Below are 115,343 nucleotides of genomic sequence, written 5' to 3'. Positions count from 1 at the left end.
CAGGAGCCGCAGCGGCTAAAAATTTATTTGAAAAACTACAGGTGGCCACCCGGCTCGGAAATACATACAAATCAAAAACAATGTTGACCTTCAATACCCTGAACGGCCCGAAAAAGGTAGAAACGACGGTTTGGTCTGCTACCGAAGCGTTCGTCCAGCTCAAACACGGCATCCATATCCCGGTAGCCGGCATTATCGAAGTCGACTATTAAAAAGCCTGAAGAAAAGAACATGCTGAGCTTTCTTAGATAGTTATACATAACTCGGCAATAGCGGCAGCTGGGTTTACGCGCTTGCGCGCGGGTCAGCTTATTGTTTCTTCATTTGCAGCTTTCCACGGAAAATAGACTGCAGGGTGGTTCCGCTGTCTATGCGGCCAATGATTTCCAGGATGGCATCCGCAGCTTTGGAATAAAAAACCTGGTTGATGTGCTGAAATTCATCGGTTTCTTTATGGTAGTCCTTATGATCTTCCACACCGAAATAGATGAAGGGAATATTCTTTGCGTTGAAGGCGCCTTGGTCGCTTTGGTTGGTCCAGTCGTCCTGTCCCATTTTCGGGTCGTCGTGACCGGGCAGCACCTTGATGTCAGGAACGGTTGTAACCAGGTAGGGTTTCAGTTCCGGGTATTTAAAAGTGCCGCAGGCGTACAGTTCTGACTTGTCGTTGTGCGCAATCATGTCCATGTTGATGTTCAGAACAATTTTATCAAGTGGCACGGGCGGGCTGGCCACAAATGCCTTTGCACCCTGCAGGCCCATTTCTTCTGCATCGAAAGCCGCAAATACCAGGGTGTGGTTGGGCTGGTTCCGTCCTTTAGCGTAATGAGCCGCAAACTTGAGCAGGGCCGCTACACCCGATGCATTGTCATCTGCCCCATTAAATATCTTGTTTTCGCGTACACCAAGGTGATCATAGTGCGCAGAGATCACGATGACCGATTCACTTTTGCCCGGTATATACGCCACGACGTTTTTACCCGTCGTTTTTTTACCCTGGCGGTCATTGAAAGAAAATTCATGTATAAACGGAACCTGTTCGTTATAAGACTTCAGGCCCAGCTTGCTTAAACGGGTGCTGATAAAATGCCTGGCCATTTCGGCCCCCTTGGTGCCGGTTTTGCGGCCTTCATAGGCATCTGAAGACAATACCTCCAGGTCTTTCAGCAATTGTTCGTTTTCTTTTGACTGGTGACCTTGTTTTACTGATGAGCAACTCAGCAGCAGGGCGAACGAAAACAGGAGATAAGACTTCATTGGGTAACGCATATGTCTTGCTAAGGTACAAATTAAATCTGCAAACGTTGTTTGCCTGACGCCGCTCAGGGCAATTCTGTAACAATGTCGACCAAAACCGGGCTGCTCTTTCTATACGTATTCAGCTTTAAAGGCTTTTTCGTATTTTTCCTGCCTGCAAGCCGATAAAAGGCAGGCAGGCAAAACATATGAGGAGAAAAACACTGATTGTGCTACCCCTGTTGGTTAGCCCGATCTTTTTTGCGGCCACTTTATGGCACAAGGACCCGGTAACTCCAGGCAGCATGGCTGCGCCGGCCAGTCCGGAACAAAATTACCGCAACTATTGCGCCGGCTGCCATGGTGAAAAAATGGATGCATTCGCAGACCGGTCGTGGAAACACGGCAGCAGCCGGGAAGACCTTTTCCGGTCGATAAAAAAGGGATGGGCAGATGAAGGGATGCCTGCCTTTGATTCTACATTTACAGATAAGGAAACGTATGCGCTCGCCGATTATATTTTAAAGGGCATTAAAAATGTAGACCGCTATAAAGGCGGTGACAAACCTAAGAGCGCGGTGTTCAGCACGGAAGCCATGACCATCAAACTTGACACCGTTGTCAAGGGACTGGATGTGCCCTGGGGTATGGCTTTCCTTCCGCAGGGCGGCATGCTGGTCACAGACCGGAATGGTAAACTATACCGTGTAGACGCAAGCGGCCGCCGCAGTGAGGTATCAGGTGTACCTGATGTGCTGGCCAGGGGGCAGGGTGGACTTCTCGATGTCGCCATCGACCCGGCATTCGCCAGCAATGGATTTATTTATCTGAGTTATTCGAAGTTTAAAAAGGAGGGAGCGACCACCCTGGCTACTACAGCTGTTGCCAAGGCAAAATTATCCGGCAATGCGCTTAGCGGGCAGCACGACATTTTCGTGGCCAAACCATATTCCCGTACCCAGCACCACTACGGCTCGCGGTTGCAGTTTGGCAAGGACGGGCTGCTGTATGTTTCTGCAGGCGAGCGGGGCAACGAAAAAGAAAACCCCCAGCAATTGAAGGAAAACGATCACGGCAAGATACACCGCATCAACACTGACGGTTCGGCACCGAAAGACAACCCATTTGTGAAAATGCCGGGGGCGTCGCCAACCATATGGACCTATGGCCACCGCAACCCGCAGGGCATGGCCATTGACCCCGTAACAGGACAGCTCTGGTCAAATGAGCATGGGCCCCGCGGAGGCGATGAGATCAATGTCATCAAGAAGGGGAAAAACTACGGCTGGCCTGTGGTTACCTACGGTATCAATTACAATGGCAAGACAATCAGTGAACTGAGTAAAAAGGAGGGCATTGAAGATGCGATGCACTTCTGGCTGCCGTCTATCGGTGTCAGCGGTATGACCTTCGTAAGCGGCAGCCGGTATCCGGCCTGGAAGGGAAACATCCTCAGCGGCTCTTTGCGGTTCCAGTACCTGAACCGTTCTGTCGTGAAAAATAATAAGGTCACACACGAAGAAATTCTGTTCCGGAACATTGGCCGGGTCCGGGATGTGCGGATGGGACCCGATGGATTTATCTATATTGCAGTCGAATCGCCGGGCACAGTATACCGCCTGGTACCGGTAAAGAAATAAACAGAGATCATGAAGATGCGAATTTTAGTAACTGCAGCGTGCTGCGCCATTCTGGCTTCAGGCGCTTATGCACAGAAAAAGGGAAGCGGCAAACAAAGCGGTAATCCCGTTTTCCAGGGTTGGTATGCAGACCCTGAAGGGATTGTATTTGGCAAACGGTACTGGGTGTACCCGACCTACTCGGCTCGCTACAAAGAGCAGGTGTTTATGGATGCCTTTTCCTCGCCAGACCTTGTAACCTGGACCAAACACCCGCGTATCATTGATACGGCCGCGATCAAATGGGCAAACAAGGCCATGTGGGCACCTTCGATCATTGAAAAAGACAAGAAATATTACCTGTTCTTTGGCGCAAATGATATCCAGAGCGACCGGGAATCAGGAGGTATTGGGGTGGCCGTGGCCGATCAGCCGCAGGGGCCATATAAAGACCATTTGGGAAAACCACTGATTGACAAATTTCACAATGGCGCACAGCCCATTGATCAGTTCGTGTACCATGACCCGAAAAGCAAGGCGTATTACCTGATTTATGGTGGCTGGTCACATTGCAACATAGCCAAGCTGAATGATGATTTTACAGGTTTTATCCCTTTTGAGGACGGTAAAACGTTTAAGGAAATTACTCCGCAGGGTTATGTTGAGGGACCGTTTATGTTTCTTCGTAATGGTAAGTATTATTTCATGTGGTCTGAAGGCGGCTGGACCGGGCCTGACTATTCGGTAGCCTATGCCATTGCCGATTCTCCGATGGGACCGTTTAAACGCATTGGTAAGATCCTGCAGCAGGACCCGGCCGTGGCCACGGGTGCCGGTCACCATTCGGTGATCAAACACCCTAAGAAAGACCAGTACTATATTGTGTACCACCGGCGTCCGCTTGGCGAGACAAATGGCAACCACCGGGTAACCTGTATTGAAGAAATGAAATTTGCAAAAGATGGCACGATCCTGCCTGTAAAGATCACTTTTGAGGGTGTTAAAGCAGCGCCTTTGAAGTAAAGGTAAACCGTTCAGACATGAAAAAGGCGCCTTGTCGGGCGCCTTTTTTTATTGTTTTTTGTACACATCTTTTACTGAAATCGCCATGAACTGGTCCGCGTTTTCGAGTGAGCGGAATCCGAATTGCTCATACAGTCCATGCGCATCGCGGGTGGCCAGCATGTAGCGTCGCAAGCCTTGCAGATCCGGGTGAAAGATCATGAAAGACATGAGTTTTTTCGACAGCCCGGCACCGCGGTGTGCTTGATCAACGAAGACGTCGCAGAGGTAGGCAAATGTAGCCTTATCCGTTATCCAGCGGGCAAAACCCACCTGTTTGTTGTCGCGGTAAATGCCGAAACACAGCGAATTGTTTATCGACTTTTTTACAACAGACAGGGGAATGTCCGCTGACCAGTAAGCTTCTTTACTCAGGTACTGGTGTACATAAAGCAGATCGATCAGCTGCTGATCGTCTGAAAAAATGTAGTCGTTTTCCCTGATCTCCATTAGTTGCGCATGTTGATGAACTGAAGGGGCTGGCCAAAATCTTCGTTCCTGCAGAGCGAAATAACGGCCTGCAGGTCGTCGATTTTTTTTGCGGTTACACGCACCTGGTCGTCCATAATAGCGGGCTGGACTTTCAGGCCGCTGGATTTGATTTTCGCTACGATCTTTTTGGCAGCCTCTTTATCGATGCCTTCCTTGATGGTCAGTTCTTTCCTGATCATGTTGCCTGATGCGGCGATTTCTTTTCCGAAATCAATGCTTTTGGGGTCGAGCTGCTGCTTCATCATTCTTGAAATGATGGAATCCTGTATGGCTTTCAAACGCATGTCGTCTTCAGTTACGACCGTGATGACATTTGTTTTTTTATCGAGTTCGATGGTGCTTTTCGAGCCGTTGAAATCGTAGCGGTTCAGAATTTCTTTTTTTGCGTTGTTCACGGCATTGTCAAGCGTCTGCGCGTCTACTTTGCTTACGATATCAAAAGAAGGCATGATTTTAGTGTTTTGGGTAAAAAAAAACTATTTTTATCGAGGCTCTCGTCTCAAATTCTCACAAAAAAACGAAAAATATCATGAAAACCACCAAAGAGAAGTCTCAAAAAAAGTTGGCCAGAAAGGCAGCAAAAAAAGAACTTGAGCAATCACTGACCGAGCGATTCCTGGAAGCGGTACGCGGACTGGGCCATAACGCAGAGGCCATTGGCGAGGAGGTGGCAAGGGCAAGCAAGTCTGTTGCCAGAAAGCTTTCGAAACGGTTGGGCGAGGTCAAAGAGGTGGTGGAACAAAAGATAGAAGAGGTCAGGACAACCGGCCAAAAAGCCGGAAAGGCAAAAGCCCCGGCTAAATCGCCCGTTAAAAGAGGCGTCAAGAAAGCAGCAGCAAAAGCCGGCCCGGTCGTACAAAGCGTTAAGATGGCAGCCATCGAAACGGCCGAAAAGGCCCGTAACCTGATCGAAAAGCCGGCGGCGAAACCCCGGGGCCGGAGGTCTAAGGCAGATCTGGCCGCAATGGCGGCCGTAGCGGTTCCGGAACCAGTGCCTGTGCCCGCAATACCTTCTGCAGGAGCAGCTCCGGCAGCGCCGAAACGCGGCAGGGCGGCGCGCACCGAAACTACAGCCGAAAGTCCTAAAGCCCCCCGTGGCCGCAAGCCGGCAATTAAAGCAGAAACCGCAACACCCAAAACAAGGGCAAAAAAATAACTTAACAATTATTTAACCCGAATAGGCCAGGTGGTTAATGATTTCTTTACACATCTTCGGCATATTTGGATTCCCTGTTCTGCAGGGATTTTTTGTTAATGATGACTAAATCCAGGAAAAAGGCACCTTTTTTAAACCGAGAGATCAGTTGGCTGTATTTTAATGAACGCGTTCTGCAGGAGGCAGCAGACGAAAGTGTTCCGCTGATCGAGCGCATCAAGTTCCTGTCCATTTTTTCATCCAACCTGGAAGAGTTTTACCGTGTACGGGTGGCTACGATGAGCCGGCTGGTTAACCTGAATGAAAAGGCCAAGGAGCTGCTGGGTTTCAACCCCAAAAAAGTGCTCAATGAAATCAAGAACCTGGTTGTAAAACAGGAAAAACGATTTGAGCAGCTGTTCCAGGCCATCCTGATCAATGAGTTGGCCAGAAATCGGATCTTCATTCTGAACGATATTCAGCTGAACGTAGCCAGGGGAACTTTTGTCAAGAATCATTTTCGCGATAAGATCCTGTCTAACCTGGTACCGGTCATGGTCGATCCCGATAAACCCTTTCCTGAACTCAAAGACCGGTACCTGTATTTCTTCGTTCGCCTGAGCAGAAACCAGGGACCTGGCAGGGAAAAATATGCGCTGATCGAGCTGCCGCCCTTCGTTTCCCGGTTCCTGGTGCTTCCGGAAACAAACGATCTGAAATTCATTATCCTGGTCGAAGACATTGTCAGGTATTGCCTTGACGACCTGTTTTTTACTTTTTCATATGACGATATCGACGCCTATACGGTCCAGCTTACGCGCGATGCCGAACTTGATATCGATAAAAATGTGAGCGATAAGTTCATAGACGAGCTCAGAACCAGCCTGGAAAAGCGCAAAAAGGGCAAACCGATGCGGCTGCTGTATGACTCGGATATGCCGCTTGAGATGTTAAATACCCTGGTCAACAAACTCAGGCTTTCGCCCGAAAGTCTCATCCCCGGCAACCGGTACCACCGCTTCGGCGATTTTATTGATTTTCCGAATGTCGGCAGCAAAGATCTGAACTATCCGCCGCTTGTTCCGCTGAAGGTGAAAGACCTGCACCGGACCGAAAGTATTTTCAGCAAGATGGCCAGGCGGGACTACCTGGTTAACCTGCCTTACCAATCGTACGATTACATCATCCTTTTTCTTCGGGAGGCTGCCATAGATCCCAAAGTTACCGAGATCAACATCACCCTTTACCGCCTGGCCGAAAATTCGAAAGTGATCAACGCACTGATCAATGCAGCAAAAAACGGCAAAAAGGTAAACTGCGTCGTCGAATTGAAAGCCCGCTTCGATGAGCAGGCCAATATTTTCTGGACCAGCAAATTACTTGAAGAGGGGGTGAATGTTAATTACGGTCTTACCGATTACAAGGTGCATTCAAAAATCTGCCTGGTCAAAAGGATGGAAAAAGACAAGCCGGTATATTATGCAAACCTGGCGACAGGCAATTTTAACGAAAAAACTGCGGGCATTTATTGCGATCACAGCGTGTTTACCGTAAAGAAGGAGATTACCGGCGACCTGGTGAGGTTGTTCGAAGCACTGAACAAACGGACCGTTACAAAGGGTTTTAAACACCTGATCGTTTCACCGCTCGAATCGCGTTCCAGGTTATATAAACTCATGGACCGCGAGATCAGGCATGCCCGTCAGGGTAAACCGGCCTATATGATCCTGAAAGTAAACAGCCTGGCCGACGAGGGTATAGTCAATAAACTGTACCAGGCCAGTAATGCCGGCGTTAAGGTTGAACTGATTGTGCGTGGCATCTGCTGCCTGGTGCCCGGTATTGCGGGTTACAGCGAAAACATCCGGGTAATCAGCATTATAGACAAGTTCCTGGAGCATGCACGGGTCTTTATATTCGGCAACAACGGTAAAGACGATATGTATCTCTCTTCGGGCGATTTTATGACCCGGAACTTTGAACACCGCGTAGAGGTAGGGTTTCCAATCCTGGACAGGGATGTTAAAGCCGAGATCCGCGACATGATCGAACTGCAGCTGCAGGACAATACCAAGGCGCGTGAGATTAACCGGCTTAACAACAACAAGTATCACCGCACCCGCACCGTGAAAAAAGTGCGTGCGCAGGTCGACATTTATAACTACCTCAAAGCAAAACATTCCGATTAAGCATGATCAGATACGCTGCCATCGATATCGGCTCGAATGCCGTGCGCCTGCTTATTGCAGACGTGATCCATAAAGATGATCGCTATACCTATAAAAAAAACACGTTGGTGCGGGTACCGCTTCGCCTGGGCGATGATGCCTTTCTCGACAACGTGATCTCGGAAAAAAAATCTGCAGCCTTGTACAAGACCATGCGTGCCTTCAGGGACCTGATGGATGTTTACCAGGTAACGGATTACCTGGCCTGTGCCACTTCGGCCATGCGCGAGGCCTCTAACGGTCCTGCGCTGGCAGCCGCTATCCGCGAACAAACGGGTTTGAACCTGGAAATCGTAGCGGGCGCCCGCGAAGCGCGCATCATCTATGCGAACCATATTGAGGCGCAGCTCGATATCGATAAGAACTTTCTGTACATCGATGTAGGCGGTGGCAGTACCGAAATTTCGCTGTTTGTCGACAAAAAGCTTGTGGCCTCCAGGTCATTTAACATTGGTACCATCCGCATCCTGGACAACCAGGACAAGGAAGAACATTGGGATGAGATGCACGATTGGGTCAGGCTGCAGACAAAGCAGCAAAAACAGCTGGTTGCCATCGGGACGGGCGGCAACATCAACAAATTGTTTCGCATGTCTGAGGAAAAAGAGAACATGCCTATAAGTTTTGCTAAACTGAACAGCCTCTATAATAAGATCAATGGCCTTTCGCTGAAAGAACGGATCAGCCTGCTGGGCCTGAACCAGGACAGGGCCGATGTGATCGTCCCGGCTGCCGAGATCTACCTGACCTTGTTAAAATGGACGGGTATCAGACAGATTTACGTGCCAAGGGTAGGGCTGGCCGACGGCATGATCAACCTGATGATCGAAGAAAACCTGCAGGCATAAAAAAATCCCGCCGTGGCGGGATTCAGATTTTTATTCCAGGAGCGAAGCAGCTGCTTCATCTACATACCAGGTCAGGCTGCCGTTTATAGGCCTGATCAGTTTTGCCGGATACGTCTCTGTATCTTCAATTTCCTTATCAAACACCTTACTCAGGGCAGTTGCCTTGCTTTCGCCGAATACCAGGAAAACCACGTGGGCCGCTTTGTTGATGAGCGGCGCGGTCATGCTGATGCGGTAGGTGTCCAGTTTTTCGACAAAGACTGATGCTACGCCAGGGTTTTGTTCAGCCAGGATCGGTGTTTCAGGAAACAGAGACGCGGTATGCGCATCGTCGCCCATGCCAAGCAGGACCAGGTCGAAAGCAAGGTCGCTGCCATTAAAATGCTCGTTAATGGCCCTATCATACGCAGCTGCCGCCTGCTCGGGAGGCAGGGCGGTGTTTACGTAGAAGATCTGCCTGTCGGGAATACCCAGCGGCTCAAGCAGGCTTGTTTTCGCCATCAGGCCGTTGTAGTTTTCATGATTGGGCGGAACATTCCGTTCGTCGCCGAAAAAGAAATAGACCTTAGACCAGTCAAATTTGTCTTTATATTCTTCTACCAGTTTCTGGTGAAGTTTTTTGGGCGAGTTCCCGCCTGTAAGCACCAGGTTAAAACAGTCTTTTTCAGCTATGGCCTTTTCGCCGGTGGCAATGATAAAGGCAGCAAGGTCGCCGAACAGCTCCTGCTCGGTCTTGTAGATAAGTAAATTCATGCTAATCCTTATTTTTCATAGGCAGGTGAAACCAGTGGAAGCCATCGCGGGCAATCAGCGCCTCGGCTTCTTCAGGGCCCCAGCTGTCGGCCGGGTAATTCGGAAAATTGAGCGACTTTTTGCTTTCCCAGGTATTGATGATTGGCATAACCAGTTCCCAGGCCGCCTCAACCTGGTCGCCGCGCATGAACAGGGTCTGATCGCCGGTCATTGCGTCAAGCAGCAGGGTCTCGTAAGCTTCCGGACTGTCGGTATCATAGGTGCCCTTGTAATCGAATACCATATCGACCGGGTTTAGCACCATGTTTACACCCGGGCGCTTGGCCTGTACCTGGAGGCGTATGCTCATTTCGGGCTGAATGCTGATAATGAGCCTGTTTTGTTGCCAGTTTTCGGTAACCTCCGGACTGAAAATGTGGTGGGGAACGTCTTTGAACTGGATGGTAATGAGTGAAGAGGTTTGGTTGAGCCGTTTCCCCGTGCGCACGTAAAACGGAACGCCCTGCCAGCGCCAGTTGTCAATGTGGAATTTAACGGCCGCAAAGGTTTCTGTATTTGAGTGCGGATCAACGCCGGCTTCTGAACGGTAGCCGGGAACTTCTTTGCCTTCTACCCAGCCCTTGCTGTACTGCCCGCGTACGGTGCCGAAACGAATGTCTTCAGGAGAGAACGAACGCATGGCTTTCAGTACCTCAACCTTGCGGTCGCGAATCTCATCTGCATCGAAGCTGATGGGCGTTTCCATCCCGATCAGGCAAAGCAGCTGCAACAAATGGTTCTGGATCATGTCGCGCAGGGCGCCTGCACCCTCATAATAACCGCCGCGATCGCCCACACCGAGTTGCTCAGTAACCGAGATCTGCACGTGGTCAATAAAAGAACGGTTCCAGAGCGGTTCGAACAGTGAATTGGCAAAACGGAAGGCCATCATGTTCTGAACGGTTTCTTTACCCAGGTAATGATCTATGCGGTAGATCTGCTTTTCGCTGAAAATTTTGCTCAGCAGGGTATTCAGCTCTTTTGCGGTTTCAAGGTTGTGCCCAAAAGGCTTCTCGATCACAATGCGGCTGTTGTCTTCATCCTGTGCAAGCTTATATTTCTGAAGGCATTCGGCAATGATGGGGAAAAAGTTGGGGGCTACGGCCAGATAAAAAATGATCTGTGCGTTGCCGCCGAACTCTGCCTGTTTTTCCTCGATCTGGGCTTTCAGGTTTTCGAAGGTCTTCGGCGTGTTGAAATCGGTAGGGCAGTAGTACAGGTTAGCTGCGAATTCGCCCCATTTCTTTTGCTCTGCCTTACCGGTACGCGAAAACTGGCTTACCGCTTCTTCGAGCGTAGTACGGAATTTAGAGTCGGCGATTTCCTTGCGGCCCGTGCCAATAATGGCAAATTGCCGGGGCATGAAGCCTTCCAGGAATAAGTTGTAAAGCGCCGGACAAAGTTTCCGCTGGTTGAGGTCGCCGGTGCCTCCGAAGATGACAAATATCGTGGGCTGTGTGGAGTGTTTTTGTGTCATGTTTCGCTATAAGTTGTTCCAGTTGGCGTGGAAGGTGCCTTCACTGTCTATGCGTTCAAATGTATGTGCGCCGAAGAAATCGCGCTGGGCCTGGATCAGGTTTGAGGGCATTCTTGCGGTGCGGATGGTATCGAAATAGGTAAGCGCCGAACTGTATGCCGGCAATGCCATGCCTGACATGGCGGCATCTGCGATGAGCTGGCGCAGCGCGGGTGATGCGGCCGAGATCTTGCCGGCAATCTGCGGATCGAGGAACAAATGTTCCAGGCCGCCGTCGCGCTGGTAGGCCTGGTAAATATCTTCAAGAAATGCAGCCCGGATGATGCAGCCACCACGCCAGATTTTTGCAATTTCTGCCAGATCCAATTCATATTCATATTGCCTGGAGGCCTGCCAAAGCAAGTGCATGCCCTGCGCGTAAGCGGTGGCAACCGCAAAATAAAATGCCTGCTCCAGCTGTTCCGGGCTGATGGAAGACTTGCTGCTGCTGTGCTCCGGGTAACGTTCGGCCAGCGTGCTGCGCAAGGACTTGTATTTGGAAAGGTCCCGGTTCGAAACCGCCTCATTGATGATCGGTACAGGCAGCTGAAGGTCCATGGCTATTTCAGAGGTCCATTTGCCAGTTCCTTTCGAACGGGCTTCATCCTTGATCATATCGACCAGGTCATTGCCGGTCTTGTCGTCTTTAAACAGGAAAATTTCAGCCGTGATCTCGACCAGGAAAGATTGCAGCGGTCCTTTGTTCCAGTTGGCAAAAGTTTCGTTGATCTGTTTGTTGTCGTAACCAAATCCGTGTTTCAGAACCTGGTAGGTTTCGGCAAGGAGCTGCATGATGGCATACTCGATGCCATTGTGGGTCATCTTGACAAAATGCCCGGATGCGCCAGGCCCGATGTAGGTCACGCAGGCATCGTTGCCCACCTTGGCCGCAACGGCTTCAAGAATTTCGCGAACTTCGGCGTACGCTTTTTTATCGCCGCCTGGCATCATGCTGGGACCGAAACGTGCACCTTCTTCTCCGCCCGATATGCCCATTCCGAAGAAATGAAGACCGTCTTTAGCCAGTTCCTCGACGCGCCGGGTGGTGTCAGTGAAATAAGAGTTTCCGCTGTCTATGATGATGTCACCTTCAGAAAGCAAGGGTTTCAGTTCCTGGATCACATTGTCTACGATCTGCCCGGCCGGCACCAGCAGCACGAGCGTGCGTGGCGTTCTCAGCGAGCCGACAAACGATTCCAGATCGGCAAAGCCTTTCAATTGATGCTCTTTCCCCTCTTCTTCGAGTTTTGCCAGCATTTTTGGGTCCTTGTCGTAACCGGTTACTGCAAAACCTTTGTCGGCCATGTTCAGCAACAGGTTGCGTCCCATGGTTCCCAGCCCGATCATGCCGAGCCGGTATTGTGAATTGGTGGTACTCATTATTACGCGGTATTAGTTTCGCGCCAAAAATAGACTTTACCGATCAATAATGCTAGGAAATACAGGCAGAGAATGGACAATATTTCTCGCCGCTGACTTTATTTTTCTGCCGGATAATTTGTGAACACATCATATTTTTCGCTTGCAGACCACAGGCGGGCGCCTCCTTTAATGCCGTCGCGGTTTGAAACAATGCGGATATTTTGATCCAGTTCAAAGTCCAGGTGTTTTGCGTTCCCGCCGCCTATGTACAGGGTGTCATAGTTAAACACTGTCTGGTAAACACCAATGACCCGTTTTACGCGCTTGTTCCAGCGTTCCTTGCCGATCTCCTGCATGGTCTTTTTGCCAAGGTAATCATCGTAATCTTCGGTCTTGCTAACCGGCATGTGTGACAATTCCAGGTGAGGCAGCAACTCCCCGTCGTATACCAGCGCGGTGCCAAAGCCGGTTCCAAGGGTAAACACGATCTCGAAGCCCTGGCCACTTACCAATCCCAGGCCCTGCTGGTCTGCATCGTTGATGAGCCTGACCGGTTTGCCGAAAAGATCTGCAACTTCCTGTGCCAGCGGATAGTCTTTCCAGCTGTCTTTGCCCAGGTTAGGAGCGGTCTGTACCCGGCCTTTTTTTACATAACCCGGAAAACCCATCGAAATGCGGCCAAACCCCGATCCAAGTTCTTTCGTCAGCTCCCTGATGCCCTTGATCACATCTTTTGGCGTAGCCTCTTTGGGAGTAGGCGTTTTTACGTATTCAGAGACCGGTTCTCCGGCCAGGTTCAGGATGGTCGCTTTCAGGCTGGTTCCACCAATATCGATGGTCAGGATGTTTTGCGCTTCTGGGTGCTGGGTGTTCATGGGCTGTTGATATGTTCCGCTAATTTATCACAATTAAAATCGTAACAGGAAAGCCTTTTTCCACATTAGCGCCCCTGTTGTTTTTTACTGGGCAGTAACTGCACTGGAACAGCGCAAATTGCCGGCAAGCTTTCGGCATTGGCAAATTTTTGATATACTTGTGTTGAACCTTGAGCAGATCGTGCGGCCCCTTCAGTGTTCCACCGAACCTCAAACCTGATAAAATAATAAAACCATTTAGCAACCTATTAATTAACCTGATGCACCTCAAACTCAATCAGACCCTTGGCATGCTTTTGCTTGCCACCAGCTTATGCGCACAGGAACGGCGCGCGCCGGCCTATCCGCTCATTACACACGATACCTATTTCAGCGTGTGGTCGAATACCGATAAGCTGAACGAATCGACCACGGTTCACTGGACCGGTTCGGCACAATCATTACTCGGCTTTGTCAAAGTAGACGGAAAAGTGTACCGTTTCCTGGGCGCAGAGCAGAAACAGTATGTTCCCGTGTTGCCCTCTTCTGAGGAAGGAGAGGCCGTGTTCAGTTACACCGAGTCGCAGCCTGCCGCAAACTGGCAAAGCAGCCCGGCTTCGGGCTGGAAAAGTGCCCGCGCTCCCTTCGGAGATGACCGCGCGTCTAAAACCGCCTGGCGCTCTGCAAACCTTTGGCTGAAGCGTGATTTCCAGCTTACTGCGGCACAAACCAGAAAATTATTTGTAAAGCTCGATCATGACGATAACGTAGAAGTGTACCTGAACGGCCGGGAAATTTTTCGGAAAGAAGGCTGGACCAACAACAAGTACATCTACATTCCGGTACCCGAAGGCACGGCCAGGCCCGGTAACAATACCCTGGCCATTCATGTAGCCAATACAGCGGGTGGGCGCAAGCTGGATGCAGGCCTGGTAACCGAGGCACCAGCTCCCGGAGCGCCGGTGGCGCTGGCTGAGCAGCGTGGGGTCAATGTATCGGCCACCAAAACCACTTATGCTTTTCGCTGTGGCGGAATTGATCTGGATCTTGATTTCCTGTCGCCGCTGTTGCTTGAAGACCTTAACCTGGTGTCCCGTCCCATTTCTTATGTCAATTACCAGGTGCGTGCCAACGACGGCAAGACACACCAGGTACAGGTGCTTCTCAGCACCTCGACAGATCTGGCCGTAAACCTTGCGTCGCAACCGGTCCAGGTAAGCAGGGGCAATGCAGCCGGCGTATCGTTCCTGAAAGCCGGGACCCGGGAGCAGCCCGTTCTGGCCAAAAAAGGCGATGACCTGCGCATAGACTGGGGTTACCTGTATGTCGCCTTGCCGCAGGGCGCCAAAGCACGGCAATCGGTTAGCCTTGCCGGTAATGCGCTTGCTGCTTTTAACAGCACTGCGGCCGACCTTACATCCGGAAAAAGCCTTGCCCTCAATACCACCTGGGACCTCGGGGCGGTAGGAGCCACAGCCAGGGGCAACATGCTCATGCTGGGTTATGACGACATCGAGGCTGTGGAATACTTCGGCAAACGCCTCCGGGCATACTGGAATACCCGCGGCGACAAACGTTTTGAAGAAGAACTCGGCGCAGCGGCTAAAGCCTACAGCGCGTTGAAGAGCCGTTGTGCCGCTTTTGACGACAACCTGTTCAAGCAGGCGAATGCTGCCGGTGGCCGCGAATATGCCGGCTTGTGTGTGCTGGCCTATCGACAGGCCATATCAGCACATAAACTGGTCAACAGTCCGGAAGGGGAATTGCTGTTCATGTCAAAAGAGAATTTTAGCAACGGTTCAATTTACACGGTAGACGTGACCTATCCCTCAGCGCCGATGTTCCTGCTTTATAACCCGGAGCTGGCCAAAGGCCTGCTGAACGGGATCTTCGCCTACAGCGAAAGCGGCCGGTGGAAAAAACCTTTTGCGGCGCATGACCTGGGGACTTATCCGCTGGCAAACGGCCAAACCTACGGTGAAGATATGCCGGTAGAAGAATCGGGGAACATGCTCATTTTGACAGCAGCAATTGCCCGTGCAGAAGGCAATGCAGACTATGCCCGCAAACACTGGAAGACACTCGGCATTTGGGCTGACTACCTGAGCAGGGAAGGCCTTGACCCCGCGAACCAGCTGTGTACCGACGACTTTGCCGGCCACCTGGCGCGCAACGCAAACCTTTCTGTAAAGGCCATTGTTGCCCTGGGCGCCTACGGCTGGATGGCCGGACAACTCGGCGAGAAGGAGACGGCTGACAAATATACCGCAATGGCCAAATCGTATGCGCAAAAATGGATGGCCATGGCCGACGACGGCGACCATTACGCGCTTACCTTCGATAAAAAAGGAACCTGGAGCCAAAAATACAATCTGGTATGGGATAAGCTGCTGAAACTAGACCTCTTTCCACGCGAGGTGTATCAAAAGGAGATCCGTTATTACCTTGGCAAACAGAACGAATTCGGCCTCCCGCTAGACAGCCGTAAAACCTATACCAAGTCTGACTGGATCATCTGGACTGCCGGACTGGCGGCAGACCGCAGTGATTTTCTGAAACTGGTCAAGCCGGTTTACAAGTTTGCGGTTGAAACACCAAGCCGTGTGCCGCTGAGCGACTGGCATGAAACCACCGACGGTAAACAGGTTGGTTTCCAGGCGCGCAGTGTTGTTGGTGGCTATTTCATTAAAATGCTGGAAGAAAAGTGGCAGAAATAAGCCTGTGAAATACTTTAAGATGTAAACTTAAATTGTCCGGAATAGTCCGGCAATCTGGCAAAGCGGGCTATGGATCTTCATAGCCCGCTTTTGTAATGGCTTTGCTCTATAATATGTTGGTCCGGCGCCTCATCATGTTGGGGCAACCAAAATGAGTCAGACCCGGCGCTGCCCCAACCCATAAAAAGCAGTGCCGCTTTACCGGGCGACTTTTTCTAAAGCCCGCGTCAGCGTTTCCATGGCTTTGGTGAAACGGGCTTTGACGGCTTCGCGTTGCTGCGCATCTGTCAGTTTCTCCAGGTGGAAACTCAGGGTAGAACGGTCCTCATATTTTCCCGGCATGACACGGATCTGGAGCAGCCCCTTATTTTCCCAGTTTTGTTCCTTGTAATCCATTCTTACGTGCGAGTAATCTTTCCACACCCGCACTTTCAGTTCCCGGCCCTGATCTGAGGAAAAATTTTCGGCAGAACGCAGGGCCCCGGTGTGTTTACCAAGCCAGCAATCAATACCTTCAGGCGAAAAAATAAAGTCCCACAGCGCAATAACCGTTAGGTCAAACGTCTTGCGGATGCCATAGTTAAAGCCAACCGATTTGGTTTGACCAACAGGGTTCGTTGTTTCCATACTTAAACATGAATGCGTAATTTACATTCTGAGACCGGAACAAAATGTTCCCATCTGCGGTTTGTCATAATTGAAATGAAGAAGAATATAGTCCCCTTTTTTGTGGCCTGTCTGGCATTGTCGTGCAGCACCACCGCTTTTTCCAGGCAGCAGCACAGCAATGACCCCGTCAGGCCCGGCGAAAGTCTGAAACTGGTTAGCCGGAAATTTGCTTTCACGGAAGGCCCCGCCATGAACCGGAAAGGCGAGATCTTTTTTACAGATCAGCCCAACAACACGATCTGGAAATACGGGCTCGACAGTACCTTATCCTTGTTCATGGACAAAGCCGGTCGTGCCAACGGCCTTTTTTTTGACCGCAAGGGGAACCTGATCGCCTGTGCCGATGAAAATAACGAACTTTGGTCCATTGCGCCCGATAAACGCGTCACCGTGCTGCTGAACAATGATGAAGGGCGCCGGTTCAATGGGCCCAATGATGTCTGGGTCGACCCGCAGGGTGGAATCTGGTTCACCGATCCTTATTACCAGCGCGACTACTGGACCCGTCAGGCTCCCGAACTGAAACACCAGGGCCTGTATTTCCTGGCGCGGGGTTCCAGGCAAGCCAGGCTTGTTGATACGGCTTTCACCAAGCTCAATGGCCTGATCGGTACACCTGATGGCAAAATGCTGTACGTAACAGATCTCGGGGGTGGCAAGACATACTGCTACGACATTGCCGCACCCGGCGCGCTGCGCAACCGCAGGCTGTTTGCAGCAAAAGGCTGCGATGGCATGACGCTCGACAACCGCGGAAACCTGTACCTGAGCGGGAAAGGCGTTACCATTTACGACAAATCGGGAACCCTGCTGCGGCACATCGACGTGCCCGAAGACTGGACGGCAAATCTCTGTTTCGGAGGCAAGGACAAGGACTTACTTTTCATTACCGCCAAACAAGCCGTTTATACGCTGAAGATGCGGGTGAAGGCAGCCGAGTAACTCATGGCCGGCCGGGCAGTTCGATCGCGGCACGGTCGAATGCCCTGCCAAGAATGCTGACAGCCTCACGCAGTTCCTGCTCGTTCATGGAGGCGAAACCCAGCCTGACAAAGGGTTGCTGGCTGTGGTCGGCAAAGTACCCCTCGCCACTGCCTACGTGCAGGCCCATTTCTAGCGCTTTTGCGGTAACCCTGGCCGGGCTCACGCCGTTCAGGTATTCGACCCATATGGCGAGGCCCCCGTCAGGCACCCGGAATCGAATTTTTCCTGCCATTTCGGTTTCCAGCAGCCTGCAAAGCAGGTCGCGGCGCTCGTGGTAAATTTTATTCATTTTTTTCAGGTGCCGCCCAATGTCGCCGTTTTTCAGCATGTTCGCAATCGCTTCTTCGAGCAGCTGTTCGCCCTGCCGGTCTATCATTTTGCGCAGAATAGCCATTTGGTTGATAAGGTCGGGCGGTGCGACGACAAAACCGATCCTGATGCCGGGAGCGATCGTTTTGCAAAATGAACCGATGTACACCACGCTGCCCGAAAAATCAGCGCTGGCAAGGGGGAGGATCGGACTGCTGCTGTAATGGAAATCATAATCGTAATCGTCTTCAAAGATTGCGAAGCGGTGTTTCCTGGCCAGTTCCAGCAAGCGCATGCGCCTTTCCGGACTCAGGCTAACCGTTGTAGGCATGTGGTGGTGTGGGATGACATAAATTGCCCTGACTGGTTGCTGCCGGCACAGTGCCTCTACCGCGTCGAGGTCCATGCCCTGCTCATCGACCGGTACGCACAGCACGCGCGCGCCGGCATGCCTGAACACCTCGTTCGCCCCATCAAAACCGGGATCGGCCACGATGATAACATCATTTGGCTTAAAAAGCACCTGCGAGAGCAGGTAAAGCGCCATCTGCGCGCCCTTGGTAATGATAATGTGCTGCGGCCGCACATTCAGACCACGTGTTTTTGCCAGGAAATGCGCCAGTTCAGTGCGGAGGTTTTCCGAGCCGCATACCGGTCCGTACATCAGGTATTTTGGGGTAAACTGATAACCTGCAAACCGGCGGTACTCCCTGATCAGCAGTTCGACCGGTGCGAGGCGCGTGTCGGGAAAGCCATCGTTAAAGTTCAGGTGCTGATCAGCCTTGGCCAGACTTGACATTCCGTTCGGAAAAAGCCCCTGATCAAGTTCAAAATGGCTGTGCGCCGGGTATGATGGCACAATGCTGCCGTTCGGCATGGGCTGCGGACTGATTTCGGGCAATTCATGCGCCACAAAAATGCCCTTACGGGCCACTACGTTCACCCAACCCTGCGCATACAGCTCATCGTATGCAGCAATGGCGGTCTTGCGGTGCACGCCAAGCCCGGCGGCCAGTTGGCGGCTGGCCGGCAAGGCTGCACCCGGCTTAAGACTCCCTGAACGGATGCGGCAGATGATCGTATTCGCGATCTGCAGATAAACAGGAACGCTCAGGTTTTTGTCGATTTGAACGGTTTGAAAAAGCAGGGACATCTGGACTATTGGGTTTATAAAGTCTGGACTATAAAGATAGCCCAAACCAGCCGTAATTTTGGGGACCGAATTAAAAAAACGATGACACCGAATCTTAAACCGAAAGCAGCCACCTTATACATAGTGATTGCGTTTGCTATTGTCTACGTAGTGTGGGGTTCCACTTACTTTTTTATACGGATGGCCGTAGAAGGGTTTCCGCCCATGCTGATGGGAGCGGTCAGGTACATTCTGGCAGGTTTGCTGCTGCTCGGCTGGTGTGCCCTCAGAAAACAGCCGATCTGGAATTTCCGGGATGTGATTAATTCCGGAGTTGGTGGCATCCTGATGCTGTTCATTGCAAATGGCATCGTGATCTGGGTAGAGCAGGTGCTGCCAAGCGCCATGGTTGCCATCATGGTGTCTGCCAACCCGGTTTGGCTGGTGGTGCTTGACAAGGCCAACTGGCGCGTCAACCTGCGCAATCCGGCCACGCTGCTCGGGCTCATTACCGGATTCGCGGGCGTGTTGCTTTTGTTCGGCCAGGAACTTGGGCAACAAACCGCTCACGTAACAGCTGGTTATTTTCAAGGCATCATCCTCCTTGCCCTGGCCCCGGTTGCCTGGGCTGCCGGATCGCTCTGGTCGAAAGGCAAAACAAGCAATTCGCCGGTAAGCGTCAATACGGCCTGGCAAATGATCATTGCGGGCCTGGCCTTTCTTCCCATGTCGGCCCTGAACAACGAATTTGCTGCTTTTGATGCACAGGCTGTGCCGCTCCGGTCCTGGCTGGCTATCCTTTACCTGATCCTGTTCGGCTCGATCGCTGCCTTCAGTTCTTACGTATGGTTGCTGAAAGTCAGGTCGGCCACACAGGTGGGTACCCATTCGTACGTAAATCCCGTTATCGCGGTGTTGCTTGGTGTCTTTTTCGCCGGGGAGCACATTGGATTCTGGCACATCGCCGGCCTGGTTGTTATCCTGTTCAGCGTGTTGCTGATCAACCTGGACAAGTACCTGAAACGTTCCTTACAGGGTTCGCCGGGACGCAGTCCCTTCAACTGGATGCGCAGGCGCAGCAGGACAACCACCTGCGTAGAATAATTCCAGACATGAGCATATGGCGTGTGCATCTGCTTACTTTCGGCCTGCGGCCGGCATGATCAGCCGGTCTGCAGAAAGGCTCCCAGCGCCCTTCAGCAACACGATCAGCGCAAGTCCGATAACCAGCAGGTGATACTCGAAACCTTCACCTTTCTGGTTGCCGAACCAGTTCATAAAAAAACCAAATTGCAGGTGCTCAAGCAGGATAATGCCCGTAAAGAGCGCAATGGTAGCCAGGGCCCAGCAGCGCGCGGCCAGTCCGGCCAGCAGGCAAAGCGATCCGGCAAACTCGGTAATGATGACCATGAGCCCCACAAGCCAGGGCAGGTGCAGCTGGGTTGTGAAAAAATGCATTTCTTTTTCAAATCCCGGCCCGTTAAACCAGCCGAATACCTTTTGCGCACCATGCGGAAAAATAATCAGCCCAAGGGTTAGCCTGGCAATGACAGCACCGGCGTCGCGGCCGGTAGCAAACAGCAGTTTGTTCATATTCTTTTTTTGAACAAAGAACGTGTTGCCCGAAAGACGCGCAGTTAATGTAGTTTAAGAAATCAACGCGCCAGCAATTTCCGTTTAAGTATGCTCAGAAAAACCGGCGTTATGCCCAGATATGCCGCAATATGCTTCTGGGAAAGTCTTTGCTCAAGCTGCGGGTAATGTGCCAGAAAGCGCTGGTAGCGCTGCGCTGCGGTATGGGCCAGGCCGTCAGCAATGCGCTGTTGCTGCGCTACATATGCGTTCTGCAGCAGCATTCTGAAGAACCGCTCAAATTTCGGCACCTGCTGGTAAAGCATTTCCAGCTGCGTTTTGCCGATTTGCAGAACCTCGGTGTCTTCCAACGCTTCGATATAACAGGTCGCCTGGCGCTGGGTCAGGAAACTGTGCAGGTCACTGACCCACCAACCCTCACTGGCAAACAGCAAGATGTGCTCGAACCCGTTTTCGTCAATGGTATAAGCACGCAGGCAGCCTTTGGTAACAAAACTTTCGGCACGGCTGATCTCGCCAGGGCGCAGCAGAAAACCTTTTCTCGGAATCCGATGCGGTACCAGCAACGCGCGGAAAATGATTGTCTCTGTGGGTGTTAGTCGCACATGCCGGGAAACGTGTTCAGCGAGCAGGTTGAAGGCGGGTTCTGGGATCATGATGCTAAGCTACGAAAGAAACAGCCTGCCGGCAATCGGGCAGCTTACGCCATGCAGGATACAGCCTCATTCATGTCGGTTTTTTACAAGTCTCTTGCGCAGAGAGCACGTAATTTGCGGCCCGCTCCTCAACCTGAAAACCATGAAAACAATATTGAGCTTATACAAACGTGCTTATACTGGCCTGTCAAGAGACAGCTGGCTGCTGAGTGCCGTGATGCTCATTAATCGCTGCGGAACCATGGTGGTGCCTTTTTTATCGATCTACTGCATTCGCGAGCTCGATTTTACTGTAACCCAGGCGGGCATCCTGTTGGGGATTTTCGGCGCAGGCGCGATTATCGGAAGTTTTCTTGGTGGCAAACTGACCGACTGGATCGGTTTTTACGATGTACAGGTGGGCTCTATGCTGCTTGGCGGGGCACTTTTTGTGGCAGTTAGTTTTTTGCGATCCTTTGAGGTCATGGCTGCAGGCATCCTGATTCTGAGTATTTGTAATGAAGCTGTGAGGCCGGCCAATACGGCTGCTGTAGCGGCCTATAGCGATGCCGGCTCGACCACGCGCGCCTTTTCCCTGAACCGCCTGGCCGTCAACCTTGGCTGGTCGGTAGGCGGGGGCATCGGCGGCCTGCTGGCCTCGATTGATTACAGCCTTATTTTCTGGGTAGACGGCTGTACCAACGTTTTCGCCGCCCTGCTGCTGCTAAAACTTATGCCCCGCCGTAAATCTGCCGCTCCGCAGACTGTATCAGGAAAGGCATCTGGTAAAAGCGCATACCGAGATGGCCTGTTTCTGATTTTTATCCTGGTCATGTTATGTTATGCCTCCAGTTTTGTCCAGTTCATGGTTATCCAGCCAGTTTTTTACAAGCTTGAATGGGGTTTTGATGAGCGGTTCATTGGCTTTTTACTTGCGCTGAACGGGCTGATCATTGTCTTTATCGAGATGGTACTGGTTCAGCGCCTTGAGAACTCACGGCATCCGCTCGTATTTACAACAGCAGGTATTTTGCTTTCTGCGCTGGGTTTCCTGTGCATCAATGTTTTCCCGGCGGGAAAATCGAGTGCCATCTTGGTTGTGTCCCTGATCACTTTTGGCGAAATACTGGCCCTGCCGTTTATGACAACCTTTTGGGTGGCGCGAACCACAGCACAGAACCGGGGCAGTTATGCAGGTATCTTCGCCATGGGTTGGGCAACTGCGCAGATCATCGGGCCTTCCGCTGGCGGCCTGGTCATAGGCCGCTATGGCTTCCCGGCCCTCTGGTGGATCCTCTGTGCCCTTTGCACGTTTGCTGCTGTAGCCTATTATGTGCTGTATCACCTGCGGTTTCGCCGGGATGACACTGGTGCTTCTGCAGCCTAATTCTGCTTGGTAACATTCGCCGTGGGCATTGAAACTTGCGGGTCAAAACGCCTGCGTTAAGGATGCTGTTCATGAGATAAATTTCGCGAAAATAGCCTGGGCGGCCAGGCATAATGAAAGCACGCTACACATGCTCGTGCCAGGCCGGCCAGCCCTCAGAGCGCGCAATCCATCTGGATATCGCAGCGTTCATATGGTGTGCTGCGGCCGCTGATCTTCCGGAAACCGAGTTTTTGATACAGCCCGATCGCAGGCTTCAGGCGGGTGTTGCTTTCCAGGTACAACTTATGGGCGCCAAGTTCCCGGGCCTTTGCTTTAATGGCCTGACCGAGCAGAAAGCCAATGTTTTTACCCCGGGCCTCTGGCGAAACAGCCATTTTAGCCAGCTCGAACTGGTAGTCAGGATCGTCCATGCGAATAAGGGCGCAAACCCCGATGGGATCGCCGTTGTAACAGGCCACCAGAATGTGACCGCCTTTTTTTAAAATATAGCCTTCGGGATCGCCCAACGCACGCCGGTCTGCTTCCTCGATTTTGAAATAGGCAGAGATCCAGGCTTCATTCAGCTCCCGGAAAACCTCCCGGTGCGCAGGTGTATAGTCAATGATCGTCACCTTGCCGCTCTCCCGCATTTTCCTTGCTTCTGTAACCCGCTGCAACAGGCTTTTTTGCTCCAGCAGGTATTCCCACTCGCCGAGGGCGGCCCACAGGTCGTTATTGGTCTGTGCGCTCAATTGCCCGATCGCCTGTTCCACATCCAGGTACTGATCACTGATCCGTTCGGCGATCTGCCGCCCTTGTTCCGTAAGCCGAATCCGCGTGCGGCGCCCGTCGCGCGGATCCGGCATTTCTTCAGCCAGGCCGGCGGCCTTCATTTCGCGGACTATTTTGCTTACAGAAGGGTGGGAGTGCCCGATAGCTCTTGCAGCTGCTGTGATGGTAAGCGAATCCTGCTGGCTCAAGACATAAAAAACCGGAAACCATTTTGGATGGAGGTCAATACCATATTGTGCGTATATCCTCGCCGAGTCGCGCGTAATGGTCTCGGTAAGCATACGCAGGCGGCTGCCGAGCGCAATCCTGCCCAATTGTTCGAATAATTTGTTCATAATTACGTAATTGGTTACATAAATATAATCAGGTTAGGTGAAAATTGAAACGCGCTGCCTGGAATAAATATTATTTTTACTAAGTCTAAATAAGAGTATATATTTGCGGCAACTCAAACAACCTTCATGTACAAACAACTCCTGTATTTAACCGCATTCGTCCTGTTTTTTTCAGCAACAGCTGCAGCGCAGACCTCAGGTCTGGTTACAGGCAAAGTAACCGATACGCTGGACCGTCCCTTGCCTGGGGCTAACGTGGTAATCCGTAAGCTTGATCTTCGCACCTCGGCCGATGCAACGGGAGCATTTCGCCTGGCCGGTGTACCGGCAGGCCGGTATACCGTGCGGATTTCAAGCACCGGCTACAGGCCTGTTGAGTTGTCCGTGCAGGTTCATGCTGCCGGCGAAGCCAGCCTGGCTGTCAGATTGCAGGACCTGGCCGCAGACCTGTCAGATGTCGTTGTTTCGGCCAGCCGTCGCGCAGAATCGCTTTCCCAGACGCCCTCATCGGTTACCGTTGTGAGCGAAAAAGACATCCGGACCCAGTCGGCGATCAGTCCGAACCTGGCAAACATCCTGGCCTTCAGTGTTCCGGGACTGGGTACATCGACCAATCAGACCGGTAATTCAGGGCAAACGCTTCGGGGCCGCAATGTCCTGGTCCTGATAGACGGGATCCCGCAATCAACACCGCTGCGTGCGGGTGGCCGGGATATCCGCAGCATTGATCCTGCAGTTATCGGGAGGATAGAAGTCATCAAAGGAGCTACCGCCATTTACGGCAACGGTGCTGAAGGCGGCCTGATCAACTACCTGACCAAACGAGGCGATACCAGCCGCAAACTGGGTGGTTATTCACAGCTTGGCCTGACCGGGAATACGCGTGGAGACAGCACGGTCGGCTACCGCGCCGTGCAGCAGCTCTTTGGTAAAGCAGGCCGGATCGACTACATGGTCAGTGGTGCCTTTGAAAAAACAGGCGTTTACCGCGATGCCGAAGGCCTTGTAATCTCGCCCGACTACGGGCTTGGAGAAACCAGGTCTTACAACGGTTTTACAAAAATCGGCTATACGCTGTCGGCTAAACAGCGACTGGAGCTGATGTACAATTATTTCAGTTCACGCCAGCAGTCTGACTATGTTCTGAAAAACGGCGTGTATGGGCAGCGCCCCGCCATAGGCATTCGGGGTACCCGTGGCGGCGCTGAAGAAGGAACGCGGTACAACCACAATGCAAACCTGCAATATACCAATCAGCGCATCTTTGGTAAAACTGACCTGGCGGCAAATGTATACTTCCAGGATTTTTACACGATCTACTCTCAGGTGGCCTCTTTTTACGGCGGCGGACAGTCGGCCATCAAGTCGGCTAAAAAAGGCGCCCGGGCCAGCCTGAACACGCCATTGGTTTTCTCAGACGCGGTTTCAGCACAACTTAATTACGGGATAGACCTGATGAATGACCGCACCTCGCAAAGCCTGGTCGACGGCCGGCTTTGGGTGCCTGACATGAATATGGTCAATTTTGCGCCTTACCTGCAGACCTCTACTAACCTGTTCAGCGACCTGACCATCAAGGCCGGGCTGCGGGCAGAGAACATCAATATAGCTGTAGACGACTTCAATACGCTTGCGACCGGGCCCAACGGGCAGGGAAGTATTGCCGTGAGGGGCGGAACACTGAACTACAATGCTTTTGTTTTTAATGCAGGTGCACGTTATTCCGCATCGAGGTATTTTAATCCGTTTGTGAGTTATGCCCAGTCTTTTTCAGTTTTCGAACTGGGCCGGGTACTGCGGGCTGCGAAAGCGAATACCCTTGAACAGCTGGAAACCAAACCCATTATCGTGAACAACTACGAAGGCGGGTTCAGCAGCCAGGTGGGACCGCTCAATTTCAGTGCGGCGTATTACTACAGTACATCCCGGCTTGGCGCCAACCTGCTCGAAGTAAACGGTGTTTACATTTCCCAGCGCATCCCTGAACATGTATGGGGTTACGAACTGCAGGCCGATATTGAAGTTCTTAAGGGCGTCAATATTGGCGGAAATTATGCGCAAGTAGAAGGCAAAGGTGATGTAGACAATGATGGCAATTTTGACGGGGAGAAAGACGTATACCTGAACACAACCCGCATTCCACCTTCGAAAGCAACGGCTTACCTGAGCGTTTCGGCCGTATCTGATCTTTCGCTGCAGTTAAACTGGACACGCATTGGCAACCGTGACCGCTTTGCACCGAACGCTGCCGGGAAGTACCTGATCGGCGAAGGGCCGGTTCGCGCCTACCACTTGTTCAACTTTTCTGCCGGTTACCGGGCCGGTAAAGCCATTAGCCTTAACCTGGGCGTTGAAAACCTCTTTAATCATGTTTATTATCCTGCCATTTCGCAGTTTTATGGCAGCGACGGCATTTATGCCCGCGGCAATGGCCGTCGTTTTAACCTTTCTGTTGGCTTTACGTACTGATCATGTTGCGCGGTTTGAAAAAATTAGCAGGCAAACTGCACCTCTGGCTGGGACTGGCCACCGGACTGATCGTCATTATTATCGGGCTGACAGGCTGCCTGTATGTTTTCGAAGCTGAACTGCGGCAATGGTCGCAGGCCGACTACCTCAGCGTACCGGCGCGTGCACAGCCCCGGCTGACGCTTGACCGGCTGCTGGATTCGGCACGGCTTGCCGCACAGGGCAGCAAGATCATGCAGGTGCGGGTTACCGAACAACAGCCCGGTGCCACGGTGGCCATGGTTACAAAAGACCAGCGGGTCCTTTTCCTCGATCCGTACACGGGCCTGGTGGTACACAGGGGTGGGCAGGACTGGCTGGCGGTTGTTCAGTCTATTCATATTTCGCTGCTCCTTGGTGAGACAGGCAAAGCGATCATCAAGTGGTCTGTAGTGATCTTCGTGCTCATGCTGGCCACCGGGCTTATTCTTTGGTTCCCGGGGCAGCTGCGGCTGCTCAGGCAATCGCTTACGATTAAACGAAAAGCTTCGTTCAAACGCCTCAATTACGATCTGCATAATGTGCTTGGCTTTTACGCCTCGTTCGTACTGCTGATTACAGCCTGTTCGGGGTTGTTCTTTGCTTTTAAAGAAGTCAAATCGGCGGTTGCCTTCTTCACGGGATCCCGGATTAGCGAGGGCATAGTTCCTGCGACACCCGTTCGCTTTTCTGGGAACGAGCCGGCAATGTACCGGCAAATGTATGAATGGGCGTCGTTACGCTACCCTGGTGCAGGCCAGGCCTCGTTTTCAGTTCGTAAGAACGGCGAACTGCGGCTCCGGCTGCTTTTCCCCTACAAGTGGTACCGGAAACAACACACTTTTTTCTTCAACGCAGAGAACGGTACACTAAAGCGCTATAAACTGTATCCTTCGTTTAGCCGTGCTGACAAGGCCGAAGCACTGAACTATGACCTGCACACGGGGCAGCTGTTCGGCCTGCCCGGAAAGATTCTGGCCTGTCTCGCAAGCCTGACCGCGGCCAGTTTGCCGGTAACCGGCTTTATCATCTGGTGGAAAAAAGGCCGGAAAAGGAAGCCGCGCACACGCAGGCATCGCAAATTGCGTCTTAGTTTGGGTAAAAGCGCCGCGCTTCCAGCAGAATTGAGCTGATCGTTCCAGCGTCCAGGTCCTGGTGTGGATCTACCAGCAGGATCCGCACCCGGGCGCGCCCTTCGGCAAGCAGCAGTGGGTGGCTGAGTCTGCGGCCTTCCATGATGCCGATATACGGCTGCCGGTACTGCCGGTGGTGCCTGAGGTAACAGAACATTTTTCCGTGCAGGTAATAAAACGGCATGCGGTATTTCCACGCTTCGGTCATCGCCGGATCCAGTTGCAGGATCAGCCTGCGCAGGAAATGAAGACAGGACCGTTCCGGTTCAGGCCGCGCGGCGAAATAGGCATCGAGGGGGCTCAGCTCATCTTCCATCTTTCCGAAGGTCGTCAAAAGCCTCCGAATTTCAAACTAAACCTGCTCGGCGCTAAGCTGGGTCAGAAGAGTCGCTGTGTCGGTAATCTCGGCAAACTCGCCGTTCAGGCTGGCCAGCGACACATCGTGGATGGTTTCTGCTGAAAACGCCTTCCCATCATGGCCGGTTTTGGCAAAGGCGACGGTAGCATCGTCCAGCACGGTGGTCTGAAAACCCAGGTTGGCAGCCATGCGCGCGGTCGTGGATACGCAATGATCTGTCGTGAATCCGGCTACAACAACCGCTTCGATGCCGGCCGCCTGCAGTTGCGTTAACAGGTCGGTCCCGATAAAAGCGCTGTTTGCACTTTTGCTGATGACCGTTTCGCCGGGAAGCGGCCGGGCAACCTCCATAAACGCATTACCTGGAAGGCCGTCCTGCAGGGGCGATCCGGGGCTTACAGAACAATGCCTGATATGGAAAAGGGGCAGTGAAGCCTGGCGCCATGCCTGCAGAAGCGCCGCTATCTGTGACTCTGCACCCGGGTTGTTGCGGCTGCCACCCCAATAGGCGATGTCTTTGAAAGCCTCCTGGATATCAATCATCAGCAAGGCTGTGTGTGGTGTGATTTTCATGTTGTTGGGATTGGATGATTCAAAAATAGCCGCAAGTGGATCTTCCCGAAAGAGCCATTATAGCGAATTTTGCAGTGCCAATTTTTGATGCGGAAGATTTAAAATGCTTTCATTTTATTTATTTAGTTTTACGGGCATACATGACGCGACATGAAAACGAAACCGGCTGCGCTTACACTCCTGCTGTTCCAGGCTTTATGGGTTCAGGCCCAGTATAAAATGGATATTCAGGGCCACCGGGGCTGCAGGGGGCTGATGCCCGAAAATTCCATTCCAGCCATGTACCATGCCATTGATCTGGGCACACCGACGCTCGAGTTTGACTGTGTCATTTCACAGGACCAAGCGGTGGTGGTTTCTCATGACCCTTTCATGGCTGCTGCTTTTATGCTGAAGCCTGACGGGTCAGCGATCAGTAAAGCAGAATCCAGGAAACTCTTGTTGTACCAGATGCGCTATGACAGCATCAGGAAGTACGACGGCGGAATGAAGCCCCATGCCGACTTTCCGGATCAGAAAAAGACGCCGGTTTACCGGCCGCTGCTGGGCGATCTGCTGGACAGCGTGGAGCGGTATTGCCGCGTAAACCGGCGTAGACCGGTTCGCTACAGCATAGAGATTAAAACAACTCCAGGTGCAGATGGCATCAGCCAGCCAGAACCGGAAACATTTGTCAGGCTTGTTATGGCGCAGATTGTGCGGCGCGGTTTACAGAAGCGGGTCACCATCCAGTCTTACGATGCCCGGATCCTGCAGGTATTGCACCATACTTATCCCCGGCAGGAGGTCGCTTACCTGATTAGGAAGGGTGAAGAAGATTATGCCGCGAACCTGGCTTTCCTTGGTTTTAAACCCGCTTACGTCAGTATCTCAAGCGCGACCGTAAGCCCGGATTTCGTTGCAGCTGCGCACCGGGATGGCACGCGGGTCATTACCGGGGTGGTAAATGACGTACCTTTAATGGAGAAAATGCTGCTGATGGGAGTTGATGGCATTATAACCGATTACCCTGACCGGGCGCTCAAACACCAGGCCGACCGGAAAAAGGGTATACGCCGCAGCACCCCCTAGCAGGTCAGGCTGTTGCCCCGCGCAATGCAGCGAGGTATTTGTCGACATAACTCCCGAGGTCTTTTTGTTTGTATTGCATGATAAACCGCGGGTGTTCCAGCGCGGTGATGTGCGGAAAAAACTGATGTTGCTCGTTCAGTTTGCGCAGAAATTTCTCGTTTTGGCCGGTGCCGAGGCAAAAACAGCGGTCTCTGGTTATGTTCAGGTTTTTCAGTGTCCTGATGTTATCAACGATATAGCCGCCGGTGGCCGCCAATAAAGCCGCGCTGTCGTAATAATTGTAGTTTTTTTCTTTCCCAGCGTTGTCTACGGCGACAAACCCCAGGGGCGACAAAGAGTTGATCAAAAAATCGCCGTAAAATTTTTCAGGTCCGCCGTAAGCGGCAATAACCTCATAGATGAAGACCGACGAAGGTTCATGGGCCGGCTTTCCAGGGAAAGGAAGTCCGCAGACACTTTCCATGCGTTTCGGATCCGTGAAGGGTACTCCGGTGAGACCGGCGCCGAACCGGCCTGGGTTAATGCCCAATATCAGCTGCCGCGGCCGGTCGTCGCTGTAATACTTCCGGTAAAACGCTTCAGAAAGTTCAAGTGCCAGGGCATTCTCTCTAAAAGGATTCATGACCCGGATGCCCGGCGGTAGCGGCAGACCGGTGTATTCCAGGTTGCGGTTGTAACGGATCACTTGTTCGGCAAAGGTCATACACAAAAGTAAACATTTAGGAAAGCCGCCTCGGGGGCAACTGTTATTTCTTCGTTTCTGTCGCTGCCCAGCCGTTTTATCGCCCTTCGTACCGAATTGATTACAGTCTGGTTATTTTCTTTCTTTTTAAGTAGTATTGATTACACACACACATGTAACCGATATGAAAAATTTATTCATCATCGCCCTGGCCTGCTATGGCCTTGGCGCACGGGCGCAGCAGCAGCCCTCAGGGAATTACCTTTACCTGTATTCAGACTCGCTGGTACAGGCAGAACGCATCAGGCTGCGGGCCGATGCCTTGAATTCATTTTATTTCCGTGCCGACTCGCGGCGGGTACCCGCTTCGCAGGTTAAGTTCTTCAGCAGTGATGAAGGTTTTTTCGCCAACACACGCCGGTTGAACCTTGCAAACGTTTCTTCCTTTTCTGAACGCATTTTGGAAGGCCGGCTCAACCTTTACCAGCAGCAACCTTACCTGGGCGATGTGGGCAGCGGGTATTATGGCCGCCGCCGGCCTGTGCCCGAAATGGTCGATACGCGAATGTATTACAACAAGGGATTTGAAGACCTGAAACGTGTTAGCTACGCCAACCTGTCCGGGGATCTGGCAGATAATCCGCAAAGCCTGGCTATACTGGAGCGCTACAGGCAAAAAAGGAGAACCTCAACCATTATGTACGGTGCGGCGGGCGCCGCAATCCTGGGGGGCCTTGCAGCTTTCCTTGTTACGGGAGCAAACACCAACCTTTCTGCCGGAAGGCGCCCGCAGTTTGGGGCGAGTCTGCTGCTGCTTGGCATCGGCAGCGGTCTTGCCGTTGGCGGGTATACTACCGGAGCATCGGCGGGAAGGCACCTGGAAGATGCGGTAGATCATTATAACAGGCACTGAGTAAAAATGTCCGGAGGGTTCCCTACCTTCCGGACATTTTGAATGGCATGGTGCACAGGCCGGCTAACTGGCGCAATGCAGCTGCCGCATGCCGTTCGGAGATGAACGGATGGGAGCGTCCAGGTTACCAACCGCAAAAAACCTTCCTGATGTCATTTTAGTGCCAGCGGGCACCGGCATGCAATCGCGTCATGCAGAATTTCTTAGCTTTGCGGTCGCTGCGGCAACCGCTGCGGGCAGCACACGAGCAAACCACTATGACAGGCAGATTTTCGAAATTACTTTCGTCAGGGGCCGGGCCGGGCGGGGGCACCTCGCTCCTGGAAGCTCAGCTCAGGCTCTTTTACCTGATGCTTGGCGCCAACATCATCAAGGGCGGAATTTATTTGTACGACGCGGTATACAACCATGCCGGAAAAGGGAGTGTACGTTCCATCCGCCTGATGGTGACCTCGGCATTACTGATTTTGCTCTTGCGCAGGTTTCCGAGGCTGGCCTACTGGGGCATTCACTATGCCGTTATTGGTACGATCCTGCATATTTATTACCGTGCCTTCAACGTCTATACCGGTAGCGACGTTGTAACGGTGCAATGTATATTCATGGTCGTTATCTCAGCCTTTTATGGCCTGGGCCGGGTCTGGGGCGCCGTCTATACGGTCATTGCCGCGGCCGGCGTTGTGCTCGTCCATTATATTGGTTTCCGCTGGACTGGCCTGCAACCCTTGCCGGGCATGCTGTCTGATCTGTATGTTGCTATAAATTTCCTGGTTATCCTGCTGTCGCACTGGTATTTTCACCGGGTGTTGTTTGACAACCTTGAGCAAAGCGCTTCGCTCAGCAAGCGGCTTGCCGAAGTAGCGGAGACAAAAAGCAATTTCCTCTCTACCATGTCGCACGAACTGCGTACGCCGCTGAACTCCGTGATCGGTATTGCAGGGTTGCTCATTGCTGACAATGCGAATGCCAAACAGAAAGAACAGCTCGATGTGCTGAAGTATTCTGCAGAAGGGCTGCTGACGCTGATCAACGACATCCTGGATATCAATAAACTTGAATCGGGAAAACTGGAACTGGAATCAACCCCGTTTAGCCTCTCCAGGCTCATCCACAACATCGGGCAAGGCATGAAGTTTAAAGCCGACGAAAAGGCGCTTGCTTTCAAGGTTTCAATTGATCCCCGCCTGAGCGGTAAATATTTTAGCGGCGACCCGGCACGTCTGAACCAGATCATGTACAACCTGGTGGGCAATGCCATTAAATTTACCGAGGCGGGGGAGGTCGAAATGAGTGCAGCCGTGCTGGATGCCACTGATGGCGGGTATACGATCAGGTTTGCTGTTCGCGATACAGGCATAGGAATTTCGGAGAGCCAGCAGAAACACATTTTTGAGCCTTTTCAGCAGGCTTCGGTCAGTACAACCAGAAAGTTTGGCGGAACAGGGCTGGGGCTGGCCATTGTGCGCCAGCTGGTCGAGATGTTTGGCAGCGAAATTCACCTGGAAAGCCGTCCCGGCAAAGGAACGCAGTTCCATTTTGACCTGCGCCTCGAAGAAACTGAACCGATCATTTCTGAAACGCAGGCAGCGGCAGCTGTAACTGAAGAACTGGACCTGAGCCGTCTGCGCATCCTGCTGGCAGAAGATAACATGATGAATATTTTCTTCATGCAGCAGCTTTTCAGGCGTTGGAACATCAGCGCAGATATTGCCGAAAACGGCGAAGAGGTGCTTGCGCTGATGGAAAAGAAAGATTTTGACCTGATCCTGATGGACATGCACATGCCGGTGCTCGATGGTATGGAGGCCACTAAACGGATCAGGCAGCTCGAAGACCCGAAAAAAGCCTCGACCTACATCATAGCCCTGACGGCTTCGGTTTCTGACCAGATCCAGCGCCGGGTGATCGAATGCGGAATGGACGACTACCTGCACAAACCCTTTCAACTGGAAGAACTGCGTACGCGTCTGGCCAGCAAGGTGGTCTGACAGGCTGCCATTCGCGGCAGGCAACGGCAGTCCGGTTAGAGGTGCGGCGGGTTCATCCTGGGAATCCGGTAACGATCGCCTTTGGCCAGCAGTTTGACGTTGAGGTCCTGGATGGAAATGGTCTTGCCCGTACCGTATTCAAGTATGTTTGAATCTGAAATCTGGAACCCATCAATGATGATGACCGTTCCGCTGCCAATTACTTCAAGTTCGTTTCCGTTTTTGATCGTTACGGCCGTATCTTCTTCAATCCCCAGGCCGATGCAGGTTGGGTTAGTGGCGATGACCTGCGCCATCCTGACAAACCGCCCGCGGTCTACAAAATGGGTATCGATGCAGACATCTTTCAGGAATTCCAGGCCTGTCGTTACTTTTACTTCGCCGGTTAGCTGCTGGCTTTCTTTATTTCCCGCAAAAATCATGGGCGTTGACATGGCCATAGCGCCGGCACTGGTGCCGGCAAGTACAAGTCCGTCACCGATGTAACGCTGTTTCAAAATATAAAGCAACTCCGTCCCCCCGTAGAGCGAGGTGAGCTTCAGTTGGTCGCCTCCGGTAAAAAACACGCCGTCTGCGTTTTTCAGGCGCGCTGACAGGTCCGGATCGCGAACGTCGGTGCGTTTGTCGTGGTGTATGTGGCCGGGCACCGGTAAGGCAAGTTCCCGGAATGCCGCTTCATAGTCAGCAAATGTTTCCTCGCCTGCTGAACTGGCCGTTGTAATGAGCTCGATGGCCGGCTGCTTTTTTCCGGTAAGTTCAATAAACGTACGCAGCACCTCGAGCGGATGGTAGTTGGCTTTCTGAACTTTTGTTTCAGGTATGCCGGTTTTGTCTTCATGCCCGCCAACGATCAGCAGGGTACCATTGGGGGTCGGACAGCTGTTTTCTTTTTTCATGGTTAGATGATTTGAGTGGCAGGCAGGGTTGTATCCGCTCAGCCGCCGCATGAACAAAAACCGGTTCGCGGTTACCGGTGAGCCCCGGCCGTGTTACGCGCTATGCAGCGCCGGAATGACGGCTTGGCCAAAGGCCTCGATAAAGGCCCGTTGGTTGCGGTTTACGTTGTGTAGAATAATGCGTTCAAAACCCAGCGTCAGGTCTTGTTTCAGCCAGTCAATATGTTCTTCAGTATTGGACGATATCCGCACCATTTCATACATGTCCTCTTTGCGAACGAAAGCCCCGGCTGCGTCGAACTGTTCGGGGCTGGCCAGGTCGGCCAGCAGCGAAGGGGGCAGAATATTGGTTCGCCACTGGTCATGCGCACCGTCGAGTGCCTCAGCACTGGTCGGCGCATACGAGAGCTGAACTTTCAGGTGAATGGGTTTATCCTTGCCGCCGTTTTCCCGGAACGCAGCTACAACCGCCTGCATGGCCGGAAACGGCTGGTGTGCAGTCAGCAGACCATCGGCCCAGGTTGCGGCCCAGCGGGCGGTTTCTTCGCTCAGCGCCGCACAAAAAAGTCGGGGCTGCTGACTGGGGAGGGTATACAGGCGTGCATCCTGAACAGTTACCAGACCCGCATGGCTGACTGTTTCGCCGGCAAGCAGCCGGCGAATGACCGTTGCGCAGTCGAGCAGCCGCCGGTTGCGAACTGTTTTGTCCGGCCATTGCTGACCGGTAATGCTTTCGTTGATGGCTTCTCCGCTACCGAGTGCCACATCCAGGCGGCCGGGGAACATTTCGCATAGGGTGGCCAGCGCCTGCGCTACAATGGCAGGATGGTACCTTTGCCCCGGCGCACATACCATGCTGAAGGGCAGCGTGGTCAGCTGCATGGCCGCACCGAGCCAGGCGAAAGAAAGGCCGCTGTGACCCTGCCTTTCGCTCCAGGGATGAAAATGGTCTGAGGATGCAATGGCGTCGAAGCCGGCCTCTTCGGCCAGGATGGCCAGGTCTCTCAGTTCTGAAGGACTAAATTGTTCGTGTGATGCGTGGTAAGCCAGTTGTGTCATGTTACGCTGATAACACCGCCCAAAGAGATTTAGTTTAGCATGACTACCTCTGTTGCGCGGGCAGCCTGCTTCGCTGTGTCACAGGGCTATTTCTTAGCAGCAACCAGAACGGGATCGAAAATTGAACAGCCGCATAGATCGGGAATCAGGATCTTTACACCAGGCGGGCCAGGTAGCATAACAATTAAAAAGCCTGCGGTTTTACCGGCAGGCCTTTTGATACGGGTTGAAAGATAAAGCAGGGATGATTTAAGAATCAGGTTTGTTTAAGGTTGTTTTTTGTTAATTGTCCATTCGGCCATCTGGAAAAGTCGTGAGCCGCGGTTGGCCTTGAAGTAAATTCTGTAAAACTTGTAGGCCACGAAGTTGTCAAAGTGAAAAATTTTCGTGCTGCCGCGGTCGTTGTTTGGCGCCCACGGGCAACTGGTTACCGTGTGCAGGTCTGCATATTCAATACCATCGTGCGAGCCCTGTAAAATCCAGAATCTGGGGTCACGGTCGTTGGCGTCGTCGGCCGAGGTGAGGGTATAAGCCCCGACAACTTTCGGTTCCTTCAGCTCATAGGTGCAGCGCAGCGTACCGTCGAATTCAGACTGCAGGTACTTGGTCTTGGTATCGCCGTCAATAAGTTTGTTTGAACCTTCACGTGTATCGGGCCCCTGCGTACCCTCGCGGTTAACAGAGAAGGTGCCACCTACCGTGCGCATGTAGTTTTCACCGATCTTGGTCGGATCAAATGTGGGGTCTACAATATTCAGGTTCACTTCCATGGCTGCCGTATATCCCTGGCCGTTGCGGCTGGTTAAGCGCACCAGGTATTTGCCGGGAAAACGATACGTATGCTTCGGGTTGGCCTCGACCGAGGTGCTGTCATCACCGAATTGCCACAGCAGGCTTTTGAAATTCGTGGCGGTGCTCTTGAATTCGTATGTCAGGAACTTGCTCTGGTCTGGTACTGTATAGGTGAACCGGGCCGTAGGTTTTGGTTCATCAGGCTCGGGAGGTGTTTCGGCGGGTTCGTTTTTTTTGCACCGCGCTGTCAAAATCAGGAGAACTGCGCAGATGAAGAGGAGTCCTGTGTTCGATCTTAATGTAGCTTTCATGGTCTTTGTATTTATGGTGCAGGAAAGAGTTGCGATTTTGGAACCAGACGTTTACTGATGCCGGCAGCGGGCACTTCAAATTCAAGGTAGGCCTGTTGACCGCCTACGTTTTCGCGGTGGTGAGCTTCGATTTTGTACCGTTTGCCGCGTTCAAGCACAATTTTTCCGGTGCGGGTCGGCAGGTCCCAGCGCGTGGTAAAATCATCGACCAGGGCAACGCCATTGACATACAGCCTGGACCCGTCATCCCAGCGGGTCTGGTAAAAGATATATTCCCCCCGTACCGGAGCAAGGAATTCGCCCGTCCATTTAGAGGAAAAATTGTCAAGGCTCAGCCCTGCGCCCCTGGGCCAGTCATCTCCACTGAAACTGATCTCGGCATCTATGCGTACCGTTTTCGGAGTTTTCCCTTCGGCATTAAGCAGTTGGTTGTCTGTAAAATATTCGGCCTTTAAACCCGTGCCGTTCCCGGTAATGTACGAGTTGTTATCCAGGTTTACGTTCGGGTCTACGACAATTATGATCCGGCTGTTTACAGGATGCAGCACGTGATTAGTCGGGTTCTGGAGACTGACTGCAAAGGCAAATTTTTTATTGGCAACGATATTCGCATCGAAGACGGGCCAAGGAATCTGCAGCCGTGCAACCCCGGTGTTCAGACCGGTACCCACCCGTGCTATCGTGTCGAGTATGTATTCTTCAGGTTTGAGCAGGATCACATCTGCAGGCAGTTTGCCTTCAGCAATCAACCGAGCAACGGTATCCCGGTTTTCTTTGACAGCGACCGTGAAGGCCGTAGAGGCCTGGTTGCTGAGGCTGATGGTAAGTGGAATGGTAATGCCAGACAGGCCAACAGTATAATTGTTCTTATAGCTGATGTTATAGGTGCCGTTGCTCCCCGGCAGCGAGAGGTAATGCAGTTCTTCGGGCTTGAGCAGCTGGGTCGTGTTCATCACCACCAGGATGTTCGATTTTCCCGAGGCAATGCGGTTCCCTTTGCCGGGTTTGGCCAACCGGAGTGCGAATGCCAGCGTTTTTCCGAAATTTCGTTCGAGCACATACCGCCTGATTTTGGCAACTCCCCTGCCTGTATTGGTGCCATAACTGATGTTGATCACGTTTGGCAGTTCGAGTGCCTGGGCAGGCATAAGCATGGCATTGGGCAGCGCACCGCTGTTGATCAGCCCCGTCACCGTATCGTTGTTCAGTGTAATGCCGATCTCGAAAGCTTCTGCTGCTACCTTTTCCAGCGTAACGCTGAAGGGCACTGATACAATATCGTTGCCTTTCTCCACATCAGAAAGCACAATGCCTTCGCCGGTTACTGCGTTGGGTTGTTTGGGCGGCAATGACAGGTCTTCGAGCTGGGACTGTTTACAGGATTGGTAGGCCACTGCCGGCAGCAGCACCGCTGCTGCCAGTATCAATTTTTTTATGTACGTCATATTCATCTCTGTTGATTTTATTGGTCCAGCCAGACACGGCCATCAAGCTGCCAGCTCTGTTTGCTGGGGATTTTTAGCCAGTTAATAATCTGTGCGGGGATGTCGGCCGTTTGAGGAACCAGCAGCGCCAGCGTTTCGGTAGAAGGAGGGCACATCAGGTCATTGAAATTTTCCCATGCCGGGTTGCCAAGCAAATTGAAGTCACGTGCTTGCGGACTCAGATCGACCATTTTCGAGCCATTTCCGTCTGTAGCGGGCCAATAGCCTGCAATGAAAGACCAGTAGGGGTGACTCTGGTCAATCGAGGTTTCGCAGGAATACCTTGAAATCGTGGCTTCCGGCACCGATGTTCTGAAAAAGCGGATGTCGCTCACATACACGTCGGGTTCGCCATGACCGTTTCCGTTCAGGTAACCCAACTTGAGCGGGTTGTTGTTTGCCAGTGTGCCCGAATTGGTAATTTCCAGTTCGGTATTGAAACTGCCATTGGTGTAAGTTCTGATAAAATACTGTGTTCCGCGTTTTTCACATTTGACCGAGATGTGTTCCCAGCGGTTGGCCTTCAGATCGCCGCCGCGGCACTGCCGGTAATCGCCTGTATTTTTCGAGCCCCGCCATTCAAAATACCAGTATTTGTCTTCAAGGTAAATGACCCAGCCCGTTGTCGGATGGCCGCTCGACCACTCGCCCCGTTTCCCTAGAATGCTTGGCCAGTTGAAAATTTCCTGGTTTTTTTTAACCTTCAGTTCGATGGTAAAGGTCGAGGTATCGGTCAGGTTATAGGCTTCGGCCGAATCGATTTGTGCCCGTACGTCCTTTCCCTTCAGGCGTACCGTTTTGCCCAGGTAACGATTTCCGGTAAAGGGTTTGGCCACAATCCTCTGTTTATAGCCCGGTGAGTGGTAAATGACAAAGGTGTTTGCGGCCGTATTGCTGAATACGGTCTGGTCATCCTGGTTGGCGGGCAGCTGGTATTTGCCGCCACCGCTGGACGCAATGACAACGAGCCATTGCTCGTCAGCAAACGTAGACCTTTTTTTCAGCGCGGTCAGGATTTCGCCCACATAGCCATCGAACGTTTCTATGGCTGCTTTATAAGGAGCAAACGAATTGTCGAAACCTGACTGCTGTCCGGCGTTGTAGACTGAAGTAAAGTTACCGATAATGACAGCGGCCGTATCGGTACTTAATGAAGAGATGACCGCATTTTTTACAGCAGCATCTGTAGGCTGGACGTCTTTCTGATCTGCATCGGCGACCAGTTTGTTGAATACTGCAGAAGAGGAGTGCGAAACGATCCTGGTCTGCGCGCGCGTTTCCTTGATCCTTTTCAGAACAGCCGGGTAATTCTGCAGGTCTGCACCGGTCAGGTTTTCGTTCAGGATTTTGTGCTTTTCTTTCTTTACACCGGTAAGCATATTTGCCCAGTTGCTGACATTGCGCGTCGAGTCGGGATCGCTGAGCGACACCCAGCTGTAGATCGATTGCGGCAGCACCGCGTCAATGTTTGGCGTATTGGCTTCCAGTACGCTCTGGCCGCGGGCGCCGTCAACGATCAGGTACAAAACCTTCCGGTTGCCAAAACGGGCGGTAGCCGTGTCCAGGTTTTCGCGCTCTTCGATCATCCTGTCAAAACCTTTGTTGCAGGAAAAAATGGTTCCAAGTACGGTGAGGCCAAGGAAAACCAGAAGATGGTATGAATGGAATTTTTTCATGGATTTGTCCTTTTGTGCTATTGAATGGTTACCCGTGTCAGGTTGAAGGTGTTCTGATTGTCGAATCTTGAAAAACCGCCCATAATGAGCAGGGCTGGCTTGCCATCGGCCGAGGTGGTTTCTACAATGTCTTCGATGAATCCGTTAAAAGGCCCCGTGGCATTGTAGCCGGCGGCAAGGGTACCATCAGGGTTCAGGATCATGAAGCCGCTGCGGGTCACGTTGTCATATTTCTGAAAGCTGCCTGCCACAACGATCAGCCCGTTGCGCAGCTGCCTGGCAAAACCGGGATAACCGCCGAAAAATGCCTTCGGTACAAATCCCGGGTCAACCGAGCCATCTTCGTTGAGCATCACAAGTCCCGGCGACGGCCTGTCGTTGAATTGCGAAAACCCCCCGGTCAGGATATACTTGCGGGTAGTAGCGTTATAGGTAAGCGAACTTATGCCTTCGTTGGGTCCTTTTCCCGGATTAAAAGTGGGATCAGGTGTGCCGGCAGGGGTCAGGCGTATGATCCGGTTGGCAGGCTGCCCGTCAAAGGTGGTAAAGCTGCCGAAGACAACCAGGCGCTCATCGGTATGCATATAGGTGTCAATTGGGCCGTTTGCACTTACCCCGCCCTTGTTTGTCCCGGCATTGAAGCGGTAGGTTTTATCGAGTGAACCGTCTAGGTTAAAACGGATGATCTGCCTGATCTCGGTACTGTCTACGATTACCGTGTCCCTTGTGAAATCATAGTTAGGTTTGTCATAAATCCGCTTTACGTAATGTGTAAAATTCCCCGTAGCGAGAATTTTCCCCTGGTGGCTGTAAAGTCTGTTGATAAATCCGGTCGTACCCCCATTGAAGCGCGGAAACCACTTCTGGGTCACCGTATCGGTACTGGTTGGCCGCCTGGCGGTTTGAATTTTGACGGTATCTATTGAGCCATTTACGAAAAGACTGGTCAGGTTGCTGATGTTCTCGGTGCGCTGGTTGTACCCGCTGAAACCGCCGGCGATGATGTACCTGCCGCCAATTTCAATAATACGTGAAAGCTGCCCGTTGGCACCTTTCCCGGTTCTGAACGTGCGGTCATATTCACCGTCGCGCGATGTTCTGGCTATCCGATTGATGGGCAGAATGTTGGAGATGCCCTTGTTGTCGTAATTCGTAAAGCCGCCTACCACAATGTTCCGCCCGTCAGGCAATTCGTAAACCTGGCTCACAAAACCGTTTGTTCCTGCAGGCACACGGAAAGAAGGATCCAGGTTGATGAAACCCGTTACCCTGAACTCTGGCCCGATGACCAGCTGGTCGCCGATGGCGATAGAGGTCACGCCGCTGCTTGCTACAGCTGGTACTTTTACGCGGATTGATGTTTCTGTAATCTGGACAACTTCCGCCTTTTCTCCGTTAAATAAAAAACTGAGCTGGTCTTTGTATTTATCGAGGCCTGTTGCCTTAAATGTTACCTCGGTACCTGCCGATCCCTGGGCGGGGCTGGGAGGTTCTGTCTGGCTGAGCGCAACACCCAGCGGCGTTTTACCGTCTGCATAGGGGTCATCGAAAACCTCGGGCCCTTCCTTACAGCTTTGCAGGGCCAGCAGGCCGATGGCTAAGCCGAGCATAATTTGTCTACATGTTTTCATATCTGGTTTCAGCTTAGCCGGTTAATTTGCGGGAGACAGCCCGGTATTCAGGATGTCTGTAAAAAGTTCATAAATGTTGAAGCCGAGGTACCTGGCTTCGTACGCCAGCGTGTGCACCACGCCGTTGGTCGGTTTAATGTCTGAAGAGGCGACCAGGTTTTTGATCCAGTTATCTTTCGGTCGTGAAACGTCAGGTATGTAATGTATAACCAGCTGCCGGTAGCCACCGTATTTTATCTGGTTCGCATCATAAAAGATCACACCGATATTAAATACTTCATTGTTGTAATTGTAAAACAGCCCGCCGGGATGTATGCTAAGCACGTTTGGATCGATCTGTGTATAATCTTTGAGCCGGTTGTTCCCCCTGAACATGTAGCGTTGCAGGAACTTTTTCCAAATGGCGGGATTAACCTGGTTCAAGGTCTTGATCGTATCGCGGTTAGCCCAGAAGAGCAGGTTATTCAGGGAGCCGTCTATGTTTACGTTGCCGACTGTCCTTTTGATTACATCATCATCAGGAGCAAAGAAAGTGAAGTCTTCTTTGGCAAAGGTCGGTTCCAGGCCGGCCAGCTTAATCAGGTTGGCTATGGTATCAAATGGCACTTTTTTATCCTCGAAATATTTCATCATGCTTCCGGGATAGTCTGCTTTGGCCTTTCCGCCGTCGAGATAGTACTCGTCCCGTTTGCAGGCGCCGAGTACGGCCATAAATATGGCGCTTATTAAAATTACGTTTTTCAGTGTCATAATGCGCTGCGCTTTAGTTTCCGCCATTTGTCCAGTAATCATTTAGCCGCATAAACGGGTTGTTATTGAGTGCGTTGCCGTTTATAGGCCATGTCCAGCCGCCCCGGCCAAATTTGTCAGCAGTGAGCACATTTCGTGACCACTGGCTGCTAAGAATTCTTTTGGTACGAACCAGGTCAAAATACAGGTGTCCTTCGCCGATCAGCTCGCGCGAGCGCTCCAGGAAAATGAAATCTTTCAATTCTGAGGAGCTGCCGCCGCCGTAACGCGGTGCCTCGGCCCGGTCGCGGATCCGGTTAACCAGTGCAACTGCAGCCGTTTCGTTGTCAGAGCCGAGGTTGGCCATCGCTTCGGCGCAAAGCAAGATTTCTCCCGCGTACCGGAAGATCATGAAGGTGTTATCGGGGTTGGCGTCTTCTTCGCCCGTGGCAAAAGCGTTTGCCGCAAACTTCAGCATCATGAATTTCCCGTTATCGGCAAAAATGTCTTCGTCAAACCACTGGGTTATGCGCCTGTCGCCGCCCGATTGAAACAGTTTCTGCATGTATTCACCGCGGTAGTATGCAAAACTTACCCGGTGGGTATATTCGGGCCTTTTGTATGGATAATGCAGAAACATGTCGCCCACAGGCGATACGGCGTTGTTCTGGTCGCCGTAATTGATGCTGCGGTAAAACTCGAACAGACTCTCGTCAGAGCGGCCTTTGATCACAGTAGACCACTGTGAAATTGGCAGCAGGCGATACGCATTGCTGTTGATCAGCTCCATGCCCAGGTCTGCGGTTGCCTGCCAGTATTTGCGGGCATTTGCCTGGTCAAAACCGGCATTCCACATGTTCATCTCCATCATCAGCGCAACGATAGAGCCTCTCGAAGCCCGCACCCCCCTGGTAGCCGGATCTGCGTAAGACCAGGGAACCTGGTCTTTATACTGGGCCAGGTCGGCAAGGCATTTGTTGAGCACGGAAACGAAATTTTCGCGCGGCAGGGGCTCAGACTGGAAAGCAGTGGTGTAATAAGGAACGTCTCCGTAAAGACGTACCATGAAAAAATAACAAAGGTTCCTGATAAAGGCGGCTTCTGCCTTGAACTGGTTTTTATCAGCGTCTGTTACCCCGGGTATGCCTTCATCCAGCTTGGATATCAGAATGTTGGCGCCCTGGATAGCGCGGTAGTAACCGGTCCAGTCGGTAATGTTCTGGAAATTGTAAAAGCCCCAGGGCCTGCCGCCCGAAAGCAGGCCGATCAGGTCGTTGCGTCCCAGGTACTCGACAAATTCTCTCGCGGTTGCCAGGTCAGACTGGCTTTCGTGCAGTACCTGGCCCGACCGGTATTCGCCGGTAGCGCCGATAAAATGCGTTTCGTTGATCTTTCCGAATACGATCCTGGATAAGTCGTAGATATTTGCCACTACGTCCTCCCTGCTCTTGAAAAAATTGTTTCCCGTCAGTTTATCAAGAGGCTGGATGTCCAGGAACTTTTTGCAGGCTGGCAGGGTGAGTGCCATGAAGGCCAGATAGCTGTAAATAATGATCTTTTTCATGGTTCTAATCTTTGGCAGTTAATAATTCCAGGTTAAAGCCCAGGTTGTAAGTGCGCGGTACGGGATAACCTGTAGATACGTCGCGGCCAAGTGAGGTTACGTTCTCGGGATTGGGCCCGGTATAGCGTGAAAACGAGATCAGGTTATCTGTCGAGGCATAAAACCGCAGGTTGTGCAGCCCGACGCGATTGATCAGTTTCCGCGGAAACATGTATGAAAGCGCGATGTTGTTGATCTTAAAATATCCGCCTGGCTCCGCCCAGAGTGTCTGGTCAGGCCTGAGCGGCTGGATCTGGTCATAGGTTTTATAGTCGTAAGGATAGGGGTATTTGGCAATGTCGCCGGGTTTGGTCCAGATATTCAGGTCTGAAAGCGGCACCACCGCTGCGGTACCGAATGGGTTTTTCATAATGGCAATTCGGTCTGCCAGTGCGTTGTTCAGTACCGTCCGGTTTGCAGTGAAGGTAGAATAAACGTTCAGCGACCAATTTTTATACCTCAGGTTTACGCTCAGGCCACCGGTAAACAGCGGCTGCGAGTTCCCGCTGATCTCATAATCGCGGCTGTCAAGAATATAGTCTCCGTTTACATCTTTCAGCATCGGGTCGCCAGCGTCGAAATAGGCACCACCAGACTGGTAACGTTTCCCGGTCACCGGATCGATGGGAACATCCTGCCGGGTGCTGTAGGCCCCCTGGTTAATGATCAGGTAATTGGAAAGGGTGTTCCTGCCAACACGGTACACAATGTGCTGGCGGTATTTTTCGCCGTCAAAACGAATAAACTGCCCATTGTACTCGGCAGGCAGGCGGGTCAGCACATCGCGGTTAAAGGCGCCGTTAACCGATACGGTAAGGTCGAGGTCCTTGCTTACAATTGGCCGGCCGGTAATCATCAGCTCGCTGCCGTAGTTTGCAATGCCCAGGTCGTTGCTGGCCAGTTTATTGAAACCGGTTATGTTTGAAAGGGTACGGTCAAACAACAGGTTGTCGACTTTTTTCAGGTAGGTATCAAAAACAATGTTGATACGCTCGTTAAAAAAGCCCAGGTCGAAGCCGAAGTTGTACTGCGAAGTCGTGGTCGGTTTCAGGCTCGGATTGGGGATCAGGTCGTAATTAATGCCGATTGTCTGGTTGTTGTTATAATTGCCGTTCAGGTTGTATATGCCATAAATGCTTTGCAGGTTACCGCTGGGTACGATGTTCTGACCCCAGGTTAAACGCAAACTTCCGTACGACAGCCATTTCAGGTTTTCCAGCCAGCGCTCTTTGTTAAAATTCCACCGCAGGCCGACTGCCGGGTTTTTCGAGTAAGGGTTTTCAAGTCCGCTCGAAGAGGTGCCGTCAAGCCGGTACGAGAACTCTGCTACGTACTTTTTCAGGAAGTCGTAAGAAAGTGAACCCGCAAAAGAGGCGATCGTTGCATTTTTGAACGTTTCGAGCACCCCGCCGCCCCTCGAGTAATATGCGTCGTAACCGACAGGTCCCTGCAACTGGTCATTTGGCGTTCGTTCCTGTCTGATAATGCCCGCCTGATTGCCTTGTTTATAAATCTCGTTAAAGGTGTTTACAAAAATGGTGTGCTTTTCATTAAATGTTTTGGCGTAGATAATGCCATTCCGGTTGTACAACTGGAAGCTCCGGCCGGCAAAATCATACAGCCGCGTAAACTGGCCGTTCGCCGCCGCGGGGGTAAAGGTCGATTCAGTATCTGAGGTGTAGTCATAACTTAGCGCCGACTGCAGCGATAAGCCGGGAATGATCTCGTACCGTCCATCGACGTTTGCGCGGAGATTTTTGGAATTGTTGTCGTTTACAGTCTGAAGGGCTGACAGGACCGCGCCGGTCGACTGGTAAAAGGAGGGGGAGGGAAGCAGGGTAGAAGCCTGTCCGTTTTCGGCCACGCCCGTTTGTAAGATGCCGACCCCATTGCCCTTGTTTTGTTTGCCCAGGCCGGCGAAGACCGAACCAAAGAACCTGAATTTGTCATTCGGCCTGAACTCCATGTTCATGTTCAGGTTGTACCGGTCAAAACCTGTGTTTTTAATGATCCCCACCTCGTTAAAATAGCCCAGGTTGGCTTTGTAATTGAACTTCGTATCACCCCCGTCGAGTGCAAGGTTGTGCGACTGATTATAGGTTGTCCTGAAAAAGATTGATTGCCAGTTGGTCGAATTGTTCCAGTAGGCGTTCAGACTGTCGGCCAGGATGGGTGTTAGGCCGATTTGCCGGAGATCGTTCTCGTTCTGCGCATTCAGGATGATCTGCTGGATCTTCAATTGTCTTTCAGCGTTACCGCCCAGCGTTTCACGCAATTTGGGCGGGGTTTTGGCAAAGAAATTCGATGTATACCTCACCCTAGGTACTTTTGAATTGCCGCGTTTGGTGGTAATGATGATAACGCCATATGCACCCCGCGAGCCGTACATAGCGGTGGCCTGCGCATCTTTTTTAACTTCGATACTCTCAATGTCCTCGACAGGGATAAGCGACAACGGACTGACGCCCGGCCCCTGCGACTGGAAACCCAGTTCTGTGGCTTTATCGGCATCAAGCGGCACACCGTCAATGATGTAGAGCGGGGAGGTTGGCTGCAGGAAAGTTTCATTGCCCTGGCCCGAAACGCTGAGCGAGGAAAGACCGCGCACCTGCACCGAGCCGCGGAAACCCGGCGCACCTGTGTTGTTCTGTACGTTCAACCCGGGAACTTTTCCCTGCAGGAGTTGCTCTGGGTTTGATACGGGGATGTCCTGGATGTCTTTCGCAGTGATCAGCGTGGACGACCCCGTTACAGTCTGTTTGGTTCGCTTCTGATAGGCAACAACAACAACTTCGTCCAGTGCTTTTACGTCTTCCGCGAGCGAAATGACGATGTCGTTTTTGCCGGCTGCTACTCTATAGGTCTGGTCGGTGTAGGCCAGGTAGGAAAAGAGCAGTACATCACCTATGGTTACGCTGACCGAGAAATTGCCCTTGCCGTCGGTTTGGGTAAGTGCTCTTTTGTCTTTTTGCAATAAAATCGAAACACCTGGTATGGCCTGGTTCGTCCCTTTCTCAACCACCGTTCCGCGCAAACGAATAACCTGGCCTGGCTGCTGGGCAGATACCTGCCCGATCACTACCAACAGTAGCGATACCAGCAGAGCAATAAGCGGAAAGTTTTTTTTCATAATATCTGGTTGCTTAGTTGGGTTATTCATTGATCAGTTTCGGGTTCTCTCCCTTGAAGAAGAAGACAATCTCCCAATCTCCTTTTTTGTAAATCGCGAAATCCAGCCCGAACGACGCGGTGACCCGCAAACCGCCAAAGCCTACGCGAGAGTATTTAAGTTCAGCACGCGCCCGGGATCCTTCGGGTGCATAGGGTGTTTTGATCTCGACAAGCGGAATCGGATAGGCCACATCCCACTGAACATGCTCTGCTGTTTTCTGCATGTTAAACCCGTGAATCATTTTGTCCCACTGCGTTTCATTGAAAAGGCTCGGGTTCATGGCCACAGAATCCTTGTTCAGTACTTTAATACGCAGCGAATTGCCGGTGCCCCCGCTAAACGGACGAATGTAAACGATGACATCTTTTTTGTCGTTGTTGCTCACCAGGAACTGGTTGGTGGTTGCCCCGACAACGCTGTTCAGGAATGGCCTGATGTAGTCGCGCAATTTGGGATCGAGCGGGAATTTGGGGTCCGGAGCCGGCTTGCCGGTATAGGCATTAAAATCGTTCGAAGGTTCGTAGGGCCGCTCCCTGAATGGCCTGATCTGCAAATCGCGGATCAGGCGCTCGCCGCCGGTATTTCTGACTTTTACATCAAAAAAACGCGTGTTCTGCACCAGGTTGGTACTGTCTTCAGCCCTGGGCTGAATGAACTCGTTGGTAGCTGAAGGCCAAAGTACAAACTCGCCAGAACGCCTGATTTCGAAAAGCGGCCGCTGTTCGATCTTTCGTTTCGACTCGATTTCGGCCAGACTTTTCTCCAGTCCGGTGTATTCGCCGACCCAGACATAGGTCGGTACGGTCCTGAACAGGTCTGTAACAGGCCGGCCATCGCCCCAGCGGGCGTTCGTGATCTCGAATGTCATGGGAAAGGTGGAATTGTCTGCGTTGAACCCCCCCATCATGCTGGTCCGGCCAATGATCGGTTCAAATATTTTATTCGAAAAATTAACGTTGTTGCTGATGTAGTCCCGCTCTTCGGGCAGATCGTAAAGTTTTTTACAGCCCGCCAGGGTACTCATTGCCGCCAGCGCAAAAAGCCCGATGCATTTTGCCATGACCCGGAGGTGGTGTTTGTCTTTCATGTCTTTATGTATCATCGTCTTACTTTGCTTTATTGATGCTCCACTCGGCTAACTGGAACACGCCGCCGTTGCGCAACTCATTGATGTCGATGCGGTAGTGTTTGTATGCTTTGGTGTTATTAAACCTGAAAATTTTCATCTGGTAGCGCTCTTCGAAGAAGAAGTTTGAGCGGCGGTCCAGTTCGACCCAGTTCACCCCGTCATCAGAGCCCTCAAATACCCAGGCCTTGGGATCGCGGTCTGGCTCATCATTGGCAGAGGTGAGGGTGTATACTGAAGATACGGCCGGTGTCTTAAGCTCGAAGGCCATCCAGAGGCGACCATTCAGATCGGCCAGGAATTTGGTTTGCGCATCCCCGTCAATTACTTTCTTCGAACCTTCGCCGGCATCGGCACCGCCATTATTGTCGCGCAGTACGGTAAGCTTACCGCCAATAATTGTCATGAGGTTCGGTGGCGGCGGAACAAGCGTTAAACGGGTCACAAACTCGTCAAAGCCAAACAAATGGTCCTGGCTCAGGATGTGAACAATGCCGTTCCTTGTTCTGATGTTGTTTGAAGCAGTGGTTGCACCGGCCCAGTAACGGATAAACTGGCTTTTCTTGGTGTTGCTGAAGTCAATGACCTCTGGTCCGGCGCCTGTCTGGCCCGAGGCCGAACGCCGGGTCACTTTGGCATGCATCGGGTAGCCAAAGCGAACGCTGCGCAGATTTTTGCCGTCCTGCAGCAGCATGGAATCGGTCGGCAGGCTGCCCCTGACAATGTAGTAAGAAGCCATGGTGTCCAGTTGTACACCATCTATGTTTGAAAGAAATAAAGGGTCCTTGTCAGAAGCCCGGCGCAGGCGGTTCAGGTTTGTGAGGGAGAGTTGAAAGCTGGGGTTTGCAATGGCAAACAGGGTGACATTGCTGTCTGACAGCGTTGCCTGCAGGCCCATCCGGTCAATGACCTTAATCAGCGAGTCAAAAACGCCGGGTTTGCTTTTCAAATACTGATAGGTATTTCCCTCGAACTGGCCCTGAATCGGCTCAGGATCGTAATAGCCGCCGTCTTTCTGACAGCCTGAAAAGCTGAGCGAACAGAAAATCAGCAGGCAGAGACATAGGGCCTGTCTTGTAAAATTCTTGGCTGTTTTCATATTAGTTCCAGTATGCATTTTGTGTCAATAGCGTGTTCCTTGAAATCAGTTTGCGCGAAATGGGCCAGTAAATGCCGCCGCTGGCAATCAGGTTCATAAAGGCCTGATTGCTCTGTTTGATTTTGTTGTACCGGATCAGGTCGTACCATCGGTGGCCTTCGCCCAGCAGTTCCCGGTGCCGTTCTTCAAAGATCAGGTCGACCACATCGCGGTTGGTGTCAATGAAAACATCGGTTATGTTGGGTACAAGCCGGCGCGACTGGAGGTTGATCAGCTCAGATATGGCACCGGCGCGGTCGCCAAGTACAGCCAGCGCCTCGGCACGAAGCAGCAGCACATCTTCCAGCCGGGTAAAAACCAGGGCTGAGGTAAAATACCTGAAGTTCGGGTCTGTTGAGCCGCCCTGTATGGATTTTATCTTGCTGAAAATCGGATACTTGCCATTAAAATTCGTGAAGTAACGCTCGTTCCTGGGCTGGCCAAGGGTGTCAATACTGAAACGGTCATCATTTGGCCAGTTGAATATTTTCAGGACCGTATCTTTGGGAATGTAAATGTCCGGCACTACTTTATTTGTAACCGGTTCTGCCAGCGTAAGCTCTTCCAGGTGACCGGTTACCGAACCGTCAATGTGGCCCCAGTCTGAATTGAAGCCCAGCATCTGCCGGTTGTTTTTATTCCAGAAAAACCCATTCGGATTGGTGAGGTCTGCAGTTCCGGTATAGTTGATGCCGCTTTTGCCATAATTATCTAGCACAAAACGGGTATAGCCGGCAACTCTTGAATAGTCACCCACCCAGGCGGCAACGTGCGCGAGCACGCCATACGCTGAGTTTTTGGTCACCAATGCGCCGCCCCAGCGTCCCGGGTCTTCATTGTAGTAGTTTCCGGGCTGTTGCGGGTCGTTGTTGCTGTACACAAACGGCAGGTCGGTGGCAGCCTTCAGCATTTCCTGCTCTACCCAGGCCATAATGCGTGCCTGGCTTTCGCGGGGCTTGTTCTCGAATGAGCCTTCGCCCGAGCTTAGTATAAAAGGGACATCGCCCCAAATCCTGACCATGTAGAAATAAGCATATGCGCGTAGAAACCGCGCCTGGGCCATGTCTACGAGCATGTTGCTTTCCGTATACCGGCGGTCGTTGGCTTTTACTTTCGCTACATTTTCCAGGAAAACATTGGCCGAGTTCACCACGGCGTAAAAGCGTGTCCAGTTGCTCATGGCCTCGATAACTGGGTAGGAGGCGTTCAGGTTGTTGCCGATCACAGCTTTCAGGTCCTGTCTTTTCGGGCTCAGGAAATCGCCCCCGCGTACATCGCCGTAGATCCAATGGCAGTTGTTATCTGACAGGGCTGCGCGGGTCAGGGCATATACCCCCATAATCCCCGCCCGGGTGTCTTCGAGGGTCTTCCACATATTTGGCTCACTGACCGATCGTACCGAGTCGATGTCGAGTGTTTTGCTGCATGCCGATAGCATGAAGGCAGAAATAAACAGGTAAAGTATATTCTTCATCTTCTTCTTGCTTAACTTTTCCATCTATAATTCAAGTTTAACGCCCAGTGTATACGTCCTGGGAATGGGCATCCCGTAACCGGTATCGTAACCGTTGTAGCCGACAAGCTCTGGGTCCTGACCTGAATAACCGGTAATCGTAAAGAGGTTATTTGCAGACCCGTACACGAACAGCCGTTTCATCAGGTCTTTCCTGCTGAAGAGGCTTTTTAGTTCATAGCCTAGGGTGAGTGAACGGAGTTTCAGGAAGTCGCCGTTTTCCAGAAAAAGGTCCTGGTCAATGCGGTAGGGGATCACGGTGCTCCAGGGATTGTACAGCGGGTAACGGCTGTAATCGCCGCGCTTCTCCCAGAAAGTGATCTCTTTCACAGATGCCACATCTGAATTGCCTTCCCTGTTGATGAAGTCGAACCGAGCAGCGCTTTCTTCATTGATGATCTTCCGGCCAAGGTTGAAGTACAGCAGGGCGCTCAGGCTCCAGTTTCCATACCTGAAACTGTTCTCGAAACCACCCACCAGGGTAGGCATGGCATTGCCGAGCAGGACCTTGTCATCGTCATTGATCTGGTTGTCGCCGTTCTGGTCCCGCCACCTGGGGTCTCCCGCTTTCAGTGCAATGCCATTGTATTTTTGCGGTTGCCCGTTCACTAGAGGCACTTCGGCATCGGCGGTAAAAATGCCGTCGTTCTGCAGCAGCCAGTACTGGTCTGTCGCGGCGCCCACGCGCAGCAGCCTGTTGCCGATTACGAGCTGGTCGAGACCACCCGGCAGTGCCCTGAGGACGTTTTTGTTGTGATTCAGGTTCAGTGAAGAATTCCAGGTGAATTTTGCTGCAGAAAGCACTTTTGCACTCAGGGTCAAGTCGATACCGGTGTTTTTTACAGACATGCCGCTTTTGATCGCCTGCGTGTACCCGTATTCGGCATACGCCGGAACACCCAGGAGCAGGTTTTTCTCGATTTTAGTGTAAAAATCTGCCGCAAGGCTTAACCGGTTGTCAAGCAGGGTCAGGTCGGCACCAACATTCAACTGGTCGGAATAGGCCCATGGAATATCGTAACCAACCCAGCCAAAAGAATAAGAGCGGGTCAGCGCTCCAAAGGCGTTGTATCCCGGAACGGTCAGGTTGCCGGTATAACCCACAAAGGCTGTATACTGCGGACCCTGAGAATAATTATCGTACGAATTGGTCCTGCCTATCCTGCCGGCGCTTACCCGGAAAATAGCATCATTGATCAGGGTGTTGTCTTTCAGGAACTCATTTTTAATACTCCAGCCGACTGACAGGGTCGGCGCATAAAACCACCGGTGTGTAGGCTGTGCGTTCGACGATCCGTCTGCCCTGACCAGCACAGAAGCAAAGTACTTTTCTTTAAAGGTGTAATCGGCTTTTCCATAAAAAGACACCAGGTTGTCCTGTGTTTTGTCCAGGAAACGGTAAGTAAGTTGTTTTGGAAAGGCCAGCGGATTAAGATAATTCGGGTCGTTAACGTCTGTTTCAAGAAGATTGATCTTGATGTAGTCATTTACGCCTTTGTAAGCATAGGCATTGCTGTACTTGAACAGGTCCCACATGACCGATTGGCCTGCCGAAAAATTAAAATGGTGGCTGCCGGCCAGGTCAAGATCGTAGCTGGCCTTGTTATCGAGCATAAGCCGCTGGTTCAGGCCATAATAGTTCGAAGCATAACTGTTTCCCTGCAGCAATGTCCGGGCGTAAAAGATATCCCGATAACTCTCATTGTAATCCAGGTTGAAGGTAGAACTCAGGCTCAGCCTGCCCAGGCTGGCGACCAGCCGCGCATACCCCTGTACAGTGTTTGTCTTGTTGTCGTCAAATCCTTTTTTATAGGCATCGATGTATGAACCGTAAAAATCCTTGTTGGGCGAAAGGGGGGCGGTCATGTCAGGAAAATAATTGATCTGCGCAAAGCGATCGCGCAGGCTGCGGTTCCGGTCGCGGTTTAGGCGGTTTGCATTGACCATGGCCGAAAACAGCAGCCATTTGACTGGCCGCATGTTGATGCCAAACATGACACTGTAGCGGTCCAGGCCGGTGTCGTCTGCTACGCCGCTGCTTTTGGTATTGCCCAGCGACAGCCGGAAATTGGCCCGGTCTGTCCCGCCCATCAATCCAAGGTTCAGGCCGTAAACCAGCGCATTCCGGTAATACAGGTCTGTCCAGTCAGATTTTCCGCTGTAAACGGTGTTGAGCGAGTCGCTCAGGTACACGGGGTACACTTCGTCGTCAGAATACCGGCCATTGGTTGTATAGATGTCGTAAAACCGCTGCCTGAATTCGTTTTCGTATTTACCGTTAATGGTTGTAACGCCTGGGCGCTGCGCCATGCCAAAAAAAGTATTGAAAGTAATGGCGCGCCGGGGGCCCGGCGCTTTGGTTGTAAGCAGGATGGCCCCGTTAACAGCCCGCGGCCCGTAGATCGCCGTCGCAGCTGCATCTTTCAATACCTCGATCGATTCAATATTGTTGATGTCAATATTGGTGAGCAGGTTGGTGGCTGTACCGATTCTGTTGAAATCGTACTGCTGAACGTCGAAAGCAAAAGGATGCTCGCCCACCATGGGTATTCCGTCGAGTATGACCAGCGGCTGAGCCTCATAAACATTCCTTTTGTTGAGCAGGGGAAGGGGAGTGCCCCTCAGGAACATATTTTGAATGCTCCCCGGCTCGCCGCTGGGCTCCTGTACATACAGGCCCGCGTAATTCCCTTTCAATGTTTGCTGAAGGGAAATGGCAGGGAACTTCGACAGTTCATCAGGATCCTTGCGGAACGCCGCGGTCAGTTTGCCATACAGCGTAACTTTCTTTGGTTTCTGGCCGGTATCTGCCGGGAGCGAATCTTTCTGTTGCTTTTTGGTCGTATCCTGCCGCAGCATAAACACGTGGTTTTCGCTGATTTTTAAATCTGCGGCACGCGACGGCCCTGGCGCCGCGAACAGCGCAAAGCATACCCATAAGTATCTCATAAATGGGATCGTTAGTTGAAAAAGTTAAGAAATAGTTTGAAGCGGTTTATCTTTCAGGCGGGGGGGTGGTTAGTCCCGGAGCCAATAGGGTTTGTCTCATAATAGGTTTGTTTACTCAAATATAAATTATACTAAAACGTTTTATTGATATAATGTAATTTTTCATAAAATTTCAACAATATGACTTTTAAAATGTCAATATGTTAATTTACTAAGGTTCTTATTTGATATTTTTTAAATAATTATCATTTTCAAGCCAGTTAGACCACTTTGAAGTTATGCTTGCCGGGTTTTTTCAGCTGAATGAAATGCCAAAATTTCTGTTTGATCACAGCCCGGCAGTTGTATATATATGGTGCCCACCCGCTCGCAGAATGCACGAAACGCTTGAAACTGCAGGGTGTATGATAACTAATAGTTAATTCCTGAATAGAGCTGGAGCCGTGTACTGATGCCTCAGAAAAATTTGAAAGGAAGCAAGAGAGAAAACAAACATTTCTATCTTTGCCCCGATGCTGAACCGCCTCATAGCTTTTGTCCTGCTCATTACCCTGTTAACAGCAAACCTTTCCAGGTTTTTGCTCTACGCGGGTTTTCACCTGAAGCGCGACTACATTGCAGCCGTTCTCTGCGAAAACAAGGACCAGCCGCTTAAAAATTGCAAGGGCCGTTGCTACCTGATGAAAAAGCTGAAGGCTGTCGAAGAAAAGGAGCGGAAACAGTCGCGGGAAGCACAGAAAAATAGTTACCAGGAAGCGATGAAACAGGAACCCTTTGCCATCAGTTTCCGTATTCCTTTTCAAACCGGTCTGAAATATCCCGTCGTCGAGGTGGCTGATCCGGTCAGGCGCTCGGCCTCCATTTTTCAGCCGCCGCAGGTTATCTGATTTTATTTAAACTCTTTTCGTCCGCAGCCCGTTCCTCACACCGGGACCTGACTGGCGGATACCGATCGATTTTTTATTGATGCCATTGCGGCTCACAGGCACCCTGCCCGGCAGACCGCATGGTCTTAGTTTACTATAAATGAAGATATTCAATTTTATTTGGGGTATGCTGCTCCTTGCAGGAAGCAGTGTGCTCGCACAGCCCGCTACGGGCATTTTACAAGGGCGGATCTTGACCGCCGGCGGATCGCCCGCTGCCAATTCCACCGTACAGATCCAGCACACCGGTTACCGGACAAAGACCGATGAACAAGGGAAATTCCGGCTGGAGCCGGTGCCGGCAGGCCGTTATGTGCTGCTGGTTTCGCACCTGGGTTATACCGCCCTGAAAAAGAACGTAAGCGTTTCGCCCGGCAAAACCCCTTTCATGGAGCTGCAGCTTTCAGAAAGTAAACTCGAGCTCAGCGAAATCACGGTTAACGGTACCAAAAACGCCTACAACGTTACGCAGTCTGCAACCGCTACCCGTATGGATATCCCGTTACTCGAAACGCCGCAGTCTGTGCAGATCGTTCCGGCAGAGGTGATGCGCCAGCGGCAGGCTTTTACCCTGAACGAACTGGCCGGCACCTTTACCGGTTTAAAGGCAAATAACGGCAATGGATCTTTCAGCATGCGCGGCTTTACAGCCTACTCGCCAAACGATGCCAGTTTCCTGCTCTACAACGGTGTGCGCGGCAACCTGTTTCTCTGGAGTCAGCAGCCGTTGCTTTACAATGTAGAAGCAGTTGAACTGCTGCGCGGACCATCCGGCGCGCTTTTCAGCGAAGGCGCTCCCGGCGGTGTGATCAACTTTATTACCAAAAAGCCTGAGGCAGAGCGTCGATACGGAATTGAACTGAGCGCTGGCAGCTGGAAGTTTTACCGTGCATCGGCCGATTTTACCGGTCCCTTAACCAGGGATAAAAAACTGCTTTACCGCGTCATAGCCGGGTATGACCGGTCAAACAGTTTCAGGTTCGGGCAGGAGAAACAAAATTTCTTTTTTGCCCCTTCCCTTACCTACGTTTTTTCAGAACGCAGCCTGCTGAACCTGGAAGTCAATTATGCCCGCCAGCGGGCAGTGCATCAATATGACAACGGCAGTTTTATCCGGCCCAGGGCAGACGGCACGTTTGACTTCAATTATTATCCTGAAGACCTGACGGTTCAGAGCCCTACAGATTACGGCCGCACCGCCAACAGTTCTGCCACCCTGACGTTCAACCACGCCTTACGCGATAACCTGAAATTAACGGTTGTTCAGCGGGCGGTCAGGAATGTGCTCGATTACACCGACCATATTCCGGTCGGGAAAATCATGAACGATTCCATAAGCCGCGGCTACCAGGACTGGGAAACCGACCGCTTCAGCCTGCAGACCACTGCCTATGTGTCTTACCGGGCAAAGACCGGCATCCTGATGCACACCCTGGTGGCCGGAGCAGATTACAACCGGTATGGCTGGACCCGGAACGATTACCAGTACAAGGCTTCCGGTCGCATGTCAATTTTGCGTCCCGACTACAGCAATGATATTCCTGGAGCGGCTGTTCCTGCGGCAGAATCTGACGACAACAAACGCATCACGAACCTGGCCGGTGCCTACATACAGGACCAGGTCGACGTAGGCCGGCAGCTTAAACTTTTGTTGTCGCTCCGGTATGACCAGTATGATGCCACAGAAACACCGCTCTCCGCGCGCGACAACAAACAGGGCGATGAACTCCAAGCATCAGGTTTTATTCCGCGGGCAGGCCTGGTCTACCTTCCCTTTGCGCACGTATCGTTTTATGGAACCTACCTGCAGTCGTTTAACCCGCAAACCTCCAATCATACCCTGTCGGGTGGGCCTTTTCCAACGCGGCAGGCCACGCAATATGAACTCGGCGCAAAAGCCGACCTGCTTAAAAACCAACTGTCAGCAACGGTATCGGCTTACCAGATTGATTATTCGAACGTCCTGACCGCGGCACCTACCGACGAAAATTCGCACCGACAGGCAGCCATAGACGGTACACGCAGCACCGGGCTGGAGGTTTCGCTGACCGGAAAGGTCGGTAACCTGAACATCATAGCCGGCTACGCATACAACCGGCACGTGCTGCGCAGCACCAGTTCGTACGGAAAAGAAGGGGACCGTTTTCCAAACGCGCCCGGACAGATGGCGAACGCCTGGCTCAGGTATCAGTTGCCGCCGGGCATTTTGAACGGCCTGGCGCTTGCGGCAGGTATGCGTTATGTGGGCGACCAGGCAGGACTGCTCAGCAACCAGCAGTTCGTTTTTCCGGCCTATACGGTCTTTGATGCAGCAATAGATTATGGCATCGGGCGGTACAGCATCAGGTTTAACGCTTTTAACCTGGCCAACCGCCATTATTTTACGGGCAGCCGTTCGGGGGTAACAACCGGCGGACTGGGTGATCCGTTCAATCTCAGGCTGGGCCTTAATTACCAGATCAAATGAGCGGGCGTACCTTTAAACAGCTCGCATTCCGGCTGCACAGCTGGCTGGGGCTGGTGAGCGGTGTTTTCCTCCTGCTGCTCGGCTTAAGCGGGTCAGCAATTGTCTTTTTTAAAGAAATGGACAAAACCATTCATGCCCGCCTGCTGCGTGTTCAACCTGCCGCACCGGCACTGTCCCTGGATTCGGTCTATCAGGTTGTTCGCAGCCGGCAGCCCGATCTGGTGGGAATGGCCTGGCTAAATCCTGATGCCGCACCGGATGAGGCCCTTGATTTCAGGCTGTACCGGAACGATGGCAAACTGAGTACCTATGACCTCGGCCTGATCACTGTAGACCCGTACTCCGGAAAGGTGCTGCGGCAGGGAAGCCTGAGCCGGATGAAACCCAGCCTGTTGCACTGGATCCTGCAATTTCACTGGAGTTTTCAGCTGGGTATTCCTGGTTTGCTGCTTGCAACGGTCTTTGGCCTGACCATGGTCCTGTCTGTATTGACCGGTACGGTCATTTACCGGAAATACTTCTGGAAGGTGCTGACATTCCGCAGCGGTATTGCCTGGAAAAACTGGCGAACGGTTTCTTCCGGTTTGCACCGGTTGATTGGCGTCTGGTCGCTGGCCTTTAACCTGGTGATCTTTTTTACAGGTTTCTGGATGAACAGGTTTTCCTTCGATCCCGAGTATTGGAAGAGTCAGGTTACGGTGCGCCCACCCGCCTTAAAAGGCACTGCTCCGGCCGACCAGATGCTGGCGGCTGCAAAGAAGGCATTCCCCGAGCTGCTTGTTAGTAAGGTCTACCTGCCGGTAGCGACCGGTAAATCTTTTAAAATAAGCGGTACAGTGCCCGGGCAATCAGCGCTGTTCTACAATGGCAACTCGGTTACCGTCGATCCTGTCAGCGGCAGGGTGGCTGTAGTCGAGCGGCTTGCCGCACAGTCCTTTTTCAGGCAAACAGAGGCCACTTTTTTTCAGCTGCATGCCGGGCATTTCGGCGGCACGCCGGTTAAGGTTCTGTATGTCTTGCTGGGCCTGACACCCGGACTGCTGTCCGTTACGGGTGCGTTGCTCTGGTGGCGCCGGCTGCGCAGCCGGCGCCAGCGTGGACTCCTGGCGCAGCCCCTTAAGCCTTAGCGCGTATAACATGGCTGCCGGGAAGGTTAAATACCTGGCCGGCAGCCTTCTTTTAACCGGTTTTATACCTGTTCTGTTGCTTATGTACAACCCGGTTGACCGGGCGCCATATATTTGGTCAAAGGATCTGATGAGGGAGAGACCAGTATTTAAGTGGGACAGTTATTTAAAAGTGCAGAACAGCACATTAATCTTTTATTTTTCTGTTGAGCTGGGTCTGAAAAGTTCCCATTCTCTTTTCACCCTGCAATTGTGTAAACGTCCGGACCTGATGACAACACAAGGGCAGCTTGTGCTTGAAGTAGCCGGCTGGACAGGGAGCGGGCGGCACATCACCACCCTAAGTTATGGCGAAATTCTGCAGGCAGCGGTTTACGCCACGGTATCTCTGGTCGATGAAACGGGCAAAGAATTTTACCATCTCGATCTGACCCGGCAGCTGCAGCTGGGCGTGAGGTACCAGCGCAGACAGACCGGCGTGTATCATATTGTCGTTTATTCCGCAGAAAGCGGCCCGCATCGTGCCCTTCAGCCCTACGGGGAACAACCTGTCGTGCAGGACCAGTTGTTGTTGATGTACGGCGCAGATGAATCGCCAGGCAGGCAGGCAGGCCGGGCCGCAACCCGTTTCAGGTGGAAACAGCCCGAGAAGCAGCCTGCTCTTTGCGGGATTGTGCTCATTGACTGCAGCGGGCGTCTTCTTGCGGTCAAAATCCTGACCAAGCCTGTTGACCCACCGCGCTGGGGAGCTTATATCAAAAGCTGGCTGTCCCGCTAGGAGCCACGCGAAACCCTTGCTTGCCGGGCACTTTATTTACATGAAATAGTTAGATTTACCATGCCCCTGCGGGCTGCGATACAAAGCAGCGCCGGCAGCGCCTTATTTAAAGCAAAATGGCTACGATAGTTATAATTTGCGGAATATACTGCCTCGCTTTTGCGGTATTTCACCTCTGGTTCTGGAGACTCTTCAGCTGGAAAACCGAATTGCTTAAGCTGAGCTTTCCGAACCGTGCTATCATGCAGATCCTGAATACAAGGCTTATCTATGTCTTCCTGCTTTTCGCGCTGCTGTGTTTTTGTTTCCCGCAGGAGCTGTGCACAACGCCCATGGGCCATCTGCTCCTGGGGGGAATGTCTGTGTTCTGGATGGGCCGTACAATCGAGCAATTTGTTTTTTTGAGAAGAAACCATCCCTATATCCACCTGTTAACGCTGGTGTTTGCAGCGGGAGCGGTTTTATTCCTGATCCCGGTGCTTTGTTAACCCGCTGGGTTGACTACTCAGGAAAAAAGCCGTACAAAGTGGTTCTCAAGGTGGTTGCGCATGGCATTGCGAAACAATTCGGGCGAGCCATTTTCCAGGATATCGACCAGGCCCTTATGCGAAACGAACTTGTGTAGCTGGGTGTGTTTTTTCAGCAACCCGCTGTTGTGCACATAGTCAAAAACAGGCAACAGCATTTTCTGAAAGGTCCTGAGTGCCTCATTGCCGGTGATCTCGTAAAGTTTCCCATGAAAGATAATTTCATGATCAATGCGAAACAGGTGGTTCTGCGCCGTTTCGGGCTCATTCTTTACAATTTCCTTTAGCTCCTGCAGATCCTGGGGTGTAATGCGCTGGAACAGAAAGTCGGCCATGCCGATCTCCAGCGCCAGCCTGATTTCGAAGATGCCCTTTAACGTTTCCTGGTCAAGAATATGCGGGTTCATGGTCTTGCTCATCAGCCCGAAGATGTCCGGGCTGGTAATCACAGAGCCCTTTTTTTTCTTTGTTTCGATAAGCCCCATCAGGCGCAGGCGTAAAATGGCTTCCCGCGTTACGGTTCTGCTTACGCCCAATGATTTAGACAGGTCGATCTCGGTAGGAATGGGATCGCCAATTTTCAATTTACGCTCCTGAAGCAGCCTGACCAGGTTCGCTTCTACTTTATCGACCAGTGAACTGGTATCTACAGGCTGAAATGAATCAGAAATGTTTTCCATTATAATGTATGATGATAGAATGATCCGTGTGTATACTCAAGGCCGCAAATATAGACCTATATCTAAAAATACCTGAATATCGAAAATTCATTTGCAAAATTAAAACAGAAGTTGTTACTTTATTGGTATTATGTATAACATAATAACGTTAACCAAATAAAACCAATATGAAACATTTTTATTTTAAAACACTGGTGCTGGTATGCTGCCTCTTTTCGGTAGCCGTACAGGCGCAGAACAAACGGGTAACCGGCAGCGTGACTGGCAGTGATGACGGCCAGCCCATTCCGAACGCAACGGTACTCATTAAAGGCACGCCCGCCGGTACCCAAACCGATCTTGATGGCAAGTTCAGCCTGCAGGCAGGCGTCGAGGACGTACTGGTGATCAGTTACGTGGGGTACCAAACCCAGGAAATCCGGGTAGGCAATGCGGCCAGTTTCAAGATCGTGCTGAAGTCGGCTGCTGCGAAACTCGACGAAGTTGTTGTGGTCGGTTACGGTACACAGAACCGCCGTACGGTAACCAGTTCGATCGCCAAACTTGATAAGGAGGTCCTGGCCAGCGCTCCGCGCTCAAATGTGGGCAGCGCACTCCAGGGAACCATTCCTGGTTTGCAGGTGGTAACCCGTAGCGGGCAGCCCGGCGCAGGGCCGGCAGTAACCTTGCGTGGCGGAGCCAGTATCAACAGTCCCGGAGCCCCCTTGGTTATCGTAGACGGTGTCATCCGTGACTACAACGACATTTCTTCAGAAAACATCGAATCGATGGAAGTACTCAAGGATGCATCGGCCACGGCCATTTATGGTGCCCGGGCCAACAATGGGGTAATCCTGATCACGACCAAAACGGGCAAGGCCGGCACTTCGCAGATCGCCTACAAATTTACCGGCGGTTACAATGCACGGAGAGAAGCCTACCACTATCTTGGCGCGCGCGACTATATTTATACACCCGTTTGGGTTACCTGAATGCCGGCAGAACCCTGGCGCAGGTAAACAGCTCGCGCGGGCTTGGCCTGCTGACCGGTGCTGCAGACCTGGGCAGTTTCGACATCCGGGCTTACACGCCGGGTACAACGCAGTTGCCCGCCGGCTGGGAGGTTATGAACGATCCGTATGGCGGCCAAATCATGTTCAAAGACCATGCAGGCGAGATCGAAGACGTTGTTTTCAGAAACACCTATACAAAAGATCATTACGTAAATGCCAGTGGCGGCAATGAAAAAGGAAAATACTTTGCGTCGTTCAATGCTTTCGACGAGGACGGTGTAATTGTAGGCTCGAAATATAAACGTTATACAGGCGATATCAATGGGTCTTACAAGGTGAAACCCGCAGTCGAAGTGACCGGTGGCGTCACGCTGTCTACTTCATCGCAAATCGGGGTAATCGGTTCAGAGGTGAACTCCATGTACCGCAGCCTGGCCATCTGGCCCACTTTTAATCCGTGGCTGGACGAAGCGAAAACAAGACCGAACCCGGGTAACGGGATCAATGACGGCAACCCGCTGTACTGGCTTGGGCGCGTAGAAAGGTCGAACGAGATCAATAAGGTCGTGGTAAACGGGTCGGTTAAGTGGGACCTGCTGCCCGGACTCTACTTTAAGGCTTCGGGAAATGCCTACCTGTTCGACCGGCTGGACCAGTCCTTCCAGAAATCGACCCAGCTGTACACCAATATTTTTGCGACCCCGCAAACCATCAACAGCAGTACCCGCGATGCGATCAATACCCGCAGGCGTGATTTTCAAACCCAGTTTAACGGGATTCTGAATTACAATAAAACGCTTGCGAAACATGGTATCAGCGCCATGGTGGGCGCAGAGACGTTTATGACTAAATCGCTGAACGCGCAGGTTTATGGCCAGAATGCTCCAACTGATGAAATCGTAACCATTAACGCATCGACCGTTTTCCCGGCAACAACGCCCAATCTGAACCCGCTCGGTACCAACAAAGCCAACTACAGTGAGTTGTCGGCTTTCCGCATGAACTCGGTACTGAGCCGGTTTGCCTATGACTTTGATCAGAGATACCTGTTTACTGCTGTCTTGCGTGCAGACGGGGTGTCCAGTTTGCCGCAAGGACACCAATGGGGATATTTCCCTGGCATTTCGGCTGGCTGGAACCTGCACAAAGAAGCTTTCATGAGCGGTTCCGTGCTTGGTAAGTATGTTTCCACACTCAAACCGAGGGTTAGTTATGGTGTAAACGGCAACATAGCCGGTTTGGGCCGCTATGATGTGCAGGGCGTTTACAGCTCGCCAACCAATTATGATGGCGTAGGCGGTTTCCTGCACGAAAAACTCCCGAATGCGAACCTGCGCTGGGAAAAAAGCAAAACGATCGACCTGGGCCTCGACCTGGGGTTGTTCGGCGACAAGCTGACGTTCCTCTTTGATTATTATGACCGCAGAACGTCAGACCTGCTCACCGACCTGACGCTGCCCAGTTACATCGGTTACCCGCCGCTCAAAACGAACCTGGGTACGCTGCAGAACCGTGGTTATGAAATGGCAGTGAACGCCCGCGTGCTGAACACCAAGGGCGGTTTCAGCCTGAACCTGGGCGCAAATGCCAGTTATGTAAAAAATAAAGTGCTGAAACTGCCATTTAACGGCAATGCAAACAACCGGCAGGGCGGCTTGCAGGTCTTTGACCCTGCCTCAGGCCAGGTCATCTGGGTAGGAGGCATTCAGGAAGGTCAAAGCCTCGGCGATATCTATGGCTTCAGACAGTTGTCTATCTTCCGCGATGCCGAGGAAATTGCCAGGATTGCCGGCAACCGAACCGATGCCATCGCCAACATTACCGGTCCGAACCTGCCTGCAGGTACCGGCGGCCGCATTACACCCGGCGATGTGAACTGGGAAGACGTAAATGGCGACAATATCATTGATTCCCGCGACCAGGTTTATTTGGGAAGCACCATTCCGAAATGGACCGGCGGTTTCAATGCCAATGCTTCTTATAAAGGCATCTCCTTGTACACCCGATTCGAATTTGCACTTGGGCATACCATTTATAACGACCTCGTGGCCAGAACGATGGGCAACTACCAGGGCACTTTCAATTACATTGACCTGATGAAACAATCGTGGTCGCCCGAGAATCCAAACACTGATGTGCCCAAGGTTTATTTTGCAGACCAGGTGCTGGGATCAAAACAAAACTATACCCGGGCCAACAATGCCAACATTGTGCTGAACAGCAACAACTCCAGGTTCTACGAAAAAGGAGACTACCTGGCACTGAGAGAAATCACGCTTTCTTACACCCTGCCCAAAACGCTGACCTCGAAAACCAAACTGCTGACCAACACCAGGGTTTATGCAACCGGCAGCAACCTGTTTTACATCAGCAGGTTCAGCGGACCTTCGCCAGAAGCGCCGATAGACGGCAATAACAATGTGACGGGCATTTACGCCGGTGCTTACCCCTTACCAAGAACCTTCGTGTTTGGTCTAGATGTTTCATTTTAATTTTTTTACAGTCAGAAATCATGATAAAAAACTATAAACGGCTGCTGGGCATCTGCCTGCTGATCCTCACAGCCCTGTCATCGTGCAAAAACAGCCTGGAACTGACACCGGTCAGCAACCTGAGCGATGACAGCTACTGGAAGACACCCGATCAGTATGATGCCTTTGTCTCGGGCGTACACAGCCGGCTTCGCAGCCACAGCGGCAACTTTATGTTCCTGGGCGAATTGCGTGCAGATATTTACGGCAACGATCCCGGTACGACGGCATCGTTTACCGGCGAAGCATCGCAGGGCCTGGAGCGCATGTGGCAGCACTCGCTGACACTCGATATTCCGGGAGTGAGCAACTACGGTGGTTTTTACACCAATATCAACCAGTTGAACCTGCTGATCGGTAAGTTAACGACGACCGATATTGTTACTGAAGCCAATAAAAAGTATTACCTGGGCATAGCCTATGGCATGCGCGCGTTCTATTATTTTCAGTTGTACCGCAGCTGGGGCAAAACAGTATTGCAAACAGATTTCATCGATGCGGGGAACCTGGACCTGTTCAACCTGGCCAAAGGGGCCACGCCTGCGGCTGATGTGCTGAAGTTTGTGCGCGAAGATGTTGAACGTTCGCTGGCAAGTTTCGGAACAGATTACAGCATCAAGAGGAATAAGGCTTACTGGTCAAAGGCGGCGAGCCTGATGCTGAAAGCTGAAGTTTATCTGTGGACCGCAAACCGCACCGGCGGAACAGCCGACGCCACCGTTGCCAAATCGGCGTTAACGGAGATCAGGACAAACGTAGCGGGACTTGGGCTGGTCACAGCCTCTTCCAATCCGCAACTGAGCCCGTTTGCCGATGTGTTCAGCACGAAAGGCAACAGGGAAATGATCATGGTAGCGAGAAACCAGCTGAACGAAGCCGAAATGACATTTATTCCAGGATCGTTTACCCCGCAGGCAGGCCTGATCGCCAACTTTTATGACTCGCTTGCAAACCGGAAGTTCAATGTGGTTTCTGAAAATTATGGCGGACTGCTGCGTGCGCCGGTCAGGATCGCCACGTACCGGAAATTCAGCGCCCAGGATACCCGGCGCGATGCGTCGATTCAGGCAGCTTATTCCCTGCAGGGCAATGGCAGCTACAAGATCGAAGGCACTTTTTTAAAGAAATACCAGGGGCAGCAGGATGCAGGCCTGCGGAAGTATACGAACGATTACCCCATCTACCGGTATGCAGACCTGCTTTTGCTGCTGGCCGAAGCGAAAGTTATCCTGGGCGAAAGTCCGGCTGCAGAGATCAACGAGGTCCGGGCCAGGGCATTCGGCTCGGCTTACAATGCGCAGGTTCAGGGCTTCCCGAACCAGCCGGGCGACAGCGATGCCAGAAACGCCATTCTTCGTGAGCGCCTGTATGAATTTGTCGGCGAAGGGAAACGCTGGTATGACCTGAGGCGCATGGGCGACAGCTTTGTGTTTGCGAATACCAGTCTGCCTGCTACAGAGTCGTACAAATTGCTCTGGCCGGTCGACCGCGCAACCCTGACCAATAACCGCGCACTCACGCAAACCGAGGGGTACCCGCAATTTTAAATCCATGCAGACCGGCCGCAGGTATGGTTGCCAGCGGCCGGTCTTTACACCTCATTGTTTTACAGCTATTGAATATGACTATACCAAAACTTGCAGGCTTAATTGCCGCACCATTTACACCCATGGATCAGCGCGGAGCTCTTGACCTCTCCATGATACCCGGATACTACGAATTTCTAAAGGCAAACCGTGTTTCGGGAGCCTTTATCTGCGGGTCTACCGGCGAAGGGGTTTCCATGACGCCAGCAGAGAAAAAACAGGTTGCTTCTGCCTGGGCCGCCTGCGCTGGCGGCGACCCGGATTTTACAGTGATCATGCTGCTGGGCGGTACCTGCCTGGCCGATTGCAAGGACCTTGCGCTGCATGCCGCGTCAGAGAAACTTGACGCGGTTTCTTTCACATCCCCTTTCTACTTTAAACCGGCCAATGTGGCCGTTTTGGCCGCAGCCTGCGCCGAGATTGCCGCAGTGGTTCCGGAAATGCCTTTTTATTACTACCACATCCCCGTATTAACCGGCGGAAATTACGCCATGTTCGACCTGCTTAAAGCGGTAGATGGCAAGATCCCGAACTTTGCCGGCATCAAATTTACGCATGAGGACTTCATGGATTTTCAGACCTGCCTGAACTTTGGCGGCGGCAAATACGATATCCTCGCCGGACGGGATGAAAATCTCCTTTCTGCTCTGGTCCTGGGAACGAAGGCCGCGGTAGGCAGCACCTTTAATTATGCTGCGCCACTTTACCATGATATGATCGAGGCATTTAATCAGAATGACCTTGTCAGGGCACGATCGCTGCAGCAGAAGTCGATCGATATGATCAGGCTGCTGGGTAAATATGGTGGGATCTCGGTGGGTAAAACTTACATGAAACTGGTCGGGATCGACTGCGGCGAATTCAGGCTGCCGGTTGCCAATATGAATGCCGAGCAGTTCAAAGCATTCAAAGCAGATGTCGAGTTGCTCGGCTTCGATACGTTTAAATCAGTGCCTGCTGCCAGGCTTACTTAATATGCTTACATACGGTCGCTTAATTTTTTCTATGATCTTGTCAACAACGACGGCCCTTGCACAGCAGCCAGCTGCGCCGGCCGTCAGATGGCTGCCCCCTGTGCGGTTAGTAAACGAAGATGGCCGGGTGGCCGCAGGCGTAGCCGGCGCCGTATCCGGAATTCACCGGGAGGTGTTTCTCCTGGCGGGCGGCGCAAATTTCCCGGAAAAGATGCCCTGGGAAGGCGGGAAAAAGCACTATAGCGATGAGATACATGTGTTCGTTCCAGACGGGCCGGGGCTGAAGGCCGCAGCTGTGCGGTGCAGGCTGTCTCAGGCGGTTGCCTATGCCGGCAGTACATCTACACCCGAGGGGATTGTCTATGCCGGTGGTGAAAACGAGGCCGGGTTGTCCGGACAGGCATACCTCTTACGCTGGGAGCCCCGGCAACGGCAGGTTGCCATCAAGCGCCTGCCTGACCTGCCGCTCGCGCTGACGAATACGGCCCTGGTCAGCATTGGCCATACAGTTTATGCAGCAGGAGGTGATGGCGCACTTGTGTCTTCGGCTACATTTTTATCGCTCGACCTGCGTGCGGCCCGGCCGGAGTGGCAGCCCTTGCCCGATCTGCCGGTAGCCCTGGCCAACACGGTGCTGGTTGCCCAAAAAAGTGGCGACCGGTCGGGTATTTTCCTGATCGGCGGCCGCACGAAAACACTAACAGGTATTAGCAAGCTGCATGGCTCAGTATATTTTTTCGATACGCAAAACAATACCTGGGAGCAACGAGCGGCGGTTTCTGATGAGAAGACTCCAATGAACCTTTCGGCTGGTACGGGCCTTGCGGTCGGCCCAGACCTCATTCTGCTGGCCGGGGGCGACAGGGGAGAGGTGTTCCACAAGATCGAGACCTTCCTTGCCGCCATTGCAGCGGCAAAAACACCTGAAGAAAAGGAGCGGCTTACCCGCGAAAAAAATGAACTTGTCATCAACCATCAGGGTTTTTTTCGCGGCATGCTGCTTTACAATACCCGGAAAGACTGCTGGACCAGTGCAGGCGAACTTCCGTTTCCGGCGCAGGTCACAACGACTGCCCGGTTTTGGGGCGAAAAAATCATTCTGCCGAGCGGCGAGATCAGGCCGGGTGTAAGAACGCCGGATATCAACATCGGCACAATTGAGTAATTTACCGGAATGAACATGATGAATACAAAAAGATATCCATGGATTGCCGTCGGCCTGCTTTGGGTGGTGGCCTTGCTCAACTACATGGACCGGCAAATGCTCTCGACCATGAAGCCAGCGATGCAAGCGGACATCACAGAACTGCAGTCTGCAGCTAATTTTGGTTACCTGATGGCTGTTTTCCTGTGGATATATGGCTTTATGAGCCCTGTTTCGGGCATGATCGCAGATAAACTGAACCGCAAATGGATCATTGTAGGCAGTCTTTTTGTCTGGTCGGCCGTTACGTACCTTATGGGTTACGCAACTACGTTTAACCAGCTTTACTGGCTGCGTGCCCTGATGGGCGTGAGTGAGGCGCTGTATATTCCGGCAGGCCTTTCGCTGATCGCCGATCTGCACGGGCCGAAAACCAGGTCACTCGCAGTCGGCATCCACATGACTGGCCTTTATATGGGCCAGGCGCTTGGCGGTTTTGGCGCCACCATTGCCGACCGGTTCTCCTGGCAGGCCACCTTCCATTCTTTTGGCATTGCCGGTATTGTATATGCAGTGGTGCTGGTGTTTTTCCTCCGGGAGAAAAAAGCAGCGGCTGCGGTCCCGCTTGCAACCGATAGCCGGCATCAGCCGTCGGTGTTTAAAGGCATGGCGCTGCTGCTGAGCAACCTTTCATTCTGGATCATCCTGTTTTATTTTACGGTACCCAGTCTGCCCGGATGGGCTGCAAAAAACTGGCTGCCCACGTTATTTGCTGAAAACCTGAACGTGCCCATGTCGACCGCGGGGCCGCTCTCGACCATCACCATCGCGGCATCTTCTTTCCTGGGTGTCATTGCCGGCGGGCTGCTGTCAGACCGCTGGGTAACCAAAAATGTGAAGGGCCGGATCTATACCAGCGCCATTGGCCTGGCGCTGACCATCCCATCGTTGTTGCTGCTTGGTTTCGGTCATTCCCTGCTGCACGTGGTGGGCGCAGCCGTTTGCTTCGGTCTTGGATTCGGCATTTTTGACGCCAATAATATGCCTATTCTTTGCCAGTTTGTTCCGTCACGTTACCGCGCCACGGCCTACGGGCTCATGAACATGACAGGTGTATTTTCCGGCGCCTACATTACCAACTTACTCGGGCGTTCTTCAGATGCTGGCCATCTGGGGCAGGATTTTGCCATGCTTGCAGGCATTGTACTGGTTGCCCTCCTCATACAACTCTATTTTCTGCGCCCTAAAGTGAACGATTTTACGGAGGCGCAGCCTATAACCACACGCAACAATGAAAAAAACGAGAATTCTTAGCGGTTTCCTTGCGCTTATTGCAATGGTAGCCACGGTAGGGTGTGCAGCGCGTCTGCAGTCTGGCGCCGGTACGGGTGCCGCCATAACTGCCCGGCCAACAGTGAACCCGATCTTTAAACGGATGGACCGGAATCCTTACCTGAATCTGGAAATTGATGGCGCACAGGTGCAGGATATCAGGCAACTGGAGGGTCAAATCCTTGCGGGGGGCAGCGGCCTGGTGGCCAAAGTTGAACTTTACCAGGGCGATTTCCTGCAGCCCGAGGCCGGTAAACTAGTGGGCAGCACTGCGCCGGCAGGTGCAAAATTCCGCATTCCTGTCCAGGCTTCGGCAGGAAACGGAAAGTCTACCTTTTGGCTGAGCGTCGTGCTTCGCGATGATGCTGACATTGACCGTCGCCTTACCATTCGCGCAGACCGGGTAACCGATGCATCAGGAAAAACGCACGCCATAGCGCAGCAGCAGGTTTCGCCACGTTACCTCGGCTTTGCCCTGCGCAAACCCACCGAAGAGCAGGTGCACACTTACCGCATACCTGGCATGGTGACTACCGATAGGGGGACCCTGATTACCGTTTACGACATCCGGTATGACCATTCGGGCGATTTGCCGGCCAATATTGACGTGGGCATGAGCCGGAGTACGGATGGCGGAAAAACCTGGGAAGGGATGAAAAACATCATGGACATGGGCGGCCCGCGCGACAACAGTGGCTGCGGCGATCCATCCGTGCTGTTCGATCCGGCAACCAAAACCATCTGGGTAGCCGCCTTGTGGAGCAAGGGCAACCGGTCTATAGCCGGTTCCGGCCCGGGGCTAACCCCCGATGAAACGGGACAGTTTCTGATCACCAAAAGCACCGACGATGGCCTGACCTGGTCAAAACCTTATAGCATTACCAACCAGGTTAAGAATCCGGAATGGCGCCTGTTTTTTCCCGGTCCGGGCAACGGCATCGCCATGGCCGATGGGAAGCTCGTCTTTCCGGCCCAATACTGGGACGCAGCCAAAATGCCGCACTCGACCCTAATCTACAGCGCAGACCATGGCCAGACCTGGAAAGCCGGCGTAGGTGCCAAGTCCAATACCACCGAGGCCCAACTGGTTGAGAACCAGCCAGGCACGATCATGTTGAACATGCGCGACAACCGCGGAAAATTCAGAAGCGTGGCCACCACGACCGATCTGGGCCAGACCTGGACCGAGCACGCCACCTCCCGCTCGGCTTTGCCCGACCCCGTCTGCATGGCCAGCCTGATCAAGGCTCCGGTTCAACTGAAGGGCGGCACCCGCGAGGTCTTGTTTTTCAGCAACCTCAACACGTCAACAGGTCCGCGCGCCCACACCACCGTCAAGGCAAGCCTGGACCTGGGCGAGAGCTGGACGGCAGAAAATTCCCTCTACCTGGACGAGCGCCGGTCTTACGGGTACTCTTGCCTGAGCCAGATAGACGGACAAACCCTCGGACTCCTGTATGAAGGTGTGGGCAGCCTGCTGTTTGTCAGGATCCCGGTTAAAGATGTAGTCAAACAAAGTGCGGGCAAATGAAAAAATTGGTCGGAACGATAGTTGTCGCGCTAGCTCTGCAGTTGGCAGTCCGGGCACAGCCCGTAAAAGTTGCCTGTATTGGTAACTCGGTAACTTTCGGGTACGGATTAAAAAACCCGGCTACTGAATCCTATCCTGCTGTTTTGCAACAGCTGCTGGGCAGCAAATACCAGGTCGGCAATTTCGGACTGAGCGGTGCAACCCTGTTAAGAAAAGGCCACCGGCCTTATTATAAAACGCGCGAGTTCGGCCTGGCCATGAACTTCAGGCCTGATATTGCCATTGTACACCTCGGGCTGAATGATACAGATCCGCGCAACTGGCCCGACTACCGGGACGAGTTTGCGGCCGACTACAGCTGGCTGCTGGATACGCTGAAAAAACAAAATCCGGCGGTAAAAATTTATGTATGCAGGCTCACGCCGATTTTTAGCGGGCATCCCCGTTTTAAATCAGGTACCAGAGATTGGTACTGGCAGATCCAGGAATTGATCCCAGCCATTGCCAGGGCCAACCAGGCATCGGTTATAGACCTCAACAAACCGCTTCAGAACCGTCCGGATCTGTTCGCAGATAATTTACATCCCGACCAGGAAGGCGCAGCAATCATCGCACGTACGGTGTACAGCAGCCTGACAGGCGACTTTGGCGGGTTCAGCCTGTCGCCGGTCTTCACAGATCACATGGTTCTGCAGCGCAACCAACCCATCCCGGTATCGGGTACAGCAAACGCCGGCGCAGCGGTAACGGTTGAATTGAACGGGCAGCGAATGGCTACACAGGCTACGGCCGCGGGGCAGTGGAAAGTGGTTTTCCCCCCTATGAAACACGGCGGCCCTTACCAGATGAGGGTGTCGGGTGCAGGATCAGTACGCGAGGTCAAAGACATCCTGATCGGCGATGTGTGGTTGTGCAGTGGCCAGTCTAACATGGCGTTCCAGTTAAAGGCTGCGACAACCGGCAAAGCCGAACTGCAGGAAATGAAACCCAACCCCTTGCTGCGATTGCTCAAGTTTGAGCAGCTCGCTGAAACCAATGCTGAAGCCTGGTCTGATGGGGTGCTGGACCGAGTCAATAAACTCAACTATTTTAAGGGTGAATGGAAAACGGCCGATGCAGCGGCTGTGGGCGCCTTCTCGGCCGTTGGTTATTATTTCGGCAAGCGCATTACCGAACAAGAGCAGGTGCCGGTTGGTCTGATCGAGGTAGCCATCGGCGGATCGGGTATAGAATCCTGGATAGACCGCTATACTTCCGACCACGACGCTGAACTGGTTGACGCGCTGGCAAACTGGCGGCAGTCTGATTTTATCCAGCCATGGGTGCGCGAACGGGCAGGTGTTAACCTGAAGAACGCCGCAAAGACACGCCAGCGGCATCCTTATGAGCCCTGTTATGGTTTCGAGGCCGGTATTGCAAAGCTGGTCGGCTTTCCCATCAGCGGTGTGCTGTGGTACCAGGGCGAAAGCAGCGCGCACAATCCGGAAGCTTATGCCCACAGTTTCCCTATCCTGGTCAACAGCTGGCGGAGGCAATGGGGCTATGATTTTCCATTCTATTTTGTGCAACTGTCCAGCCTGAACCGTCCCTCGTGGCCCTATTTCAGAGATGTACAGCGCAAGCTTGCACAGTCGGTACCCGGTACGGCCATGGCCATAACCCTGGACCTGGGCGATTCGCTCGATGTCCACCCCCGCCAGAAGCAGCAGGTGGGCGAGCGGCTCGCGTTGCTGGCCTTAAAGCATACCTATGGGCGCAATGTCAGCGCCAGCGGTCCGGTAGCAGTTAAAGCTGAACAGCTGAATGGTCAAATTCTCATTTCATTTAAGGAAGCCACGCGGCTGCAAACCCGGAACGGTGCGGCACTGGCCGGCTTTGAACTGCTGACTGACCAGGGCCGTCACCTGGTGCCCGTTCAAACCATTTCGGGCAAGCGGCAGGTTACCCTGCAGGTGCCGCCGGGTCAGCAGGTCAGGGCCGTACAATATGCCTGGCAGCCATACAGCCGGGCCAATCTGAACAATGAGGCAGGTCTGCCGGCTTCAACTTTTTCAATCAACCTTCAATAACATTTTACATGCATTACACTCAGGAAGATTTGTCCGCACTGCGGAACTTTTATAGCAACCAGCTGCTGAACGATACCGTCCCTTTTTGGTTTCCAAGATCGATCGATACCGAATACGGTGGTTACCTGCTGATGCGCGACCAGGACGGCACCCTGATCGATGACGATAAAGCGGTCTGGATTCAGGGCCGTGCCGCCTGGCTGCTGTCTACCCTTTACAATACGGTCGAGCAGAAGGCCGAATGGCTGGAAGGGGCCAAAAGCGGTATCGATTTTTTGAACAAACATTGTTTTGATGCCGACGGCCAAATGTTTTTTCACGTGACGCGGCGCGGAGAACCGCTCCGCAAACGCCGGTACTTTTTTTCTGAGACTTTTGCAACCATAGCCAATGCCGCGTATGCGAAGGCCAGCGGCGATGAGCAGGCTGCAGCCCTGGCGCGCGACCTGTTTGGGCGCTGCATCAGGTATGCCACCACACCGGGTTTGCTGCCGCCGAAATTTACCGGCACTCGCCCCGCGAAAGGAATCGGCGTACCCATGATCATGATCAATACCGCACAGCAGTTGCGGGAAACGATTGGCGATCCGCGCTGTGATGAATGGATAGACAAGTGGATCGAAGAAATTCGCCGGGATTTTGTCAAAGATGATATCCGCTGTGTGATGGAGCAGGTTGCACCCGATGGCAGCATCATTGACCACATTGATGGCCGCACGCTCAACCCCGGTCATGCCATTGAAGGCGCCTGGTTTATCCTTCATGAGGCCCGGTACCGGAACAATGATCCGGAACTGATTGCCCTCGGCTGCAAAATGATCGACTACATGTGGGAACGCGGTTGGGACGAAGCACAGGGCGGTATCCTGTATTTCCGCGATGTGTACGACAAACCTGTGCAGGAATACTGGCAGGACATGAAGTTCTGGTGGCCGCACAATGAAGTCATCATTGCAACGCTGCTGGCCTACCTGATGACCGGCGACGAGAAATATGCAGATCGCCACCGGCTTGTGCATGATTATGCCTACCGGCATTTTCACGACAAAGTGCACGGTGAGTGGTTTGGGTACCTGCACCGGGACGGCAGTCTTGCACAAACGGCCAAGGGCAATCTGTTTAAAGGACCCTTTCACCTGCCACGGCAAGAGTGGTATTGCATGATGCAACTGAATGCCTATCTGCAGAAGTAGCCGCTTTTAATCAAAAACCGACCGATCAGCCATGAACATGAAATATGCATTCCTTGTTGCGACCCTAACTTTATCTGCACTGTTTACGTGGGCGCGGCAGGCACCCGATCCTTATGCACAACTGCTGCCCATGCCCCGAAGCGTGGTGCGAGCGCCGGGTGTTTTCGACCTGCAGTCGTGCCAGGCCGTTGTTGTAACCGATCGGCTTTTTGGCAAAGAAGCTCTGGTATTGCAGGGTTACCTGAAAACTGCGGGCCTGACGGTACCGGTTAAGTATGGCCGGGCTGGTGCTGCAAATGTCATTGAACTGGCCACAGCGCAGGCGAGCGGAACGAAGGCTGAGGCTTACCGGATGTCGGTAAGCAAAAACAGCATCGTGCTGAGGGCGGGGGACCGTGCCGGGATGTTTTATGCCCTGGCGACATTGCGGCAGCTGATTTCAGACCAGAAAAAAGTGCCGGCCGCTGAATTGACCGACTGGCCGGCCTTCAGCTGGCGGGGGTATATGATCGATGCCGGGCGAAATTTCATGCCCATGCATTTGCTTAAACAGCAGATTGACGTCATGTCCCGGTACAAGTACAACATTTTTCATTTTCATTTTACCGAAGACCTGGCCTGGCGTCTGCAGAGCAAACGTTATCCGCAGCTTACCGATCCAGAGACCATGCTGCGCGACAAAGGCAAATATTACACGGAACAAGACCTCAAAGAATTGATCGCCTATTGCAGGGAACGGCACATTACACTTGTCCCGGAAATAGATATGCCCGGTCACAGTGCCGCTTTTAAACGGGCCATGAAGGTGGATATGCAAAGCGACAGCGGCCTGGCCATCGTCAAAAATATCATCCGCGAATTTTGCAGCACGTACGATGTGCCTTATCTCCACATTGGTGCAGACGAGGTGAAGATTACCAACAAGAACTTTTTGCCCGAAGTTACACAGCTGATCGAAAGCCTGGGTAAAAAGGTGATCGGCTGGGAGCCCGGCGGTAATTTTTCTGAAACCACCATCAGGCAGCTGTGGATGGAAGGTGCCACGAAGGTAAGCGCGAATAAAAATATCCGTTATGTAGATTCCCGCCACCTGTACCTGAACCACATGGATCCGCTGGAAAGCGTGGTGACTATTTTTAACCGGCAGATCTGTAACCTGAACGAAGGGAGCCCAACCGCCCTTGGCGGGATCATTTGTGCATGGCCCGACCGCCGTGTACACCGGCCCGAAGATATTTTTATCCAAAACCCCATTTATCCGGCCATGCTGGCTTTTGCCGAGCGGAGCTGGCGGGGTGGGGGAACGCCGGGCTGGACCGCCGCCATCGGCGCACCGGGAAGCGACGGCGCCAAAACCTTTGCTGCGTTCGAAAACCGGCTGCTGCTGCATAAGAAAAGGCATTTCGCGGGGCTTCCGTTTCCCTACGCCAGGCAGTCAGACCAGGTCTGGAAATTTTTCGGGCCCTATCCAAACGCAGGAGATTTGAGTCTGGCTTTTGCGCCTGAAAAACCGGGTTTCGATCCTGCACATGAAAAACACGTGCTGGAACGAGTGGGTGGTACCCTCGTGTTGCGGCACTGGTGGGCACCGCAGGTAAAAGGAGTGCTGCCAGACCCACGCGAGCAAACCACCTGGTACGCCACCACACGGATCTGGAGCGACGAGGCCCGCACCGCCAGATTCTGGATCGGGTTTAACAACATATCGCGCTCGTATGAGTCAGATTCGCCGGCAGCCGGCATGTGGGACAACCGCGGCAGCCAGGTATTTGTAAATGGCCAGATTGTTCAGCCGCCGGCCTGGTCACAGGCGGGCATGAAGGGACAGCTGGAGCGGCCCCTGGTCGATGAAGGTTATGAGTATCGCGAACCTGCGCTGATCCGGCTCAAAAAGGGGTGGAATGACGTTTGTATAAAACTTCCCATTGCCTCATTTCGCGGTGCAGACTGGAAAAATCCGCAGAAATGGATGTTTACTTTTGTTGAAGCGGGGCAGTGAGGAAGGTGGCATGGCCAGATCGCGGTCTGCCATGCCACCAGCTTAAATGGCCGATTCCCTGCTATCGGGATCGGTTTCGGGCTTGTCGGAACTTTCCGTATCGCCATCCAGCGAATCAATCGCCTCTTCGGCAGGAATGCCCTCATCGGCCGGTACACTTACTCCTGAACCTTCTCCCGGAGCGCCGTAACCAACGCCCTTTTCAACTTCCTCTGAATCGCCGGGCACCCGGGCTGCGTTTCCATGTTTGTTTTCTTCAGGGGTAGCACTTTCCCCGTATTCAAATCCTCGATTGGTTTCCATAGGCTTGTTGTTTTGCGACCACATCGGTCTGATATCCTAACAAAGCAGGGCCTTTCGGGTTTTTCCGGTAATTAGGTAAAACCATGCAAAAACTACGCAGAAGCGGGGAAGACAGGCCAATTGACAGCCTTAGTCAAAATACCGCCATTGCAAATAGGAGCACAGCCCCTCTAATTCAGGAAAAATCGTGAAAGCATTTACGCCAACCGTATTCAGGTCGTTCCTGATGTCGGCGAAACTTGCTTCGGGGATTTTGATTTTAACAAGTTTCCGGTTATAGCTGTCGCTTTCGTTCATGAAACGTTTTTCTTCCAGATCGCTGGTTGAAAGAACGCTGAAAACGCCAGACTGGTTGTTGATGCGCTGTTTGATGATGCGGGGCCGGATCAGTTTCGTTTGCGCTACATCAAACGGATGGGTAGTTTCCAGATCAAGGTTAAAATCCTCCCTTTCAGCCATCAGGAGCCAGACAATTGCATGGTCGCCGGCAACAGGAATGTAGGTGTCGATATTGCTGGTTGCAAACCAGAGCGCTGTGAGGGCGTTGTTGGTCCAGTCAAGCAAGCGGGTGGGCAGTCCGAAATGTTGCCCCAGGGTCAGGTAATCCCAATCGTCCATTGGCCGCAGCTGTTCGATCAGCAGCGGATTGGTCCGTTTAAACTCGCTGAGTAATTTGCGCTCGGTTTCCAAAATGTCGCCTTTAGCACGCAGCCGGCAGATTTTCGGAAGCAACGGCGAGTCCATGACCTGGCCACGAAACAAAAAATCTTCACAGTTGCCGGCTGCCGTACTTTCCGCTTTGCGGGCTTTGATCAGTCTGAGAAAGTCTTCAATGTTGTCTACTTCGATGGTTTCCATATCGTCTTCCGGTGCGGGCGCTGCGTTGCTGGTATCACCAAGGCTAACACCGCCAAACCGAAGAGTGTTTAACCGGCGGCCACCCGATGAACAAAAAAAGCTGCCTGACTCAGGCAGCTTTAGGGACGCTATGCGCCAGGGATAAAAAAACAAATGCTGTTAGCCGGCCGCAAAACCGTATGCTGAAATTAAAGCAGTTCTATGTAGCCGTCGGTGCCGTTAAGCCGGATCCGTTGTCCGTCGCGGATTAATTTAGTGGCCTGCTGTACCCCAACTACTGCCGGAAGCCCATACTCCCGGGCCACGACCGCGCCGTGGGTCATCAATCCGCCAACCTCGGTAACCAGGCCCTTGACAGCTACAAACAGGGGTGTCCAGCTGGGGTCAGTATAAGGTGTTACCAGGATATCGCCGACTTCGATAGCCGCCTCTTCCATGCTGAAGATGACGCGCGCCCGTCCTTCAACCGTCCCGGCCGAAACCGCCAGTCCCGGCAAGGCGTTTTCAGGGAGGTCTTCGCGTTTGTAGGCACCAGTGATGATCTCCCCGTCGGAAGTCATGACGCGCGGCGGACTGAGTTTTTGGTGCAGCGTGTAACTCGCCTTGCGTGTCTCGATCAGTTGCTGGTCGACCGCCCCGGTTTGTACAGCAGTTTCAAATTCATCAAAACGGAGGAAAAACACATCATCTGCTGCGTTGACCAGCCCCATAGCGGCCAGGTTGTGTGCCTCTTTGAGCAGTGCCTGTTTATAAGCAAAAAAATGATTGACCCACCAGTATTTGGGGTATTCGCGGTACCCGCTGAAGTTGCGGACCAAACTGATCATCTGCCGCGTTTCGGCAGCCTTTTCAGCGCCCTCCGGCAGTTGCTCCAGCCTGCTCAATATTTCTTTTTCCTTGTTCAGTGCCAGCTGCCGGTTTTGCTCGAACTTTTGCTTTCCGGCACCGGCTTCGAAATTCCTGATGTTGCTGAGCAGCAGCGGCACCAGTGTGAGCGGATTTTCAGACCACCGGGTACGGGTGATGTCAATTTCGCCGCTGCAGCGCATGCCAAACTTTTCTAGAAAAGCGCGGATGGCGGCAACGGCCGCTGCTCCGCCGGGATATCCGCCCAGCTGATCTAAAAAGTGCGGGTCGTTGGTCTGCTGAAGATAAGCGACGACCTCCGGCCACGGCCTGATAACATCGGCAACCTCCATCAATTCCAGGCCCATCTCTGAGGTGATGTTGCCCGAAACAGACAACGAGAGGGTGTCTGCAACGTTTTTTTCGCCCAGCCATTCCTGGATATGTTTGTTGAGCCAGACCGCCGCATCAATGGCCGACATGATGATGCCCAGTTTGCCGGCATCGAAGAGGAACGTTTTTAAACGGGCCATATCCTGCCGAATCGATTCAAATACTGCTGCGCCGCTCTTTTCGGCGATCTCGCGGTTTAGGGTGGCAATTTCAGCTTCCCGTTCTTTGACAACCTGTTTGATCAGCGTGGTGTCCTCATCGTTGAACATTTTGCGCGTACCGGCCGAGGAAAGCACGCGGGGAATTTTGTCGGCCTCATCCGGTACCAGGGCAATGTAGTTGCGTGATACCAGATGCTGCAGCGCATCGCGCAGCAGGGGGTCGGACTGGCCAAGGGCATTGATGAGTACATCCCGCGCCGCAGGCGAGGCCAACTGGCGGCTTACATCTACAAACAGCCGGTTGCCGGCCTGGCGCATATGTCCGCCAGACATCAGCATAAAAAAGGAGAGACCCAGTGGTTTCATGGCGTCCGTCATCATCTGCTGGTGGCCAACCGAGACATAAACATGGTTTTCGGTGTCATCGGTTTCCGGAATGGGGAAAAGTGTAGTGATGGGGCGGCTTTGCACAATGTAGAAAGTACCTTTCGACAGACACCACTCGATGTCCTGCGGGCTGCCAAAATGCGCCTGAATGCGCTGCCCAAGGGCAGCCAGTTCCAGCACCTGCGGATCGGTCAGTGCCGCTGAAAGCGACTGTTGTACCCCAAGTTTCTGCAGCTGGATGCCGCCCGTGTCTTTGGCGAAAATGGCTAATTTCTTGTCCGAAATGTGGTGTTCAATGATCTCATCCCCGGTTACCCGGAAATTATCGGCACTGACCACACCAGATACCAGCGCTTCGCCCAGGCCAAACCCGGCATCGATCGAGGTAATTTTCCGGTTGCCGGTCATCGGGTCGGCGGTAAACATGATTCCTGCGGCCTCCGGGAGCACCATTTCCTGGATCACGACAGCCAGCATGACCTGCGCATGGTCAATCCCGTTTTGCGCCCGGTAACTGATGGCACGGTCTGTGAACAGCGATGCCCAGCATTTGCAGATGTATTGCTTAAGTTTTTCCAGGCCCGAAATATTCAGGTAAGATTCCTGTTGCCCGGCAAAGGAGGCGGAGGGGAGATCCTCTGCAGTCGCGCTCGAACGCACGGCGTAAGCCCGGGCCGGGTAGCGCTGTACAAAGGCCGCGAGCTCTTCTTCCACTTCTTGGGAGAGGGAAACTTCTTCTATGGCAGAACGCAAAGCTTTGGCAATGGCCGCAACTTCAGACCGGTTGTCTGGATCTGCCTGCCTGAGTTCACCAACCAGCGCCTGCACAGCAGCCGATCGGCCGACGCAGTCCTGATAGGCCTTCGTGGTGATGCAGAAGCCGGGCGGCACCTCCAGGTCTTTGATTTTGCAGAGCTCGCCGAGATTTGCCGCCTTTCCGCCTGCCAGTGCAGTCGAAAAGCGATTCAGTTGATGGAAGCCAACCAGGTTGGCGGGGATGTGGTTCATGGTACGGAATTATGAGTTGTTAAGTTTGTTCATCGCTTCAGTCATGATATCGACCGATGCGGAGAGAAATTTTTCTATTGTTTTTGCCTCCTCGGCTGAAAATGTGGACGCCAGTGTTTCCAGGTTTGCCCTGAAATCACGGTAGAGTGGTTCAAAGACTTCCATGATCTTTTCGGCATGTGCCACAATAATCACTTTCCGGCGGTCATTCTCGGCCGCCTGCCTGCTTACAAAACCTTGTTTTTCGAAGCGGTCAACCAAACCGGTAATCGCCCCGGTGCTCAATCCGGTCAGCCTGGCCAATTCGCCCGCGGTCATCTGGCCCTTTTCTAAAATAAATCCAAGGTACTTGTGGTCGGTTCCAGGCAATCCGGCGCGCCGAGCAGTTGCTTCATGCATTTGCAGGGAGCGATACGCATACAACTGACTCAGTTTTCTAATCTCTTTGACTTGCTGCGCATTCATATTTATCTTGTCTTCTAAATATCTTAGTCACAAAGATAAATGTTTTTATTGAATTGGCCAAGTCCTATGTGTTTACTATTTGTCAGGCCCGGTCAGCTATCGCAACTCGAAGCCCGGGTGCAGGCCATCCGCACCGGCCGGCCATGCTTCGGCAGAAAAAATAATTATCTTTAGCGGCCCTGCCAGGCTGCATGTAGCGGCTGGCGGCGAAAGAGACCGACCAAAATGAAACGCTTTTTCTTCATTGTTTTTCTGCTTCCGATCTTTGCGAATGCCCAGTCTGACAACCGGGGCGTCAGAACCGATGCGATTGTCCGCGAATTGCGCAACCCGCATGGAAAACAGGTCATCGTGGTTGCACACCGCGGCGACTGGAGAAATGCCCCTGAAAACTCCATTCAGGCCATTGAGAATGTCATTGCGATGGGTGTTGATGTCGTGGAAATTGATGTGCAGAAGACAAAAGACGGCCAATTGATCCTGCTGCATGACCAGACACTGGACCGCACAACAACCGGAAAGGGAGGGGCGGGCGACTATACGCTCGAAGAGATTAAAAAATTATTTCTGAGAAATGGTGCAGGAGTGGCCACCAGGCATCGCATTCCTACACTTGAAGAAGCTTTGCTGTGCACCAAAGACCGCATTCTCGTCAATATAGATAAGGGTTACAACCATTTTGCCCACTGTTACGAATTGATGCTCAAAACAGGAACGCTGAACCAGGTTGTGATTAAGGGCAACGTCCCTTATGCGCAGGTGCTGCGCGACAATGAAAAAGTATTGAATAGCGTCATCTACATGCCGATTGTGAACCTGGACAGGCGCGATGCGCGTGCGGTCATTGCGGGTTTTCAGCGGGCGAAGCGCGCCGTAGCTTTCGAGTTCGTTTTCAAAACAGACACTTCGGCCATTTTGCAGGACTTTGCCAGCATCAAATCAGCGGGAGCCCGGGTTTGGGTCAATTCACTTTGGGCCAGCCTGAATGCAGGTCATGACGACGATCTTTCTGTTGAAGAGAAGAAGCCGGAAGAGGGCTGGGGCTGGATCCTGGCCAAAGGGGCGAATGTGATCCAGACCGACCGGCCGCGCGAGCTGATTGCCTACCTGAAGAAAAGGGGCCTGCATCGGTAACGGGCTAAGCCGGCTGGCAGTGTATCGTGCCCGAATGATGGTGGCCGCGTCATGAACCGCTCAGCTTATTCTTTGCCGGTTATTTCCCTCCGGTGCCTGATGCCCCAATCGGTCAGGTCGTTGATAATGGTCTGGAGCGTTTTACCGTGTTTGGTCAGTTCGTATTGAACGGTAACCGGGTGGGTATCTAAGACCGTGCGCTTTATTAATTTATTGACTTCAAGTTCCTTTAATTCCTTGCTCAGCATCTTGTTGGAGATGCCGATCACATCATTCAGGATATCTGAAAACCTTCTTTTGTTGTAATGACAGATGGATGAGATGATGTATATCTTCCATTTTCCGTTCAACACGTCCATGGCATCGTGCACCGCCATCATTTCTTTTTTGCGGTCGGTCTGAAACTCGGGATTGCATGTCATATGTTACCTGGTTACCTCTTGGTTACTGTTACTTTTGTATACAAAGTTACTAAAATATATTTTGGCAGCTTACTTTTGTTCATCAAATTCAGACACGATGGACAAACTTAAAAATAAGGTAGCCATAGTAACCGGGGCATCAAAAGGCATCGGGGCATCGATAGCGCTGCATTTCGCCGCACAGGGCGCGGCCGTTGTTGTAAACTATGCTTCAGATGAAGCAGGTGCCAAAAAAGTGGTGCAGCAGATCGACGATCTCGGCGGAACGGCGCTGGCCGTGCAGGCCGATGTGGCTGTGGAGGCTGATGTAATCCGTTTATTCGAACAAACCACACAAGCTTTCGGGAAACTCGATATCCTGGTCAACAATGCAGGGATCTACACATATGAAGCCATCGAGCTGGTTAGCCCGCAGTCTATCCAAAAGCATTTTGATGTGAATGTGATGGGTGCTTTGCTGGCCATCAGGGAGGCAACAAAACGATTCGGACCAACAGGCGGAAACATTATCAACATCAGCTCGGGTGCAAGCAATACGCCGCTGCCCACCGGTTCCGTGTATTCAGCGAGCAAAGCCGCACTGGATGCCATTACCATCGCACTTTCCAAGGAATTCAGCGGTCGAAACATCAGAATCAACTCGATTTTGCCGGGCGTGGTAGAGACAGAAGGTTCGCACAGTGCCGGCTTTATCGGCAGCGCATTCGAAGCCAAACTGGTGGCCAGTACACCGTTAGGCCGTACCGGTCAGCCCGATGATATTGCCAAAGTTGCCGTTTTTCTGGCTTCGGACGATGCAGGCTGGATTACCGGCGAGAAACTGTCGGTATCTGGTGGTATTTATGGGCTTTAGTTTTAACCAACTGATTATTGTGTATGAAGAAATTGCAGGACAAAGTCGCCGTTGTGACCGGCGGCAACAGCGGCATAGGTTACGGCATCGCTGAGGCATTCCGCGACGCCGGCGCGGCAGGAAGCATCACGGGCCGGAACCAGTTAACTTTGGATAGCGCCAGGCAGGCGCTCGGGGAAAATTTTATCGGCATCAAAACTGACGTAACCCGCATCAGTGAGCTGGAAAGACTTTTCCGCCAGACAACAGAACGGTTTGGAAAAATAGACATCCTGGTGGTTAACGCCGGTGGCGTTGTAGACGGCGTGCCGATGGCTGCCATTGACGATATGACCGAAGCTGGATTTGACCAGTACATGGATCTGAACCTGAAGAGCGTATATTTTTCGGTTCAACAGGCGCTGCCTTACTTAAATGACGGCGCATCGGTCATTTTGATCGGCTCAAGTGCCGCTCACCGTGCCGTACCCGGAATGGCCATATACGGGGCAGCCAAGGCAGCAGTTGTTTTCCTGGCAAAGGCACTGTCGCTTGATCTCCTGGCCCGAAAAATCCGGGTAAACACACTTTCTCCGGGGTCTATCGATACGCCGGTCTTTGACAAGCTGGTTCCGGCCGAACATGTGGCGGATGTAAAGAAAGTCTGGATCAATATAACGCCGGCCGGTCGGCAGGGCCTTCCCTCAGATATTGGAAACGCTGCGGTATTTCTGGCCTCAGACGATTCGGCTTTTATTCTCGGTACCGAAATTCTCGCCGATGGCGGGATGACCAACATCAGCCTGATGCGGTAGTTGGCCTGACCTGCCTTTTACCATGTTTATTGGATATTCCCCTCATCCAGCCCAATGGGACGGCTGACGGCTCGTTGTCCAGGCCGGCTGACTGGTGGCTTCGCACCGGTTTTGCCACTCGCAGGTTGCATGGACAATAGTCGCGTCAACCAGCCTTTGCTGTCTGGAATGCCTGTTACTTAAAGAAACAACAAAGAGGTATGATATATTATCTTCACGACCAACTCCTCCATTTCAGGAAAAGGAGTCCTTATGCTTACCTACATTCCCCGTGGTCCGGTAGCGCCAGGCTCATTTGCATCAACCGGGCCGAGTGCCCGGGAACTGGAAAGAAGGGAAAAATAGCTGCGGGAAGAGGCCAGCTAAACTCTTCCAGACATTAGCAGTGGCTTGCGGGACACCTGGATCTTTCTAACGGTATGGCGGGTGTCCTGCAGACGCTGAAAAGGAAGACGCGGTGTACCGGTATTTTTGTCGCTTTTTTGCTTAAGGCTGAAATCATGATCGGGAACAGTAAACTTTGCCGGTACCTTTCGGGGAACCCGCCGGTAACATCTTAATTTTATATCCAATTTGTTTACAATCGCGCAAACGTTTGCGTGGATTTGACCTGCATTTTTTTTATAGATTTATTTTTCATACCGGTTGGGTAATGATTAATAGGGATATGAAAAAGACAGTGCTATGTAGTCTGTAAATAGCTATTTGCCTGTTTTTGTGAAGATTACGGCCAGGTCTTTCCGCAGAATATGCCAGAAGAAAAGTCATTTACAGATTCAGCGCTGATTGCCTTGTTGAAAGAGGGCGATCACGCGGCGTTTAAATTGATTTACGACCGTTACTGGGCCGTATTGTTTTTGCATGCACGGAATTTACTGCGGGATGCTGACGAAGCGGCAGATGTGGTGCAGGAACTGTTTGCCACCCTCTGGACCAAATCTGAAACCATCGACCTCCGGACCTCTCTGTCTGCCTACCTCTACCGGGCCGTGCGCAATAAGGTGCTTGACCACATGAAGCACCGGAAAATCTCTCAAACTTACCTGGATTCGATCGATGCCTTCATGTTGGAACAGCATGTTACGTCCTGCGATCTGCTTCGGGAAAAAGAGCTTGCGGCGGTAATTGAACGGGAGGTCAATGCACTGCCCGAAAAAATGCGTCAGGTTTTTTTGCTCAGCAGGCGTGAGAATCTCTCCTACAGCCATATCGCCAGTCAGCTCAGTATCAGTGAGCATACGGTTAAAAGTCAGATCAGCAACGCTTTACGCATTCTGAGGGCTCGCCTGGGCTCCAGTTATTTATTGTTGCTCTGTTTCCTTCCCTTATAAACTGCAATTTTTTTGATTTCAATCTCATACCGGCGGCCGGTCTGGTCGTCTTTACCTGACCAAGCAAGCAGCAAATGACCCCAAGCGAATTCGAGACCCTATTGACCAGCTATACCAGCGGGACCTGCAGCCAGGAAGAACGCGAACTGGTTGAAAGCTGGTATACACATGCTGCCGAGCACAGTGATATGCCGCCTCTTGACGCGGCAGAGCTTGCGTTCTACCGCCAGAAAATTTGGAACGGCCTTGAGCAGCCTCAACCGCTGCACGCTGAATCGCATCGGGCCGGCAGGAAACTTTGGCTGAAGTTTGCTGCAGCGGCATCGGTTCTGATCGCCGTGTTTGCCGGCTACCAGTTCCTGGGCCATAAATCGCCAAAACCAAAGCTGACGGCCGTTCGTACCGCCCCCGATATCTTACCAGCGGCCAACAAGGCATTCCTGGTGCTGCCCGATGGACGTGAGGTGAACATTTCCAACCTGACCGAAGGAACCGTTGCACAATTTGGGCACATGACGGTTCGGGTGAAGGGCAAAGGAGTCATCAGCTATAAGATACACCCGTCCGTTCGGGCGGCAGACCGCGACATCTGGTACACCATCAAAACCCCCGCGGGTGGCCAATGGCCGGTTGTTGAGTTGCCGGACGGAACAAAGGTCCACCTGGATGCGGCATCATCTGTTTCTTTTCCGTTATCATTTGCCGGCAGACGGACAGTTTCGATGACCGGACAAGTTTTTTTCCAGGTGGTGCATGATGAAAGCCGGCCGTTCCACGTGCGCGCCAACGGGATTGACATCGAAGACCTGGGCACGGATTTTAACGTGAAAGCCTACCCGGACGAGCAGGAAGTGGAAACCACCCTGGTTGAGGGCCTGGTTCGGGTATCGAAAGATACACGCAAGGTCATGCTGGTACCGGGACAGCAGGCTGTTTCCCGGTCGAAAGATGCCCGCCTGGAGCGCAGACAGGCCGACGTAATCGGCGTGCTGGCCTGGAAGAACGGTGTCTTTCACTTTGACCATACGAGCATTGAAGAAGTCATGCAGCAGCTTGCCCGCTGGTATAAGGTAGAGATTACCTACCGCAAAGATGTTTCGGAAGTGACCTTTACCGGGGACCTGCCGCGCAATCTGAAACTTTCGCGGCTGCTGGAAATGCTGTCTGTAACCGGTCTCCGGTTTAAAGTTGACGGCAGGAAAATAGAAGTAACTAACTAACCGCTCTTTATAAACCTAACCAAACCACTGTTGCCTATGAAGATATAGATACAAGAAAAAAGCCGGAAGCGGACCAACGCTCCCGGACTTATGTTCAAGTCAGTAGTCCCTCGAAAATCAACCGAGAAGAGAATTTTCTAAGGACTTGTTATCCACCAACCTAAACAAACAAAAGTAATGAAATTTATCTCATTGAAGATGGTCATGCGTCCGGCGTGGCCACCCCCCAGGCTATTTATGGTCATGAAACTAACCTTAGTTCTATTAATTGCCGGCCTCACGCAGGTGAGTGCCAAAGTATTCAGTCAGCGTGTTACGCTGAACGAGCGCAATGCCAGTCTGACAAAAGTGCTCGAGTCAATCAGGCGCCAAAGCGGATACCTGGTTTTGTACCAGGACCAGGCTGTTAAAAATGCCAGCCGCGTAACCATCCAGCAAAAAGAAATTCCGTTGCGTGAGGCGCTGGACCTTTGCTTTGCCAACCAGAAGCTGACCTACAAAATTCTGGAGAAAACCATCCTGATCAGCGAACAACCTAAAGCTGAAGAGGGGGCTGACCTGACGGCTGTGCAAAATACAGAAGTGAGGGGTAAGGTAACCGACGAAAACGGGAAACCGCTGTCTGGCGCCAACGTTTCGGTAAAGGGAACTGCTCAAAGTGTCGGCACTGACGCCGAGGGGGCGTTTGTTTTGCGGAACGTAGCAGACAATGCCACACTGGCCATCAGTTTTCTGGGCTACAACACCCGCGAAGTGCCTGCCCGGGCAAACTTGGGTACGCTGCAGCTTACGCCATCCAATTCAAACCTGAACGATGTGGTCGTGGTGGGTTATGGAACCCAGAAAAGGGTCAATATAACCGGCTCGGTAGCCCAGGTAAAAGGCGAGGAACTCGTTAAGGCACCTGTGGCTAACCTATCGAACTCGCTTGTGGGGCGGCTACCCGGTCTGCGGGCAGTTCAGAACAGCGGTGAGCCGGGTGCTGATGGCAGTTCTATTGATATTCGCGGTTTTGGCGCAGCACTGGTCATCGTTGACGGTGTTCCCTCAGATTTTACTCAGATTGATGCCAATGAGATTGAGAGCTTCTCCATTCTGAAAGATGCCTCTGCGGCGGTATATGGTGTTCGGGCGGCCAACGGTGTAATCCTGGTTACCACAAAACGCGGAAAGCTGGGCAAACCTTCTATCAATTACACAACGTATTATGGCCTGCAAAACAATGCAACCGAATATCCCGAACTGGCCAACGCCGCCGTTTTTGCTGAGCTAAGCAATGAGGGTGCGGTGAATGCCTGGGTAAAGCAGAACAACCCCGCTGCACCGCTGTCGCTGCCATTTACCCGCGAACAGGTAGAGCAATACCGGAATGGAACATTGCCTTCTGCAGACTGGTTCAACTCGACCATCAGAAGGAATGCGCCGCAGTTTCAGCACAACCTGAATGTAGACGGTGGTACAGAAGCGGTCCGGTACTTTTTCAGCCTGGGTTACCTGAACCAGGATGCCATCTGGAAGAGCAACTCGACCAACTTTAAACGGTACAATTTTCGCAGCAACATCAGCGCAAAGATCAACAAGCGACTCACAGCCGAGCTGAACCTGAGCGGCCGCCTGGAAGACCTTCGTACACCCGGTGTATCTTCTTCGCTGATTATGGCCACGTTGAAGCGTGCCAGTCCGACGTTCCCGATTTATGCCAACGACAACGAGCAGTATCTGGCACCTTCCAATGTGCAGCAGAATACCCTGGCCCAGTCTGACGACAAGATTTCAGGCTATACAGCCGATTATTCCCGGTTTTTCTCAGGTATTGCGCGGCTGGCCTATGACATACCGGGCGTAGACGGGCTAACGGCCAAAGCTGTGTATTCTTACCAGAATTCTGACGATGCTTACAAAAGTTACATCGCCAAATACAACCTGTACCGTTTCAACAAAGCGGCGAATACGTATGACGTGGCTTATACTGCCAATGACCCGAGCAACCTGAACGTAAACAATGCACACCGGGATGACCAGGCCTTCCAATTTTCGCTGAATTATGCGCGCAATTTCAAGTCGGGGCATAATGTGTCGGGACTCCTGTTGTTTGAGCGTACGTCGACAAACACCTCGAATCTGTCAGCCTATCGGGAGTTTCTTCTCGATAACCTCGACGAACTCTTTGCCGGCGTAGCCAACAACCAGAGCAACAACGGCAGTTCTGCAGAGATTTCCCGCGAAGGTTATGTAGGTAAGTTCAATTATGACTATGCCGGTAAATACCTCGTTGAACTGGGTTTCCGTTATGACGGTACCTATAAGGTGGCTCCCGGCCGGCGGTTCGGTTTCTTCCCGAATGTATCGCTGGGCTGGCGTATTGGCCAGGAGAAATTCCTGAAAGACAGCCGCACCATCGATGACCTGAAACTGCGTGCCTCTTATGGCAAGGTCGGTGATGACGGCGGCGATGCCGCCGGTGGCGCCAATTACATCATTCCATTCAGGTATATTCCGGGCTACAACTACCCATCTGGCAACTATATTTTTGGTACGCAGCTGATTCCGGGATTGAACACGAGCGGATTGACCAATCCCTTGCTCACCTGGTATACCTCATACACCGCAAACGTTGGGGTCGATGTTACCTTGCTGAAAGGATTGCTCGGCGCCTCAGTTGATGTATTTTACCGTGAACGTGAAGGCCTGCTGGCTACACGCGTACTCAGCCTACCCAACACTTTTGGCGCTGGTTTGCCACAGGAAAACCTGAACGGCGACAATACGCGTGGTTTTGAAATCGAGCTGACGCACAAGAACAAAGTGGGCGGCTGGAGTTACAGCGTCGCACCCAATTTCACCTATAGCCGAACACGGAACGGTTACCTGGAGCAGAGTCCGCAAACCAGCGCGCTGGGCAACTACCAGGGCAACATGACCAACCGCTGGGTTAACATTACCAGGGGTTATGAAGCCATCGGACAGTTTCAGTCGCAGCAGGAGATCAACACGGCACCTGTTCAGGACACGCAGGGCAACAGAACGCTGCTGCCGGGCGATATTCGCTACAAAGACATCAACGGCGATGGCGTCATCGACAGCCGCGACCAGACGGTTATTGGCCGGGGTACGGTTCCCGAAATGTTTTTTGGCCTGAACCTCAGTGCCGGTTACAAAGGTTTCGACCTATCGGTATTGCTGCAGGGCGCGTCGAACTTTAACCGCTACTACAGTGAAGAACTGCAGAACCCGTTCTTCAACAATGCCAACACACTCGCTATGTTTACTGACCGCTGGCACAGACAGGACCTCTATGATCCCAACAGTGCCTGGATTCCGGGTAAATACCCTTCAACCATCATTTCCGGTTCGCCGAACAACACGCTGTATTCTACGTTCTGGCAGCAGGATGCAACCTACTTGCGTGTCAAAAACATAGACCTGGGGTACACATTTTCAAAAGAGCTGACTCAGAAAATTGGTATGCAGCGCGCCCGCATCTATGTCTCCGGACAAAATGTATTTACACTAAGCAAAGTAAAATTCATCGATCCGGAGCAGCCGAGCGGAAGGGGTAATTTTTATCCCCAGCAGAAACTGTGGTCGCTCGGCCTGAACGTTGGATTCTAAAAATTTAAGAAATGAAAAAATTAAGAACATACAGCTTTTTTTTAGCATCGCTGGCGCTCCTGACTGCATGTAAAAAAGATTTTCTGGACAGGCAGCCGAAAAACCTGGTGTCTGAAGAGATTGCCTACGGAAGCATCAGTGGTGTATCAGCGCTGACAGTTACACTTTATAACGGCCTGCCTACCGAAGACTTTAATTATATGGTGAGCGATGACGGCGGTTTCCCCTCAACCACCACAGACGAAGCGGTGCGGTCCTATCCCTGGGGCTCGATCAACAATGCCGTGGTGGGCAACTGGTTTGGCGGCTGGGATTATTCACGCATCAGGCGGATCAATGAGTTCATTGAACGTATTCCCTCGGCCAACATTGATGCAGGCGCAAGAAAACGTTTCCTTGCTGAAGCCAGGTTTATCCGCGCATTTGAATATTTTTCGCTTGTAAAGCGTTACGGCGGTGTTCCGCTGGTCACAAAGGTGCAGCAGTATGAGTCGGGCAGCGACATTTCTTCGCTGGTTGTTCCACGGAGCCGGGAACAGGACATCTATGACTTTATTGCAGCCGAGCTGGATGCAGCCGCTGCAGACCTGCCTGAAGATTACAACAGCGACCCTGCCAATACTTACCGCGTCAACAAATACGGTGCACTGGCCCTGAAAAGCCGGGCCATGCTGTATGCAGCCTCAAGCGCGAAATACGGTACTGTTCAGCTTAACGGCCTGGTAGGCATTGATGCTTCAAAGGCGAATGACTACTGGCTGAAAGCGGTGCAGGCTGCCGATGCCATCATCAAATCGAACAAGTACCGTTTGTATGAAGGTAGTGCTGACCGCGTGGCGAATTTCCAGCAGTTATTTCTCACCCAGGGCAACTCGGAGGCGATTTTTACCAAAGTTTTCCAGTCGCCCGATAAAGCGCACAGTTTCGACTTTTACAACGCGCCCCAAAGTTTTAAGATCGATTATGGTTGTGTAACCAATCCGACGCTCGAGATGGTGGAGGAATTTGAATACACCGATGGCTCGTCGGGTACCCTGAAACTGGTTGATGGAAGTGGGCAACCCATTGTCTACACCAATCCGGCAGATCTGTTCAAAAACAAGGATCCACGCATGTTTGCCACCATCCTCACGCCTTTTGACAGCTGGCAGGGCAGCATCCTGGAAATTCGGCGCGGCATTATTGACAACGGCGTGAAACGGACCTCGGAAAGCCTGTCTGCCGTTTATCCGGCAAACGGAACGTTCCCGATCGTGGGCAAGGATGGGCCGCTGACTACCGGCGATCCGACGAAAACCGGTTTCTACATCAAAAAATTCATGAACCCGAGTACCCGCGTGCCTTATGCCCGCTCCACCACACCTTGGATGATCTTCAGGTATGGCGAAATTCTGCTGAACTTTGCCGAGGCCAACATGGAACTGGGCAATGCCGGGTCCGCCCTCGACGCCCTGAATCAGATCAGAAGCCGTGCAGGCATCCGGACGCTGACCGAGGTGACCCTGGAGCGCATCAGGCATGAGCGCAAGGTGGAACTGGCGTTCGAGAACCACCGCATCTGGGACCTGCGCAGGTGGCGTACCGCATCGACCGTGCTGAACAATACCCAACTGCACGCGCTGTACCCGTGGCTGATGTGGCAATCGGGCGTCGATCCGTCGCAAATGAAATATACATTTGAGAAAGTGCCGGCACCAAAACTGGCCCGAACGTTTCCCGAGCGGTTGTACCTGGAGCCCATACCACAGCAGAACCCGCCCTACATTCAGAACCCAGGTTATCAATAATCCTATCCAGATCATACTGACATGAAAAAAATACTGACTTCGTTGTCTTTCGTCCTGCTGGCACTTGCTGCCTGCGAGAAGGATAACTATGAATCGCCAAATGCCGGGCTCTCGGGCGCTATTATTGACGCAACCACCGGCAATAAGGTTCCCCAGCAGTCTAACGTAGGCGGCGGCTACCTGCAGCTTTTCCAGACTGATTATCCGAAGCCATCGGCCATCCAGTCTGCCTTGCACCCCGACGGGTCATACACCCGGGATTTTATCTTCGACGGGAATTACAAAGTGGTACCGACCGGGCCGTTCATCTACCAGGATACCCTGCAGGTGGCCATTTCGGGCAATACCCGCCTGGATATCAAAGTTATCCCTTACCTGAACGTTTCGTGCGAGCTGGTTACAAAAACCAGCAACAGCATTACCGTCAGGGTCAGGGTAACGCAGCCACCGCAGAGTACCCAGCAAATTGCGCAGGTATTGGCGGTTGCGGCACCTTTTAGTTCGGTAGACGCCAATACTTATATGGGCACCCGCGGACTGACAAACACCAGTGCGGTAGCCAATAGCCAGGTTGTGGCCACGACCTATGAATACACACTCAGCCAGCTGAAACCCAATACACTGTATTATGTGCGCGGGGGCAGCCGGACCAACAACACGGGCAATTTTTATAATTATTCGCCCATGCTGCAAGTTACCACCAATCCCTAAAAAAGGTTCAATCAGGACCACATTGCTGCGGTCTGCGTCCTGGCGCAGCCGCAGCTTATTTTCAGAAAACGACATGCTAAAAATAAAAAGGATAAAATGCGGACTGACCGTTTCGCTGTTGCTGAGCATAACAACCGGTTATGCGCAAACAGACAGCGTATTGGTTAAATCGGTGCCCGAGATCCGCACACCCACTGTTACAGACCGCACGATTCACATGCCTGAGGCGCCTGCCGGTTACCGGCTGCTGCTGAAAGGCTCAGACCATGTGCCCATTGTAGACAGCACTGGCCGGATCAGCAGGCCGCTGGTAGCCACAAAGGTCAATCTTTACTTCCAACTGGTGAGCAATACTGTTGATACGCTGCGGTACGACCTGACAAGGGCCGTAACCGTGCCTGGTAAACATGCTGATGCCGGGAGCAGCGAAGCGCCGTTTGTGATTCCAGCCCTCCGGGAATGGTATGGAGCACCGGGCAGTCTTGAACTGCGGCCCCAAACGAGAATTGTGGTCAGTTCAAAGAACAACGTGGTGGCCATGGCCGTGGCGAAAATTCTGAAAGACGAGCTTGCAGCGGTGCTTGGCCGGAGCCCGCAGATTGTAGCCGGAGCGCCGGCAAAAGGCGATATCTATCTGACCACGGCAGAGGCCGATCGCGCGATAGGGCAGGAAGGCTATTATTTTACGGTAACGGATAAAGTTGCGATCAGTGCTTCGCATTACCAGGGGCTGTTTTGGGGTACCCGCACGCTGTTGCAGCTGCTTGACCAGAGCAACATGCTTCCGCGGGGAACGGCACGCGATTACCCGGAATTTAAGGTGCGTGGTTTTGTGCTCGATGTTGGGCGCAAGTTTTTCCGTCTGCAGTTTTTGAAAGACTATGTAAAACTCATGTCTTACTATAAAATGAATGATTTTCACATTCATTTGAACGACAATGGCTTTAAAAAGTACTTCAATGACAAATGGGAAGAGACCTATTCGGCTTTCAGGCTGGAAAACAGTATGTATCCGGGCCTGACCGCCAAAGACGGTTCTTATACCAAGCAGGAATTCAAAGATCTGCAGGACCTGGCTGCACGCTATGCTGTGCGGATCATACCAGAAATCGATGCGCCCGCGCATTCCCTGGCTTTCACCAAGGCCGTTCCTGAAATTGCCAGCAAAATTTATGGCATGGACCACCTGGATTTGCACAACCCGCTTACTTTGACCACCATGAAGAACATCTTCAAGGAATACATTTCCGGACCCAACCCGGTCTTTAAGGGAGAAGAGGTACACATTGGAACTGACGAGTATGCAAAAAAGGATGCCGAAGTATTTCGCGCCTACACAGACGAAATGATCAGATTCGTGGAGCAGTTCGGCAAAAAAGCGCGGTTATGGGGGGCGCTGACGCATGCGCAGGGCAAAACTCCCGTAAAAGCGGCCGGGGTAACCATGAATACCTGGTACAATGGTTATGCAAATCCGGTTCACATGAAAAAACTGGGCTATCAGCAGATCAGCACGCCCGATGGCTGGTTGTATATTGTGCCGCTTGCAGGGTATTATTATGATTACCTGAACCTGAAAAACATCTACAACCGGTGGACACCCTATCGGATTGGCAACGTGGTCTTTCCGCAGGGCGATCCGACCATCATCGGGGGCGCTTTTGCCGTATGGAATGACATCGCCGGGAACGGCATCTCGGAAAAAGACGTTCATGACCGCGTATTTCCGGCCCTGCAAACCCTGGCGCAGAAGATGTGGTCATCGGGGGCCGCCGGGCAGACGTTTGAGCAGTTTGATGCACGGAGAAAGCTGATCGGGGAGGGGCCGCAGGTAAACATCAGGGGGACCATAGCAAAACCCGGGCAGCCTTACACCCGGCGTTTCAGTTTTGATGCCAGCGAAGCCAAGGTACTGCTGAATGGCGCGAGGCTGACAGCCGGTCACACCAAAAACGCATTGAGCTTTACCGGAGCAAGGAGTTTTGCGCAGCTGCCACTAGCTGAAGTCGGATACGATTATACCGTGTCGTTCTGGATCAACCCGGCACAGAATGTCGAAAATGCCGTAGTTTTCAGTTCGCCAAATGCCAGTATTAAGCTGAAACAACTGAAGACCGGGAAACTGGGTTTCTCACGCGATGGGTATGACATCAGTTTCGATTATACACTGCCTGAAAATGCCTGGACAATGATCAGCGTTTCGGGTACCAGCAAAGGAACAAAACTCTACGTAAACGGGGCACTCAGGCAGTCACTATATGACAATTGGATACAGTACAATGACAAAGACAAGACACGCATGCGCAAATCAGAGACGCTCGTGTTCCCCCTCCAGACCATTGGTGGATTCAGCGGGAAACTGGACGAGCTGCAGGTCTGGAACCGCGTGCTGACCGGCCGGGAGGTTCAGCAACTTTTTGACCGCGAAAAATAGACATCATACCTTAAAGAAAAGAGCCGTCCGGTTCGCGTTGCGCGGGCGGACGGCTTTTTAATTCAGCCCTGCCGGCAGTATATCTGCCGCCTCCGCCTCTCGCGGAAAGGAGCGCAAGGTTGCCACTGGCGCTTTTATTTTTCCAATGCTCCCGGTTCTGTGCTACTGTCTGCTGCTTTTGCTATATTCGACCAGGGTTACGCCGGGCTAACCACCGGCGCCGCAACAAGGATGGCCGGATGCTACCCATGCACGGTTGCCTGACAAACCAGTTTTAAATGTACGCGCTATGTTATTAACGGATCCTGCTGTTTGCGGTTGGTTGCACCCTTCTTTGTTTGACCATTTGATCAATTTGTCTTGGATTTAGCGTTGGCCATAAAATACGGAGATGAAGCCGCTTTTGAACAGGTTTATCAGCAATTCCGCAGAAAGGGCTACTATTATTTTTTACGCAAGACCAATTCGGCCGAAGATGCCAAAGACCTGCTGCAGACGACCTTTTTGAGACTTTGGCAATACCGGCACATCATCAATCCGGACTTTTCTATAGATAACCAATTATTTTATATCGCCAGAACGGTACTCATTGACCATATCCGGAAGGCCAACCGCCAGGAGGAGATTTCGCTTACCGTCCATGCTGGTCTGCAGCGAAAAGAGGAAGAAAATTTCCAGGCGATGGAATTCGACGTACGCCGCCGGGTCGAGGTCATTCTGGGAACCATGCCCGAACTGCGTAGCAAAGTGTTTCGGCTGCATAAAATTGAAGGGTATTCTTACAAGGAGATTGCCCAGTTGCTGGAGATATCTGAAAAATCGGTCGATAACCACCTCTCCAAGGCCTTGCGAAAACTTCGTGAAGACCTGTCGCTGCCCCTGTTCCTGATTTTACTGTTTTTTAAATAAAAATTTTCTGTTGCGGAGGACTTTTGTATCCGGCTGCGTATAACCTCATAATCATTGTCCGAATATGTCTGTTACTCCCGATCTCATTCACCAATTTTTTCTCAGGAAATGCACGCCGGCAGAAGCCGACCGGGTTGCCGATTACCTGAACGGGGATCCTGCGGCAGCAGACAACTATCTTGGCAAAGCAGAATGGGATGAAGAAATCGGAAACGTCGACCAACCGGCAGCATTCTGGGCCGAAGTCTGGTCGGAAATCCGGCCACGGGAGCAAAAAAGGCGGAGCGGGTGGTTATATCTGAAATATGCAGCCGCAATTCTTTTGCTTGCAGCGGCTGGTTGGATGTTGATGCCCACGCAGCGGTCAACTGCGCCGAAAGAGCTTGAACAACCCACCGCTTCCGCATTCAAACACCGCGTGATCCACAACACGGGATTGCGCGTGCGCGAAGTGGCCCTGGCAGATGGTTCGGTGGTCCTGCTGGAACCTGGAGGACGGATTGAATATGATCAGGCATTCGACAGAGACCGCAACGTTTGGCTGGAGGGAAGAGCGACTTTTCGCGTAACCAAAGATAAAACCCGGCCTTTTACGGTGCAGACCAGTCACCTGGAAACGATCGTCCTCGGTACCACGTTTAAGGTTGTCTCAGAGCCCGGCCGCGACGCAGTGACCGTCCGGTTGTATGAAGGCAAGGTTAAGGTAAGACCGGCGGAAACCGGCAGCAAGCGGGCACAAGTGTACTTCCTTGTCGCGGGCGACCAATTGGTCTACCATAAATCGACCGGTTCGGGACGTGTAACCAGAGCCGATACCCGGCGAAGAGAGGGGGCCGGCTCCCGGAAGCTGGTATTTGATAAGGAACCGCTCTCTGCTGTGTTTGATGAGCTGGCATTTCGGTACAACGTACAGATTCAATACACCAACAGTGATTTTACAAATATGTATTACATCGGCAGCTTTGATGAAACAGATTCCATTCAGCACATTCTGGCAAACATAGCCAAACTGAACGACCTCATGCTCACCAAAACCGAGGCCGGCGGCTATGAACTGTCGAAGAAGCGGCCGTAATGCCTGATCAGCAGGCCAGGCGTGCAGCCGCAGGCTGAATCGAATAGTTTGACAGCCGTCAGGGCACCAATACCTGGCAGAAATGCCGCACCTGTTGTAATAGCGGCTGTCGCAGGCCATGAGTACAACCATTGCAACCAACCAAACCAACTATATGAACCAAATTTACCTAAAAATGAGGCGCCTGCTCCAGGCCAGCGCCCTCGTTATCTTCCACTTGCTGCTGGCCCACACTGCGGCAGCACAGAACACCGCAACCGTGAAGGGACTGGTGACTGATGAAAGAAACAGCCCCATTCCGGGCGTGTCTGTTCTGGCTAAAAACCTGAATGGCGGTACTGCCGTATCCACACAGACCGATACAGCCGGGGTTTTTCAGTTCAGGGCGCTGGCTGCCGGCCCTTACAGCTTTGTGCTGAGTTACATTGGCTATGAGACCCAGACCCTGAGCGGCTATAACCTGAAAGCCGGGGAGATCATTTCACTTACCGCTAAACTGAAAGAAGAAGCGAAAGGCCTGTCAGACGTTGTTGTGGTTGGCTTCGGAACCCAGAAAAAAGCGAACCTTACGGGTGCTGTGTCGACTGTGAAACTGGATGAAATCCTGGGCGACAGGCCGGTGACCAGCACATCGCAGGTTCTGCAGGGCGCCGCTCCTGGTCTGCAGGTAACGACCAGCAGCGGACAGCCAGGCGCCAGGAGCGGTCTGAATATCCGGGGTTTTACCTCCATAAACGGCGGAGCGCCGCTGGTCCTGGTAGACAACGTGGCGATGGATATGGAAGACATCAATCCGAAAGACATCGCCTCAGTAACGGTGCTGAAAGATGCCTCTTCATCGGCCATTTATGGTGCCCGGGCCGCCTTTGGTGTGATCCTGATCACCACCAAACAGGGTGGCCGGAACCAGCCCATCAAGTTCGACTATTCCGGCAATCTGGCCAGCACCCAGCCCAGCACGCTGCCGCAGAAAACGACGGTCGATGAGTTTGTGGGCGCGCTGAATGACTTTGGAACCACGACATATTGGGCGGGCCAAAGTGTGGAGACCTGGATGCAGCTTTTGCAGCAGTACCGGCAAAATCCGGCGCAGTTTCCCGAATCGGGCATTGCCACCGTATCGGGTATTCAATACCCGCTGGCTCAAAATGACCTATACGACTCTTTTATGCCTGGCGGTTTCGAACAGCTACACAACCTTTCATTCAGTGGTGGGTCTGAAAAATCAAACTTCCGGGTGTCGACAGGATACACCAACCAGGATGGCATCATGGCGACCAAAGCCGACGGTTTTACCCGTTACAACCTTAACGCCTATCTGAACACCAACCTGACATCAAAACTTGTAGCCAGCCTGAATGTGCTTTACCACAATTCGACGCGGAATACGCCCCGCGACTTTGGTAGCTTGTTCTACAATGCCATTACGTTTGGACCTTATGCCCCGACCGGTTCAGGCATAGCGCCGAACGGATCTGTGCTGCCCTATTCTACGCCCAATAACGTGCTGGAGAAAGAGCCCTTCAATATATCACGGAACAACAACCTCAGGATATTTGGCAAGCTTGAATACACCCTGGCCAAAGGGCTGAAGGTTCAGGCAGAGTATACTTTTAATCAGATTAACAACAACGACATTAGCCAGACTACAGTTAATCAGTACATCAACCCCCTGAACTTTACCGTCTCGCCGATCAGCGTAAACTCGGCGTACACCCGGGCAAACAGCGGTACAAACTATAATGCCGTAAATATTTATGCCAACTACAGTACGGTGCTTGCGGATAAACACAACCTGGATTTCGTAGCAGGAACCAACCAGGAGAAAAGTGTACAGAACGGGTTTGGTGTAAGCCGGCTCGGCGTGATCAGCCAGGGTTCTCCTTCTATTTCCGGCAGTACCGGTACCATTACAGGCAACGATGATTTCAACTCGTTTGCGGTATCGGGATACTTCGGCAGGCTGAATTACAATTATGATGGCAAATACCTGTTTGAGGCGACCGGCAGGTACGATGGCTCTTCACGTTTCCCGTCTGACGGGCGGTTCGGTTTCTTCCCCTCTTTTTCAGCCGGATGGAACATTCTTGAAGAGGGATTTATGGACCGCATCCGCACAAAGGTCTCAGCCTTAAAACTGCGGGCCTCTTACGGCGATATAGGGAACCAGGTGGTACTGAATGCCAACGGGTCGCAGAATTATTATCCCTACATCCCGTCTTCTTCACCGGGCAATTCGACCTGGATCGATCCGATTACCGGGGTATTGCGGGTAACGGTGCCACCCCCATCGCTGGTAAGCGCCAGTTTTACCTGGGAGCGTGTACAAACCTCGAACCTGGGTCTTGATTTTGGTTTCTTTAAAAACCGGCTCAGCGGCGCATTCGAGGTTTATATCAGAAAGACGCTGGGCATGCTGGCACCAAGCAACGAGCTGCCTGCTTTGCTGGGAACCGGCGCACCACTGCAGAACGTGGCCGATCTGAAGGTAAAAGGCTGGGAGTTTAGCCTGGGCTGGAGCGACAAGGTCCGGGATTTTCGCTATGGCCTGAATTTCAACGTATCTGACAACCAGGCTTATATTTCAGATTACAACAACCCGAGCGGACTGCTCAATATCAACGGAGACGGAACCATTGCCAATTATTTTGTTGGCCAGCGCATAGGCGATATCTGGGGCTTCGTGACACAAGGTTTTTTCACCAGCGCCGACTTTGTGCCCGGCTCGCTTAACGCCGGTCTGCAGGGCGGTAAACTGCTGCCCGGGGTTGCGCCATACCGGGGTGTTAATCAGAACCCGGGCGACATCAGGTTTGTGGACCTGAACGGCGACGGAACCATCTTTACCGGCAATAACACCCTCGGCGACCCAGGCGACAGAACCGTCATTGGCAACAACAACCGCAGGCTGCAGTTCGGGCTTAACGGCAACGCCGCTTACAAAAATTTTGACTTTTCTTTCGCCATCAACGGTGTCGGCAAGCGCGACATCTGGATCAGCAACCAGGTTTATTTTCCATACCTGGACCAGTTCAGCGGTATCTTTGCAAACCAGCTGGATTATTGGACTCCGGGCCGTACAGATGCATTCTACCCAAGGTCTTACTCGAATGCCTCCGGCAATACCGGGGTGAGCAGGAACGTACAAACGAGGTACCTGTCTAACGGGGCTTACATCAGGCTAAAGAACGTTTCCGTTGGATACACACTACCGTCCAAACTGTTTAATAACGCAGTCAGGGCACGCATCTTCTGCTCTGCAGAGAACATACTGACCCTTGACCATTTACCCGAAGGCCTGGATGCGGAATCGCAAAATTTAGGCAGCGGCGGAATTTACCCCTTTATCAAAAAATACAGCTTTGGTGCCAACATCAGTTTTTAGCAGCACTTGTGCGCAACACCTGATTTATACCGAACAGATTTTCAAAAGAGGCTAAACCTTAAAAATATCATGAAAACCAATTTTTTCTCTATATCATCGATCAAACGCTTGCTGTGCGGCGGCGCAATAGCCGCAGTCATGAGCTGCAATACCCTCGATCTTAAACCGGAAGGCCAGTTAACGCTGGAGAATATCCTGTCTGACTACAACGGATTCTTAACTTACTCCTGGCAGTTCTACAATGCCTTTAATGGTTACACAAATGAAATGCTTGACAATGATCTGAACAGTGACTTGCTTGCGCTGGCCAACCCGAACGGGCAGTCGCAGTGGATTTGGCAGCAGGTAACTATACCGACCGCGGCAAACTCCTATTCCAGGCCCTATGCCAACCTCAGAACGGTCAATCTTATGCTTGATTACATAGACAAATCATCTCTGAATGAGGTTGATCGTGTGCACTGGCGTTGCATAGGCTATTTTTTCAGGGCCTATAACTATACGAACCTGATCAACCTGTACGGCGATGTGCCGTATGTAGACAAGCCGCTTAACGACCAGTCTGAAGAGCTGCTTGTAGCACACACGCCGCGCGACGTCGTTGCCGCCAACATTCTCAAAGATCTGCAGTATGCCGAGGCAAACCTTAAAAACGGCGATGGCGAAAATACGGTGAATGTTCATGTGGTCAGGGCACTTCTATCCAGGTTTGGCCTGAGGGAAGGTACCTGGCGCAAGTACCATAACCTGGCTGGCGCGAATACATATTTGCAGGCCAGTTTCGACGCATCGGCCAAGCTGATGGTCTCTTTCCCGGCCTTAAACCCGAATTATGACCTCGACTTTAACAGCGTCTCGCTGGCAGGCGTGCCGGGCATTATCTTGTACAAAGCCTACGTGGCCAACCAGGTTACGCATGGTTTGTCAACCCAGAACAGAAATTCATCCGGCCGGTATGACCTGACCAAGGCCGCGGCAGACATGTTCCTGATGACCGACGGGCAGACGCGCTTTACAAGTCCGCTGTTTCAGGGCGACAAGTCTGCATTTACGGAGTTCAGAAACCGCGACAGGCGGTTATACTACTGTGTGCCGCCACCATTCACTGTGGTAACCACGCCGCCAAGCCTCAACTTTACATACACATCTAACCCGGTCGATACCTCTTACTTCGGCATCATGCGGGCAATATCCGATCCTACGCACAAAACCCTGCCCACGCGCAACTGGAACGGCTTTGTAGTGCGGCAGGAACCCCATTATGTGGATTTTCCCAACGGACAACCTTATTCGGTAACTTATACCGGGTATAGATTTTACAAATACTACAACCAGCAGGTACAGGATGCCCAGGGGCAGGACATCAGCGACAGCCCGATCTTCAGAATGGGTGAAGTACTGGCCAACCATGCCGAAGCTGCTTACGAGCTGGGGCTTTTTAACCAGGCCGTAGCAGATGCTACTGTTAATAAGTTGCGTGCAAGGGGTGCTGTGGCGCCGTTAAATGTGACGAACATACCAAATGACCCGACAAGAGATCAGGCGGTTAACCCGGTGTTGTGGGAAATCAGAAGGGAACGTTCAATTGAACTGATCGGCGAAGGCTTCAGATTTGATGACCTGCGCCGGTGGAAAAAAATGGAATATGCGGTCAGGGAAAAACTGGGCAGATATATAACCAAAGGGACCGATGTGCCGGCCAACAGCATCATACCGATCCAAAACGGCGCAAGCGCCGGTTACATATCTTACCTGGGCGTACCGCCGGGACCATTCCCTGAGCATTATTACCTATACCCGATCCCATCAAACCAGATCGTGCTGAACCCTAAAATTACGCAGAACCCAGGCTGGAAATAGAGAAAGCCTGAAACTGCCGCCGGTGCAACGGGCGGCAGTTTTTTAACCGGAAAACGATGTTTCTTCAAGCCGGAATGGTGGTGCCGTGCCCGCCCCGGCCTACGGAGTTACTCGCGGACAAAACAATTGCAGGAGCCGGCTGTTGGATGCTGTAGCTGTGCGGAGATTTCCCTGGTCGTAGCAGCCGGACCATTCAATTCCCGTATTTATGGAAAACTTCGCTGGAGTTAACAGCTTTTTACAAACCTCTAATTTCTTTTATACCATTTCAATAGATCTGGATGGCAGGTATTCGTATGTCAGCCCGAATTATGATCGGAAATTCGCGTTTAACCGTGGCACCCTGCTTGGAAAAGATTTCCAGGTAACCTTACACCCCGAAGATGTGCGCATTTGTGAAGAGGTGGGTGCCCAATGTTTCCGGGATTCCTCGCGGCTTTTCGCCGCCACACTTAGAAAACATGATGGCAGGGGAGGTTATGTTGTCACGCAATGGGAAATGCAGGCTTTCTTTGACGAACGCAACGAGCCTGCAGGCATTTTCTGCATCGGGTACAACATTACGGAATTTGTCGAGGTAAAAGACCGGCTGGACAAGGCTTCCTCCCAACTGGATGAAATTGGGTTTATCCAGTCGCATAAAGTGCGTAAGCCTCTTGCAAACATTCTCGCGCTGACCGATCTCCTGGCTGATACCGGCAATGAGCAGGCGCATCCTGAAGTTGCACAGATGCTGAAACAAAGCGCCGGCGAACTGGACCAGGTAATCCGGGAAATTTCGAAAAAAAGTGCCTGACGGGTTTTATTTAAAAAAGGTGTTACTGTTCCGATCTTGACGAAGCGGGCGCTTCAGGACCTGCCTGGTTTTTGAAATGACTGGATAAAAACGTCCAGGTTTTCTTCCTTGCCAAGGCCAAGTTTTTGCTTTAGCCGGTATTTCGCCATCCTGATGCTTTTCGGCTCAACGCCCAGCCTCATGGCGATTTCTTTGGTTTCCAATCCCATTAAAATGTAAGAACAGTATTTAAGGTCCAGTTTCGTCAGGCTGTTCCCGGCTTTTTGCTGCAGCTGGTTGAAAAAATCAGGATGCATCTGGCTCAGCTCATACTGTTGTTCGTCCAGCCGCTGGTTCTGGCTCACGATCTGATCGATCTGGCGGGCGGTGACCTGATTGTCGGTTTGTTGTGTGCGCTGTCTTAAGGCGTCCAGGATGGCGTTTTTCTCTTCAATTTTGAGCACGCCTGCAATGAGTTGTCTTTCCAGCCACTGTGTTCGGTCCTGCAGGAGTTCCTGCTGTGCCTGCAAACGCTCCCGTTCCTGTTCTTTAAGCGATATTTTTAGTTCAGCCTCCTGTTTTTCGAGGGCAAGGCGGTCTGCTTCTGTCTGGTGCAGCTTTAGTTGCAAAGCCGCCTGCTGCATCTGCTGTTCGACAAGTTGTTCCTGTCTTTTGGCTGCCTTCAATTTATAATGATAGGACAGCAACAGAAACCCGAGCACGAGAAGGCCGGCAGAGCCAATGCCCAGGTAGAGCCAGAAAGATCGCCGGTTTAATTTGTCAAGTTCCTGCAGCCGCGCTATTTCATCCTGCTGGCGGCTTGCATGAAATTCAGCTTCCATGCGCTGAATGGTGGTAAGCTTTTCTGCGTCGAAGACTTTGGTGTAGTAATCCTGGTATTTTTTGTAATACGCCAGTGCGCGGTCATATCGGCCCGCCTGCTCGGCGATTCGCGAAAGGCCCTGCATCAGCCTGGAACGGGTCAGGTCTGCGCCCGAAGAAATGGGTTCCAGTTCGGTCAGCCCTTTTAAAAGGTATTGTTCGGCCTGGTTATATTGCCTGGCCATAAGGGCATATTCGCTTAACATGCCATAACAATTGGCTATCACCTCATGTCCTTTTGTGCGGCGGGCGATCTCAAGCGCGCTGTTAATATACACATGCGCACTGTCGCGGTATGGCCTTGGGTGGTACTTAAAATAGATGTTTGCCAGATTTAAGGCAGTGACCGAGGCATTGGTTTGGATGTAAATTTTCGCCTTGTTCCGCTCGTAGTAGTCCATTGCGTTGCGGTAAGCCAGTTTCGAGCTGTCGAGCCACCTGCGCTGTGAAACGTCGCGTTCAAATTTTGAGAAAAAGCTGTGTGCTACCGTCATCATGCCAATCTGAATATCGTCGGGAGAGCCGCTGCGAAACGCGGTGGCCAGACATTTTATGGCGTAACGACGCTGTTTGGCCGTGTCGCTGCCATAGGCGTAGATGCTGGATATGTAATGGTGAATCAACGATTGCTGGCTGAATGCCTGCGGACTGTTGACCTGCTCTGCCAGCTGTGCGCCTTTGAGTAGTGCAGTCATGGACTGATCATTGTTGCCGTTTACCAATTCGAGCCAACCTTTGCGCAGCCATGCGTAGGATCTGATCACATCATTTTTACTTTTCTGCGCGAGCAACATGGCGCTGTCTATCCATGCCCTGGCCTTTCCAGGGTGTTTCTGCTGCATGGCGATATAACCTGCCGTGGCGTAACAAAATGCGAGCGCGTCTGGATTTTTCTGCTGTCTTGCCAGGGCAAGGGCCTGTTGTGCCGTCCGGTGCGCTGAGCGGGGATTACTTTCATTGGTTGCACGGGCAAGCATAGCCATTTTAATGGGCTTATCAACGGCAGAAGCGGCCCTTATGACCCGTTTCAGTGAGTCGAGTGTCTGCTGCTGTGCTTTCAACTCCGGCCGGAACAATAACAAAAGAAGGAAAATTATACAGGATACACGTGGTTTTGAAATCATTAAGTTAAATTTTATGCGTGTTTTTGTTTGGCTTATTTAACTGGTAACTAAACGATTGGGTTGTCTTGTAGACGCTTTGTGTCTCGCATTTTCCAAGCTGTAGACACCTTGTAGTCGCCAATTGTTTGGACCTGTAAGCAAAGTCGCAGAATTTTGTGTCATCTACTTCACCAGAATTAAATGTTATGAAAAACAAAACGCTGGCTATCCTGGCCTATGTCACCATCATCGGGTGGATCATTTCCTACCTTGAATTTAAGAAAAGAACAGACAAAGACACGTTGGTAAGCTACCACCTTGAGCAGTCTCTCGGGCTGATTATCTTGTCACTGGTACTTGGAATAGCTTCCTCGATTCTTGTGTCGCTGGTACCGCCGGCTTACATCGTTTCGATCGTTGTTAGCCTTGGCACGTTCGTGCTGCTGTTACTTGGTATCATTGCTGCGAACAATGAAGCCAGGAAACCCTTGCCGGTGGTCGGCAAAATGTTTGAAGGCAAATTTGATTTTTTGCGCTCCTGATGGCTGCGTTCCGATCACCAAACACCTGGATAATGAAACAGATTGTGATTTTGCTTGTGCTGACCGCGGGCTGGTCAACTGCATTTGCCCAGTCGTCGGAGCGCCGGAACACGCTTCAAATGCAAATAATATATAAAGGAAAAACGGTATCGACCGAACTCAATTCGGTAAATACGTCGATAACGCGTTACCCGCCGGAAGAGGTGCCTGCAGACACCAGGGCAGTCAGCAAAGACAGCGCTGCGGTAAAAACGCCTGCAACCGCAAGGCCCGCAAGTGCGAACGATTCGTTCTACCTATCTATGGAAGCCAAAACCGTTCAGCCCGAGCTGCTTCGCATCCTGGCTGCCCCCGATGCATTGTTCGACGGCTCAATTACTGTGACAGATAGTTTCGGTAAAAATCCGCAGCGGACCATCAGGTTTAAAGGTGGCCGGCTGTACACTTATTCAGATCAGTTTGCCGGAATAGCATATAGCGAGCAGTACGGAAGCGCGGTCTTGTCAATCAGCTGCAATGAGCTGTCAATCGATGGAATACCTTTCCAGAAATAGCCCTGAATTTCGCCCACTCAACGCACATCAGCCGCTGGCCGGCTGATGTGTTCTGTTTGGCAGGACGACAGGCCGTTGGCGACGGCTTCGCAACCGGGCTAAAACCGGTAACCAATGCGTAGTTGCAGGTCTACCTCTACGAGGCTTTCATTCTTTTCGAAACCCGCTTGTTTGGAAAAGGAATAGGCATAGCCGACACCGAAGCCTGTTTCATAGTTAAAATGTTTCCCGATACTTCTTCTAATCCCCCAGCTGGGTATGACAGCGATCGCGCTGATCACAATCACGTCGTCATAATTGGAAATGACCAACCAATCAGGGTTGAAACGCGTTTTCAGCGACAGGTAATTTCCGGTGTTTCCGTCTGTAAGTTTTGCTTTTCTTGCTCTTCTGTCCAGGTTATAGTACCAGCGCGGCTCAGCGGCAAGAACCGGCGTCATTGCAAAACCTGTTTTCTCATAAAAGGAGCCACCCCAAAGATCACTGTCAAAGCCAAGTTCGCTCCGCAATGCGATCTGGCCGGAGAGTTTTGCCTCATGATGTGCCCAGACACCGAGAAAGCCGGTTTGGATGCCGAATACGGATTTTTCAACACTGGTATGTTGTGATTTGGCGGTAAACGCCATGCCAAGCAGCGCAATGGCCAGCAAATTTTTCTTCAAGTCGTCGCCTTATATGGTTTAGTGTTGGCTTGCTGAAAGCGTCAGCAACACCCTAAGATAGATAATTGCCCGGATCGGACAATATAGCTGCACATATTTCACGCCTGGTTTATGCCTCAGCGACTGGTCCGGCTCGGGAGGAGCCGCGGGCAGATTATCGATCTCTGAAGCCGGCTGACGATAACTTGTCTCAAACGGCAAATACATGATCGAAGAGATCCCTTCAGCGGCCGGCATGTAGCTTTAAAGTCGTTTTGCAGTTTAGTAGGTCGTACAATCGGTAGCATGTCATTGCCCGAGTTGGGGCGCGGTGGCTATTCCCGCCTAGATTTTAGCTGAATGGCATACTGAACCAAGATGACGTTATTTTGGATCGCTTAATGTTCTGAAAAGCTCCGCAATTGAAATCAGCAACCTGTTCTCAATGCTGATTTCAGACAGCCTGCTGCTGATTACATTGTTTTCACGGGAATTTATGAGAAACAGTGAGCTTTCACCGAACGAAAACAAGCGGTCTTCGGATGACAGCATGGTTGTATAATCTTTTACAAGATCTGATGCGGTGAGCCGCTGGGTTTTAAGCGAATCAATTTCAGCTTGCTGCGCCAGTATTTTATTTTTCAATGCAACACGTGTCAGGTCAAGATCCAGTTGTCCGTCCTGTATTTTAAGCTTTACCAGCCTGAGGCCGCCCCGTTCTTTTCTCAAGAACAGCGGAAGGCTGAAGTTGATACCAAGTTTATAATCCTCGAATCGATACCGGTCAAAATACGACGGCTCAGACAGGTAGTTGTAGCTCAAATCTACCTTGGGGAGGAGGAGGTTTGCTTTATACCGGCGCTCTATCTCCAAAAGGTCGATCTTGCCCTGCAGCGATTGCATTTTGGGATGCTGCTCAAGTTGCAGCAAGGCTGTTGCATCGGTAAGGTTCAGGCTTTTTGATGCTGTTTGAACGGCGTTTTCTTCCGGAACGATATTTTCCGCCAACTCTACGGGCACGTTTTCAATCCACAGATAGTTTGACAGTTCAAGCCGCGCCTTGGTCAGCTTCAGTTGCGCATCAGCAAGACTCAACCTGCGCGATTTTACCAGTATTCCCGCTTCAATGCTATCAATAGCAGGTTTGTCGCCTGCCTGTATAAGTTTTGTGATGCCAGTATACCTTACCCGCGCAAACTCAAGATACGTCTGGTATAATTTTACCTCTTCGAAAGCACGCTTCCAGCCAAAGTAAGCAAGGGAGGCAGCGTAGATGGCCTCGGTAGCCTGCAGCTTCTGTTCTGCAACGCTCAGCCGTACCTGTACCCTGGCCATTCGCAGGTCAGCCATTCTTTTGTTCACGAGCAATCCCTGCGCAAGGGGCACAGTGATCCCCACAGAAGCAAGACCGTTGCTAGGGGTCATGTTCTGCGGATTCACATAGTCACCTCGGCTGTTGTCGAACGCAGCCTTAACCTCAATGCCATACCAGGTGGGAATTTTGAAGCTGCTGTTTAGTAAGGAATAGTAGTTGGTTCCCTTGAATTCTTTTTTGTCGTAGTCGACTGCTATTTTAGGATCAAAACCGCCGCGGGCTGTCATCAGCTCAGCTTCTGAACGGCTGATTGTGAGATTAGCCTGCCGCGTCAGGGGATGGTACTTCTTAACGTAACCCAGGTACTCGGCAAAACTCAGCTGCGCGGGCAAGTGCGGCTGCGCCACTGCATCAGTTGCCCAGATCAGAAATATGACGATATAAATTAGGGGTTTCATTCGCCTTTCGCGGTTTCTTTTTTCTGTGTAGCCTGGTAATAGTTTGGCGGAAAGCCGTTCAACGTACGCCAGACCTCAAACCAAACCGGAACGGTTTCTAACAATGCGATCGTTTGTGCGCCTGCACCGATGCTAAGCTGCTTTGGCCATGGTGCATCTTTTTTATCGGGAGCAATCAATACCCTGTACTTGCCATTTGGGCTGATAAAATTTTCGATCGCAACGATCCGGCCGCCAAAAGTGCCATATGACATGCCGGGCCATCCTGAAAATACAATGGTAGGCCAACCATCGAACCAGACCCGTATTTCATCACCTTTTTTCAGCAGCGGAAGATCGATCGGCCTTACGTAGGTTTCGACGGCGATTTCATAACTTGCAGGCATGATGCTGACCACCGGGGCGCCCTCTTTGACCGTTTCCCCGATTCCTGACTGCAACGCGCGGTTTATATAGCCGCTTTGGGGGGCTTTGATATAATACATGCCATTTCGGATGCTGTAATTCACATACTGGTTTTCCAGTTTGTTTAGCTGCGCTTCGGTGTCGAACTGGCTGCTCAACGCTGTAAATTTATCGCTGTTGGATTTTGCAATTTTTTCGTTGTATTCTGCGGTTATTCGTCCGATTTCGACCTCAGCATTAATAAGGTCATTCCGGGCGGCGAGAAGCTTGTTTTCCTGCGTCAGTATCTTAGCTTGTGCGTCCTGCAGCTTGAGCCGCTTTTCTTCCACATCGGTAAGCGGTTTAAGCCCTTCCTTGTTAAGCTGCACCGCCCTGTCAAATTGCGTGGTGGCAATCTTCAGCTGGGTCTTTACAGCCTCGAGGTCCATGCTGTCACTTTTAACTTTGAGAACAGCCTGACGTATTTTGTTGTTCGCCTGTTGTATCTTCAGGCGCTGCTCACTTGATAGAGCACTCATCTGAGACTCAAGTGACTGCACTTTATTGCCGTAAGATTTTACGGCATTTTTCTTTGCGTCTACCTGTTGTTTCGTATTGGTAACGAGGTTGGGGTCAAAGTAATCTTCTTTTATTTCTGAGATAAACAATATGGTATCGCCTTTTTCTACATAATCGCCCTCCTGTACATGCCATTTTTCGATCCGTCCGGCAATAGCGGTATGTATGGTTTGCGGTCGCTGGTTGGGTTTTAGTGTCGTAACTGCGCCTGTGCCCGAGATATTCTGCGTCCAGGGCAGGAACAGTATCAGCAAGCCCAGCAGGCAGAGGCCGAGTATGATCCGGTTCAGTATTTTGTAATGCGGCCGGTTCGAAAGCTGCCGGATGGCCTCGAAATGCTGTAACGTTTCAAGCCGGGCTTTTTTATTATTGGAAATATTTAGCATGGCTTACTGTTTTGTGTCGTGAATGATCGTTCCGTTTTCCATTGTGATCTGCCGGGTTGCCCTGGCCTGCCAATGCGCGTTCGCCGATGACACGATCACCGTCCAGGGGTTTTCGGGCAAGAAAATAAAATCAATCAGTGCTGTAGCGGCATCCTTATCCATACGGTCTGTCGGGTCTTCAAAAAAAAGAATAGCCGGTTTTCGTACAATGTTCCGTGCCAGGAGTATTTTCTGCGCATTAGACGATGAAAGTTGTTTTCCTTCAGGGAATATTCTGGTGTTTAAACCGTCGGGCAGGGACTTGATGAATTGCGTTAGCTGCACGGCGTCGAGCGCCCATTTCAAATCTTCCGGTTGTATTGCAGGATCGTTGAAGGTGATATTTTCCAAAATAGTTCCTTCAAATGGTGTTTCGCCCTGAATAATGCGGCCTATTTTTGCCCGGTAAGCCGCGCTGTCAATCTTCACAAATGTCCCGTCATGCAGAGAAAGCGTACCGGAAGTTGGCTGAAGCAGTCCCGAAAGTATGCGGATCAGGGTGGTTTTTCCTGCTCCATTCTTGCCCTTGAGCAGGATCTTCTCACCCGGCGTAATGGTAATTGAAATGCCGTTCAGCGTGTATTTTTCAGCACCCGGATAGCGGAATTTTAACGAGTCAGCATTGATGGTTATGGCACTTTCGGGAACGATTGCTGTTGATTGAGGTTCATTTTCTATATCCAGATCTGTTACCTCGCCAATCTTCTCGACCGCCGTAAGTACATCGTAAAAACTTTCCAGGCCAAGGATGATCTTCTCGACAGAGTTGATGACTAAAAGGATGATGATCTCAGCTGCCACAAACTGCCCGATGTTCATCTGCTGGTTCAACACGAGGAGACCGCCTATGAGCAGCAGGCCTGCGGTGATGACAATCTTGAAAACGATCAGCTGGATAAACTGGCGCCTGATAACCGCGAAGTGCTTTTCGCGGTAGGTAAGGTAACCACCGACAATGTGATCAGTCTTTGACAGGGCAAAATCAAAATTAAGCTTAGCCCTGAAAGATGAGTTGTTTCGGGCTATTTCCTGCAGCCAGTCGGCAGCGCGGTACTTGTATTTTGATTCATTCAGGCTGGTTTCAAGGCCAGGTGCATACGAAAATTTGAAAATTAAGTAAAGCAGCCCGACCAGCAGCAGGCCAAACAGGATAAAAAATGAATGGTAAAACGACAGTAATATAATTCCGAAGCCTATTTGAAGCAAAGCCGCCGAAAAATCGATCAGCAGCTTAGACACCCCTTTTTGTATCGTTAGCGTATCGAAAAAACGGTTGGCCAGCTCGGGCGGATACAAGTTACTGTACAGTTCATCAAACCGTATCTTTGGCAGGCGGTATGCAAATTCAAACGAAGACCGTATGAAGATCTTTTGTTGCAGGTTTTCCGTAATGCGCAGCTGCATTAACGACATTAAGCCTACCAATGCCACGCCGGCGATCACAATAACGACCAGCACCATCCATGAAACGCTTACCCGGCCGCTTTGTATAAAGTTGATAATGGCCTGTATTCCGAGCGGGAGCGAGAGGCTGATGAGCCCGGCGAACAGCGCGTAGAAAAAGATCTGTGAAACATCTCTTCGGTCAAGCCGGAGCAGGCTGAAAAATCGTTTGGCAGGTGTCATGTTTACTTATTTAACACAGTGATCAGATGCATGTAAAAGTCGGTCGGGCTAACCTGATCATTGCAATCGGTAATGGTCTTGAAGTGGTCTTTGATAAAATGCTGGTGCAGCGCGCCTTCTACAATACTGGAAGCAAAGCTGCGGGGGTAGGGAAACTGCGGGTTTAGTTCCCCGATCATAGCAACGATCCGGTTAACAACCTGCTTGTAGATCAGAAAAAAACCTGCTTTATTCTCCTCATCCACCTCTTTGGTCAGGAACGTTTTGGTAAATTCGACGATAATGATCCTGTTGAGCGTAGACTCATTGATAAAGTCGGTGCTTTCATTATTCTGTATTTTTTCGGTCACCAGCGACACTGCCTTGCGTAATTTTTCGAGGGGGTCGGCAATGTTATTTGTCGCAAATACGATGCGGTATTCCATCCAGCTCCAATACCATGACGACAGGTAAACCAGGAGCTTGTGCTTGTTTTCAAAATACCTGTAAACCGAACTCTCATTTGACCCGATGCGCTCGCCAAGCTTTTTGAAGGTAAAGCTGTCAAAGCCTATTTCGTCTATCAGCGTGATGCTCTCGCGTATGATCTTTCGCCCAAGCTGCGAGGTCTCGGGATCTTTCAGGTATATTTTCGGGTTTACCTGTATTTTGAGGCTTGCAAGTAAATTATTCATTATTCACGATATGCATGCAATAATAATAGCTTTACTATTAAATATGAACAGAATAGTTTCATTTTTTTGTCAAACCACTTGTTAGCGATTGCTGACATCGTGAGCCTGCAGGAGGTCCGGATCCCAAGCCCTTGCGCGTTCGGACACAGTAAGACCTGGTAGGTATGCGGGACGATTCTTTAACCGCACGCAGATTTTGCCAAATGGCAAAGACATCCTGAATAATGATTGATAACTTCACCGGATGGAAAAACTTATCGACTATTTTCTGCAGTTCGGCAATTTAAACAAACAGCAAATTGAGCTCGTTTTAAAAAATGTAACCGAAGTTAGCCTTTCCAAAGACACGTATTTTGTAGAAGCAGGCAAGCCGTTTGATCAGGTTGCCTATATCCTCGAAGGTGTGTTGCGTATCTGCTATTACGACAATAGGGGCGAGGAGATCACCAAGTATTTTATCGATGAAAATCACCTGGTTAAAAACCCATACCAGGGCGAACCGCTAACCGAATACATTCAGGCCGTAACTGATTGTAAACTGCTTGTTTTTTCTGCCAGGCACTGGCTCGACCTGTCAAATACGATTGTGGGCTGGGAAGGCATCGTTAACAACATTTTACAACGCTCGCTGATGGAAAAATTAGACAGGAGAAGTGCCCTTGTGTCTGAGGACGCAACAACCCGGTACCTGACATTTCTGGAAAAGTTTCCAACCCTTGCCAACCGCGTTTCACTTGCACATATCGCATCCTACCTGGGAATTACACAATCATCGTTAAGCAGGATCAGGAAAAATATCCGTTAAATGCTTTTTGCCAAATGGCAAATGCTTTGCGCCTTTATGCCCGCACCTTTGCATGGTCAACTTAAAAAATCAAAAGATGAACACGACAAAGACAATCACAATCGGCAGAAACACTGCAAACCCGTTAACAGTGAAACGGCTTGGTTATGGAACAATGCGGCTTACCGGCGAACAGGTGTGGGGCGAGCCTGCAAACAGGGCAGAAGCCCTGGAATTACTGCAGGCAACAACGGCTGTTGGCGTAGATTTTTTGGATACGGCCGATTATTACGGCGAAGACGTAGCCAACCGACTGATTGCCGAAGCGTTATACCCCTACCAGGACAACCTGGTGATCTGTACCAAAGTGGGGGCAAGCCGTGGCGCAGATAAAAGCTGGAATATATATGACCGCCCTGAGAATTTAAGGACAAGTATTGAGCGAAACCTGAAAACACTGAAAATGAAGCAGATACAATTGGTTCATTTTCGGGTAATGCCTGGCACTGATACCCCTTTTGAAGAATCAATGGCTGCGATGTTCGAACTGCAAAGGGAGGGCAAGATCCTGCATGTAGGACTGAGCAACGTAACCCCAGACGAATTAAATAAAGCACTGGGAATGGGGAAAATTGCAAGTGTTGAAAACGCGTTCGGCTATGAACAGCGTACATCTTTTACGGTTCACGGGCAGGAAGTCAGGGGACTGCAGGAGGTTATGGAGGCCTGCATTACAAATGGAATCCCGATGATCCCGTTCTTTTCTTTGCAGAGCTCTTTGCCGAACAAGGAAAATAAGATTTCCGTTATCGCCGAAAAATATGGAGCCACACCGGCGCAAATCAATCTGGCCTGGCTGCTGCATTATAACGATCTAATTCTTCCAATTCCCGGCACCTCAAAACTGAGTCATTTCCGCGAAAATGTTAAAGCAGCAGAGATTCAGCTTTCGAAGGAAGATATGGAATTTTTGGGGTAGGATCATTTACTGTCAATTACTTCTTCTTTATATTCAGCAGTGAAACCGCTTTAAACTCCTCATCAGATCAACACGCGGTCAATCCGAGGAAAGCAAAAGAAAACAGGCATTTTGAAAAGATAAAGCCTGTTTCTTACGCGAGTTGGGTTTTGTCGTTTATCGGAGTAAGCTTCGCCCAGTTTTGTACCCGATCACTACACACGAACTTGTCTGTTATTGCCAGATCAGGTAATTCGTATCATGCATGCGCTTTGCGCTTGCTTGTCTAAAATGGCTTTTATCACAGCCCGGCTAAATTATTTCAAAACGCCTGGTATGCCTGGTCTTGATAATTTGCAATGAAGGCAGCCACATCTTGTGATGAAAGGGAACTCAATTTAGCGGGAAGAATCAAACAACAGATGCCAGAGGGGTCGAACAGTTGCTGACGGACATTCATAAGCTCGATAAAATCTAATCAGCTACTTATTAAGCAATAATAAATTGCTTTTACAGGTTTAAGAGAGAATACTTTAATATCACTTATAAAGCACTTAAAGCGAGGCACATTTCTCCCCACAAGGGACGAAATTTTATTCTAAAGCCTTTTGGACTTCCTGTAGGGTATCATTCAATCTGTCCTAAAACGAGTAGTAACGCTCCTTCCCACACTGGCAAAGGGAGTTAAAAAATATAGTGTTCCAGGATGGATAGACAAGATTAGTTACGTTCCGGGTTTTTTAGGATTAAGTTTGATTTATATTTAAATGAATAAATTTAGGATATTGCGTTTATGCCTGCCGATAAACGACTTAACCATCCCTGTCTCACGGTTTTTTTGAGTGTTTTGTAAGTATTTCACTTAATATCTATGCTTATTCCCCGACAGAAATTTATTGAGATATGTAATTACGATCAGATCAACTTACTATGAAAAAACTTACTTTGCTCATACTATTAATTTTAACTTCTACATCTTCACTTCTGGCCCAACGTGAAGTAAAGTCGAAAGTTTCCAATACTCGGAATATCAATTATATGGTGTCCGAATTACAAGGCAGAATTGCAATAAGCTACTTTGACAGAACCAAAGGAGAAATGCTAATTTCCAAACTTAACAGTATGTTGATGAACCATTCATTGGATACCTCTTCTATCGAAAATGCGGCTGCTGAAATCACTAAGATGTTAAGGGCAGAAACTAACGACAAACATTTTAGTTTAATAGTCCTTGATAAAGCAGAACAAGCTAAGCGGACTCTGGACGAGGCCAGCAATGTCGGCGCAGGATTTAGTGAAATTAAGATACTGAATAAAAATATCGGTTACTTAAAGTGGGACTTTTGTATTGATGGTGAAAAATCTATTAATAGGATTAAAGAAGCACTTGACTTTCTGGAGGGCTGTTCCGCACTAATCATAGACGTGACTGAAAATCCTGGCGGTGGAGGACAAAGCGGCGCCTATCTGAATTCCATTCTTCATTCATCCAATGATTATCAAAAACTTTTAATAAAAAGGTGCACGGGTGAATCAGGCTGGCAACCAAGTGAACCAATCTATAACAGTAAGGATTTTGAACGTTATCATAAAATACCGCTATATATCCTTATATCAGATCAGACAGCCTCAGCGGCTGAATATTTTGCATTAACCGCAAAAGAGACTAAACGCGGAACGGTATTGGGACAAACCAGTGCCGGAGCTGGAAATCCTGGGCTCTGGAGTATTTCCAGTTTAAGCGAATCTGATAAATGTTTTTATATGTTCATCCCAACCTGTCAAATAAAGACTAAGGATGGTTTTTCCATCGAGGGTATTGGCGTAAAACCCGACATTGAGCTGAAATCTAAAGACAGAATAAGCGAAACGGTCAAGTATATTCTGTCTGATAAGTCAGGTAAATAAAGCAACAAGGAACGGTGAATGCAACGATGTCAACTATAAGTCGCATTTCGACGGCATGAGGTATCGGTATATTTGTATTGCTAGCGACAGCTGAAAACCATCAAAGGCATAAATTGAATGGCTTCTAAAACAACAGGCGGCAAGTGCAATCGTTCAATACGAACTAAATTTTTTTGAAGATATCCAGTTTCTCTCTTTCCGGGGCAGGAAGTCGCTCATATAATTCCACTATCTTCTCAATGGTATTGAACGTAGGTCGATCATTCAAGGAGCTTGCTTCAACGTTGAACTATTGTTACAGACGGGCAGAAGGTAAATGAACGAATTAGTCGTTTTGCTCTTGAGATGAATTTAAGTCTCAGTTTGCCGGCAGCCTGCCGAACAGGTATACTTACAATGGGAAGGAGAAGCAGGTTGAGCTTGGTATGAATGTAGTCAGGATTACCTCCGCGCCGTCTTCCGCTCTGCTGCGGCCGTTGCTGCGGTGATCCCAAGGGAGAGGCTTCATCAAAAAACGAAGCTGTCGCTCTGTCACGGATATAGTAAATTTCCGGATTACCTCCGCGCCGTCTTCCGCTCTGCTGCGGCCGTCGCTGCGGTGATCCCAAGGGGAGAGGCTTCATCAAAAAACGAAGCTGTCGCTCTGTCACGCATATAGTAAATTTCCGGATTACCTCCGCGCCGTCTTCCGCTCTGCTGCGGCCGTCGCTGCGGTGATCCCGATGGGGGGAGGCTTCATCAAAAAACGAAACTGTCGCGCTGTCACGGATATAGTAAATTTCCGGATTACCTCCGCGCCGTCTTCCGCTCTGCTGCGGCCGTCGCTGCGGTGATCTCGATGGGGGGAGGCTTCATCAAAAACGAAACTGTCGCTCTGTCACGCATATAGTAAATTTCCGGATTACCTCCGCGCCGTCTTCCGCTCTGCTGCGGCCGTCGCTGCGGTGATCCCAAGGGGAGAGGCTTCA

The 115,343-nt window shown here is 51.6% G+C and carries 89 protein-coding genes (1 of these 89 running past the window's edge); 48 read left to right on the top strand and 41 right to left on the bottom strand.

The window, feature by feature from the left end; all coding sequences use genetic code 11:
- Positions 1–212, top strand: the 3' portion of a protein-coding gene (locus tag C7T94_RS14970; RefSeq protein ID WP_107216224.1) for a hypothetical protein. Its footprint begins 55 nt before the window's first position; only the last 212 of its 267 coding nucleotides appear in the window; its start codon lies beyond the left edge, outside the window; its stop codon occupies positions 210–212.
- Between the two features lie 97 nt (positions 213–309).
- Here C7T94_RS14970 and C7T94_RS14965 read toward each other — a convergent pair whose 3' ends face one another.
- Positions 310–1,257: a M20/M25/M40 family metallo-hydrolase gene (locus C7T94_RS14965; protein WP_107216223.1), complete on the bottom strand. Its 948-nt coding sequence runs from the start codon at positions 1,255–1,257 to the stop codon at positions 310–312.
- A 188-nt stretch (positions 1,258–1,445) separates the two neighbouring features.
- Here C7T94_RS14965 and C7T94_RS14960 point away from each other — a divergent pair, with 188 nt between their 5' ends.
- A complete protein-coding gene (locus C7T94_RS14960; protein ID WP_107216222.1) occupies positions 1,446–2,876 on the top strand; it encodes a PQQ-dependent sugar dehydrogenase in 1,431 nt (476 codons plus the stop codon).
- Positions 2,877–2,885: 9 nt separating this feature from the next.
- Positions 2,886–3,878 (top strand): glycoside hydrolase family 43 protein, encoded by a 993-nt coding sequence (locus C7T94_RS14955; protein ID WP_107216221.1) that lies wholly within the window; start codon positions 2,886–2,888, stop codon positions 3,876–3,878.
- 48 nt (positions 3,879–3,926) lie between these two features.
- On the opposite strand, the gene C7T94_RS14950 is transcribed toward C7T94_RS14955, so the two are convergent.
- Positions 3,927–4,367 carry a GNAT family N-acetyltransferase gene (locus C7T94_RS14950; RefSeq protein WP_107216220.1) on the bottom strand — a complete coding sequence of 147 codons (441 nt, stop codon included), beginning with the start codon at positions 4,365–4,367 and terminating at the stop codon, positions 3,927–3,929.
- Positions 4,367–4,858: a YajQ family cyclic di-GMP-binding protein gene (locus C7T94_RS14945; RefSeq protein ID WP_107216219.1), complete on the bottom strand. Its 492-nt coding sequence runs from the start codon at positions 4,856–4,858 to the stop codon at positions 4,367–4,369. The genes C7T94_RS14950 and C7T94_RS14945 overlap by 1 nt, the downstream gene beginning before the upstream one ends.
- Before the next feature lie 80 nt (positions 4,859–4,938).
- On the opposite strand from C7T94_RS14945, the gene C7T94_RS14940 reads away from it, so the two are divergent.
- From C7T94_RS14940 to C7T94_RS14930, 3 genes are all read left to right on the top strand, one after another.
- On the top strand, positions 4,939–5,565 hold the full coding sequence (locus C7T94_RS14940) for a hypothetical protein (RefSeq protein ID WP_107216218.1): 627 nt from the start codon (positions 4,939–4,941) through the stop codon (positions 5,563–5,565).
- Between the two features lie 98 nt (positions 5,566–5,663).
- On the top strand, positions 5,664–7,733 hold the full coding sequence (gene ppk1 / locus C7T94_RS14935; protein ID WP_394341006.1) for a polyphosphate kinase 1: 2,070 nt from the start codon (positions 5,664–5,666) through the stop codon (positions 7,731–7,733).
- 2 nt (positions 7,734–7,735) lie between these two features.
- Positions 7,736–8,620 (top strand): Ppx/GppA phosphatase family protein, encoded by an 885-nt coding sequence (locus C7T94_RS14930; protein WP_107216217.1) that lies wholly within the window; start codon positions 7,736–7,738, stop codon positions 8,618–8,620.
- Positions 8,621–8,650: 30 nt separating this feature from the next.
- Here C7T94_RS14930 and pgl read toward each other — a convergent pair whose 3' ends face one another.
- The 4 genes from pgl to C7T94_RS14910 form a co-directional block, all read right to left on the bottom strand.
- Complete coding sequence (pgl, locus tag C7T94_RS14925) at positions 8,651–9,373, bottom strand: 6-phosphogluconolactonase (RefSeq protein ID WP_107216216.1); 723 nt, start codon at positions 9,371–9,373, stop codon at positions 8,651–8,653.
- A gap of 1 nt (position 9,374) precedes the next feature.
- Entirely contained in the window at positions 9,375–10,889 is a 1,515-nt protein-coding gene (zwf, locus tag C7T94_RS14920; protein WP_107216215.1) for a glucose-6-phosphate dehydrogenase, read from the bottom strand.
- 6 nt (positions 10,890–10,895) lie between these two features.
- Positions 10,896–12,308, bottom strand: coding sequence for an NADP-dependent phosphogluconate dehydrogenase (gndA, locus tag C7T94_RS14915; protein WP_107216214.1), 1,413 nt, complete (start codon positions 12,306–12,308; stop codon positions 10,896–10,898).
- Positions 12,309–12,406: 98 nt separating this feature from the next.
- Positions 12,407–13,165 (bottom strand): ROK family protein, encoded by a 759-nt coding sequence (locus C7T94_RS14910; RefSeq protein ID WP_107216213.1) that lies wholly within the window; start codon positions 13,163–13,165, stop codon positions 12,407–12,409.
- A gap of 260 nt (positions 13,166–13,425) precedes the next feature.
- Between C7T94_RS14910 and C7T94_RS14900 the strand changes: the two genes are divergently transcribed.
- Positions 13,426–15,861 carry a glutaminase family protein gene (locus tag C7T94_RS14900; protein WP_107216211.1) on the top strand — a complete coding sequence of 812 codons (2,436 nt, stop codon included), beginning with the start codon at positions 13,426–13,428 and terminating at the stop codon, positions 15,859–15,861.
- A 198-nt stretch (positions 15,862–16,059) separates the two neighbouring features.
- On the opposite strand, the gene C7T94_RS14895 is transcribed toward C7T94_RS14900, so the two are convergent.
- On the bottom strand, positions 16,060–16,488 hold the full coding sequence (locus C7T94_RS14895; RefSeq protein ID WP_107216210.1) for an ATPase: 429 nt from the start codon (positions 16,486–16,488) through the stop codon (positions 16,060–16,062).
- A 75-nt stretch (positions 16,489–16,563) separates the two neighbouring features.
- On the opposite strand from C7T94_RS14895, the gene C7T94_RS14890 reads away from it, so the two are divergent.
- Positions 16,564–17,472 carry an SMP-30/gluconolactonase/LRE family protein gene (locus C7T94_RS14890; protein ID WP_107216209.1) on the top strand — a complete coding sequence of 303 codons (909 nt, stop codon included), beginning with the start codon at positions 16,564–16,566 and terminating at the stop codon, positions 17,470–17,472.
- Between the two features lies 1 nt (position 17,473).
- Here C7T94_RS14890 and pdxR read toward each other — a convergent pair whose 3' ends face one another.
- Entirely contained in the window at positions 17,474–18,976 is a 1,503-nt protein-coding gene (gene pdxR / locus C7T94_RS14885) for a MocR-like pyridoxine biosynthesis transcription factor PdxR (protein WP_107216208.1), read from the bottom strand.
- An 81-nt stretch (positions 18,977–19,057) separates the two neighbouring features.
- Between pdxR and C7T94_RS14880 the strand changes: the two genes are divergently transcribed.
- Complete coding sequence (locus tag C7T94_RS14880; RefSeq protein WP_107216752.1) at positions 19,058–20,059, top strand: EamA family transporter; 1,002 nt, start codon at positions 19,058–19,060, stop codon at positions 20,057–20,059.
- A 33-nt stretch (positions 20,060–20,092) separates the two neighbouring features.
- On the opposite strand, the gene C7T94_RS14875 is transcribed toward C7T94_RS14880, so the two are convergent.
- Together C7T94_RS14875 and C7T94_RS14870 are read right to left on the bottom strand one after the other, a co-directional pair.
- Positions 20,093–20,548 carry a DoxX family protein gene (locus C7T94_RS14875; RefSeq protein WP_107216207.1) on the bottom strand — a complete coding sequence of 152 codons (456 nt, stop codon included), beginning with the start codon at positions 20,546–20,548 and terminating at the stop codon, positions 20,093–20,095.
- A gap of 62 nt (positions 20,549–20,610) precedes the next feature.
- A complete protein-coding gene (locus C7T94_RS14870; RefSeq protein ID WP_107216750.1) occupies positions 20,611–21,204 on the bottom strand; it encodes a Crp/Fnr family transcriptional regulator in 594 nt (197 codons plus the stop codon).
- Positions 21,205–21,346: 142 nt separating this feature from the next.
- On the opposite strand from C7T94_RS14870, the gene C7T94_RS14865 reads away from it, so the two are divergent.
- Positions 21,347–22,570, top strand: coding sequence for an MFS transporter (locus tag C7T94_RS14865; RefSeq protein WP_162618723.1), 1,224 nt, complete (start codon positions 21,347–21,349; stop codon positions 22,568–22,570).
- Positions 22,571–22,725: 155 nt separating this feature from the next.
- Here the strand turns inward: C7T94_RS14865 and C7T94_RS14860 are convergent, their stop codons facing one another.
- Complete coding sequence (locus C7T94_RS14860; protein ID WP_107216205.1) at positions 22,726–23,679, bottom strand: bifunctional helix-turn-helix transcriptional regulator/GNAT family N-acetyltransferase; 954 nt, start codon at positions 23,677–23,679, stop codon at positions 22,726–22,728.
- A 126-nt stretch (positions 23,680–23,805) separates the two neighbouring features.
- On the opposite strand from C7T94_RS14860, the gene C7T94_RS14855 reads away from it, so the two are divergent.
- Together C7T94_RS14855 and C7T94_RS14850 are read left to right on the top strand one after the other, a co-directional pair.
- Positions 23,806–26,148 (top strand): TonB-dependent receptor, encoded by a 2,343-nt coding sequence (locus C7T94_RS14855; protein WP_107216204.1) that lies wholly within the window; start codon positions 23,806–23,808, stop codon positions 26,146–26,148.
- 14 nt (positions 26,149–26,162) lie between these two features.
- Positions 26,163–27,299, top strand: coding sequence for a PepSY-associated TM helix domain-containing protein (locus C7T94_RS14850; RefSeq protein WP_239495036.1), 1,137 nt, complete (start codon positions 26,163–26,165; stop codon positions 27,297–27,299).
- Here the strand turns inward: C7T94_RS14850 and C7T94_RS14845 are convergent.
- Complete coding sequence (locus C7T94_RS14845; protein ID WP_239495035.1) at positions 27,256–27,633, bottom strand: DUF1801 domain-containing protein; 378 nt, start codon at positions 27,631–27,633, stop codon at positions 27,256–27,258. The two genes, C7T94_RS14850 and C7T94_RS14845, sit on opposite strands and share 44 nt — an antisense overlap.
- An 18-nt stretch (positions 27,634–27,651) precedes the next feature.
- Complete coding sequence (locus C7T94_RS14840; protein WP_107216201.1) at positions 27,652–28,230, bottom strand: cysteine hydrolase family protein; 579 nt, start codon at positions 28,228–28,230, stop codon at positions 27,652–27,654.
- A gap of 150 nt (positions 28,231–28,380) precedes the next feature.
- Between C7T94_RS14840 and C7T94_RS14835 the strand changes: the two genes are divergently transcribed.
- Positions 28,381–29,301 carry a glycerophosphodiester phosphodiesterase family protein gene (locus C7T94_RS14835; RefSeq protein WP_107216200.1) on the top strand — a complete coding sequence of 307 codons (921 nt, stop codon included), beginning with the start codon at positions 28,381–28,383 and terminating at the stop codon, positions 29,299–29,301.
- Positions 29,302–29,305: 4 nt separating this feature from the next.
- Here the strand turns inward: C7T94_RS14835 and C7T94_RS14830 are convergent, their stop codons facing one another.
- The gene (locus C7T94_RS14830; RefSeq protein WP_107216199.1) at positions 29,306–30,004 is read right to left on the bottom strand and encodes a uracil-DNA glycosylase family protein; all 699 of its coding nucleotides are present in this window, start codon (positions 30,002–30,004) and stop codon (positions 29,306–29,308) included.
- A 163-nt stretch (positions 30,005–30,167) separates the two neighbouring features.
- On the opposite strand from C7T94_RS14830, the gene C7T94_RS14825 reads away from it, so the two are divergent.
- Both C7T94_RS14825 and C7T94_RS14820 read left to right on the top strand, forming a co-directional pair.
- The gene (locus C7T94_RS14825) at positions 30,168–30,896 is read left to right on the top strand and encodes a hypothetical protein (protein ID WP_107216198.1); all 729 of its coding nucleotides are present in this window, start codon (positions 30,168–30,170) and stop codon (positions 30,894–30,896) included.
- Positions 30,897–31,153: 257 nt separating this feature from the next.
- Positions 31,154–32,884: an ATP-binding protein gene (locus tag C7T94_RS14820; protein ID WP_162618722.1), complete on the top strand. Its 1,731-nt coding sequence runs from the start codon at positions 31,154–31,156 to the stop codon at positions 32,882–32,884.
- A 35-nt stretch (positions 32,885–32,919) separates the two neighbouring features.
- On the opposite strand, the gene C7T94_RS14815 is transcribed toward C7T94_RS14820, so the two are convergent.
- The 13 genes from C7T94_RS14815 to C7T94_RS14755 all read right to left on the bottom strand — a co-directional run bounded on the left by C7T94_RS14815 (position 32,920) and on the right by C7T94_RS14755 (position 52,963).
- Positions 32,920–33,780 (bottom strand): cyanophycinase, encoded by an 861-nt coding sequence (locus tag C7T94_RS14815; RefSeq protein ID WP_162618721.1) that lies wholly within the window; start codon positions 33,778–33,780, stop codon positions 32,920–32,922.
- Positions 33,781–33,873: 93 nt separating this feature from the next.
- Positions 33,874–34,839, bottom strand: coding sequence for a TIGR03885 family FMN-dependent LLM class oxidoreductase (locus C7T94_RS14810; RefSeq protein ID WP_107216195.1), 966 nt, complete (start codon positions 34,837–34,839; stop codon positions 33,874–33,876).
- 266 nt (positions 34,840–35,105) lie between these two features.
- Positions 35,106–35,942: a PKD domain-containing protein gene (locus tag C7T94_RS14805; RefSeq protein ID WP_107216194.1), complete on the bottom strand. Its 837-nt coding sequence runs from the start codon at positions 35,940–35,942 to the stop codon at positions 35,106–35,108.
- An 11-nt stretch (positions 35,943–35,953) separates the two neighbouring features.
- The gene (locus tag C7T94_RS14800) at positions 35,954–37,387 is read right to left on the bottom strand and encodes a PA14 domain-containing protein (RefSeq protein ID WP_162618720.1); all 1,434 of its coding nucleotides are present in this window, start codon (positions 37,385–37,387) and stop codon (positions 35,954–35,956) included.
- A gap of 17 nt (positions 37,388–37,404) precedes the next feature.
- Positions 37,405–39,102 carry a DUF4983 domain-containing protein gene (locus C7T94_RS14795; RefSeq protein WP_107216192.1) on the bottom strand — a complete coding sequence of 566 codons (1,698 nt, stop codon included), beginning with the start codon at positions 39,100–39,102 and terminating at the stop codon, positions 37,405–37,407.
- 17 nt (positions 39,103–39,119) lie between these two features.
- A complete protein-coding gene (locus C7T94_RS14790) occupies positions 39,120–40,733 on the bottom strand; it encodes a DUF5008 domain-containing protein (protein ID WP_107216191.1) in 1,614 nt (537 codons plus the stop codon).
- Between the two features lie 21 nt (positions 40,734–40,754).
- Positions 40,755–41,510, bottom strand: coding sequence for a fasciclin domain-containing protein (locus C7T94_RS14785; RefSeq protein ID WP_162618719.1), 756 nt, complete (start codon positions 41,508–41,510; stop codon positions 40,755–40,757).
- Complete coding sequence (locus C7T94_RS14780) at positions 41,497–43,026, bottom strand: RagB/SusD family nutrient uptake outer membrane protein (protein WP_107216189.1); 1,530 nt, start codon at positions 43,024–43,026, stop codon at positions 41,497–41,499. Before C7T94_RS14780 ends, C7T94_RS14785 begins: the two co-directional genes overlap by 14 nt.
- Positions 43,027–43,030: 4 nt before the next feature.
- Positions 43,031–46,195, bottom strand: coding sequence for a SusC/RagA family TonB-linked outer membrane protein (locus tag C7T94_RS14775; RefSeq protein WP_107216749.1), 3,165 nt, complete (start codon positions 46,193–46,195; stop codon positions 43,031–43,033).
- Between the two features lie 22 nt (positions 46,196–46,217).
- A complete protein-coding gene (locus tag C7T94_RS14770; protein ID WP_239495034.1) occupies positions 46,218–47,339 on the bottom strand; it encodes a DUF5007 domain-containing protein in 1,122 nt (373 codons plus the stop codon).
- A 4-nt stretch (positions 47,340–47,343) separates the two neighbouring features.
- Complete coding sequence (locus C7T94_RS14765; RefSeq protein WP_239495033.1) at positions 47,344–48,462, bottom strand: ATP/GTP-binding protein; 1,119 nt, start codon at positions 48,460–48,462, stop codon at positions 47,344–47,346.
- A gap of 1 nt (position 48,463) precedes the next feature.
- The gene (locus tag C7T94_RS14760) at positions 48,464–49,999 is read right to left on the bottom strand and encodes a RagB/SusD family nutrient uptake outer membrane protein (protein WP_107216188.1); all 1,536 of its coding nucleotides are present in this window, start codon (positions 49,997–49,999) and stop codon (positions 48,464–48,466) included.
- Complete coding sequence (locus C7T94_RS14755) at positions 50,000–52,963, bottom strand: SusC/RagA family TonB-linked outer membrane protein (RefSeq protein WP_239495032.1); 2,964 nt, start codon at positions 52,961–52,963, stop codon at positions 50,000–50,002.
- A 512-nt stretch (positions 52,964–53,475) separates the two neighbouring features.
- Between C7T94_RS14755 and C7T94_RS14750 the strand changes: the two genes are divergently transcribed.
- From C7T94_RS14750 to C7T94_RS14735, 4 genes are all read left to right on the top strand, one after another.
- Positions 53,476–53,850 carry a hypothetical protein gene (locus C7T94_RS14750; protein WP_107216187.1) on the top strand — a complete coding sequence of 125 codons (375 nt, stop codon included), beginning with the start codon at positions 53,476–53,478 and terminating at the stop codon, positions 53,848–53,850.
- A 139-nt stretch (positions 53,851–53,989) separates the two neighbouring features.
- Positions 53,990–56,356, top strand: a complete 2,367-nt coding sequence (locus C7T94_RS14745; RefSeq protein WP_107216186.1) for a TonB-dependent receptor — start codon at positions 53,990–53,992, stop codon at positions 56,354–56,356.
- Positions 56,353–57,483, top strand: coding sequence for a PepSY-associated TM helix domain-containing protein (locus C7T94_RS14740; protein WP_107216185.1), 1,131 nt, complete (start codon positions 56,353–56,355; stop codon positions 57,481–57,483). The genes C7T94_RS14745 and C7T94_RS14740 overlap by 4 nt, the downstream gene beginning before the upstream one ends.
- A gap of 271 nt (positions 57,484–57,754) precedes the next feature.
- On the top strand, positions 57,755–58,261 hold the full coding sequence (locus C7T94_RS14735; protein ID WP_162618718.1) for a hypothetical protein: 507 nt from the start codon (positions 57,755–57,757) through the stop codon (positions 58,259–58,261).
- A gap of 32 nt (positions 58,262–58,293) precedes the next feature.
- Here C7T94_RS14735 and C7T94_RS19425 read toward each other — a convergent pair whose 3' ends face one another.
- Both C7T94_RS19425 and C7T94_RS14725 read right to left on the bottom strand, forming a co-directional pair.
- Positions 58,294–58,677, bottom strand: coding sequence for a hypothetical protein (locus C7T94_RS19425; protein WP_162618717.1), 384 nt, complete (start codon positions 58,675–58,677; stop codon positions 58,294–58,296).
- An 89-nt stretch (positions 58,678–58,766) separates the two neighbouring features.
- The gene (locus C7T94_RS14725) at positions 58,767–59,468 is read right to left on the bottom strand and encodes a FadR/GntR family transcriptional regulator (protein ID WP_107216182.1); all 702 of its coding nucleotides are present in this window, start codon (positions 59,466–59,468) and stop codon (positions 58,767–58,769) included.
- 167 nt (positions 59,469–59,635) lie between these two features.
- On the opposite strand from C7T94_RS14725, the gene C7T94_RS19650 reads away from it, so the two are divergent.
- From C7T94_RS19650 to C7T94_RS14680, 10 genes are all read left to right on the top strand, one after another.
- Positions 59,636–60,439 (top strand): carboxypeptidase-like regulatory domain-containing protein, encoded by an 804-nt coding sequence (locus tag C7T94_RS19650; RefSeq protein WP_239495031.1) that lies wholly within the window; start codon positions 59,636–59,638, stop codon positions 60,437–60,439.
- On the top strand, positions 60,427–62,952 hold the full coding sequence (locus C7T94_RS14720) for a SusC/RagA family TonB-linked outer membrane protein (RefSeq protein WP_239495030.1): 2,526 nt from the start codon (positions 60,427–60,429) through the stop codon (positions 62,950–62,952). The genes C7T94_RS19650 and C7T94_RS14720 overlap by 13 nt, the downstream gene beginning before the upstream one ends.
- A 20-nt stretch (positions 62,953–62,972) precedes the next feature.
- Positions 62,973–64,538: a SusD family outer membrane lipoprotein NanU gene (gene nanU / locus C7T94_RS14715; protein WP_107216181.1), complete on the top strand. Its 1,566-nt coding sequence runs from the start codon at positions 62,973–62,975 to the stop codon at positions 64,536–64,538.
- Positions 64,539–64,612: 74 nt separating this feature from the next.
- Complete coding sequence (locus tag C7T94_RS14710; RefSeq protein ID WP_107216742.1) at positions 64,613–65,551, top strand: dihydrodipicolinate synthase family protein; 939 nt, start codon at positions 64,613–64,615, stop codon at positions 65,549–65,551.
- A 31-nt stretch (positions 65,552–65,582) separates the two neighbouring features.
- Positions 65,583–66,716, top strand: coding sequence for a tRNA wybutosine-synthesizing protein 4 beta-propeller domain-containing protein (locus C7T94_RS14705; protein WP_162618716.1), 1,134 nt, complete (start codon positions 65,583–65,585; stop codon positions 66,714–66,716).
- 15 nt (positions 66,717–66,731) lie between these two features.
- Complete coding sequence (locus C7T94_RS14700) at positions 66,732–68,009, top strand: MFS transporter (RefSeq protein ID WP_107216740.1); 1,278 nt, start codon at positions 66,732–66,734, stop codon at positions 68,007–68,009.
- Positions 67,987–69,558 carry a sialidase family protein gene (locus C7T94_RS14695; protein WP_107216179.1) on the top strand — a complete coding sequence of 524 codons (1,572 nt, stop codon included), beginning with the start codon at positions 67,987–67,989 and terminating at the stop codon, positions 69,556–69,558. Before C7T94_RS14700 ends, C7T94_RS14695 begins: the two co-directional genes overlap by 23 nt.
- Complete coding sequence (locus tag C7T94_RS14690; protein WP_107216178.1) at positions 69,555–71,627, top strand: GDSL-type esterase/lipase family protein; 2,073 nt, start codon at positions 69,555–69,557, stop codon at positions 71,625–71,627. The genes C7T94_RS14695 and C7T94_RS14690 overlap by 4 nt, the downstream gene beginning before the upstream one ends.
- Positions 71,628–71,635: 8 nt before the next feature.
- Positions 71,636–72,820, top strand: a complete 1,185-nt coding sequence (locus C7T94_RS14685) for an AGE family epimerase/isomerase (RefSeq protein WP_107216177.1) — start codon at positions 71,636–71,638, stop codon at positions 72,818–72,820.
- Positions 72,821–72,851: 31 nt separating this feature from the next.
- A complete protein-coding gene (locus tag C7T94_RS14680; protein ID WP_239495029.1) occupies positions 72,852–74,819 on the top strand; it encodes a beta-N-acetylhexosaminidase in 1,968 nt (655 codons plus the stop codon).
- 42 nt (positions 74,820–74,861) lie between these two features.
- Here C7T94_RS14680 and C7T94_RS14675 read toward each other — a convergent pair whose 3' ends face one another.
- The 4 genes from C7T94_RS14675 to C7T94_RS14660 all read right to left on the bottom strand — a co-directional run bounded on the left by C7T94_RS14675 (position 74,862) and on the right by C7T94_RS14660 (position 79,240).
- Positions 74,862–75,122, bottom strand: coding sequence for a hypothetical protein (locus C7T94_RS14675; RefSeq protein ID WP_162618715.1), 261 nt, complete (start codon positions 75,120–75,122; stop codon positions 74,862–74,864).
- 129 nt (positions 75,123–75,251) lie between these two features.
- Positions 75,252–75,980 carry an FRG domain-containing protein gene (locus tag C7T94_RS14670; protein ID WP_162618714.1) on the bottom strand — a complete coding sequence of 243 codons (729 nt, stop codon included), beginning with the start codon at positions 75,978–75,980 and terminating at the stop codon, positions 75,252–75,254.
- A gap of 188 nt (positions 75,981–76,168) precedes the next feature.
- Positions 76,169–78,775: a rifamycin-inactivating phosphotransferase gene (gene rph / locus C7T94_RS14665; RefSeq protein WP_239495028.1), complete on the bottom strand. Its 2,607-nt coding sequence runs from the start codon at positions 78,773–78,775 to the stop codon at positions 76,169–76,171.
- A gap of 9 nt (positions 78,776–78,784) precedes the next feature.
- Positions 78,785–79,240, bottom strand: coding sequence for a MarR family winged helix-turn-helix transcriptional regulator (locus C7T94_RS14660; RefSeq protein WP_107216174.1), 456 nt, complete (start codon positions 79,238–79,240; stop codon positions 78,785–78,787).
- Between the two features lie 225 nt (positions 79,241–79,465).
- Between C7T94_RS14660 and C7T94_RS14655 the strand changes: the two genes are divergently transcribed.
- A complete protein-coding gene (locus C7T94_RS14655; protein ID WP_107216173.1) occupies positions 79,466–80,374 on the top strand; it encodes a glycerophosphodiester phosphodiesterase family protein in 909 nt (302 codons plus the stop codon).
- 65 nt (positions 80,375–80,439) lie between these two features.
- On the opposite strand, the gene C7T94_RS14650 is transcribed toward C7T94_RS14655, so the two are convergent.
- Positions 80,440–80,796, bottom strand: coding sequence for a winged helix-turn-helix transcriptional regulator (locus C7T94_RS14650; protein WP_107216172.1), 357 nt, complete (start codon positions 80,794–80,796; stop codon positions 80,440–80,442).
- 97 nt (positions 80,797–80,893) lie between these two features.
- Between C7T94_RS14650 and C7T94_RS14645 the strand changes: the two genes are divergently transcribed.
- The 13 genes from C7T94_RS14645 (at position 80,894) to C7T94_RS14585 (ending at position 101,563) form a co-directional block, all read left to right on the top strand.
- Positions 80,894–81,649, top strand: coding sequence for an SDR family NAD(P)-dependent oxidoreductase (locus C7T94_RS14645; RefSeq protein ID WP_107216171.1), 756 nt, complete (start codon positions 80,894–80,896; stop codon positions 81,647–81,649).
- 23 nt (positions 81,650–81,672) lie between these two features.
- Positions 81,673–82,443 (top strand): SDR family oxidoreductase, encoded by a 771-nt coding sequence (locus tag C7T94_RS14640; RefSeq protein WP_107216170.1) that lies wholly within the window; start codon positions 81,673–81,675, stop codon positions 82,441–82,443.
- A 749-nt stretch (positions 82,444–83,192) separates the two neighbouring features.
- Positions 83,193–83,774 carry an RNA polymerase sigma factor gene (locus tag C7T94_RS14635; RefSeq protein ID WP_107216169.1) on the top strand — a complete coding sequence of 194 codons (582 nt, stop codon included), beginning with the start codon at positions 83,193–83,195 and terminating at the stop codon, positions 83,772–83,774.
- A gap of 74 nt (positions 83,775–83,848) precedes the next feature.
- Positions 83,849–84,994: a FecR family protein gene (locus C7T94_RS14630; RefSeq protein ID WP_107216168.1), complete on the top strand. Its 1,146-nt coding sequence runs from the start codon at positions 83,849–83,851 to the stop codon at positions 84,992–84,994.
- A 243-nt stretch (positions 84,995–85,237) separates the two neighbouring features.
- The gene (locus C7T94_RS14625) at positions 85,238–88,606 is read left to right on the top strand and encodes a TonB-dependent receptor (RefSeq protein WP_162618713.1); all 3,369 of its coding nucleotides are present in this window, start codon (positions 85,238–85,240) and stop codon (positions 88,604–88,606) included.
- 11 nt (positions 88,607–88,617) lie between these two features.
- The gene (locus C7T94_RS14620; protein WP_107216166.1) at positions 88,618–90,393 is read left to right on the top strand and encodes a RagB/SusD family nutrient uptake outer membrane protein; all 1,776 of its coding nucleotides are present in this window, start codon (positions 88,618–88,620) and stop codon (positions 90,391–90,393) included.
- Between the two features lie 21 nt (positions 90,394–90,414).
- Positions 90,415–91,104 (top strand): DUF3823 domain-containing protein, encoded by a 690-nt coding sequence (locus tag C7T94_RS14615; RefSeq protein ID WP_107216165.1) that lies wholly within the window; start codon positions 90,415–90,417, stop codon positions 91,102–91,104.
- A gap of 73 nt (positions 91,105–91,177) precedes the next feature.
- Positions 91,178–93,538 carry a family 20 glycosylhydrolase gene (locus C7T94_RS14610; RefSeq protein ID WP_162618712.1) on the top strand — a complete coding sequence of 787 codons (2,361 nt, stop codon included), beginning with the start codon at positions 91,178–91,180 and terminating at the stop codon, positions 93,536–93,538.
- A gap of 360 nt (positions 93,539–93,898) precedes the next feature.
- The gene (locus C7T94_RS14605) at positions 93,899–94,447 is read left to right on the top strand and encodes an RNA polymerase sigma factor (RefSeq protein ID WP_107216163.1); all 549 of its coding nucleotides are present in this window, start codon (positions 93,899–93,901) and stop codon (positions 94,445–94,447) included.
- A gap of 64 nt (positions 94,448–94,511) precedes the next feature.
- Entirely contained in the window at positions 94,512–95,522 is a 1,011-nt protein-coding gene (locus C7T94_RS14600) for a FecR family protein (RefSeq protein WP_107216162.1), read from the top strand.
- Positions 95,523–95,676: 154 nt separating this feature from the next.
- Positions 95,677–98,907 carry a SusC/RagA family TonB-linked outer membrane protein gene (locus tag C7T94_RS14595; RefSeq protein WP_162618711.1) on the top strand — a complete coding sequence of 1,077 codons (3,231 nt, stop codon included), beginning with the start codon at positions 95,677–95,679 and terminating at the stop codon, positions 98,905–98,907.
- 69 nt (positions 98,908–98,976) lie between these two features.
- Positions 98,977–100,767 (top strand): RagB/SusD family nutrient uptake outer membrane protein, encoded by a 1,791-nt coding sequence (locus C7T94_RS14590; RefSeq protein ID WP_107216160.1) that lies wholly within the window; start codon positions 98,977–98,979, stop codon positions 100,765–100,767.
- Between the two features lie 208 nt (positions 100,768–100,975).
- Positions 100,976–101,563, top strand: a complete 588-nt coding sequence (locus C7T94_RS14585; protein ID WP_107216159.1) for a PAS domain-containing protein — start codon at positions 100,976–100,978, stop codon at positions 101,561–101,563.
- Between the two features lie 53 nt (positions 101,564–101,616).
- Here C7T94_RS14585 and C7T94_RS14580 read toward each other — a convergent pair whose 3' ends face one another.
- Positions 101,617–103,548, bottom strand: coding sequence for a LuxR C-terminal-related transcriptional regulator (locus tag C7T94_RS14580; RefSeq protein WP_107216158.1), 1,932 nt, complete (start codon positions 103,546–103,548; stop codon positions 101,617–101,619).
- Positions 103,549–103,733: 185 nt separating this feature from the next.
- On the opposite strand from C7T94_RS14580, the gene C7T94_RS14575 reads away from it, so the two are divergent.
- Together C7T94_RS14575 and C7T94_RS14570 are read left to right on the top strand one after the other, a co-directional pair.
- Entirely contained in the window at positions 103,734–104,069 is a 336-nt protein-coding gene (locus C7T94_RS14575; RefSeq protein WP_107216157.1) for an import component protein, read from the top strand.
- Positions 104,070–104,101: 32 nt separating this feature from the next.
- Positions 104,102–104,623, top strand: coding sequence for a hypothetical protein (locus C7T94_RS14570; RefSeq protein WP_162618710.1), 522 nt, complete (start codon positions 104,102–104,104; stop codon positions 104,621–104,623).
- Between the two features lie 98 nt (positions 104,624–104,721).
- On the opposite strand, the gene C7T94_RS14565 is transcribed toward C7T94_RS14570, so the two are convergent.
- The 5 genes from C7T94_RS14565 to C7T94_RS14545 all read right to left on the bottom strand — a co-directional run bounded on the left by C7T94_RS14565 (position 104,722) and on the right by C7T94_RS14545 (position 110,725).
- Entirely contained in the window at positions 104,722–105,285 is a 564-nt protein-coding gene (locus tag C7T94_RS14565; protein WP_107216155.1) for a hypothetical protein, read from the bottom strand.
- Positions 105,286–105,648: 363 nt separating this feature from the next.
- On the bottom strand, positions 105,649–107,037 hold the full coding sequence (locus C7T94_RS14560; protein ID WP_107216154.1) for a TolC family protein: 1,389 nt from the start codon (positions 107,035–107,037) through the stop codon (positions 105,649–105,651).
- Positions 107,034–108,386 (bottom strand): HlyD family secretion protein, encoded by a 1,353-nt coding sequence (locus C7T94_RS14555; protein ID WP_107216153.1) that lies wholly within the window; start codon positions 108,384–108,386, stop codon positions 107,034–107,036. The genes C7T94_RS14560 and C7T94_RS14555 overlap by 4 nt, the downstream gene beginning before the upstream one ends.
- Positions 108,387–108,389: 3 nt before the next feature.
- Entirely contained in the window at positions 108,390–110,051 is a 1,662-nt protein-coding gene (locus tag C7T94_RS14550; protein WP_107216152.1) for a peptidase domain-containing ABC transporter, read from the bottom strand.
- Positions 110,052–110,053: 2 nt separating this feature from the next.
- Positions 110,054–110,725 (bottom strand): TetR/AcrR family transcriptional regulator, encoded by a 672-nt coding sequence (locus C7T94_RS14545; protein ID WP_107216151.1) that lies wholly within the window; start codon positions 110,723–110,725, stop codon positions 110,054–110,056.
- A 244-nt stretch (positions 110,726–110,969) separates the two neighbouring features.
- Between C7T94_RS14545 and C7T94_RS14540 the strand changes: the two genes are divergently transcribed.
- From C7T94_RS14540 to C7T94_RS14530, 3 genes are all read left to right on the top strand, one after another.
- The gene (locus C7T94_RS14540; RefSeq protein WP_107216150.1) at positions 110,970–111,530 is read left to right on the top strand and encodes a Crp/Fnr family transcriptional regulator; all 561 of its coding nucleotides are present in this window, start codon (positions 110,970–110,972) and stop codon (positions 111,528–111,530) included.
- Positions 111,531–111,606: 76 nt separating this feature from the next.
- Positions 111,607–112,488, top strand: a complete 882-nt coding sequence (locus C7T94_RS14535) for an aldo/keto reductase (RefSeq protein WP_107216733.1) — start codon at positions 111,607–111,609, stop codon at positions 112,486–112,488.
- A 909-nt stretch (positions 112,489–113,397) separates the two neighbouring features.
- Positions 113,398–114,375 carry a S41 family peptidase gene (locus tag C7T94_RS14530; protein ID WP_107216149.1) on the top strand — a complete coding sequence of 326 codons (978 nt, stop codon included), beginning with the start codon at positions 113,398–113,400 and terminating at the stop codon, positions 114,373–114,375.
- Positions 114,376–115,343 lie beyond the last annotated feature (968 nt).

It is taken from the genome of Pedobacter yulinensis (genome assembly GCF_003029735.1).
In the GTDB taxonomy this organism is placed as follows: domain Bacteria; phylum Bacteroidota; class Bacteroidia; order Sphingobacteriales; family Sphingobacteriaceae; genus Pedobacter; species Pedobacter yulinensis.
This window is presented reverse-complemented; position numbering and strand designations above follow the sequence as displayed.

What these genes read in the sequence shown, in the direction of transcription:
- C7T94_RS14965 (WP_107216223.1), bottom strand. Translation starts at nt 1,257, where the DNA reads ATGAAGTCTTATCTCCTGTTTTCGTTCGCCCTGCTGCTGAGTTGCTCA.
- C7T94_RS14960 (WP_107216222.1), top strand. Translation starts at nt 1,446, where the DNA reads ATGAGGAGAAAAACACTGATTGTGCTACCCCTGTTGGTTAGCCCGATC.
- C7T94_RS14955 (WP_107216221.1), top strand. Translation starts at nt 2,886, where the DNA reads ATGAAGATGCGAATTTTAGTAACTGCAGCGTGCTGCGCCATTCTGGCT.
- C7T94_RS14950 (WP_107216220.1), bottom strand. Translation starts at nt 4,367, where the DNA reads ATGGAGATCAGGGAAAACGACTACATTTTTTCAGACGATCAGCAGCTG.
- C7T94_RS14945 (WP_107216219.1), bottom strand. Translation starts at nt 4,858, where the DNA reads ATGCCTTCTTTTGATATCGTAAGCAAAGTAGACGCGCAGACGCTTGAC.
- C7T94_RS14940 (WP_107216218.1), top strand. Translation starts at nt 4,939, where the DNA reads ATGAAAACCACCAAAGAGAAGTCTCAAAAAAAGTTGGCCAGAAAGGCA.
- ppk1 (WP_394341006.1), top strand. Translation starts at nt 5,664, where the DNA reads ATGATGACTAAATCCAGGAAAAAGGCACCTTTTTTAAACCGAGAGATC.
- C7T94_RS14930 (WP_107216217.1), top strand. Translation starts at nt 7,736, where the DNA reads ATGATCAGATACGCTGCCATCGATATCGGCTCGAATGCCGTGCGCCTG.
- pgl (WP_107216216.1), bottom strand. Translation starts at nt 9,373, where the DNA reads ATGAATTTACTTATCTACAAGACCGAGCAGGAGCTGTTCGGCGACCTT.
- zwf (WP_107216215.1), bottom strand. Translation starts at nt 10,889, where the DNA reads ATGACACAAAAACACTCCACACAGCCCACGATATTTGTCATCTTCGGA.
- gndA (WP_107216214.1), bottom strand. Translation starts at nt 12,308, where the DNA reads ATGAGTACCACCAATTCACAATACCGGCTCGGCATGATCGGGCTGGGA.
- C7T94_RS14910 (WP_107216213.1), bottom strand. Translation starts at nt 13,165, where the DNA reads ATGAACACCCAGCACCCAGAAGCGCAAAACATCCTGACCATCGATATT.
- C7T94_RS14900 (WP_107216211.1), top strand. Translation starts at nt 13,426, where the DNA reads ATGCACCTCAAACTCAATCAGACCCTTGGCATGCTTTTGCTTGCCACC.
- C7T94_RS14895 (WP_107216210.1), bottom strand. Translation starts at nt 16,488, where the DNA reads ATGGAAACAACGAACCCTGTTGGTCAAACCAAATCGGTTGGCTTTAAC.
- C7T94_RS14890 (WP_107216209.1), top strand. Translation starts at nt 16,564, where the DNA reads ATGAAGAAGAATATAGTCCCCTTTTTTGTGGCCTGTCTGGCATTGTCG.
- pdxR (WP_107216208.1), bottom strand. Translation starts at nt 18,976, where the DNA reads ATGTCCCTGCTTTTTCAAACCGTTCAAATCGACAAAAACCTGAGCGTT.
- C7T94_RS14880 (WP_107216752.1), top strand. Translation starts at nt 19,058, where the DNA reads ATGACACCGAATCTTAAACCGAAAGCAGCCACCTTATACATAGTGATT.
- C7T94_RS14875 (WP_107216207.1), bottom strand. Translation starts at nt 20,548, where the DNA reads ATGAACAAACTGCTGTTTGCTACCGGCCGCGACGCCGGTGCTGTCATT.
- C7T94_RS14870 (WP_107216750.1), bottom strand. Translation starts at nt 21,204, where the DNA reads ATGATCCCAGAACCCGCCTTCAACCTGCTCGCTGAACACGTTTCCCGG.
- C7T94_RS14865 (WP_162618723.1), top strand. Translation starts at nt 21,347, where the DNA reads ATGAAAACAATATTGAGCTTATACAAACGTGCTTATACTGGCCTGTCA.
- C7T94_RS14860 (WP_107216205.1), bottom strand. Translation starts at nt 23,679, where the DNA reads ATGAACAAATTATTCGAACAATTGGGCAGGATTGCGCTCGGCAGCCGC.
- C7T94_RS14855 (WP_107216204.1), top strand. Translation starts at nt 23,806, where the DNA reads ATGTACAAACAACTCCTGTATTTAACCGCATTCGTCCTGTTTTTTTCA.
- C7T94_RS14840 (WP_107216201.1), bottom strand. Translation starts at nt 28,230, where the DNA reads ATGAAAATCACACCACACACAGCCTTGCTGATGATTGATATCCAGGAG.
- C7T94_RS14835 (WP_107216200.1), top strand. Translation starts at nt 28,381, where the DNA reads ATGAAAACGAAACCGGCTGCGCTTACACTCCTGCTGTTCCAGGCTTTA.
- C7T94_RS14830 (WP_107216199.1), bottom strand. Translation starts at nt 30,004, where the DNA reads ATGACCTTTGCCGAACAAGTGATCCGTTACAACCGCAACCTGGAATAC.
- C7T94_RS14825 (WP_107216198.1), top strand. Translation starts at nt 30,168, where the DNA reads ATGAAAAATTTATTCATCATCGCCCTGGCCTGCTATGGCCTTGGCGCA.
- C7T94_RS14820 (WP_162618722.1), top strand. Translation starts at nt 31,154, where the DNA reads ATGACAGGCAGATTTTCGAAATTACTTTCGTCAGGGGCCGGGCCGGGC.
- C7T94_RS14815 (WP_162618721.1), bottom strand. Translation starts at nt 33,780, where the DNA reads ATGAAAAAAGAAAACAGCTGTCCGACCCCCAATGGTACCCTGCTGATC.
- C7T94_RS14810 (WP_107216195.1), bottom strand. Translation starts at nt 34,839, where the DNA reads ATGACACAACTGGCTTACCACGCATCACACGAACAATTTAGTCCTTCA.
- C7T94_RS14805 (WP_107216194.1), bottom strand. Translation starts at nt 35,942, where the DNA reads ATGAAAGCTACATTAAGATCGAACACAGGACTCCTCTTCATCTGCGCA.
- C7T94_RS14800 (WP_162618720.1), bottom strand. Translation starts at nt 37,387, where the DNA reads ATGACGTACATAAAAAAATTGATACTGGCAGCAGCGGTGCTGCTGCCG.
- C7T94_RS14795 (WP_107216192.1), bottom strand. Translation starts at nt 39,102, where the DNA reads ATGAAAAAATTCCATTCATACCATCTTCTGGTTTTCCTTGGCCTCACC.
- C7T94_RS14790 (WP_107216191.1), bottom strand. Translation starts at nt 40,733, where the DNA reads ATGAAAACATGTAGACAAATTATGCTCGGCTTAGCCATCGGCCTGCTG.
- C7T94_RS14785 (WP_162618719.1), bottom strand. Translation starts at nt 41,510, where the DNA reads ATGGCGGAAACTAAAGCGCAGCGCATTATGACACTGAAAAACGTAATT.
- C7T94_RS14780 (WP_107216189.1), bottom strand. Translation starts at nt 43,026, where the DNA reads ATGAAAAAGATCATTATTTACAGCTATCTGGCCTTCATGGCACTCACC.
- C7T94_RS14775 (WP_107216749.1), bottom strand. Translation starts at nt 46,195, where the DNA reads ATGAAAAAAAACTTTCCGCTTATTGCTCTGCTGGTATCGCTACTGTTG.
- C7T94_RS14770 (WP_239495034.1), bottom strand. Translation starts at nt 47,339, where the DNA reads ATGATACATAAAGACATGAAAGACAAACACCACCTCCGGGTCATGGCA.
- C7T94_RS14765 (WP_239495033.1), bottom strand. Translation starts at nt 48,462, where the DNA reads ATGAAAACAGCCAAGAATTTTACAAGACAGGCCCTATGTCTCTGCCTG.
- C7T94_RS14760 (WP_107216188.1), bottom strand. Translation starts at nt 49,999, where the DNA reads ATGGAAAAGTTAAGCAAGAAGAAGATGAAGAATATACTTTACCTGTTT.
- C7T94_RS14755 (WP_239495032.1), bottom strand. Translation starts at nt 52,963, where the DNA reads ATGAGATACTTATGGGTATGCTTTGCGCTGTTCGCGGCGCCAGGGCCG.
- C7T94_RS14750 (WP_107216187.1), top strand. Translation starts at nt 53,476, where the DNA reads ATGCTGAACCGCCTCATAGCTTTTGTCCTGCTCATTACCCTGTTAACA.
- C7T94_RS14745 (WP_107216186.1), top strand. Translation starts at nt 53,990, where the DNA reads ATGAAGATATTCAATTTTATTTGGGGTATGCTGCTCCTTGCAGGAAGC.
- C7T94_RS14740 (WP_107216185.1), top strand. Translation starts at nt 56,353, where the DNA reads ATGAGCGGGCGTACCTTTAAACAGCTCGCATTCCGGCTGCACAGCTGG.
- C7T94_RS14735 (WP_162618718.1), top strand. Translation starts at nt 57,755, where the DNA reads ATGACAACACAAGGGCAGCTTGTGCTTGAAGTAGCCGGCTGGACAGGG.
- C7T94_RS19425 (WP_162618717.1), bottom strand. Translation starts at nt 58,677, where the DNA reads ATGGTTTCTTCTCAAAAAAACAAATTGCTCGATTGTACGGCCCATCCA.
- C7T94_RS14725 (WP_107216182.1), bottom strand. Translation starts at nt 59,468, where the DNA reads ATGGAAAACATTTCTGATTCATTTCAGCCTGTAGATACCAGTTCACTG.
- C7T94_RS19650 (WP_239495031.1), top strand. Translation starts at nt 59,636, where the DNA reads ATGAAACATTTTTATTTTAAAACACTGGTGCTGGTATGCTGCCTCTTT.
- nanU (WP_107216181.1), top strand. Translation starts at nt 62,973, where the DNA reads ATGATAAAAAACTATAAACGGCTGCTGGGCATCTGCCTGCTGATCCTC.
- C7T94_RS14710 (WP_107216742.1), top strand. Translation starts at nt 64,613, where the DNA reads ATGACTATACCAAAACTTGCAGGCTTAATTGCCGCACCATTTACACCC.
- C7T94_RS14705 (WP_162618716.1), top strand. Translation starts at nt 65,583, where the DNA reads ATGATCTTGTCAACAACGACGGCCCTTGCACAGCAGCCAGCTGCGCCG.
- C7T94_RS14700 (WP_107216740.1), top strand. Translation starts at nt 66,732, where the DNA reads ATGATGAATACAAAAAGATATCCATGGATTGCCGTCGGCCTGCTTTGG.
- C7T94_RS14695 (WP_107216179.1), top strand. Translation starts at nt 67,987, where the DNA reads ATGAAAAAAACGAGAATTCTTAGCGGTTTCCTTGCGCTTATTGCAATG.
- C7T94_RS14690 (WP_107216178.1), top strand. Translation starts at nt 69,555, where the DNA reads ATGAAAAAATTGGTCGGAACGATAGTTGTCGCGCTAGCTCTGCAGTTG.
- C7T94_RS14685 (WP_107216177.1), top strand. Translation starts at nt 71,636, where the DNA reads ATGCATTACACTCAGGAAGATTTGTCCGCACTGCGGAACTTTTATAGC.
- C7T94_RS14680 (WP_239495029.1), top strand. Translation starts at nt 72,852, where the DNA reads ATGAACATGAAATATGCATTCCTTGTTGCGACCCTAACTTTATCTGCA.
- C7T94_RS14675 (WP_162618715.1), bottom strand. Translation starts at nt 75,122, where the DNA reads ATGGAAACCAATCGAGGATTTGAATACGGGGAAAGTGCTACCCCTGAA.
- C7T94_RS14670 (WP_162618714.1), bottom strand. Translation starts at nt 75,980, where the DNA reads ATGGAAACCATCGAAGTAGACAACATTGAAGACTTTCTCAGACTGATC.
- rph (WP_239495028.1), bottom strand. Translation starts at nt 78,775, where the DNA reads ATGAACCACATCCCCGCCAACCTGGTTGGCTTCCATCAACTGAATCGC.
- C7T94_RS14660 (WP_107216174.1), bottom strand. Translation starts at nt 79,240, where the DNA reads ATGAATGCGCAGCAAGTCAAAGAGATTAGAAAACTGAGTCAGTTGTAT.
- C7T94_RS14655 (WP_107216173.1), top strand. Translation starts at nt 79,466, where the DNA reads ATGAAACGCTTTTTCTTCATTGTTTTTCTGCTTCCGATCTTTGCGAAT.
- C7T94_RS14650 (WP_107216172.1), bottom strand. Translation starts at nt 80,796, where the DNA reads ATGACATGCAATCCCGAGTTTCAGACCGACCGCAAAAAAGAAATGATG.
- C7T94_RS14645 (WP_107216171.1), top strand. Translation starts at nt 80,894, where the DNA reads ATGGACAAACTTAAAAATAAGGTAGCCATAGTAACCGGGGCATCAAAA.
- C7T94_RS14640 (WP_107216170.1), top strand. Translation starts at nt 81,673, where the DNA reads ATGAAGAAATTGCAGGACAAAGTCGCCGTTGTGACCGGCGGCAACAGC.
- C7T94_RS14635 (WP_107216169.1), top strand. Translation starts at nt 83,193, where the DNA reads ATGCCAGAAGAAAAGTCATTTACAGATTCAGCGCTGATTGCCTTGTTG.
- C7T94_RS14630 (WP_107216168.1), top strand. Translation starts at nt 83,849, where the DNA reads ATGACCCCAAGCGAATTCGAGACCCTATTGACCAGCTATACCAGCGGG.
- C7T94_RS14625 (WP_162618713.1), top strand. Translation starts at nt 85,238, where the DNA reads ATGAAACTAACCTTAGTTCTATTAATTGCCGGCCTCACGCAGGTGAGT.
- C7T94_RS14620 (WP_107216166.1), top strand. Translation starts at nt 88,618, where the DNA reads ATGAAAAAATTAAGAACATACAGCTTTTTTTTAGCATCGCTGGCGCTC.
- C7T94_RS14615 (WP_107216165.1), top strand. Translation starts at nt 90,415, where the DNA reads ATGAAAAAAATACTGACTTCGTTGTCTTTCGTCCTGCTGGCACTTGCT.
- C7T94_RS14610 (WP_162618712.1), top strand. Translation starts at nt 91,178, where the DNA reads ATGCTAAAAATAAAAAGGATAAAATGCGGACTGACCGTTTCGCTGTTG.
- C7T94_RS14600 (WP_107216162.1), top strand. Translation starts at nt 94,512, where the DNA reads ATGTCTGTTACTCCCGATCTCATTCACCAATTTTTTCTCAGGAAATGC.
- C7T94_RS14595 (WP_162618711.1), top strand. Translation starts at nt 95,677, where the DNA reads ATGAACCAAATTTACCTAAAAATGAGGCGCCTGCTCCAGGCCAGCGCC.
- C7T94_RS14590 (WP_107216160.1), top strand. Translation starts at nt 98,977, where the DNA reads ATGAAAACCAATTTTTTCTCTATATCATCGATCAAACGCTTGCTGTGC.
- C7T94_RS14585 (WP_107216159.1), top strand. Translation starts at nt 100,976, where the DNA reads ATGGAAAACTTCGCTGGAGTTAACAGCTTTTTACAAACCTCTAATTTC.
- C7T94_RS14580 (WP_107216158.1), bottom strand. Translation starts at nt 103,548, where the DNA reads ATGATTTCAAAACCACGTGTATCCTGTATAATTTTCCTTCTTTTGTTA.
- C7T94_RS14575 (WP_107216157.1), top strand. Translation starts at nt 103,734, where the DNA reads ATGAAAAACAAAACGCTGGCTATCCTGGCCTATGTCACCATCATCGGG.
- C7T94_RS14570 (WP_162618710.1), top strand. Translation starts at nt 104,102, where the DNA reads ATGAAACAGATTGTGATTTTGCTTGTGCTGACCGCGGGCTGGTCAACT.
- C7T94_RS14560 (WP_107216154.1), bottom strand. Translation starts at nt 107,037, where the DNA reads ATGAAACCCCTAATTTATATCGTCATATTTCTGATCTGGGCAACTGAT.
- C7T94_RS14555 (WP_107216153.1), bottom strand. Translation starts at nt 108,386, where the DNA reads ATGCTAAATATTTCCAATAATAAAAAAGCCCGGCTTGAAACGTTACAG.
- C7T94_RS14550 (WP_107216152.1), bottom strand. Translation starts at nt 110,051, where the DNA reads ATGACACCTGCCAAACGATTTTTCAGCCTGCTCCGGCTTGACCGAAGA.
- C7T94_RS14545 (WP_107216151.1), bottom strand. Translation starts at nt 110,725, where the DNA reads ATGAATAATTTACTTGCAAGCCTCAAAATACAGGTAAACCCGAAAATA.
- C7T94_RS14540 (WP_107216150.1), top strand. Translation starts at nt 110,970, where the DNA reads ATGGAAAAACTTATCGACTATTTTCTGCAGTTCGGCAATTTAAACAAA.
- C7T94_RS14535 (WP_107216733.1), top strand. Translation starts at nt 111,607, where the DNA reads ATGAACACGACAAAGACAATCACAATCGGCAGAAACACTGCAAACCCG.
- C7T94_RS14530 (WP_107216149.1), top strand. Translation starts at nt 113,398, where the DNA reads ATGAAAAAACTTACTTTGCTCATACTATTAATTTTAACTTCTACATCT.